The following is a 115,343-nucleotide window of genomic DNA, read 5'->3' on the forward strand; positions in this document are numbered from 1 at the left end:
TGGACCCCATTTGGGCGAACCGGAGATACGGATTTAATGTAGTGGCCGGCCTTAAACAGAAAGGGCCGCAGTTACATTTTCAATCGAATATTATTCCGTGGGATCAGACCCGCTTTGCGGAGACCGTCAAAAGGAACAATAGCCAGCGGGTTAAGCCGGATCAAAAATCACCCATTATTTCTGTATCCAAGAAAAGCATCCCTGCGCATAACGTTCATAAGGTAAAGAAACGCGGGCGCAGCAGGTAGTCATTCAATTAAATTAAAACACACGAACATGGTTTCAAAAAATGATCCCGACTATATATTCGAGGAATATAAAGGACATACCATCGCCAGCCACAGGAACAATGTTGCTGAAAAGAACATCAATAACCTCATTATTGTTTATCGTACAGAAGACTTTCCCGAATACGGGTTTATAGTTGGTCTTGATGATTCCAAGCTGTCCGGGCGCAGGAAATCGTTTCCTCATAATATGGAAGACGCAAAAGGCTATATTGATTGGGTGGTTGAAGTGCGCCAGCAAAAAGAAGCGGCAAAAACAGAGCGGGAAAAACCAACGATGTTCATTGAAGGAACGGAATTTATCGTTGACGGGCTCAAAGATGAATTGCGGGAAAAAGCCAACCCGCAAAATGTGATGCGCGTAAAGGAAATGCAATATGTTGGTAACGGAAACGGATATACTTTTCATTATGATGTAAGTACCAAAAATTTTCCTACCAATGAAAGAAGAAGGGAACTGGCCTTTACAGATTCAACCGATCTGCAAATGGTGCAAATACCTGAGTTGACCAGCATTGACCCCATTGGTGTGGCCCAAAAATATAACCTGAGTTTGGAGGAGGTAAAAGGCAAGATCGACTTTGAGCTGACCATAGAGCCGGGCAGCCTGCTGGACCTGCGCTGGAATAAGGGCGTGTTGCCTACACTGGATATTGAAGGGCATACCTTTTATGTGGATCTACAGATGGATATGCTGCGCCCAAAAGATGATTTTAGTTCCAAAGGCATCGTGTTCTCCGAAATCGAGAAATTCTATGATCATGATACGCAACGCTACTTTATTCCATACCACCCGAAAGCACATGAGTTCCGGGACATAGATTACGAAACGATCACGCAAATTCCCAAAGACCTAATGGTTGTCTCCTTCCCGAACGAAGCCATACTTGACCCTGTTGGGTGGAACAAAAAGCATGGCTTTGACCTGATCGATGAAATGAAAGAACCGGGATTACGGATGAACTTTAAAGCCGTTACTGAAACCTGGGAACATATTTATGTACCTGAAAGGATCAAAGAGAATCTGGATAAGCTGCAAAAGGAGTCGAAAAAGGAAAAACCGGATCATACGGTTGACAAATCCCGAAAACGCGGGCGCAAGATGTAGCAACTGATGTATTAAAAAATGAAAAAATGAAAAATGACAAGCCAACGGTGATCATTGAGGGCACGGAGTTTCTCTTTGACATTGACAAAATAGTCCTTTCAGAAAAGGCAAATCCAGGCAACCGGATTTACTTTTCATCTATGCGGAATTATGAGACGCACTATGAGTTTGATTACAGCGGGGTTTCCAAAAAATTCCATGTTTTGCATTCTCCTTATCTGCGGAACAAACCTGTTGTTTTAGGCAAACCCGAAACGGCGCCCGCAGGTGATCCGCTTATTACCGTTAAGATACCCTGCATTGGTGAGATTGATCCGGACGGCATGTGCCGCAAATACGGGTGCACATTGAAAGATATTTCGGAAAAAACCGATTTTGAGATTATGGTAGACCAGGACATTTTTGGCAGAAGGATGGACGGTATTCCTGTAACCATAGACCTCGCCGGGAAAAGATTTGAAATTGATGTAGCTGGCAACGCATTACGTCCGCAGGATGGCAACGGGGAAACCATTTACCTGAACGCGCTGTATGATTACTTTTCCATAGACCGTGAATCGTATCGCCTGTTTTACAACACATCAACCTCCAGGGTTGAAGATCCGTTCAGGGATGGTACTATTGACAAAAACACTGACCGTTTGATCCTGGAGGTTCCCAGTCTATCCGACCTTGACCCCATCGGCACCAATTTGGGGTACGGGAATGATCCCCGCTATGGATTGATGTACAGGACGCTTACCATGCATTATGATCCGCAGACCATTCCCTATGAAGAATATATCAACACCTTGAAAAGCGAGCACCATTGGGCACTTCATAACCTGAATACCAAACCTTCAAAACCGGACCTGCCTACAGTGGATATAGAAGGAACAGCCTTCGTTGTTGATGTGAGCAAATTTGAACTTCGGGAAAAAGCCAATGAAGGCAATGTAATTTCCTTTAAAGATATGACAGACTTTGGTGAAGGGTATTCTTTTGAATACAACAGGAAAACTAAGAATATTCCCGATGTATTTGAGAAAAGCGATGTATTGATAGAGATACCGGAATTTGTGGGGCTTGATCCCGTTGGTATGGCACAAAAGTATGGCCTCACCGTGGATGAGGTAAAGACTAAAACTGATTTTGAACTGATGGTGGATCAGTATGCTTTTGACCTGCGGTTGAATAAAGGAAGGCTACCTACTGTTGATATTGCCGGTCATCTTTTTTATGTGGACATACGTATGGATATGCTGCGGCCAAAAGATGATTTTTTATCTAATGGAATAGTGTTCGATGAAATCGATCATTATTTTTCTGAAGACAGGAACGCCTACCTGATACCCTACGATCCAAAGAAACATGAATTTAGGGAACTGGATTACGATAAGATCACTGACTTTCCAAAAGACCTGATAGCGGTTCAGTTCCCATTCCAGAAAGACCTTGATCCTATTGGGTGGAACAGGCACGGTGGTTGGGATATAAAAGACGACTTAAAAAAGATCGGCGTAAAATCCCATTTCATCGCTCAAACAATTCCGTGGCAGCAAACATACTTGCCGGAAATTATAAAGGAGAACCTGAAAAGGCAACAAAAGCAGGCGAAAAAACAAAAACCGATGATCAAACCGCCAGTAAATAAATCGCAAAAAGGTAAAGGTCGAAAGATGTAGATCGACTAAAAAACTGCTGCTTATTGTACTTCATTTTCAAGTGTCAGGATTGTAGAATCCTGACACTTTTTTTATGCCCCGAAACCTCATCACAAAGCCACCTACTGCCAAGTAATTCCACTGAAAGACACATCGTTAGAGCGCTTCAATTTCCATGACATTTTTGTTCCGAAGCCCGCATGAAGCGGGAAAGTAGTAACAAAATAATTCAGTTCAAACATGGAAAAGCAAAGAAAAAAAGTGTGGCTGACAGGCGCTGCATTGCTGTCAGCATTTGGTGTATTCGCTCAAGGAAATGGAGGTGCGGGCATCAACGAGGCCACACAAATGGTGACCTCTTATTTTGACCCGGCTACCAAATTAATTTATGCCATTGGAGCCGTCGTTGGGTTAATCGGAGGTGTTAAGGTGTACAACAAATTCAGCAGTGGCGATCCCGACACGAGCAAGACTGCGGCAAGCTGGTTCGGTGCGTGCATCTTCCTTATTGTGGCTGCTACCATCCTTCGTTCATTCTTCCTTTAATCCGACGCCCTATGAGTAAATACAATATCAATAAAGGCATCGGAAGAACAGTTGAGTTCAACGGATTGAAGGCGCAGTACCTGTTCATTTTTGCAGGTGGATTGCTCGGTGTGCTGATCCTTGTGATGGTGATGTATATGGCTGGGGTGAACTCCTATATCTGCCTGCTTATTGGAGCCGGTGGTGCATCGCTCATTATCTGGCAAACATTTGCGCTCAATGGTAAGTACGGTGAGCACGGATTAATGAAGCTCGGTGCAAGAAAAAGACATCCGAAGTACATCGTCTGTCGCAAGCCTGCACATCGCTACCTGAAGTTAACCCATAAATCCAGTGCCGTATGAGAAACACCGCAAAGACCACGACACTGGAAAGTAAGTTTCCGCTGTTCGCAGTGGAGAACCATTGCATCATCTCCAAGGATGCAGATATAACGGCATGTTTTCGGGTACATCTGCCGGAACTGTTCACCGTAGCTGCACCGGAATATGATGCCATCCATTCGGCATGGCACAAGGCGATCAAAACATTGCCGGACTTTTCCATTATCCACAAGCAAGATTGGTATATCAGAGAGAACTACGATCCCGACATTGCGCAGGAGAACCAGAGCTTTCTTGCAAAATCTTATCAGCGCCATTTTAATGAGCGCCCGTTCCTGAACCATTATTGCTACCTGTTCCTGACCAAGACAACAAAGGAACGAATGCGGATGCAAAGCAATTTCAGCTCGCTTTGTAAAGGTGTTCTTATCCCCAAAGAAATCAGGGACAGGGAAACCGTTCGCCGTTTTATGGAGGCGGTCGCTCAGTTTGAGCGGATCGTGAACGATAGCGGGTTTGTGAAACTGGAACGCCTTAGCGAAGAAGACATCATTGGTGCGCCGCAAAGCCTGGGATTACTGGAGCAATATCTTACCCTGTCAAGGGAAGCGGGGACAGCTATGCAGGATATCGGCCTGGGAAATGAGGAAGTACGTGTAGGCAATAAACGTTTAAGTCTGCATACCTTATCTGATACGGACGACCTTCCCGGAACGGTATCGGCAAATACCCGATACGAAAAACTTTCAACAGACAGGAGCGACTGCCTTTTATCCTTTGCATCGCCTGTAGGGTTGCTGCTTAACTGTAATCACATTTACAATCAGTATCTGTTTTTAGATAACAGCGAAGAGAACCTGCGCAAGTTTGAAAAGTCCGCACGCAATATGCACTCCCTGGCAAGGTACAGTCGTGCCAACCAGATCAACAAAGAGTGGATCGAGCGTTATCTCAATGAAGCGCACAGCTATGGGCTTTCCTCTATCCGGGCACACTTCAACGTGATGGCCTGGTCAGACGATCCGCATGAGCTGAAGCACCTGAAGAACGACACGGGCAGTGCACTGGCATTGATGGAATGCAAGCCACGGCATAACACCACAGACGTTGCCACGCTGTATTGGGCAGCGATGCCGGGAAATGCAGGGGATTTCCCGGCAGAGGAAAGTTTTTATACGTTCATTGAACCGGCATTGTGCTTCTTCACCGAAGAAACTAATTACCAGAGTTCACCCTCACCCTTCGGTATTAAGATGGCCGACAGGCTTACAGGCAAGCCTATTCATCTGGATATTTCAGATCTGCCCATGAAGCGTGGCATCATTACGAACCGCAATAAGTTCATATTAGGTCCGTCGGGTTCAGGCAAGTCTTTTTTTACCAACCACATGGTACGACAGTATTACGAACAGGGCGCTCACGTTCTGCTCGTGGATACCGGTAACAGTTACCAGGGACTCTGCGAACTCATTAAGGGAAAAACCAAAGGACAAGACGGTGTGTATTTCACGTACACTGAGGATAACCCGATTGCTTTTAATCCCTTCTTCACAGACGATGGTGTGTTCGATATTGAAAAAAGGGAAAGCATCAAAACACTCATTCTTACCCTTTGGAAACGTGACGACGAACCCCCGAAACGCTCCGAGGAAGTAGCGTTATCCAACGCTGTGAGCGGTTATATCGAACGCATCAAACAGCATGAGGATTATCCTTCCTTTAACGGCTTCTATGAATACGTACAGAGCGACTACCGGGAAGTGCTGGAAGAAAAGAAAGTAAGGGAAAAAGACTTTGATCTTGCCAACTTCCTCAACGTGCTGGAACCGTATTACAAAGGCGGCGAGTATGATTACTTACTCAACTCTGATAAGCAACTCGACCTGCTTTCCAAGCGCTTTATAGTCTTTGAAATTGACGCGATCAAGGATCACAAAATTTTGTTCCCCATCGTAACGATCATCATAATGGAGGTCTTCATCAACAAGATGCGCAGGCTAAAAGGTGTGCGTAAACTCATTTTGATCGAAGAAGCGTGGAAGGCCATTGCGAAAGAGGGAATGGCGGAGTATATAAAATATTTATTCAAAACCGTCCGGAAATTTTTTGGCGAGGCTATCGTCGTGACACAAGAAGTCGATGATATTATCCAATCTCCCATCGTAAAGGAAAGCATCATCAATAATAGCGACTGCAAAATTTTATTAGACCAGCGCAAATACATGAACAAATTCGATGACATCCAGGCAATGCTTGGCCTCACCGAAAAAGAAAAATCCCAGATCCTTTCGATCAATATGAACAATGATGCCAGCAGGCTTTACAAGGAAGTCTGGATCGGGCTGGGCGGTACGCACTCGGCTGTATATGCCACCGAAGTTAGCCTGGAAGAGTACCTGGCCTATACCACAGAGGAGTCGGAAAAAATGGAAGTGATGCAACTCGCCCATGAACTGGATGGCAATGTGGAAATGGCCATCAAACGCATTGCTCTTCAGAGGCGTGAAAAAGCAGACAACTATTAACCCATTTTAAAAAACTGGAAAGATGGAAAAAGAAAAAATCACACTGCCCATAGGGGGCAACAAGGCTTTAATATTTGAAGCCGATCCCGCAAACAAGGAGGATCAAGATTTTGCAAAACTATGTAAGGATGTTGCAGCCACCAAGCCTCAAAGCCTACAGGATTTTTTTATCCGGCTCAATGATCTGCAACAGAAACAATCCACTGGAGTCGGCAGAAAAACGGGCAGGAAGATATAATGCCTTCCACCTGAAGGAGACAAGAAAAATAATTATTAATCATTTTAAAAATCAGGAAACAATGAAAAAGATCATGTTAGTAGTGTGTACGGCAATCATGCTTGCCGTAGCACCTTGTGCAAAAGCGCAATGGGTCGTGACCGATCCCGGAAATCTTATATCCGGTATTCTCAATAGTGCCAATGAAATTGTACAGACTTCATCCACGGTGTCTAATGTGGTGAAAAACTTCAACGAGGTAAAGAAAGTGTACGACCAGGGCAAGGAATATTACGACAAACTCAAAGCCGTGAACAATCTTGTCAAAGATGCACGTAAGGTGCAGCAGACTGTTTTACTTGTAGGTGATGTTTCCGAAATGTATGTAAAGAATTTTGGAAAGATGATGAACGATCCCAATTTCACACCACAGGAGCTTTCGGCAATTGCTAATGGCTATTCCACATTGCTGAACGAAAGCACCGAACTGTTAAAGGAGTTGAAGCAGATTGTTTCCTCCAACGGCCTCTCACTGAACGACAAGGAGCGCATGGACATCATTGACCGTGTGTACAAAGAAGTTAAGGACTATCATAATCTTGTCCGCTACTATACCAACAAGAATATTTCTGTGAGCATTCTGCGGGCAAAAAAACAGAACAACACCAAAAGAGTGCTGGAGCTATATGGTACTGCTGAACAAAAATACTGGTAAGCTATGGAATGGGAAAATCTTCATCAACTCCTGCGCTCGCTGTACGATGAGATGGTGCCATTATCAGCAGACATGGCGGCAGTGGCAAAAGGTATAGCCGGGTTAGGCGCGTTATTCTATGTGGCTTTAAAGGTATGGCAGGCACTCAGTCGGGCAGAACCGATAGACGTGTTTCCTCTTTTAAGACCTTTTGCCATCGGGCTTTGCATAATGTTCTTCCCAACCATTGTGTTGGGGACTATCAATGCGGTATTAAGCCCGGTGGTGAAAGGCACAAATGCTATGCTGCAAAATCAGGTACTTGACCTGAACAAGCTGCAAGAACAAAAAGACCTGCTGGAAAGGGAGGCAATGCTTCGTAATCCCGAAACAGCCTATCTGGTATCGGACGAAGAGTTTGATAAAAAGCTGGACGAGCTGGGTTGGTCACCTTCCGACCTGGTAACGATGTCGGGCATGTACATGGAAAGAGGAATGTACGATCTAAAGAAAAGTATCCGCGACTGGTTCCGGGAACTGCTCGAAATGCTTTTTCAGGCGGCGGCATTGGTCATTGACACGATACGAACGTTCTTCCTGATCGTGCTTTCAATACTGGGGCCGATAGCTTTTGCCATATCGGTGTGGGATGGCTTCCAGTCCACGCTTACGCAATGGCTCACGCGATACATCAGTGTATATCTGTGGTTGCCCATCGCCGATATGTTTAGCTCTATGCTCGCCAAAATCCAGTCGCTTATCCTGGAGCGGGACATCGAGATGCTGGCTGATCCCACCTACATACCTGATACCTCCAATACGGTGTATGTGATATTCATGCTGATTGGCATTGTCGGCTACTTCACCATTCCAACAGTAGCGGGTTGGGTCATTCAGGCAGGAGGCGCAGGGAACTTTATGCGCAATGTCAACCAGACCGCATCGAAAACAGGAAATATCGCAGGTGCCGGTACCGGAGCTGTGGCAGGCAATATCGGTGGCAGGCTATTGAACAAATAATAATCATTAATAGAAATGGAATTTAAGACTTTAAGAAACATCGAAAACAGTTTCAGGCAAATAAGGCTATATGCCATTGTATTTGCCGTACTCTGCATCAGCGTGGTGGGATATGCCGTTTGGCAATCCTACCGCTTTGCGGAGCAACAAAGGCAAAAAGTTTATGTGCTTGACAACGGCAAATCATTGATGCTGGCACTCTCGCAGGACGCAAGTATTAACAGGCCGGTAGAAGCCCGTGAGCATGTACGTCGCTTTCATGAACTGTTCTTTACGCTGGCACCGGACAAAAATGCCATCGAAAGCAATATGAAGCGGGCGTTCAACCTTGCCGACAAAAGCGCCTTTGATTATTACAAGGATCTTTCGGAAAAAGGTTACTACAACCGGATCATATCCGGCAACGTACAGCAACGCATCGAAGTGGACAGTGTAGTCTGCAATTTTGACAACTATCCCTATGCCGTAAGAACTTATGCCAAACAGTTTATCATCCGTTCAAGCAATGTAACAAGGCGCAGCCTGGTTACCGCCTGCTATCTGGTCAACTCTGTTCGATCCGACAACAACCCGCAGGGCTTTAATATCGAAAAGTTTGCTGTGTTGGAAAACAAAGACGTGGAGGTCATAGACCGCTAAAATCAATATTATGGAAGCATTATCAGATTTGAACACGTTTGCGAAAATCCTTACTGACAAAGGATATGACGGTTATTTCCATACGCAGGGTGCGTATGCCGGAAAGCTGAAAGAAAGTATTGGCGAATACCTGGACAACTGCCGCAATGGTGTAGAGGGTGTAGCTAAGCCTGTATTGTTATTGACGGGATACCTGCAATGGTCGGGTGAAGACAAACCGCGAATTGAATGCAGCATGTGGGTAAAATACCAGAACGGAAAATTTAACCTCCAAAAAATGGAGGTCACGAAAAAAGATCGTTTTGGTCAACTGCTGAAAAAAACAGAATTAAATAACCTGTCTACGATTGGCGCACCCAGATCAAAAGAGGCTATTGCTATGGTCAGTGATGCGGCCATACAAAACGTTGTTTCCCGCACCGGGCGAAGGCTATAAAAATCGCAACAAAAATTATGGAATGAAAAATTTAAGAACAATCATCAATAACCGGATCGACAAGCTCGATGAACGGTGGCGTGCATTGCCCTGGAAAAAACAGCACCGATATATGTTGTTGCTCTTTGCCGGTTATGCGTTACTGTCTGTCATCGTCATCGTGAAAGTATGTTATGACGTTGGCAAACCCAACGAGGGAATGAGCATCGAGCATATTGAGAACCCGGTTATCAAACAAAAAAAGTCCTCGGTTCCATCGCAGGACAGTATTTCAAAAATTCTTAAAAATAAAATGTATGAAAGATAACGAAAACAAAAGAGTGAGTTTTCTGGTCGAGGAAGATGACCAGAAAACCGGTACAGATGCACCCAATGAGCGTGTGCATAAAAAGGCTGAAAAACTTAAAAAGCCGATCATTTTTATCCTGATGGGTATTGTGTTTTTCGGTTGCATGTACCTGATCTTCAAACCTTCTTCTGACAAGAAAAAAGTAGAGGATATCGGTTTAAACGATGCCGTGCCGCAAGCCACCGATGCAGGACTTCAATCTGATAAACAAAAGGCTTACGAACAGGAAATGCTCGAAAAGAAAATGCAGGAAAAACGTGATGCACTGACCTCGCTTTCTGACTACTGGAGCACTGACAGTGCAACTGATGAGCAGATGGAGCAGCCGGAGGAAGGCATTGGAGAAGACACTGGCTACGAAGATGGCAAAAAAAGGTCGGGTAATCCTGCCCTGAATAGTTACCGCAATGCGCAGAGTACCCTGAGCTCATTCTATCAGGATAACAACTACGAGACACAGGAACTGCGAAAGCAGGTTGAAGAACTGAAGGAACAACTGGCAGAAAAAAATGTACCTCCGACCTCTACGGTACAGGATCAACTGGCCCTGATGGAAAAATCTTACGAGATGGCTTCACGCTATCTGCCTTCAGGTATGAATAATCCTGCACAGTCAGCCAAAGGCGATTCCGCAACTGCGGCATCGTCCCAGGCCACGCAAAAGGAACACTTTGCAGCATTCACCCCGAGCCGAAAAAATGCTGTTTCCGCCCTTTACCGTGAGCCGACCGACAGTGCTTTTCTTGCAAGCTGGAATGAAACCCGGAACCGGGGTTTTTATACGGCGGGTGTTTCGGAGCAGGTGATACAGCCTAAAAACAGCATCAGGGCGGTGGTACAGGAAACACAGACCATTATGGAGGACAGTGATGTGAAACTACGCTTGTTGGAACCTGCCCATATCACAAATAGGATTATTCCGCAGGGAACTACCATAACAGCCAGAGCCAAGTTTGGGAGCAATCGCCTCCAACTAAAAGTTACTTCTATTGAATTAGATGGCTATTTCATGCCTGTAGATATTACGGTATATGGTCTTGACGGGCAGCAGGGATTAAGTGTACCATATTCTCCCGAAATGAACGCCTTAACGCAAATCGCCTCCAACATGAGCCAGACTTCAGGCACCAGCATTATGATGACTCGTTCGGCAGGGCAGCAAATGGCGGGTGACTTGAGCCGTGGCGTGGTACAGGGCATATCCGGCTATTTTTCCAAAAAAGTGAAAACACCAAAAGTAACCGTCAAGGCAGGCCATCAACTTTTCCTTGTTTCAAAAAACTAATTGTTCAACACTAAATAAATAAGTAAGAAATGAAAACATTGTTTAAAAGTATATTGGTTTTGACCTGTATTGTCGCAGGCCATTTCCACTCGTATGCACAGCAGGCTGCAACTACTACAACCAAATTAAATATGGGTAAGGTGGAACCTTACCAGATGGAGGTCACCTATAACAAAACTTCTCACCTGATCTTCCCTGCGGCTATCCGGTATGTGGACTTGGGTAGTGAGTATCTCATTGCCGGTAAAGCGGAGGATGCCGAAAATGTCTTGCGTGTAAAAGCATCTGTGAGAGATTTTGATGAAGAAACTAATTTTTCGGTGATCACCGATGACGGTCGTTTTTACAACTTCAATGTTTTTTACAGCCCAAATCCCCCAACAATGAACTACGACCTGCTTACGATGCAGAAGATGTCCAGCAGGGAAAATAGTAATGACGTGCTTTTTGAAGAACTTGGAAAGAACCCGCCTTCGCTTGCCGGACTGATATTAGAAACAGTCTACAAAAAGAACAAAAGAATCGTTAAGCATATTGGCTCAAAAAGCTATGGCATCCAGTTTTTGTTAAAGGGCATATACGTTCATAACGGGAAGTTTTATTTCCACACCGAATTGAGGAACAAAAGCAACGTTCCTTTCAATATTGACTTCGTGAACTTCAAGGTAGTTGATAAAAAAGTAGCCAGGCGCACGGTGGTACAGGAAAAACCGATGGTGCCGCTTCGGTTGTATAAACCACTGGATGAAATCGCCGGTAACACCGTTGAGCAAAACGTATTCCTGCTGGACCAATTTACCATTGCCGATGACAAGGTATTGGTTATCGAAATCTTTGAAAAGAACGGCGGCAGGCAGCAAACCTTACAGGTAGAAAATTCCGACCTGGTAAACGCAAAGCAAATAAAGGATATGCACCTAAAGATTAATTAATCCAAACAGAAAGAACAATGAGAATATACATTTTTGCCGTAATGCTTGCGATGTTAAGCATTACGGCTGTACAGGCACAGCGTATGCTTCCCAAACAAAAGGGGGTGGAAATTAACGCAGGTTTATTGTCCAAAGAAGTAAGCGACAATTATTATCTGAATATCATGCTTACTGTAAACGGAAAGAATGGCAATTACTGGCTGTGGGGTGCGGAGTACACACATCAGGTTGCCGATTACAGGGATTTGCAGATACCATTGGAAGCCTATACGGGCGAGGTGGATTATAGTCTTCAGTTATTGGGCGATGCAAGAAAGACCATTACGCTGAATGCAGGACTCAGCGCCATTGCAGGCTACGAAACCATCAACCGTAGTAAGACAATGCTTTATGACGGTTCAATAATTCTCGATAAAAACAACTTTATCTACGGAGCCGGAGGGCGGTTGTCTTTTGAAACCTATCTGTCCGACAGGTTTGTCCTACTCCTGCAAGGTCGTACCAAAGTAGTTTGGGGTACGGATTTAAAACAGTTTCGTCCATCGGCAGGTGTTGGACTAAGGTTTAACTTTTAAAAAGAACAAACAATGAAACGATTATTGAATAAAAGCAAATTTCTGTGGATGCTTGTCCTGGTCTTTACAAGTGCCATCATGTTATCATCCTGTGATAAGGACGAATTGGAGATACAACAAAATTACCCGTTTGAAGTTAAAGTGATGCCTGTTCCCGCAGACATGGCGAACGGACAGACCGTTGAAATAAGGATTACCATACAACGTGCGGGCAACTTCAGTGACGCCCAGTATTACATCCGATACTTTCAGTTCGAAGGCATAGGAGCCTTACGATACTATAATGAAACGCCATACCTGCCCAATGATCTCTACCCATTACCGCAGACACAGTTCAGGTTATATTATACATCGGCTTCTGCGGTGTCGCAATCCTTTGATATTTGGATTTCTGACAATTTCGGTAATGAAAAGCAGTTGAGCTTTCAATTCAATAGTAGCGACTAAAATTGAGGGGTATAAAAAATCGAACAAAAGTCCTCGAAGTATTTTTTATGATCGGGGACTTTTGCTGTTTGCGGACTTTTGTCACTTGATTTTTCGCAGGAACCGCACTCCGGCAGAAGGTCTTGTAATGGAATACATTCGGAATAGAAAATGGCGATTAATTTTCTTAAATTTATACTTGTGAAATTGTAAAGATTAAGAATATGGTTGCATCATTGGTATTGGGTATTATAGCGCTGGTGTTGGGCTTAGTTCTGCGATATTGGATTAATCGGCGGAAATTTTACCGGCGCAGTCCTACCGGCGCTGAGGGCTTTTCATCTTATGAGAAGTCGGTTGCCATTAAGTTTATTGAACGGGTTGGCAAATGGATAGCTTATGCCCTGATTATTTTTGGGTTATTATTTTTATGGAGCTATTCAAGGCAGAAAAAGGCAAAAGAAAAAGCATCTCAAAACGTAGAAACACAAAATTCTCGGTAAGCATACGATAACAAATCTTAAAGTAAATCGGATACCTTGAAAGGGTATCCGATTTTTTTTGCTTATAGAACTGTAAATGTAAAAAGTGGCGCATCTGAATGCTGCTTTTTTACACATCGAGGCAATTCTGTGCACTCCAAAGATGCATCATTTTAAAAATAAAGAGGAGTTTGGTATCTTTGCAGAAATATATTGAAAATCTTAAAGTGTTTTTGCTTTAAGTCTCGATACTGAAAACTGGTAATTTTTATATCTCCGAGACAATAAGTAAGAACGCTCATGCTATGGCGTGGGCGCTCGCTTATTCGGAGACAGGCATACCAGTGCCCCAGTATCGGTAAGTGTGGTTGCCTGCGCTTTTTTTTGTACAGTGCTCCACTAAACCCAAAAAACAAGAATATGGACACTGGCAGCAAAAACTATCCCGCCCTGAACATTCCCGCCGCTGAGCTATCTGCTTTTACAGTGTGTATTGACCTTTTTATCATCTCCCTCAAAAATGGAGAATTGATCCGGTTTACGCCCGATGATGTCGGGCGATTTTACGACTGGTTAATCTCTCATAGCGTGAGGGATATAAGAACGACCGATTTACTCAATGATGCTGCTAAAAATGAAGAGATGTCTTAACTCAAATAAAAATGGAAAACTATGAGCGAACAAAAAATAATAAAAATAGCTATTATAGATGACCACGATCTACTCAGGGAGAGTATCTGCCAGTTTCTCAAAGATCATGGTCTTGAAACTGTGTTTGAAGCCGAAAACGGCCAGTTGGCATTGATAAAAATGGAAGCCTGTGAAATGCTCCCCGATCTGTGTATTGTTGATGTCAATATGCCGGTTATGGATGGATTTGAGACGGTCAAATCACTACGGGCAAAATATCCATTACTGAAATTCTTGGCGTTCAGCGTAAACGATGATGAGAATGATGTGGTGCAAATGCTTCGCAATGGGGCCGATGGATATATCCTGAAAGGCGCAGATCCCCAGGAACTGGCAAAGGCAATCCGTGTTATCTGCGATGGGGGACGTTATTTCAGTGCTGGTATATGCGAAGTAGCAAAGGAATATTTTAAACCTCGATTACAATCATAGGTTTCTTTGCTACTTTCTTTTTCGCCATCTCACGAAAGAAAGTAGTCTTGGTCGGTCGGCAACAACAGCGGCGTTCTTTTGCTTCTCCTATGTTTGTATAATATAATTTAAGTGAAGAAGGGCGAGAGCAGATTTTGCTTTAAATAGCCTAACGGTATATTCAAGAAAAGAGACTGCCTCCTCTTCTTTTACCTTTTAGAATCTGAACAGAATGTAAGGAATACACTCCTATTTGAGGTCGTATAGCCAGTATATCCACTCAGGAGAAAAGATGAGAAAAGGTTATCACTTACCTAAACCAATTAATATGAAGATATTATTAAAACAAACAGTCGGAATTGATGTTGCACAAAAGGAATTAGTTGTGTCACTTGGTCGGATGGACGAGCAGATCAGTATTGAAGTTTATGCTTACAAAGTATTTCCCAATACTAAAAAAGGGTTTTCGAGTCTTGTATTGTGGGTTAATAACCAAACATTAACCACTACGGAAGTACGTTATGTAATGGAAGCAACAGGGGTTTACCATGAATCTTTAGCCTATTATCTATGCAGTGTTCAAAAACAAGTCAGCATCGTTTTACCAAACAAGATTAGTAATTATGTGAGAACACTTGATATAAGAACGATTACTGACAAGAGTGCTTCACAAGCAATTGCTAGATTTGGCTTGGAAAGGCAATTGGAAGTTTGGCAGCCTCCTCTAAAAATATTCAATGATTTGAGGCAGCTTTGTCGGGAACGTGAGCAGTTGGTACAGGAACGTACCATGTTAAAAAATCAGTTGCATGCTGAACGTACTTCTGCAACATCAAGTGAAAAGTCAGTTAAAAGAACAAACAAAAGAATAGCCTTGATTGATACGCAGGAAAAGGAGATACGGGAAGAAATTGCTAAACTCATCAAAGGAGATGAGGTATTAGCAGAAAAGATGAAAATAATATCTTCTATACCTGGAGTTGGAAATTTGACTGCCGTGACCATTATCGCTGAAACCAACGGTTTCGAACTCATAAAGAATAAAAGGCAACTGGTTAGTTATGCTGGATTAGATGTAAGAGAAAAGACATCTGGTACCTCCGTAAAATCCAAACCCCGTATATCCAAGCGGGGTAATCGGAATTTAAGGAAAGTCATGCACTTTCCAGCACTGGCTGCGATTAGAACCGATGAAAGGTTCAGAGATATCTTTTTAAGATTGGTTTCAAGGCATGGCATTAAAATGAAAGCTATCGTTGCCATCCAAAGAAAAATATTAGAATTGACTTTTATCCTCTGGAAAAACAATTCTTATTATAACTCGGAATATGCATATCAAATTTTGCCGTCCGCAGCAATAGCTATGTAATGGAGAGTTGAGTTACTTATAGTTAAGTTATCTATCCACATAAATTCTTTAAGAGGGTATTAGTTTATTTGCTATTACCAATAGATACTATTGCCTTTTTATACCTATGAAAGCAAGGTATTCAATACATCGTTATAAGATTAAAATTGATATAAGAGATAGCCAAGCAGTGCTCCGCCCAAGACAATGAATGCACTGTTGATTATTTTGAATTTAAAAACGATAATTGCACTAATCAGTGCTATGCTGATTGTCTTCCAATCGGTTATGGTTTCTTTACCCATTGTAAAACAAACAGCAATAATAATGGCAACAGATGCTATATTTACAGCATCCAGGGAAGCTGACAACCCCTTAGAATTTCTCATTTTTTTCATCAGAGGGTTAAGCAATGCTACCAATACAAACGATGGAAGAAAAATAGCAATCGTTGAGATAACAGCCCCTGATAATCCATTGATTTGATAACCTATAAATGTAACTGATGAAAAAACAGGACCTGGTGTAAATTGGCCAACTGCAATAGCATCCATCAATTGCTGTCGGGTAAGTAAGCCGTTTGCTACCAATTCCGTATCTAAAAATGCGAATAACACATAACCGCTTCCGTAGAGAATAGCACCAATTTTTAAAAACATCCAAAATAATCTGGTGTTTGTTTCTGAAAGTAATTGATTGTTTGCAATTTGAAAAAAAAGGACGGGAACAAAACTTTGCAACGTAATATTTTTTTGATCTTGAATATAAAACAAACCCAATGCAAACAGTCCTGCACCAAACATTAAATACATTTCCCCGATTCCGAATAAAGACAAGACCAATACAGCGATACCTATAAATGCTAATAAAATTGACTTAATCGATTTTTTGGCTAATGGAAAAATTGCCCCGATAATGATGGCTATAATGGCTGGTTTGATACCGTAAATAAACGGCTGTATTTCGGGCAACTGTCCGTATTGTTTGTACAGCCATGCAAAAATACCAGTAATGAAAACCGCTGGAAAAATAAAGCACATACCTGCAACCAGCAGTCCTTTCCAGCCCCCTTTGTCGTAGCCAATGTGTATCGCCATTTCAGTACTATTGGGACCGGGAATAAGATTGGTAGCTCCCAATAAATCTAAGAAATGCTGTTCGCTCATCCATTTTCTTTTGGCAACAACTTCCTGCTGCATCATTGCAATATGTGCTGCAGGGCCTCCAAAACCTATGAGTCCCAGTTTGAGAAAGAGTTGGGCAATTTCTTTTATACGAATATCACGCCCCATTCCTCATTAAGATTTTATCAAGAGACCAATTACCTCCTCCTTTAACTAAGAGAAATATACTTCCTAGAAGCATTGCCCAATCAGTACGGCTTCCATGAAGAAGCTCCCAGAAGCCCTCATTTGCCAATACTTCAGCTTTGGTAGTTGCGAAAGCGACAAGCATTATTATGATTAACGGAATACTGGCTAAACGAGTCAGCAGACCCACTAAAAGTAAAACTCCACATAGGATTTCGAAAAAACCAACAAAACTTCCCAAAAAATCAGGTGATGGAAAACCGATTTTTTCAAAGCGGCCAGCACCACGAATGGCTGGAAATAAAAATTTTTGAACTCCTTCGGAAAAGAAAACGGCACCAACAATTAAGCGGACTATAATTGTGGTTTTTGAGTTGTCGGTATTAATGATTCTTTTGAGCATATTAAGCGAATTTTTTTATTATAATTGGATTATACAAATTGTAAATTCGGGCCACAAGCAAAGCAATAGGAATACTCAGAACGGCAGGAACAACAATATCAGCTGGATAATGCACTCCAAGATAAACCCTGCTTAGACTGACAAATACTGCCCAAGGGATAAGAACAAAAGGCAGCCATTTCAATTTGTCCCTAGCTACCAGCGTCAGGTAGAATGCCAACGAAAACACATTGGCTGCATGGGATGATATGAAACCAAACTTTCCACCTCTGTAATTATTAACAATGTGAAGCTTATTTATTAAATCAGGGTTGTGGCTCGGTCGTAATCTTTCAAATATTGGTTTGAATATTCCTGAAGCTACCTGATCACTTATAGTAATTAGTAAAACTATCAGCAATATCATAAAAATCGCATCTTTTCGATATTTCCATATCAACAGTAATAACAGAAATCCATAAAAAGGGAGCCATGTGTATTTTTCACTGGCAAACCACATTACATTATCCCAAAACTTACTATGGTTGCCATTTAGCCAAAGCAGGATATCTATATCTAATTGTTTTATAGACTCTATCATTATCTTCTTATTGGTGATTGTCTTTCTGTTGGAGTTTTTACAGTAAAAAATGGAACTCTTTCCATTGCGTGACAACTTACGCAGCTATTGGTAAGCACTTTAAAATTCTTGTTGAACACAGCGGTGTCTCTTTTTGCAAGAGCTTTTCCCATTTCTGGAAGAGTTACATCCAGAAAATGTTTTGCCGATTTCGTACGTTTAGGTCTTCGCTCCAATCCGTTTTCGATTGCTTTTTGTATTTTCTCTAATTGATAATCCGCATATTCCCAATTTTCATCCTGTCCCGCCCAAAACAATTCCTGGTAGCGATAGCCAGTTTCTACCATTGTGTTATCAAAGCCTCTAAACTGATTTTCTATGATTTCCAGTTTCTCCTGTTCGGTACCTTTTATCCATTTGCCTTGTACTGTTTCTGTTTTTTGGTTACAGGCAGCAAAGAGCGTTAACGATAGCAGAATTAAAAAATACCTCATGATATCCTATTTTTAGTTTGTCTTACAAACTTCATACAATGAATTGTATAATGACGGTATATTTGAAAATAATATGGTAGCTCTTAAAGACTGCGAAATACCTGCGGTGTAGAACCTGTATGGCGCTTGAAATATTTTATAAAGTGAGAAGTGTCATTAAAGTTTAAAGTATACGCCACTTCTGAAACAGTATTATCGGTATACAGTAATAATCTTTTTGACTCACTAATCATGTATTCTGCTATAACATCTGCCGCTGGCTGATTGAGCTCTTTTCTACAGATAGCATTTAAATTTTGGGGCGTCGTGTTCAATTGCCCGGCATAGTGAGCAACATTATTTTTTAAATCATCTGTCTGATTGAGGAGCTCCCTAAATAATAAGATAGTATTGTTGGTTTTATGCTTATTGACTGGAAAAGATGCAGGAATACTGATGATTTTTGCCAGTAATGCCTTTAATACTCCTTCTATCACACTGAAATCTTTCTCATCAATAAGTAACTGAAATAATTTAGATATGGCATTATTATGCTCCAGACGAAGGCAGCTCAATGCACTTACCTGAGACAAAATTCTTTTCAGCTCACTATCCAGCGATTTATCAACAAATCCTTTTTTTAGAAGCAATACATAACCTTCAGGTACTGAATCAATATCCCAATGATGTACCTGTTCTTTTCGGACAAAAAATACTGTTGGTGGTATTATAGGGAATTCTGTATAATCAATAGTATGTGTACCACTTCCCTGTGACAGATATATAATTTCAAAATAGCTGTTGTGCTTATGTGGTATGGTCTTGCGAATTTCCTTTCTGAAAGGTGAAACTTTTATAAGCTCTGCAGATTCAATTTTACTTTTTATGGTTACGGATTTTTTCAAATTATTTTTATTACTAAATTACTCAATATAATTATCTGTAGTTAGCTTTTTTTAATACTATTATTAAAGTTTAAACTTCTGCAAGTTATTTATAAAAAGATTTGGATAATAACACAGAATCTTTTCTTTGGTCGCTTATATGGAAAGAAAAGAAGTCTGCCAGAATAAAGAAAGGGATAACGAATATCCCACAAACATGAGCGCAACCTGTTTTTGTAAAATGCTCAAAGAGATATTGTGCATCGGGGACATTTTACCAAAGGGGTTGCTCCGCTTTACAGCAAAAAGACTGCCCCGCCCGTCGGCAGGGAGTGTCTTTTTGCCCGCCCCGATAGCCATCGGGGGCGGGTCAGGCTATGGGAATGGGCTGTGTGCGGAACTCCCCGATATTATGAAAAAATCCCCTGTATGGTGTTAGACCTTTACGGAACAGGTTCCATAACAAGGAACATCCCATTTGAGCAAGCGAGCCGTTTATGTACAAATCCTGCTTTTCCAATGCTTCCGCCAACGAACAGCTTGGCGTGTCGTCCTGCTCTTCGGCTTGCTTCAATAGGTCGCCAAATTCTTCGGTAACAAAAGGCATGACGGCTGCTGTTTCATATCGCTCGGACTTGGGTTGCCGTATCTCCCTGATAGTGGATAGTATGACCTGTCCAGTATAAAGGGTATTACCAAAGTCAAGCCAATAGCTTGGACGGTTTGTATAATACCTGCCGCTGTTCATTTTTTTCAATATATCGGCTATTTCAAATCTTGCTGCTACGCTATCAACGCAGGTAATAAAAATATTCGCCTCTGCATGTTCGGGCAACCTACCTAAACTGTCTCTTTCAAATTTTCGATTTTCTGCTTTCCAGTTTGTACCCTCGCAACGGTTTGCCCTATTTATCAGGGCTACCGATTTATACAGTCCTTTTTCACATTCCGAAAAACGCTGTCGTCCCAAATTTGCTTCCGTTACAATATCATCGTCCCATAACCGAACGTGCAAACCTGCATGTCCCAAAGCTATAAGGCTATGATTCATTTCCAACAAGCCTGTAAGAACTTTCGAGCCTGTACCACCTGCACCGATCAGGTTTACCGTTACAGGATTGGTGGCGTCTATTAAATCGCTGTCCGTAAAATGGACTTTTATTTTATCTGTATTCATTGTAAAAAATCGTTTAAGGTTATGTTACTCTTTTTCAGTACCTCTTTGGGAAATACATCTCCAGTTGCGATAAGATGCTCCCAAAGGCTTACACAATTGCCGTTAATCGGATTGTAGTCCTGCATCAGATGGCTGAAATAGGAATTAAAAAAGTAGCCTTCCCACGCGGTGATAAATTCCTCCAGTGATGCGGTTTTCTTAATACGCACATCCACCGTCCCCATACATACATTTCCTTCCTCGTACACGTTAAAAAATGGCGCATTATAAAGCGTTGTACGTGTGGTGGGTCTGCGGTTGGATGCCAATGCAAAAACATACAGGCTGTTTCTGCCTGCCACCCACAGCATCGGCGGTACATGGGCGGTTCCTTTGGGAATGCCCAACTTTTCGGTAAAGTATAGTTCCCTTTTCATGGTTTTGGTAAACCATATCGCCATGCCTTTCTGCGGGTCAAGGTGTAAAATGTGGTTACCCAAAATGCCGTTAACTTTCAGGCAGGGTTCTTTTTCTTCCTTTGCCGTCTTCAATGCTTTTGCCAGTTGGTTTGCTTCCCTTACCGTCAATGGATGGGCATTGATGGGTGTACCATTGCTGTCCATGTCGAAGTATTCCACATAAGTATCTGTGTTGGTTCCTTTCGTTTGATAGAATACCAAAGCAGTTTTGGGGTGGTACAGCGTTCCGAAGTTTCCTGTTATATCGTTCATCGTTTCTTTTTTTAAATGTTGCTTAGTAGGTATGCCAGTTCCTCCATTAAGATGAACAAGCGGTTTTCAAAATCGAGATTGTTGCCCGCTATGTCGTTTCCGTCAAAGCGCTTAATAATAATAGGTTCCTCCATTTGCCCGTATTCCTGTAAATCCGTATTTACACATTGTTCGAGGTTTTCGTTTAACCAGCCTTTTCCATCGGCACAAAATGAAACGTACTTATCCATTGGAATGACGTTTTCCATGTCGTCTTCTTCGGCTTCGCCATTGGGTCGGGCATTGCGAAATACTTTTTCATTAGGGTATCGTTGATATAGTTCAAACGCTTCCTGGGCAAGTTTCAGGCAATCGAGGTCTAAGGCATCTGCGGTTTTAAGCCTTGCAAGACGTTGCCCGAAAAATGTAAGGTTGGCAAGGTGGAAAATTTTCTGTTCCATGCGGTCTCCAATCCATTCAGCCTGTTCTAACTCACTTAGGTAGATGCTCGTTTCGTCCGTATATTCATCACTTACTACCCATTCCTTCAACATCTCGTACTGCCAGTACAGGAAGCTGTTTTCCTGCCTGTAATACGGTATGTCCGCTATGTGGTACAGGTAAGTACATACCGATAACAAAAGCTGTGCGGTATATTTCCTTTTTGGGTTTTTGAGCATTCGGTACAAAGGCACTACGGGAATATAGAACAATGTAGCACCTGTATTGTATCGTTCCTCGCTCGTCAAATATGTTTTCCTGCTATCCTGTAGGAGTTTAATTTCTTCCCAATCCCTTACGTTTCTTCCCAACCGTTCCTGCGTGTCCCATAATGCCAATGCGATATTGTACGGATAGCCATAAGACTGCGTTTGCATGGGCTGTATGGCGTAATGCTCGGCAAGTTGGGAAAGGGACTTATAAAAATCCCTCTCCGTTTTTGCAGATTTCCCACAAGCCTGTACGGTTTCCGTTTCTTTCAGCTTTGGCAGGAAGGAACATTTTAGAAAACCATTGGCAACATGGTTATTGGTACGGACTGTCGCTTGTCCTTTTGTATCTCTGCTGCATACTTTGGACGGATCATCCAGTTTGCGAACTCGCTCAACTGGCGGTGCAACCGTTTTTGCTTTGGCTCTTTGGGTAGGCATATCGTACCCGATATGATATGTTGTTGCATAAGTCATCGTTTTACTATTTTTTAGATTAACCTTTTGTTCCCATTACGCTCTCAAAACGGTACTGCACCGTATCTTCCCTGATAGCAGGTGCGGATATTTTTGCAGTGGTGAGTATCGGGTAGGTATTGGAATAGAAATTCAATACTGCCTGTACGCTCCATTGGGGTTCGGGGTCTGTCAACCTGATTTCCTGCCCTTTGTCTTCAAACAGGAATATGCGTTCTAACTGTGTTGCTAATAACATGATTGCTGATTTTTGGCGTTGAACAATTTGTTTTACTCTGCTTGCCCGAATAGGCTCGGTGATGCGAACTTGTCGGACAATTGCGATTTACGTTTGCGTATTGCCTCGGCGTTTTCGGGGTATTCGGTTGGGTCGGGTACTTTCATCCATGCTTCACGGTGTTTGCCCTCTTTTTCCAGTTCATCCGCTTTTGTCATTGCTTCTTTGTACTTCTTGTCCCTTGCTTCCTTTTCCCTGCGCTCTTTGTCTGCTTTTTCCTTCTCCATAGCAGATTGCTTTTGCGCTTCCTCCAATTGCTTTAAAAAGGCTTCCATGTTCACCATTAATCCCGAAGCCTTTTCAATAGGTGCGGTTATCCGCTCAAAATATCCCTCGTCCAGTTCTTCTGCCGTTCCCTTTAAATTGAGTGGAACTATGGTGTGCTTTGCATCGTCTCCGCAATGCTCATTGTTTAATTGTGTGGTAACAATAAGGGTATTATCTGCACCCTTTGAAATAACCAGATGCAAATCACCTGTAATGTTCATTTGTGTTATCTGCTTGAAAAAGTTTGCGTTCATTTCTTTAAGTTTTTATTATTCATTAATTGTTTTTTTAATGACATGAGTTTCTCGTGTATATCTGTCCAGTAGGCGCATTGCCTGTTGTCGAAATCAGAAAAACTTTTGTCCTCGTGCCTGTATGCCTTGTATTCGGCTGTTATCCTGATCGCTTTGTCAAGGTCTGTGACCTCAATCGGGTGGCCATTTAAATCTGTTATAGATAGTTTCATTGTTGCTGATTTTTTATTCGGCATAATTACAAAGCCAGTCAGTATGCACTCCGTTTGGCGTAAAATGATACTCGTTCGCTTCTATGGTTTCTTGTATGGCTTCATCGCTTATCAAATAATCATAAGTACATTCAAGGCACTTGTATAGATAGTTGTTTAACTGCTCTAAAGTCCGCAATACCCACACGTCCAGTTTTTCGATTTCAGCCTCAATTAAAGCGTGTTGCCTGCCGCTATCCTTATGTAAATAACTTTCAGAGTAATACGCTACATAATAACCCATGTGGGGTTTGTCTGTCCACATTGGCATTTCTATTGTCCTGTTTTCGATAAGTTTTATTACACGCCTGTCAATGGTACATGGCTGTATGTTCAGCTCCAGTGTGGGGGCATAACTTTTCCAAGCCTGTTCCGCTATACCTTTAATGAATGCTGATACATCAATATTTGAAATGAAACAACTCCCGTCTCCCTGCGAATAAAATCCTCTGAAATAAATCTCTTTCAGGTTTATACGGATGCCAATTAATGAGCAGATAGTTATAAAATCCTCGCATTCGCTTTCCCACCAGTTATGATCGGTGTTAAAGAATCTAAAATGCTCCGTTGCTTTGTCCTGTGCTTCCTTTTCCAGTTCGGAAAAGGTGTATAGCTTTATACTAATCGTTTTCATTTTCTTTGAATTTTTAATATTAGGAGTGTAATTATTCAGAAGTAAAAACCCCATTGATATAGTAGCCGATTAGCTGCTCCCACAGTCGTATTAAACTATCGGTATCTACGTAGAAAGATTCTGTTCGGTTACAATGAATGATATATATAGCCACATCTTTGTTATCTTTATTCAGGCTTTGTGCTTTTGCGTAACTTTTCGCTTCGTCTATTGATTTTGCTTTCATATCTCACTTTTTATATCGTTATCAACTTTTTTTATTTTAACAATAGCGCTTGGGGGGCATCCTTCTGCTGCCGTTATCTGTTCGATTACTCCTTGCTCTCCGTTTAGTGATACAACCCTAAATCGAATTTTGCCATTGTCGTGTTTTACGGTTGCTATAAAGGTTTCGAGTATCATTCCTGTAATTTTTTTAAGGGCGACCACCTTTGCAGGCGGTCGCCTGTGGTTACTTAATTGAGTTCAAAAGCGTCTGCCCCGATTTTCTCGAATGAGGTACACAGTTCAAAGGCTTTTTGGGTCTTTAACTGTGCAGTACCGCCCAATACAATGCTCTGTAATTTGGCTTCGCTGTCTTTGTAATTCCTTACGTTCTGATAGTAGCCTGTCACGGCATTGTACGCTCCGAACAAAGTGCCTTTGGTGGTTTCCATCTGCTGTGTATCGCTTATCATTGCATAGGCAAAGGCATCATCAACGGTATTTTTGAACACAGTGGAAACTTCTTCCTCTGCACCTTTTTTGAGCAGGTCAAGGGTTTCCTTGTTGGGGCAAAGTGCAAGCTGTATCAGTTTCTTTACTTCGCTATCCGTTACCCTTACTTTTGTCCAGTTGTTGAAAATGTCCTGTAATTGGTTGCTGAGGGTGTTTGCCAGTCCCATAACCTTGTGCGCATTCTCCAAGCGTTGTTTAGCGCCTGATGTATGCTTAATACGTACCACGTTGCTCATGTTGCGAAGCGAAGCGTTAAGGGTATTTTGGCAAACGATACGGATGGGCGTAAACGCTGCCGTAATACTTCCGCTTCCATCGTGGGAGGTTGTCAGGAAGATGTATTTTTCTGTAATATCATCACCGTTGCCAACTCGTATATAGTCGGGCAGTTTTGCCGTAATAAATATGCGCTCACCGTTGCCCAATGCACCTGCTGTTTCATACAGGATGCCGTCCCCACCGCCTACAATGGCATCAAAGAAATTGAACGCTTCGCGATTCTGCACGATATGGTAATCCTTGCCTACAACGCCTAATACTGCATTGTTGTCGCTTCGGATGTTGGCGAAGTAGTTGGGAACGTCCAGTTCGCTGTATCCTACTTCGATACCCTGTGAAGTTTCTATGATGTTTGAGCCTTTGGTGAACAGCGGACTTTTGATGACTTCGTAATCAAGCCCTGCATATCGGATTGCTTCTTCACTTGTGGGATAGTCCTGTACGATCTGCCCCAAGCCGTGCCATGCTTTTTCCTGAACGCTGAAGAAACTGTATTTACCTGTTCTGCTGTTGAAATTGAGATTATGTGCCATGATGTTTTAAATTTTGAATTGTTAAAAAAATGATCGATTGCTGTTTAAAATGGTAGGTCGTCTTCCTGTGTATTGCCTGTGTTCAGTTCCGTAGTAGCCTGTGGCGTTTCGCTTCTTCTACCTCCTGCAAGCGGTTTGATGTTGGAGGTATGGAAGTTTAGTCCTGCTCTCGGTTCTCCGTCCTTGCTTACCCACGCCCTTGTACTTACCCTGCCTGTGAGTTCCACCAGTAGCCCTTTGGTGAGCATCTTCACCACGTTCGGGGTTATCCAGTATGAGCAGTCGAAGAAGGCGGTTTGCTCCACTCGCTCGCCCTGTTTGTTCTTGTAGCTGTCGTTTACCGCTACGGAAAAGTTTACTACCTGTTTGCCGTTTGACGTTGTGCGTACTTCCGCATCCCTTGTCAGTCTTCCTGTGATGTTCATGATTGTTGATTTTTAGCGTTATTGAATTTGTTCTTGTCTGATTTTTTTTGATTTATTCGGCAATGAGAGGAGGTGCTGTTTCGTTTCACTTTGTTGCCGTTTCCAATGCTGTATTTTTTCACTTCTGACATTTTTTTTATTCGTGTAAAGAGCCGGAGTATGCTATGTTTCGTTTCACGAGCAGGAAAGGTTAGTGTTTAGGGGGCACAAGGTTTTGGGAAAAAATACTACCCAAGGGGTGGAGATTTTTTTCCAAACTTGCATGACCTTTTGCCCCCGTTAAGAACACGGTCATACCTTTGCTCTTGAAACGAAACAAAAACAGCATACTGGCTCTTGAATAAAAAAAATCCGTGGAAGCAGTGAAAAAGGCATTAGGAAACGGCCTGGAGTGTATCAAAACAACACAACCAATTCGTTGAATTTTCTAAACCTTTTTTAAAAGTTTGTGGCTGTAAAAGCCACACAACAGAGGGGAGATATTTGAAAATGAAGAAGCGTTTTTATAGATAGGTATTATCGCTTCAAAATGGGAAATATGGAACGATGGGTAGTTGTTACAATCGTATGTTGTTTTCCCTGGTTTTAATGAAGAAGTCCCGCAATTGATCGTGAAATTTATTTCAATTCTTTGTAAAGGAATAGGAAAGACAACAAGGCTAAAATCTGAACGCAGGCAACAAACCATAAAATGAGGGGAATGCTTATTTGATATAAATACCCTATTGAAGTGCTTCCTAAGAACCAGGCTAATCCATAAGCAGTGTAAAAGATGCCATACGCAAATGCTCTTCTTTTTGCTGTTACTATATCGGCAATCGCAGCTCTCATAATGGTTTCATGAATGGCCATTGCGACACCCCATAATACAACGCTGACCAGTACCCAATTGAAGGAGTGTGTAAATGCGGCAAAAGCAATCGGAATAGTTATCAGTGGAAGCAGACCTAAAACCTTCAGTCCGGTTTTATCATATATTTTACCAATAATCAATGCAGCTACTGCATCAACTCCCATTGCAATAGCATAAAACAAAGGAATCTGTGTGTCAGTTATGACAGCATTTACTTTCAGGTGATAAGCAATAAGTTGAAAATTGGCAAAGCCTAAGACACTTAAAAAAGAAAATAGCATATAACGCCAAAATTTTGGACTTAATTTTTGGGGCAGAGCCGATAGCTCTTCTTTTTCTGTATGATCGTCTTCCAATAATTCAGGTTTGGGTACTTTTATTCGTGCTATGAGTAAAAAAATAATAGTGAGTATAGCTGGTATCCAGAGCAGGGTAAATCCCGTTCTGTATGTTCCGTGCAAAAAGAAGACTATCGAAAAAAGTAGCGGGCCTATAATCCCGCCTATCTGATCGATAAATTCATGTACCGCAAATCCGAAACCTCTTCCGGTATTGGATGTTGCAAATGAAAGCATGGTATCTTTAGCAGGAGATCTTACAGCCTTTCCAAGTCGTTCCAGCACTACAAATAATGCTGCTAATTGCCAATTATTGGTAATGGCAAGCAATGGAATTGATATCAATAGTCCATAACCGACAAATGTTATAGTCCAATATGATTTTGTTTTACCAGCAATATAACCCGACACCAGCCGAAAGGCATAACCAATAAATTCCCCCAAGCCGCTTACTAAACCTACCATTGCAGAACCGGCTCCTAAAATAGCGAGGTACGGTGATGCGATGCTTCGCCCGCCTTCGTAAGTAATGTCACCGAACATACTAATGATACCAAATAGTAAGATGAACTGCCATGACCTTCTTCTTAAATTGGACTGGCGAGGTAGGACAATGTTATTGATTTTCTTCATGCGCGTTATATACTTTCCGGGCATATTCATCCAATATAACCTGGCATTCCATGAGTTTATGGCCTGCTGTTACAGCAAGCGCCGCTCCATAGAAATCCAATTTCTTAATCTTGTCAAACCATGTTTGCAGTTTCTTTAAGTCCACATCGTTTTCTTCAAGTTCTGCGTAGGTGAAATGCTTGGCTTTAGTTTCTTTTTTAATTTCGGCATCAAAGTCGGCGCATTTCCCTAAAAATTCCTTGTATTCTTCGTCTCTGTCTGCCTTAAACCGGCTGACAACTTTTTGTTCCTGAGTCTTATCTAAGCCAACAGTTTCTAACAGAACACTTTCGCCCTTAATCCTGGCAATATCGTTTTCTATCAACTTCAATTGCCTGATATGTTCCGTTGTTTTAGGTAGGAGACAAATACTGTTTTGCAGATATACAGCACCGAGTGCTTTCAATTTGCGCCATAAAGCGATCCTGTTTTTTGATGGTTCCGGCGGTACTTTGTACGTTAACAGCAACCAGGCATTGACCTTAATCATGATACAAATGTAATGTAACGGTCGTTACATTTAATGTGTAATAATATTTTTTATAGCAAACAGCATTTTACAGCTCTATGAGGCGTCCCGGATAGCCAAATGCTTCCACTCGCTGCCACATTTGAAAACCCGCCACAACTCTTTGATAATTTAAACTTTCCATAATTGTCAAGAGTAGTGAATAAGATGAATAACAGTTTTTCAAACAGCAAGATGACACCCGAAAAGCTCATTAAAATGTTTAATGGAGAGGCTAAGGAAATGAGCAGTGAGGATGCAGCAAAGCTGTTGTTGTTTTTAAAGAAACTGGCCAGGATTGTGGTCGTAAAATATTTAGAGAGATGAAAAAGGACAGGGAACCTATCGCTGATCTATATATCCGCGTAAGCACCGATGAGCAGGCGGACAAAGGTTATTCGCAAAGAAACCAGGAGGAAATGTTGCGGAAATATTGTGACAACCATTCTATCGAGATCCGTAATATTATTTATGAAGATCATTCCGCAAAATCTTTCAACAGGCCGGAGTGGAAGAAATTAATTCAGCAACTTAAAAAGCACAGAAATCGGATAGACTTGATCTTGTTCACAAAATGGGACCGATTCAGCCGCAATGCCGGCGATGCCTACCAAATGATAAATGTGCTGCGTGACCTCAACGTTGAGCCGCAGGCTATTGAGCAGCCTTTAGATTTGTCTATACCGGAGAATAAAATGATGCTGGCATTCTATCTTGCCGCACCTGAAGTTGAAAATGACCGCCGTGCCCTCAATGTTTTTTACGGAATGAGACGGGCAAAGAAGGAAGGTCGTTATATGGGACTTGCTCCGGTGGGTTATAAGAACAAAGTTGATGAGACAGGCAATAAATACATCGCTCCAAAGCAACCTGACGCATCAATTCTTTTATGGGCTTTTGAACATATAGGCAAAGGGGCTTTCAATACAGCACAGATTTGGAAAAAGGCTAAGGATAAAGGTCTAAGATGCAGCAAAAATGCCTTTTGGCAATTGATCAGGAATCCGTTGTACTGTGGAAAGATTTTTATTCCCAGGTTTAAGGATGAGGAAAGTTATTTTGTAGAGGGGCAGCACGAGGCAATTATTACAGAAGAATTGTTTGATCGTGTGCAGGACGTTTTGGACGGTCGTGGTAGAAAATACAGACCAAAGATTGAGACGCAGCGGGAATTTCCCCTGAAAGGCTTTCTTATATGCCCCGAATGCGGAAAGCTGCTTACAGCAAGTAAATCAAGAGGAAGAAGTCGGCATTATACTTACTACCATTGTTACCGAGGATGTTCACACCGGATTAATTCTGAAAAAATAACAAAGGCTTTCGACGATGAGCTGAAAAGATACGTACCCAAAAAGGAGATATTGGATATTTATCATAGGATAGTGTGCGAAACTTATTATGAAATGACAAATGATATTCAGGTCTCAAAAAAACAGGTCTTGGGCCAGATAAATGAATATGAAAAAAGAATGTCTCACATTAGGGACCTTCTTGCAACGGATAAGATAGAGGCATCGGATTACAACGATTTTAAAGCTCAATACAGTTCCACGATCGAGCAGTTAAATATAAAAGTCGATGGCCTTAACGCAAAATTTCCTTGTCTGGAAGGGCTTCTTTCATCGGGATTGGAGAACCTCATGAGGTTGGATAAGATATTAGGAGAAGGGAATAATGAAGATGTACGAGCCATCGTAAACATGATATACCCTGATAAACTAACCTTTAATGGGAATGTTTTTTCAGTGGGAAAAGTAAACGTAGCATTGAGTTATAGTTATCATCTTAGATAATGTGTAAGGTCAGGATCTTCCAAAAGAACCTCAACAGTTTTATCTTTCTGCTTTCATCATTTAGAGCATCCTGGAAGGGATGCTTTTTTTGTGGCCAAACACGCTCTCATTAACCTTCCTGGCTTTCAAACCCACTATGGGTAATCCTTGCCTTCAAATATTACAGCTAAACAACTATTTCTGTCGGCCAAATAACGTAAATTAGTGCCAAACAAAGACACTAAGATATGGAGAGAAGTATAAGAAAGCGAGCGGTGTCCTATTTGCGGGCTGCGAAAATCGAAATGGGAAATTTCGATTCGCTTATTCGACAAAAGGCGACTATTGAAGAGTATTGTTTGAAGAACAATATTGAGTTAGTAAATGTCTTTTGGGATGTTTCATCCGGAAATAATTTCAATCGAAAAGGCTGGAAGGAATTGGAGGTTTATCTAAGCAACAATCTTGGAAGAGCCCAACTTCTGATAAGTGTAGATTCATCTCGCATAGGAAGGAATTATGCGTTGTTTGCAACAGAGCAAGAACGTTTCAAAGGGCTATACGATGTGGATTTTTGTTTCTGCGCTGACAGGAGTAAACTTCAAGATTTGACAACTGAACAATTATTTGGTAGGTTATTTAACCAACCGATAAAGGGCAATTAAATTATAGATCATGGTAAATATTGCTGATTTATACATTCGGGTAAGTACCGACGAGCAAGCCGATAAGGGGTACTCCCAGAGAAACCAGGAAGAGATGCTGCGCAAATATTGTGAGAGCCATTCCATCATGATTCGTAACGTTATATACGAGGATCATTCTGCAAAGTCTTTCAACAGGCCACAATGGAAAAGTTTGATACAGGGTCTGAAAAAGAAAAAAAGCAATGTTAATCTGATATTGTTCACTAAATGGGATCGGTTCAGTCGTAATGCTGGTGATGCTTATCAGATGATTAACGTGCTGCGTGGATTTGGCGTGGAACCACAGGCGATAGAGCAACCATTAGATCTTTCCATACCGGAAAACAAAATGATGCTGGCATTTTACCTTGCCGCCCCGGAAGTGGAGAACGACAGGCGTGCCTTGAATGTTTTCTATGGCATGAGAAGGGCGCGTAAAGAGGGGCGATATATGGGTCTTGCACCCGTAGCTTACATTAATAAGACAGAGGAAAACGGGAGAAAATATATTGCTCCACTGGAACCTGATGCGTCGATACTACGATGGGCCTTTGAAGAAATAGCAAAGGGTATCTTCAATACGGAGCAGATATGGAAACGGGCTAAAGAAAAAGGGTTGAAATGTAGCAAAAATGCTTTTTGGCAGGTAATACGAAACCCTCTTTACTGTGGTAAGATTTTCATCCCTCAATTCAAGGATGAAGAAAGTCGCTTTGTAAAAGGACAACATAAAGCCATTATATCGGAGGAATTATATTATGAGGTGCAGGATATCCTTGATGGCCGAGGAAGAAACTACCGTCCAAAAGTCAAAACCCTTGATGAGTTTCCAATGCGCGGATTTCTGATCTGTCCTGAATGTGAAAAATTATTAACAGGAAGCAAGTCTAAAGGGCGTACAAAATACTATTCCTATTATCATTGTGTTGGTGCGTGTAAGCATAGAACAAATGCAGAAATAGTGAACGAAGCTATTTTGAAAGATCTTGCGAGCTTTGTTCCTGAAATTGGTGACATGGCATTCTATCAGGAATTGATCATCAAGGAGTACCTTAATAAGACGAATGAAGTTCAATTTGAAAAGAAAGAAATTCTGCTTCAAATAAAGGATTATGAAGATAGACTTTCACACACAAGGGACCTTCTTGCAACACGTCAAATAGACGCCGATGACTACCGTGATATGAAATCACAGTACAGTGCAAAAATATCAATGCTGGAGTCACAATTGACACGAATGAATAATGATGCTGATAATGTTCAAATCCTTATAAAACGAGGGGTTAAAAGGGTTTTTGAAATTAAGGAAGCGCTAAAAGACGGATGTTTATCCGAGATAAGAAAAGATGTTGGTTCAATTTACCCTGAAAAAATCGTTTTTGAGGAAAGCAAAGTTCGAACCGCCCGGCGTAACGATTTCATTCAATACATCAATCTGATTAACAAGAAGTTACGACAAAATAAAAACGGGACAAAAGTAGATTTTTCTACTTTGTCCCGTCAAGTCGGGACGACTGGATTCGAACCAGCGACCTCTTGCACCCCATGCAAGCGCGCTACCGGGCTGCGCTACGTCCCGTTTTACCGGGATTTCCCCGCTTAGACGGGATGCAAAAGTAGTTAATTATTTTATTTTTCAAAATTTTAGATATTCTTTTTAAAAAAATATCCAAAACTGTTATCGCTTGTAAAGCCCTACTTCCGCCAGCGCCGTGAAATTCCCGTTCTTATAATCCGACCGTACAATGACCCTGAAATACCGGAACGAAACCGTATCCGTCAGCTCTATATATTGCTTGCCTGCTACCGATGCCAGCGTAAAAGATCCCAGTGGTTCCCATGTGGTACCGTCATTGCTGACTTCTATTTCAACCAGTTTCAACGGGCCGTCCAGCGGCGTTCGTTGGGTAAACGTAAAACCGTATGCCAGGTTGGTGGCGCCCATATCCACCGTAATGGTACGTGGATAGGTAAGTCCCGCTACTTTGGACATATGCCATACAGTGGAGGGATTGTTGTCGATGGCATTGGCCGGACCGCGTCCGGATGGTTCGTCAAAGTCGGAGGCGGTAGCCGTCCAGCCGCTTTTGCTATATTCCAGCGGCGGACCTTTCACGGCTACCGTTTCATAAGCAGTGTAAAAAAGGTCGATGGCGGTGGTGTCAGGCATATACTCGGTGGTATAGTCGAATGTCCCCGATGCATTAAAATCAAACTCGGAAAGGGTAGTGGTAACAGAATCAACGGGAACGGTTACACGCTGCTCTGTACCACCGGTATCGGTGTACCTGATTTGTGTGCCGGTAACGTGCGCATCTGCATTTCCCCAGGTAATGGATACTTTGCCGTTGGCGTACAGCGCACTCTTAACGGGCCTGGGCAGCAATGAACTGATGTACCGGTCGCCGTACACCTGGCCGGTAGTACTCACACGGATAGATTTGTTTCCTTTGTCATCAAAGGTGTAAATATCGAAGGAGTACGCGCCTTCCGGCATGGGCGACAGTACGACTCTCACCGTATCTATTTCGTTCACTCTTTTGATCGCTACGCCGAGGGAATCGCTTTTATTGTTCCAGTATATCATGGCTTTGGTTACCTGTGGATCGGTGAGTAACCAGGAGAGCTGCAGCCGGTTTTTACCGGGAAATACTTTTACGGAATCTACGGCGCCTGCATAAGGAATTTCTCCCTGCGCAATAAATTGTTTGTAGGTATCATCCATTTTGCTGCAGGCCGATAATAGTACCAGCAGCAGGATACCGTAAGAAAAGAATATTTTCATAATTAGTTGTTTTTATGATTACTTCACATTGCCCCAGAAGGTAAGTTCCGCCATGTATATATGATCCAGTACGCCCCATACTTTGATCGTTTTGAAACGGAGGTATCTCATGGGAGGAATGTCTGCCGGAAAATCAAAGTCTTCTCCATCTACAGTGGCAAATTGTTTATCTTCTGTGGTGACGGTACCATCAGGCGCACCGGACGGCTTAATAGATTCACAACGGTTGAGAAGTATCCAGTTATCCCAGCTGCCATCTGTACCAGGATTATTTGAGCCCCATATTTCATAGATCTTCGGATCGCCGCCGGTATAGGGACCGTCGGTGGTGCCATCCCGGTGATGCAGCTTAAAACGGCTCAGCGTGGCGGTTACGCCCATGTCTATAGTAAACCACTGCGGTAGTCCGCTACCCGGTTTGGTATGGAAGATCGAAGTACCGGCATTACCCAGCTTATCGTCCCAGAGGTAGGGGATTTTACTGCTGATATGCCCGGAATAAGTATCTGTAGGAAGGTCAACTTCCTTGAATTTTGTCTTCTCCAGCTTCTGCTCAAATAAAGGCGCCAGTTCAGCATACAAAGTATCAGAATGATTATTCCAACGGTCTCTTACAAAAGCGCCAAACTTTCTTTTGCTGGTATTAAAACCCCTGGCGGCGAAAGTGCCATCCTTCCTTTTGGTATAGAAAGTTTCCGCCGGTACCAGGTCATTGGTGGAATCGGTGGCCAGCACGCATATCACGATATCTGCTTCTGCCTTATTCACAAAATTGATCCTGACACCACCGAAAGTTGCCGCAATTTTTAGTTGCTGGAATACTTCCTTAACGGGCGGAGTAAGGGGTTTTACGGAGATGGTAACCGGCACAGAGCTATTTTCACCACGACTCACCGCATAGAGTTTTACAGGATATTCCAGCGTATCCGGAAATCCGTCGATCGTAAGATTGTTCTGATAGTAAGAAGCTTTTACTTCCCGCTCTACTCCGTTGCGGATGGAGTATACTGCTTTTACATACAGGAGGCCATTGTCCTTTGGCCGGCTGTAGCTGATCCTGGCGCCGCCGGAAATGCTTTCTACTTTTACATCCGTTACTGGTCCGGGCGCCTGATCTTTATTGAGCGGATTTATCGTGTCTTCTTTGCAACAGCAAAGGGATATCAGTCCTGCATAAATAATATACTTCTTCATGTGGATACTTTTTTAAGTTGTTTACCAGCCTGGGTTCTGGTTGATTTTTTTATTGCTCAGCAGTTCTGATTCAGGGATAGGCCATAAATAATCTCTGGGCGTAAAGCTTTGGTTATAGATCACTTTTTCCCGGTAATAGGCGGCGGCGTCTTCCTGCGCGAGGTCCCAGCCGGTGATGGGTTTATTCAGTTCATCCACCGCTTTTTTCCATCTCCGCAGATCCCAGTACCGCTGCCCTTCAAAGGCCAGTTCAATCAGTCGTTCCCGTTGGATGATCTCCCGCATACCGTCTTTGTTGGAAAACTTACCCGGGTTACGGGAGTAATTGGTCCAGGCACTTTCTACGGAGGGCAAGCCGGCGCGCTCGCGTACGAGGTTCACGTACCTGTATACTTCCGCACCGGGGCCATTCGCCTCATTTTCTGCTTCTGCATAAAGCAGGTACAGGTTAGCCAGGCGGAGAATTGGCCAGGGATAGCTTTGTATAGTGTAAGTGGTGCCATCACCAATTACATTATTAAAGTTCACCAGCTTCTTGGGCCAGTAGCCGGTAACGGAATACGACGACTGGTTCTGCGCGCTGGCAGGTTGCCCTTTTTTGCAGGACACGAAAAAGAGGTTGGCGTTGTCGTTAAACAAGCCTTGTCCGTACCAGATGCCACCATCAAATCCCAGGTCTGCATAAAAACGTGGCTCCCGGTCGAAATGCAGGGCTACGGTCTGGTAGCCTTCCTGCAGGTCATACCGGTAAGCGTGCGTGCCGGTACGAAGTTTAAAGCGCCCGTTGTAATCCCATGTTTTATCTTCTGTGATGGGTACGCCGTGGTTGCTGTAAAACATCTCGGCTATTTTGAGGGTAGGAGCAATGTTGCCAATGGTAGAACCGTTAGCTGTTTTGGCAGGGTCCAGTCCGCGGGGAGTGGCGCTGGCCTGTATACTGCCAGCCAGGCTGTTGGTATTACCCCAGATGATTTCGGGATTCCATTTTTCACAGACGGCATTGCGGATGCTCAGTTCTATGCGTGTGGTGTCTGATATTTTATACTGGAAGAATTGCGGGTTAAAGGTATACAACCGGTAACCCTGTGATTCACAAAGGGTGAGCGCGGCTTTACAGGCGGCGGCGGCGCGTACCCATTTTTCCTGGTTAGCGGAAGCTGCAAATAATAACCGCCCGTCCGGATCTTTAAAACCGGCATGATCTGTATTGCCGTTAAACAGCGGACTTGCGGCCAGCACCAGCACCTGCGCTTTTACGGTTAATGCAATGGCCTTGGTGATGCGCCCCAGTTCCGATACTTCGTTTTCTATCTTATCCGGCAGTGCGGTTGCGGCATCATCCAGTTCCTGTACGATGTAGTTTACACAGGAGTCAACCGGTTCGCGGGGAGGATACACCTGCTCTTTATCGGCGCCTACCGGTACATTTTCTTTGATCAGCGGGATGGGGCCGTACATCTGGAACAGCCAGAAATGATAATAGGCTTTCAGGAATTTTGCTTCTGCTGTCCAGCGTTGCTTTTCGGCGGTATCCATATCAGGCACCCTGCCAATATTATCAAGGAAAATATTGCATTGACGGATACCTTCAAACAAGTCTTTTCCTCCCGCGTTGCCTTGCCAGTAATTCATGTAGCAATTCACCACGTTTTGGTTGCCGCGTCCAATCTGCCAGGCATTGGAAGTATTGGTAACGGGCAACCAGTATTCATCTCCGGCAGCGTTGGCGGGATTGCCGTCAAAGTTGCCCAATGCAGGCATATAGGAATAACAGGTAAAAAGAAAGCGTTCGGCGGTAGACCGCAGCCGGAAAGCATAGTCGATAGTAGCTACGTTATCGGGTACAATATCCAGGAACTTTTTACATCCACTGAATAGCGGTGGTAAAACAAGCGCGAATAGCAGTATAAATATTTTTTTCATGACGTACAATTAAGAAAATAAAAAAGCGGGTTGTCAGAAAGAGGCCAGTGCGCCTACGTTAAATACTCGTTGTACCGGGTAGCCAAGACCGTTACCCGCCATTTCCACATCCCATAATTTAAACTTGCTCCAGGTAAGCAGGTTAGTACCGTTGAAGTATACACGCAAACTTTTCATATGCGCCCACTGACGGATCGTATAGCCTATTTCTACCTGCTTCAGCCGTATAAAGGCGCCGTTGCGCATAAACCAGGTGCTTTGTTGCGAGTTGTTTTCATTGCCGATAGCAGTGGTGCTCAGCCTGGGCCATAACGCATAAAGATTACGGTTTTCTTCCGACCAGTGACTGTCTGCATACGCCTGCAGCAGCTGGTTTTGTGGCTTCCCGGAAAGTACTTCGTTGTCGTAGTAGTAGGTAACAAAAGGCGCAGTGGCCCGGGCATTGATCCAGAAAGATTCCCGGCCCAATCCCTGGAAGAAGGCAGACAGGTCAAACCGTTTGTATCCTACAGAAAAGCCAAATCCATAAGTGATTTCCGGCGTGGTAGGAAAACCCAGTGGCACCTGGTCCAGCTGGGTGATCTGTCCGTCGCCGTTTACATCATGGTATTTGATGTCGCCACCACCGTATTCCCCGAAATTCTGTTTGGGAGATTTGGCTGCTTCCAGGTCATCTACAAATAACCGTTCTGCTATATATCCCCATTGTTGGGAGAGCGGATAATTGACATGTAACTTCCAGGGAGCGCCGTCATAAGACGGTTCTTCATACACGGTAAATTTACTGGTAGCATAGGTGAAATTCACTCTCGCCTGCACCCAGAAATGTTGATTAAAGGAATGATTGTAATCGGCAGAGAGATCAATGCCTTTGCCCTGCGCGGCGCCCAAATTGGCCCGGGGCTGTGCAGAAAGCCCCATAGTGGCAGGTGTTGCGGTTCTTGTCATCAGGATATTGCTGCGCTGTTCCTGGTAAAAATCTGCCTGGATATCCATTTTACCAAACAAGCCTAATTCAATACCGAGGTTGGCTTTCTTTGCCAGCTCCCAGCTGATGTTGGGATCTGCGTACCTCGACAAAGAAATGCCTGGCCGGCTGTAACCGTTGTCGCGGCCAAAGACAGCACTTTTCCCGGCGTCATTCATGTTTACATTGGAGAGATACATAAAGCGGTCGTTTGGATCCCCGATAGCATCGTTACCTGATAAACCATAGGTAGCCCTCAACCGCAGATTAGAGATAGCATGTTTGTAAGGCTCAAAGAATTTTTCGTTGGATACACTCCATGCCACGCCCGCAGATGGGAAGAAGCCATACCGGTGCGATTCATGAAAACGTTCCGACCCGTTATATCCAAAGTTTAATTCTACATAATACCTGTCTTTGTAAGAGTAGGTGCCGCGGCCTGCCAGTCCTACGTTACGGAAGGGGAGTGAAGCCTGCAGATCCGCGCCGTTACCGGTGAGGTTATTACGTATCATAAACACAAACAAACCACTTATTGTATGGTCTTTATGAAAAGTGCGGTTATAGTTTAACGCGGATTCCATATAAAAACCGGAGTTCACGGTTTTGGCGCCCGGCACATAGTTTAGATATTCGGTACCCGATTCTTCATTCAGTAATTCCAGTTTATAGGTATTCTGTATTTTATCATAAGAGCCTGCCTGGTACCAGAAAGGAGTGTAGGCACGGGTAATATCGAAATAGGTATTGCGGGTTACATTCACCATCGTCCTGAAATTCAGACCTTCTGTAAGCGCTGCCAGGTTCTGTTTTACTTCAAACTGCGCCGCCATCATGGACCGGGAATAGTTTTTATACCCTTTCACCATATCTGCATACGGATTCAGTAAATAGCTGTTGCTGCCGTCATCATAATTACCAAACATAATATGCTGCACATATTGGTGATCATTGTCCGCAGGGTAATAGGCCGGGAAATACACCGGGTTGGTGCGCATTACTTTTTTGTAGAGATCTGCGCCGCCATCAATAGGACCGGTATAATCATCAAAGGAGCCGCTTAACCGTACCACCATTTCGGTGGATTTGGTAATATTCACGTTCACGTTAGAGCGCAGCGAGTAGTTTTTAAGATTGATGTTGCTATTGAAGTTATTCCTTTTATCTACGTTCAATATCCCGTTATCTTTATTAAACGATCCGGCCACGTAATAACGTGCTGCTGTGCCGCCACCGCTCACATTCAGATTAGCGCGCTGGTTGGTGGTATAACTTTTAAAAAGCGATCCTCTCCAGTCTGTAGCGGGATACATGTCCGGATTGATCCCGGCAATGGTGTTATCAATTTTCTGATCGGTATAAGGAAGCTGGCCTAACGGATCCCTGGTGAGCACCGCTTCATTGTTCAGCCGCATATATGTAATAGGATCTGCCAGCGCTACGTTACGGGTAGGCGCGGCCAGGGAGTTCTCCACCCGTAATGTAATCGTTGCCTTACCTTCTTTTCCTTCTTTGGTGGTTACGAGGATCACGCCGTTGGCAGCGCGGCTGCCATACAGGGAAGTAGCCGTGGCATCCTTCATGATAGAGAAGCTGGCAATATCGTCCGGTTGCAGCCGGGCGAGGTCTGTTACTGTTAATTCTATACCATCTATCAGGATTAGGGGATCTTTTTTATAACCAAAGGTAGTTACGCCGCGGATAAAAAAATCGGCATTGTCCTGTCCCGGTTCACCGCTGCGCTGGTAGCCGATTACGCCGGCAATACGACCAGCCAGTGCGGTGGTCAGATTGCTGGCAGGTACCTTCAGTTCCGCAGGGTTAATGGTGGTTACCGCACCTACTACATCTGCTTTTTTCTGTTTACCAAAGGCAACTACTACGGTTTCTCCAAGCTGATTGAAAGAAGGCCGCACAGTTACATTGATCACTTCCCTGCCATTGACGGGGATTTCCTGTGAGGTGAACCCGATCATAGAAAATATCAGTGTTGCATTGTCCGGCACTTTAAGGATATAACGTCCGTTTACGTCGGTGGCCGTGCCTACGCCGGGCTTGTTCTTTACGGCTACGGTTACGCCTATTACGGGGACGCCGCTGCTGTCTGTTACCAGCCCTCTTACTTCTTTGTCGGCCACCGGGAGGCCGCCGTCAGCGAAGGCAGGCAGCCGGAATAAAAGCAGTAATAATGCTATTATACCAGTGTAGAATTTGTCTCGCATAAATTGTTTTTAAAAGATTGATAAATCGGATATCCGTTTCCGTTATAGACATAGAAAGTCATTTCCACAGATATTTTTTATCGGTGGATCAGTGAGATAGCAACGCGGTAATCACCTTTATTCAGGAGAATGTTGCCAGATGCGGCTATGCGCCGGATGTTTTCATCAGGAGATAATAATTCATAACGATTTTTTTGTGGCGGTCAAATTTACTTGTAATCGATTGCAAGCGTGGTTAAAAAAAACGTAATTCCTTCCCGGCAGTTGCTGCCGGAATATTGATCTCTGCACTTTGTCTTGGTCATTATTCTTTCCCCCTTAACAAACATTGCTTCATACGTGGATCACAAATAGGGGAATGTTTATCATTTGGTTGTGGGTGGATGCTGTTTTTAGCATATAGGAACTGTTGCAGCACCGAAACAAAGATTTCATAATATTGCTCGTAATGCAAATTTTGTTGGTTGTAAAATACATCCGGTATAGTTGTTTTTTACAACCTGTTTGACCACCTGCCCCGCTAACTTATTGTATATAAAGTATTTGAAAAAAACGCCGGATCAACTATTATTTAATTGTTTGACGTACTTTTAGAAGGTAAAACTTTTTTTATATGAATATTGGTCAGAAAATTGCCCGCCTCCGGGAAATCCGAGGCATTAAGCAGGCTGATCTGGCGCGTCGGTTAGGCGTTACTCAACAGGCATTATCTAAAATGGAAAATTGTGAATCAATGGACGACGAACGGTTGGAGAGAGTGGCTTCCGCCCTGGAAGTATCGCCGGATGTGATCCGTAATTTCCGGGAAGATGTGATCATCAATAACGTATATGACCAGAATAATACCGTGATCAATTATCAGTTTAATCCCATCGAAAAAATAGTGGCTTTATATGATCAGCTTCTGGCTACAGAACGGAAACGTATTGAACTGCTGGAGATGATGTTGAAGCAGGAGCAGGAAAAAAATCGCTGAAGCGTATTAAATACCCTTTAACAACCGGATGGTTACCTTTTACAACCATAGTTTTATACCTGATTAGTGAAGTTGGTATTGGAACCAATACTCCTTCTGCAAACGCGTTACTGCATATTAACCGTGGTAATCTGAAATTAACTAATCCCGCTCCTTATCCTTTTGGAATGAATATCGATATGAATGTGTCATCGGCACCATGAATACCTACACCCGCCTGTCTGTGAATGGCGATATTAAGGCGAAGCGCATAAAGGTAACCACCACGGATTGGCCGGACTATGTTTTTAATCCATCTTATAAATTACCAGGTTTATTGGAGATAGAAGACTTTATTAATGTGCATCAGCACTTACCCGGAGTACCTTCACAGGCAGAAGTACAACGCACAGGCAGCGTAGATGTTGGGGCCATGAATGAAATATTGCTCAGGAAAGTAGAAGAACTCACCCTCTATATGATTGAACTGAAGAAGGAGAATATTTCTTTAACAAAGCGATTGAAGAAATTGGAATCAACACACCACTAGTAACAATGCAGCCTTGTAACCATCTGCTACAAGGCTGCATTTCTAAAAAAACTATCCCCGTTTGCCTCCGCGGCTTATTAAAAAAATAATCAGGCCCACCACTACTGCTACAGCTAATATACCCGTCCATACGCCTGCTTTGAATATACCACCTATGATTTTACAGCTGCTGAGAAAAAGTACAAGACACGAAAGCAACAAATACGTGAGGTTTTTCATATCGTTCAGTTTTAATGTTATACATCACCAGACATATCCTGTACCAAAAAATATTTGCAAGTGTCAGAATAATTAACAAGCTTTAGCAGATCAACCAGAATAGTATGAATACAGGGAAAGCCTTCAGATCGGGGCTGCACGTGGTGGCTTCCCATTCCTCACTTTGGGGACTCTTTCTACAGGGTGACCGCCACGCTTTCGCCGGAATATACGATGCGCACATCGATGACCTCTTTCATTATGGCATGCATTTCTGCCAGGATAAAGAAAGGGTTAAAGACTGTTTGCAGGATCTGTTCCAGGATCTCTGGATTAGCAGGGAACACCTGACCACCAATATCGGGAACGTCCGGTATTACCTCATCAGCAGCCTGAGAAGACGGCTGCTCCGCGCTTTGCGTAAGGATCGCCGGTACCAGCACCGCGAATCATGGGAAGCCTTTGAATTTGAATATACCCTTCCTCTCGAAAACCAGTTAATCCAGCACGAAACCGCAGAAGAACAAAAGCGCCTACTCCAGGAAGCCCTCAGCAACCTTTCCCGGCGCCAGCGGGAAGCCATCTATCTCCGTTTCTTCCAGAACCTGAACTATACCGAAGTGGCCGACATCATGTCCATGCAGGTCGATTCTGTATATAACACCATCTCCAAAGCCATCGGCATCCTCAAAAGAAATCTCCCTATGCCGCTCCTGTTGATGCTTTTAAGCAAATAAAAAAAAGTTAAAAAAAAATGATGAGATTTTGAGCTTTACCTGCTCTTTAGGTAAAAGCACGTTCTCTTGGCAGCCAGTAACTATTTATCATACATCGCCCGGGAGTTTGCAATGGATGAAGATTTTCAGCAATGGGTGTTACACCCGGAGCAACCGAATGTGTTCTGGGAATCATGGCTCAGACAACACCCGGAAAAAGAACCGGTCATCCGCAACGCCAGGCAACTCGTGCAAAGCATCCGCTTCCGCGATTATTCCCTGTCCGCACCGGACAAGGAACAGCTGTGGGATGCTGTGCTGAATGGACTGGAAGAGGAGGAAGAAGCAACAGCGGCGCCGTTACGTCCATCCACCTGGAGAAGTGTGGGCAAATATGCCGCCGCCGTCATACTGGGTATCCTGTTCACAGCAGCATGGTGGTGGTGGAAGCCTGCGGGGCCGCAACCGGCCATCCTCAGCACCTTTACCCGGCTGGGAGAAACCAGGAACCTGATGCTGCCGGATAGCTCGGAAGTTACGCTGAATGCCGACTCCCGCCTGTTGTATGCCGTAGCCGGAAACGGGCAGCGCGAAGTATGGCTCGATGGAGAAGCCTTTTTTCATGTAAAGCATACTGCTTCCCAACAGAAATTTATCGTTCATACGTATGATCACCTGGATGTGGAAGTGCTGGGTACACAGTTCAACGTAAACAGCACCGGTAAAGAAATAGTAGTAGTACTGCAGCAGGGTAGTATCCTGCTCAATATCGGCGAAACCAATAAAGGGAAAGCCGCAGCGCTATACCTGCAGCCCGGGGAAATGCTCCGCTACAACAAACAGGATGGCGATTATACCAAGAAAAGTGTAGATGCCATACACTACACCTCCTGGCACACCGGCCGGTTAATCATGGATGATTTTACACTGGCAGATGCGGCCGTTTTTATGGAACAGGTGTTTGGTAAAAAACTAATCGTTCGTGACACACAACTATTAAACTATAAAGTATCGGGTTCAATGCCTATCATTTACAACGCCGATACCATGATGACACAGCTGGGTAAGGTTTTCCGTATGCAATTCAACCAAAGAGGCGATGAAGTCTGGATCCATAAACCGTAACACTCGCCGCCCGATTTTATAGATGTCTTATTCTTAATCGTTAAAACCTGTTCAAGATGAAAAAAGGTTTACGTGTTTTGCTGATGCAAGCATTGGCCCTGTATTTCCTGTCCCAAACGGTATCAGCTCAGGAATTGACTGATGCCGGCAAACAGCCGGTTCCTCCTGAAACCGGTAACAGTGCGGAAGCACAACCAGATGAATCATCCCTGAAAACTGTTCTTCACCTGATCGAGCAACATTTCAACGTATCCATCGCCTACAAAAGCAACCTGGTTAAAAACAAAAAGATACAATTGTCGGTAGCTGCGTGCCAGTCGGCCGAAGAAGCGCTCGGTAAGGCATTGTCTCCCTTTAACCTGCACTTCGAAAAGGTAAGGGAACACTTTTATATGGTCACCGAAAAAACCATTGTTCCCGCTCCTGCAGAACCAGCTACCATACAGCAACAGCACCCGGTAAAAGGTGTGGTAAGGGATGAAAAAGGTAACCCCGTAGCCGGTGTAACGGTTCGCATCGCGGGTACCAGCATCGGCGCCGTTTCCAATGCCGACGGCTCCTATACCATTGTCGCACCGGGAAGAAGCAGCGATGAACTGGATATCACTTTCATCGGGTACGAAGCACAACGTATACCCGTTGGCGGTAGATCACTGATTAACGTTACCATGAAAGAAGGTTCCAGTGCACTGAATGAAATAGTGGTAACGGGTTACACCACGCAAAAGAAGAAAGACCTCACCGGTTCCGTGGCCGTAGTGAATATCGATAACCTGAAAAAGCAACCCTCCGGCCAGGTAACTGAACAGTTACAGGGACAGGCATCAGGGGTTACCGTTATAGGTTCCGGTCAGCCGGGAGAATCCCCGCAGATCCGGATCCGCGGCGTAAATACCTTTGGCGCCAATTCCCCGCTTTATGTAGTGGACGGCGTACCTACTACCGACATCGCGGACCTCAACCCCAACGATGTAGCCAGCCTGCAGGTGTTGAAAGATGCCGGCGCAGCTTCCATCTACGGTTCCCGCGCCTCCAACGGGGTAATCATCATCACTACCCGCCGCGGTTCCGGCAAAGTAAAGGTGGCTTACGATGGCTACTACGGCCGCCAGTATCCGAAGAATGGCAACGTATGGAATACCCTCAACCCCCAGGAACAGGCGGATCTCCGGTGGCTGGCCTATAAAAATTCCGGACTGGATCCCGGAACGGAACTCTATGGCAACGGTACAAAACCCGTTATTCCGGATTATATCCTGCCATCGGGCGCAATGGAAGGAGATCCCTCCGTTGATCCATCTCTCTATTATGTAAATCCAAACTATACTGACCTGGACGATTATAATAGCTTCTACCAGATTTCAAGAGCCAACAAAGCAGGTACCAGCTGGTACCGCGAAATCTTCCGCCCGGCGCCTATTACCAGTCATAACGTGGCAGTAAGCGGCGGCGGCGATAAGGGTAACTATCTCTTCTCCCTTAATTATTTTAATCAGCAGGGTACTTTAATGAACACCTACCTGAGAAGATATACGGTACGTTCCAACACCCAGTATAATATCACACCGGGTATCAGGGTGGGAGAGAACCTCGCCTTTTCGATGTCAGAAAATCCTTCGGTAGATATTAATACGTCGGACGCCGCTATTGGTCATGCTATGCGCGAACAGAGCATCATACCGGTATATGATATCAAAGGCAACTTTGCCGGTTCCTCCGGCGACGCACTGGGCGACGCTTTTAACCCGGTAGCGATGCAGTACCGCACCCGGAATAATAAAGGCCTGAATACCCGTTTGTTTGGTAATGTATATGGAGAAGTGGACTTCCTCAGATACCTGACCTTCCGCACCAGCTTCGGTGGAGAAGTAGCCTCCGGCTGGTCGCACTCTTTCCTCTTCCCGCAATACGAGAACAAAGAAAATTCTACCAGCAATTCCTATACAGAAGGATCTAACAACGCACATAGCTGGACCTGGACCAACACCCTTACTTATCACCAGACCTTTAATAAACACGATCTGAAAATAATTGCCGGCACGGAGTCTTTTGATAGTCGTAGCCGTGCAGTAGGCGGTACCACAAAAGATTATTTTACGTTCGATGATTACTTCCCCGACCTGAGCACCGGCACCGGTACTCAAACCAATTACAGCAACCGTCAATCAGAAGGGCTGTTTTCTATCCTGGGCCGCGTGGATTATTCATTCAACGACCGGTATCTTTTAAGCGCCACCATACGCCGCGATGGTTCCTCCAAATTTGTAAACGATCATTACGGTACCTTCCCCGCTATTACTGCAGGATGGCGTATTTCCCAGGAAGAATTTATGAAGAAGATCAGCTGGATCTCCGACCTGAAGATCCGCGGCGGATGGGGGATCATGGGTAACCAGCTAAACCTCAGCGTTAACAACGGCTACTTCCTTTACGGCGGCAACCGCAACTCTTCCTATTACGATCTGGCCGGCGTTAACAATGGCCTCAATGCAGGCTTTGCAGGCACACAAATCGGTAACCCCGACGCCAAATGGGAAAGCGATGTGAATGCAAATATCGGTATCGATGCCAGTCTCTTTAACGGACAACTGGACTTCTCTGCCGACTACTACCGCAAAGATATTAAAGACCTGCTGTACAATCCAGAACTGCCCGGACTGGCCGGTACCGGCGCGCAGCCGTTTGTAAATATCGCCCGCATGAAAAATGAAGGGTTCGACTTCTCCATCGGCTGGCACAAAAATATCAACAAAGATCTGCAGCTGAATATCAGCGGTACGCTCACTACCTATAAAAATAAGATCGTGAAAATTGCAGATGGGGTAGACTACTTCGATAGCGACGGTCGCCGCTTCGATGGCAGCAACATCATCCGCAACGCAGTAGAACAACCGGTTTCCTCTTTCTTTGGATATAAAGTGATCGGTTTCTGGAACGAAGAATCTGAAATTACAGCAGCAGATGAACAGGCAAAGAAAGTAACCAATAACACAGACGCCATTTACCAGGAAGGCGAAGGGCTTGGACGCTTCCGCTACCAGGATGTGAACGGCGATGGGATCATTACACCAGACGACCGTACCTTCCTCGGTAATCCTAACCCCGACTTCTCCTACGGCATCAACCTGGGCGTAACTTACAAAGGATTTGATTTCAGCATCTTCCTCTTTGGTACACACGGCAACCAGATCTGGAATAACGTGCGCTGGTGGCGCGATTTCTACCCCTCTTTTGAAAGCGCCAAAAGCAAAACCGCCTTGTATGATTCCTGGAGACCCGATCATCACAACGCAACAGCGCCTATCCAGGAAGTAGACGGATCTACCAGCACACAGGGCGTCCCCAACTCTTATATGGTGGAAAACGGCGCCTATCTCCGGGCCAAAAATATGCAGCTCGGATATACCCTGCCCACTAAATTGCTGTCGGGCATACACGTTGAAAAACTGCGTGTGTATATCCAGGCCGCCAACGTATTTACCATCACAAAATATTCCGGACTGGATCCTGAAATCGGTGGTTCCGATATCACGGACTTTGGCGTAGACGAAGGCGCTTACCCCAACCAGCGCCAGTTCCTCATTGGAATTAACCTGGGTTTCTAACAATTGCTCATTTAAAAAAAGCAGGATCATGAAATCATTATATCATATACTATTGAGTGCGGCTATTGCAACTCCCTTTATTTCCGGTTGTAATAAGAGTTTTCTCGAACGTACGCCACAATCTTCCCTCGAAGAATCTTCCCTCACCAATAAGAAGGGCGTGAATACATTGCTCATAGGCGCCTACGGCGCATTGGACGGGCAGGATTTTAAAGATGGCGATATGGTGAATATCTCCGGTGGCAGCGGTTTTGCCGTGTCGCCCGATAATTGGATCTATGGCAGCGTATGCGGTGGAGATGCCCATAAAGGCAGTGATCCCGGCGATGCCGCCGCCATATTACAAATAGGCACTTTCGTAGGGAATGCTACCAATGGCTTCTTCAATGATAAATGGCGCGTAAATTATGAAGGCGTGCGCCGTTGTAACTTTGTATTGCACATTCTTCCGAATATTACCGACATGACGGAAGATGAAAAGAAAGAAGTGGCAGGAGAAGCCCGGTTCCTTCGCGGGCATTATTATTCAGATCTGAAAAAGATGTTTGATAATGTTCCCTGGGTAGATGAAAATTCCAACAGCTATAATAAGCTGGATGTAGATGAATACAAAATACCCAACGACAAAGACATCTGGCCGATGATTGAAGCGGATTTTAAATATGCAGCTGAAAATCTCAATGAAATACAGGATGTAATTGGTCGTGCTAACAGCTGGGCCGCCAAAGCGTACCTGGCCAAAACATTGCTCTATGAAAAGAAATATGCGGAAGCCATGCCCATTTTTGAAGATGTGATTGCGCACGGCGTTACTGCCAAAGGAACTCCCTACGCACTCACTATAAAGTTCCATGATAATTTTGATGCTTTTACAGAGAATAACAGTGAAGCGGTTTTCTCTATCCAGTACAGCGCCAACGATGGTTCCGGTGGCACCGGCAATGCTAACCAGGGCGAAATGCTGAACTATCCTTATAACGGACCTTTCAGCTGCTGCGGTTTTTACCAGCCCTCCCAGGACCTGGTGAACTCTTATCGCACCGATGCCAACGGCCTGCCTTATATCGATGACTTTAATGATCATCCCGTAAAAAATGACATGGGGTTAGCCAGCAGCGCCGCGTTTACACCAGATGCCGGCAACCTGGATCCACGTCTCGACTGGACCGTTGGCCGCCGCGGTATTCCTTTCCTCGACTGGGGCAATCACCCCGGCATGAACTGGGTGCGTGACCAGCAATCGGCAGGGCCCTATGCCGCCATCAAAAATGTATACATGCAGGCTACCCAGGATAAATTTTACGACGGTAACGGATGGGCGCCCGGCAACGCCATCAACTATGTACTGATCCGCTTCGCAGATGTATTGCTTATGGCTGCCGAATGCCAGGCACAGGCCGGAAGTCTGGGTACCGCAGAGGATCATGTAAATACCGTACGCACCCGCGCCGCCAATCCCGCAGGCTGGGTGAAAACATACCTAAACCCTGCCCACCCGATGGATGGATATACGAACACGCCCGCAGCGAAATACAATATCAAAGCATATCCTGCAGGAGCCTTTACTGCCAACGGGAAAGCATGGGCCATCAAAGCCATCCAGTTTGAACGCAAGCTGGAACTGGCAATGGAAGGCCACCGCTACTTTGACCTGGTACGCTGGGGTATTGCGCAAACAGAACTGAACCGCTATTTCAGTTACGAGAAAGATATCACCACCGACATCGTGAACGGTAACTTCACCAGCAAAAATGTGAGGTTCCCGATTCCGCAACGCCAGATCGATCTTAGCGTTAAAAATGGTACAGCTACGTTGAAACAGAACGCAGGGTATTGAGCGAAGGTTGTCTTTCCCAGGATTACGCTGATTATACTGATTTGCCTGATTTTATTTTTTGGGATTTTATAAAGGATTAAAAAGATTTTGGGAGATATAAGCGAAAATATCCGCTTATATCTCCCAAAATCTTTTTAAATCAAAAGTGATCAAATCTCCTAAATCAATAAAATCAGCGTAATCCTGGGAAAGACAACATCCGCGCTTCCGCCCATTGCAGTCCACCCGCCAGTTCCCGGTCGCTGAATTCAATATGTATTACCCGCCGGTTATGCCCGTTGCTGCTGCGCCCGGAAGCATGCATCAGCAATGGCCGCATGATCATCACGCCGCCTTTTTGTACGCAGCAGCTCACGTCCGGGGTTTGGTTCAGATCAATACTGTCTGGCCGGTGAACACCTTTTGCGTGAGAGCCGGGCAATACTTTTAATGCGCCGTTCTGTTCGTCCGTATCATCAAGATGAATGCGGAGGGTATAAATGCTTTCCAGTATATCTGTTGGTGGCTGCACGGCAAACTGGCCGGGCTTTACAGTCCAGGGGCCATAGCCGGCTACGGGCAGCCTCTCTGTTACCGAAATGGTGAGATCCTGGTGCCAGGCCACAAACCAGTTGGATTGCCCGGGCTTATCAAAATAAATGGATTTAACGGGAACATGTTTTGGGCCAAACAGCTCCCGGGCAATTTGCCTGATGGCTGGTATAAATATCAGCGGGGTGATGGAAGGCGCCTCCTGCAAAAAACGGCGGATGGCAAAGAGATCCTTGGTTTTCCGGAATAGCGGGCCGGTATGATCCGCGCTATCAATCACAGCAATCATTTCCCGGATAGCACTTTCAGGGAATACATCCGGTATTATCGTATATCCATCCCTGTTCAATTTCAACTGGTGATGTATGATGGTTTCCTTCGTCATATTCTCCACAAATTAAATAACATCCGCCTTATTTTATCAGCGTAATACTCCCCTTAAACTCAAATTTTTCACCGCCTTCACACACGGTTTGCATGGAATAAATATAAGTGCCCATTGGCGCTTCTTTATTACCACTACGGCCATCCCAGCCTGCGGCAGGGGCGTTGATAGCAAAGTGGGTGTTCTCAAAAACGAGGGTACCCCAACGGTCGTAGATACGCAGCCATTCAATTTCCTTCACGCCTTTACCTTTAGGATAGATGCGTTCATTCCTGCCATCGCGATTGGGCGTAAATGCGTTTGACATAAATACAGCGCTTTGGTTGCAGAGGATGTGCAGCACCACGTCGTCGGCAGCCTTGCAGCCATATACGTTTTCTACTTCCACCCGGTACTTCGTGGTGAAATCGGGTAGTGCCTGCACGCGTGCGCAGGAGGCGCAGTCCAGGAATTCCGCGGGCGTCCAGCGCCAGCGGATCACATCGTTGCTGTTGTTGGCTGCCAGGTATACGGGAATGCCGGCCATTATTTCACGGTCCACCCCTGCATTTACGGTGGGCGTGGGATGTACCCTTACTGTAAGGGAAGTTTTATCAGAGAAACAATTGTCCTTATCAAACCCGGTTACTTCATACACGTATTGACCGGCGCCGGTGAGCGTGGCTACCGGCGCAGGAGAGGAGGGTTTGTCGATGCCGGTTCCTGTCCACGTGTAATAATCGGCACCAGCTACATGCAGCGGCAATTTATCGCCGAGGCATAAAACAGTATCAGGAGTGGCTTGTATCGTAAAGGGTTGTACTACGCGGATCTCTATTTCATCGTTATTCATGCATCCATTGTTGTCGGTTACTTTTACCTGGTAGGCGGTGGTGACCAGCGGCGAGGCTGTAGGCATTGCAATGGAAGGATCATTTAACCCGGTTGCAGGGGTCCATTCATAAGTACCGCCGCCGCCGGCATGTAATACCGTGGTGTTACCAAGACAAACAAAATCCGCCGGTGCGCTGGCGTTGATATCCGGTAATGGTAAAATATCCAGCGGATGTATTACCTCGTCGGTGCAGCCTTCTTTACTGGTAACGGTGAGCTTCACCTGTACCAGGCCCGGTTGGGAATAAGCCAACGCCGGTGGTTGCTGTATATCACTGGTGGTATTGTTACCAAAATTCCAGCTCCAGGTAACGTCATTTGTTTTGGTAACGCTGCCACTGAGGGTTAGGGGTACATCCTTACATGCTTTATCAGGCGCACTGATAGCAGCTAACGGCTTCGGGTATACGTTTACCGGTACTTCTACTGTTTGTGTGCAGCCGTATTTAGTAGTAGCCGTCATGCCGAATTTATATTCGCCTGATTTATCGAGGTGAAATACCGGTGTAGTGGTATTGATATCAGTAGGAGTAAGTGCGGCATCATATGTCCAGGTATAAGTAGGTGTAATGCCCAGTTCATCTGCAGAGTAGCTGTTAAACTCAGGGGCAAAAGTAAGCGTTCCTGCATCGCATATTTTTGGGGTAGATGGATTCAGCTTAATATCCAGCTGATCTATCACCACCGGCTGATCCAGGAAGGCGCTGCCTTTACAGCCGGCATCATCTTTCAGTAGTAACCGGGGTTTGTAGATGCCTGGTTCAGTGAAATGATGTTTTATTTCGAGCGCAGTGGTTTGTTCCACGTTGCCATCTGTAAAGTCCCAGCTAAAGGTAGTGGCATTTTCAGGCTTGATGGTAAAGGTGATTTCTTTTTCAAGACAACCACCGTCGGCACTGGTTGCGATGGTGGCGTAAGGCCCGGTAACGATTACTATCTCGCTGTATTCATCTTCCGTGTCTGCATCGCCTTTTACTTTTAACTTTACTGTATAATGCCCGGATTCGGTGTAAGTGTGTACCGGGTAAAACTGATCGGAGGTGCCGCCGTCGCCAAAATCCCAGGAGCAGGAAGTATAGTTAATGGAAGTGTTCGTGAAGCGGAATATCATCGGGGCACATTTGCTGCCGTTTACAAATTCTGATGTATAAACGAAACTGGCGGCTACCGATGCCACCTTGATATTTTTGGTTATCTCGTCTGTACAGCCGTTATCATCATTTACTTTTATTGTTACAGGATACAGTCCTTTGTTGGGATAATTATGGGTTACGTCCTGCATGGCATTGGAAGTATAGTTGTCTCCAAAGTTCCATGTAACCGTGGAAATGTTACCCCCCACTTCACTGGAAGTGTTGCGGAAAAGCACATCTGTACCGGGTTTTACGATGTAGTTATCAGCTTCAAAATCGGCTATAGGGCCATTCACCTGGATGTACCTGCCATCAAATGTATTTCTGCAGCCTTCTTTATCTGTAACGGTAACGGAAGGCTGGTAATAGCCCGACCTGGTGTAGGTATGTTTAAAGGGGGGCGTAGTAAAAGTTTGCGGCGTACTTCCGTCCCTGAAGTCCCATTCCCATTTAACAATGCCACTGCTGTTGCTGACATTTGAATTATCAGTAAAGCTAATTTCGGTGCCGCGGCAGGAGTAGGGGATGGGGAAATTGTAATCTGCAACAGCGCCACGTACAGTTACATCAATAGAATTACTGCTGTCCACACAGCCCAGATCATTGATACCGATTACCCGTACGCGATACTTACCGGGTTCAGTGATGTAATAGCCAAACGACTGGCTGGAATTGTTATGATAAACGCTATAGTCGTTTAATTGCCAGCGATAACCAGCCACATTATAATAGGCCGGATCAGATTTTGTAATGCTGGTTGTCAGCGCATCTCCGCTACACAGGATGGTTTTATCCGTAGTGATTTCAATCGGTGAATTAGCATATACACGTGCCATTACTTCTTTAAAAGTGGTGCAATTGCCCGCAGTGGTAGTCAGTTTAATAATATAGGTGCCTGTCTTTTGGTAATAATGCGATACTTTATTGCTGCGCACCGCATAAGCGGTATCCTGTCCGTCGCCCCATTCCCATTTCCAGCCGGTAGCGCCAAGAGAACCATCGGTCACGGTAATCACATTCCGGTTCGCACAATCCACATCGTCTATCGTAAACCGGGGGAACGGGTTAATAGTAGTAACGTATGCCTTTTTGGTAAGAGTTCCCGGGCAACCGCCGTTCCATACCGTAAGTGTTACATCATACGCGCCGGGTTCACTGTATTCATGTTGAGTGCTTTTATGACCATCTCCTGCGCCATCTCCAAATTCCCAGGACCAGGCATCGGCAACGTCAGACTTGTCGCTGAAGGTAACCAGGGAATTCCCACACACGATGGGTGCGTTGGGAGAGCTGAAATCTACTATTGGTTTTTTAAATACCCTGACATCGTTATAAACTTTTATTCTGCCTGTGCAACCTGCCGTGGTGGTATATTGGAGATATGTCTGGTAGGTGCCGGCTTTATCAAAGGTATGGTTGGGAGTGGCTTCATGGGACACCGGACTGCCATCTCCAAAATCCCATTCATATTTTATAATAGGGTCATTATAATTGCCAATGGCGGTAAAGCCCGACGACATGCCTTCGCATCCGTTGTCGTTATAAGAGATGGCAGATATTTTTGTAGTATAAACCGCCACCGCACTGTAACTGTTCATAGTGCAACCGTTGCTACTGGTACCGGTTAACACAATTTGATAAGCGCCTTCCGCCTGGTATATATGTGAAGGGTTTTGTTCGGTAGAACTTTGTCCGTCGCCAAAATCCCATTTCCAGCTGATGGCGCCTGTTAAATTATCCTTGAATTTAACGGTAGCAGGTACCGTGCAGGTAGGAGGGCTTTCTATCATCAGGTAGCCCGTGGGAGCAGGATTGATAACCGCTTTTTTCTCGATCACTTCTTTACAGCCTCCGTAGTAGGCTGTAAGCCGTACGGTAATAGTGCCTGCGCTGCCATAGGGCATATAGGTGGCGTTGTCGAGATTGCCGTAAGCGTTTTGCCCATTAAATTCCCATAAAGTACTGTTGGGGGTAACCCCGCTAAAACTGGCATTAAAGGTGGCATACTCGTTGGAACACAGGAGCGGCGGAACAATAATGTCCGTACCATAATTAGCGACGTTGATATCGCTTACTTCTTTTGTATCGCTGCATCCCCGTTCATTGGTAACGGTGAGCTTAATGCTGTGTTGCCCTTTGTTGAAAGTATGTTTGCCTGGGTCTTTTTGGGTACTGCTGCTGCCATCATCAAATTCCCATTTATACGAAAGGGTACCGGGACCTGTAGTGGTGTTTTTAAAGAGTACATCGGCTGGGCCACTGCATAATGTTTTTTCTGCTACGGTGAAGTTGGCATCAATAGCCGGTGCTACGTCCACTACTTTTTCCAGCACTTTAAAGTTCGTACAGCCGTAGCTGTCAGTTACCGTAAGAATGACACTGTAAACGCCGGGTTTGGTATACGTATGGCTGGGAGTACTGCTGCCGTTCTGTAAAACTTCGCCATCGCCAAAGTCCCAGCTGAAATTTTGCAGGCTTCCTTCCGCGGTGGATTTATCTGTAAATGTAGTGGTGAATGGTGCACATCCTTTACCGGAAGATACACTGAAGTTTACTGCAGGCTTTGCCCTTACCGCAATGTAATCTGTTTTAACAACAGTTTTAGTGCTGCCATCTCCAAAAGTTACTTTTAGTGATACGGTGTATTTCCCGGTTTTTACATAGGTAGCGCCGGGATTTTTTTTGGTAGAAATAGTGCCATTCCCAAAGTCCCACAACCAGGCAGTAGGGTTGCCGGTAGACAGATCCGTGAAACTGGTGATGAGCGACTCACAGTCGCTGGTGGCGGAAGCATTAAAATCGGCGTTTTGTTGAGCTATAGCACTTAAACAGAAAACAAAACAGAGCACAAGGGGCACAACAAATTTGCATCGGACAGGGAAAAGGTACATCGGACTTATAGGTATATGGCCTAAAAATAGGCTTTTCCGGGGGATATTTGCTTTGCCTTAGAGATCTTGAATATTATGTTTTCGCTATAGGATTAATGCTTAATTTTAAAGGTCTTAAAAGCAGCGTTTTATGTCACATTTGTTTAGTCCTTTGCAATTGAGGGACATTACTTTCCGGAACAGGATAACGGTATCGCCTATGTGTGAATATTCTTCCACCGATGGATTTGCCACCAACTGGCACCTGGTGCATCTCGGAAGCCGGGCTGTGGGCGGTGCGGGGCTGGTACTCACAGAAGCAGCGGCGGTATCTCCGGAAGGCCGTATTTCCATTCACGACCTGGGCATCTGGAAGGATGAGCACATACCTATGCTGCAGGAAATCACCGCATTTATTTCCGCGCAGGGCGCCGTTCCCGGTATTCAGCTGGCCCATGCCGGCAGGAAAGCCAGCACATTAAGGCCGTGGGAAGGCAGCCGCGCCCTGCCCGCGGAAGATGGCGGCTGGCAGGTGGTAGCGCCCAGCGCGATTCCTTTTAACGAGGTGTACCCGGTGCCGGTAGCACTCACGGAAACAGGCATACGTAAAGTGAAAGACGATTTTAAAGCAGCTGCTATCCGCGCATTAAAGGCTGGCTTCCAGGTAATAGAAATACACGGCGCGCATGGTTATCTGCTGCACAACTTTTTATCTCCGCTTAGTAATCAACGTACAGATGAATATGGCGGCAGTTTTGAGAACAGGATCCGGCTCCTCGTGGAAACAGTTGAAACAGTTCGTGAAGTATGGCCGGAGCAATATCCTTTACTGTTGCGTATTTCCGCTACCGACTGGGCCGAAGGCGGCTGGAATCCGGAAGAATCAGTAAAGCTGGCGGCCATTGTAAAAGGGAAAGGAGTAGACCTGGTTGATTGCTCTTCCGGTGGATTGGCTGCACACCAGCAAATTAAAGTAGGACCATTATACCAAACGCCTTTTGCAGAAAAGATCCGCAAGGAAGCCGGCATTGCCACCGGTGCAGTGGGATTAATTACCACGCCTGAAGAAGCCGAATCAATAATCGCCAACGGTTGGGCTGATATGGTATTAATGGCCCGCGAAATGCTGCGTGATCCTTATTTCCCGCTGAGGGCCGCCCATGAATTGGGCGCAGAAATTAAATGGCCGGTGCAATACGAGCGGGCAAAACGAAGAAAGTAGCAGTTAGCAGTTAGCCGTTAGCCGTTAGCAGGAGATGCTAACGGCTAAACACTAAAAAACTATTTTAATATCGCTTCAATAGCGTCCAGTTCTTCTTTTGTAAAAGCTGTATTTTTCAACGTATCCAGGTTGTTGTCCAGTTGTGCAACGGAGCTGGCGCCGATTAATACGGTGGTGATCCGTTTGTCTTTGAGGATCCAGGCCAGCGCCATCTGGGCGAGGGATTGGCCGCGTTGTTGAGCCAGTACATTCAGCTTTTTAACTTTCTCAATTCTTTCAGGCGTTACTTCACCTTCCTGCAGGAACCCGGTAGGTTTGCTGGCGCGGGAGCCCGCCGGGATACCATTCAGGTAACGGTCTGTAAGTAATCCCTGCGCCAGGGGGGAGAAGGGAATACAGCCTATGCCGTTTGCTTCCAGCACATCCAGCAATCCGCCTTCTATCCAGCGTTCAAACATGCTGTATTTAGGCTGATGTATAAGACAGGGGGTACCCAGTGATTTCAATACATCCACCGCTACTTTTGTTTGTTCGGCAGTATAATTGGAAAGCCCCACGTACAAGGCCTTTCCCTGTTGCACAATGCTGTGCAGCGCTCCCATTGTTTCTTCAATAGGCGTGGCCGGATCGGGGCGGTGCGAATAAAAAATGTCTACATATTCGAGCTGCATGCGGCGTAAGCTCTGGTCCAGGCTGGAAACAAGGTATTTGCGGGAACCCCAGTCGCCATAAGGACCAGGCCACATAGTATAACCAGCTTTGGTGGAAATGATGAGTTCATCCCGCAGATGCCCGGTGAAATCCTGTTTCAATACCCTGCCAAAATTCTCTTCCGCACTGCCGGGTAATGGTCCGTAGTTATTGGCGAGATCAAAATGGGTGATACCCTTATCAAAAGCGTTATGAATAATACTGCGTCCGTTCTCAAAATTATCAACAGAGCCGAAGTTGTGCCATAAACCCAGTGATACGGCAGGCAGCTGTAAACCGCTCTTACCGCACCTGTTGTAGGTCATACTGTTATACCTGTCTGCTGCGGGTGTGTAATGCATGGAATTTTAATTTTAGGGAGACAAGATAAAAAAATAACGCGGATTTTGTCTTTCTCAGGATTAATCTGATTTTACTGATTTAGGGATTTTATTTTTTGGATTTTATAAATGATTTTAAAAGATTAGGGGAGATATAAACGAATATATCCGCTTATATCTCCCCTAATCAAAAAAAATCATAAAGGATCAAATCCCCAAATCAGTAAAATCAGTTTAATCCTGAGAAAGACAACATCCGCTTAATTCAGTTCCTCCACTGGTACACGTGGAGCAGACTGCTGTTTCAGCTTATTGCTTTCTTTCAGTTTGGCCGGAACCGGGCGTATTTCCCATACTATTCCCAGGAAACCTAATGTTTTGATAACATAGTAGGTGATATCGAATTCCCACCAATAAAAACCCTGTCTGGCTGCACTTTGGTAGTAGTGGTGGTTGTTATGCCAGCCTTCTCCCAGGGTGATCAGCGCCAGAATAGCACTGTTGCGGGATTCATCCCCGGTATAATATCTCTTATTACCAATTTTGTGCATAAGTGAATTGATGGTAAAAGTACCATGATATAACAGCACGGTGCTCAGGAAAAACCCGATCAATAAGGTAGATAACCCTGCGGACCAGTCGAACCAGCCGGCGCCATTTACTTTATTACCAACAAAATAAACGGCTATAGCCAATACCACTGCTGGTACCATATGCCATTTATTCAGCCACAACAACTCTTTCGCTTTGTGATCCTTGATCAGGTCAAAACGGGTAGGTTTGTATTCAGGGCCCATGATCCAGCCGATATGTGCGTACCAGAATCCGTAAACATTGGCTGAATGCGGATCTTCGGGGGTATCGCTGTGCTTGTGGTGAATACGGTGATTGGCCGACCACCATAAGGCGCCCTTCTGTAAACTGCTTTGCGCACCGCCCGCCAGGATAAACTGGAAGAACCGCGACGTTTTAAATGCACGGTGCGAGAAATAACGGTGATAACCGGCCGTTACAAAAAACATACGTACTACATACAGTACACCGCACAATATCCAGTCAAATGCTGTTGTACCGGTGAAGAATGCCAGTAAGGGCACCGCGTGAATGCCCATGAAATCTGCCTGGTGCCACCAGTTAGGTGGCTGTCTGTCTTGCTTGATCGCCTTATTCATTCCACAAAGATAATTTCCGTCTTTTATTAAATAAATGATTTAAATCATTTGGACAAAGTTAAGTGCTTTTCCCCGGTTTTTGTGCGCCTATATTCCCGGCGAACATTTTACTGTGGGATGTGTTAGAGAGAAACGTAGTACTATCCTTTCATCACGTTAAAGTAATTATTATGTCACAATTCATTTCGGCTATCAGGAACAATGTGAAGTATTGGTGGTTGTACCTGCTCAACGGGATCATATTCCTTATTGCAGGTGGTATTGTTTTCTCCAATCCCTTCAGCAGCTATGTATTGCTTAGCATTTTTTTCAGCGTCACCCTGTTTGTGACGGGTATTTTTGAAATTGCTTTTGCAATAAGCAACCGTAAAGGGCACCAGGGGTGGGGATGGTCGCTCGCCTCAGGCATCATAGATCTTGTGATAGGCCTTATCCTGATGCTGTATCCCTCTGTGAGTATGGCGGTGATCCCGCTTTTCCTGGCTTTCTGGTTTATGTTCAAAGGTATCAGCCTGATTGGATTTTCTATCCAGCTGCAAACAGATAAGGTGCCCAACTGGGGCTGGCTGCTGGCAGGAGGGATCGGACTGATTATTATCTCCATCTTTATTCTCGATAACCCGGCACTCGGTGTGGCCACGGTGCTGGGACTTATGGCCGCTGCCTTCTGGGGAACCGGCATCCTCAGCATTATCTTTGCTTTCCGTCTCAAACATGTTAAAAAAGAATTAAGAGAACACGGTCTTTAAAAAAACGTGTCCCATAAAAAGCGTTACAGCGAACCGCAAAGTAATTCCCACTTTGTTGTTTGCTGTAACGGCTTTATGCTGTCGGCATTTTCTGTATATTCGGTGCTTCTAAATCTATTCTCTTCCGATGAAAATCAACAGAATCTATGCTATCGCGTCCTTGCTATTATGCACCGGGATGCAGCAGGGAATGGGCCAGACAGTATCCAAATATGATGCGCATGAGGCTTTTTCCCCGCTATTCTATCCCGCTCCCGGTAACGAATACCGTAGTGCAGGCGGACAACCAGGTCCAAAATACTGGCAGAATGCGGCGGATTATAAACTGGCCGTAACCCTCGACACAGCACAACATCGAATAAGCGGGTCCGTAGTCATTACCTATAAGAATAACAGCCCGGACCAACTGCCGTTTTTATGGCTGCAGCTGGACCAGAACATCTACCGGGAAGATTCCCGTGGCAGCGCTACAGTAGCGGCTTCCGGCGAACGTTTTGCCAACAGGAGCTTCACGCAGGGCTTTGAGCTGAAAAGTGTAAGCGTGATTGTTAACGGGAAATCCGTTTCCGCCAATTACCTGGTAAATGATACCCGTATGCAGGTGAAGCTGGCAGATGCCCTCAAAACAGGCGCCTCCCTGCAACTGAAAATAGATTACGCCTATACGATCCCGGAATATGGAACCGACCGCACCGGCCGGCTGCGCACCGTCAACGGATGGATATACGAAATAGCGCAATGGTACCCGCGCATGGCGGTATATGACGATATTCTCGGATGGAATAATATCCCTTACCTGGGCGCGTCGGAATTTTACCTTGAATACGGCAACTTCGATTATACTATCACCGCTCCCGCCAGCCTGCTGGTAGGAGGCTCCGGTCAACTGGTGAATGAAGCGCAGGTATTGTCGCCAAAAGAAATGAGCCGGCTTGCCAAAGCGCGCAACAGCGATGAAACTGTGTATATCCGCGACAGCGCAGACGTAAAAAACAATACGCCCAAAGGCAACCGTACCTGGCATTTTGTATGTAAAAATACCCGTGATGTAGCCTGGGGCGCTTCCGCAGCCTTCATCTGGGATGCTGCCCGTATTAACCTGCCCGGTGGTAAAAAGGCGCTGGCACAATCACTTTACCCGGCAGAAGTAGCCAGCAAAAATGGCTGGGGCAGATCTACCGAATATGTAAAAGGTTGTATCGAACATTACTCCGATAAATGGTACGTATATACTTACCCGGTAGCTACCAACGTAGCAGGTATTGTAGGCGGAATGGAATATCCCGGTATTGTTTTCTGTAACTGGAAATCTACAAAGGGCGGCCTCTGGGGCGTTACAGACCACGAGTTCGGGCATAACTGGTTCCCGATGATCGTAGGTTCCAACGAACGTAAATACGCCTGGATGGATGAAGGCTTCAACACTTTCATCAACGGGATCTCCACAAGAAATTTCAACATGGGAGAATACGCTCCGCGTCAAAGTATGCAGCGGTCGGCCCCCATGCTGTTTTCAGCCAAAGCAGAAGCCATCATGAATACCCCGGATGTTATCGGTCTTAATTACAATGGCATCGCGGCGTATTATAAACCCGCAGCAGGACTGAACCTCCTTAGAAATGAAATCCTGGGTCCGGAACGTTTTGATTATGCATTCCGGGAATATATTAAGCGGTGGGCATTTAAGCATCCTACTCCGTGGGACTTTTTCAGAAGTATGGAGAATGCTGCCGGTGAAGACCTCAGCTGGTTCTGGCGCGGCTGGTTCTTTAATACCTGGAAACTGGACCAGGCAGTAAAAGAGGTGAAGTATGTAAAGAACGATCCTGCACAGGGCGCACTCATCACCATTCAGAACCTGGAACAACTCCCGATGCCGGTAGTGCTGGCAGTAACAGATGCCAATGGTAAAACAGATACCATGCATCTGCCCGTGGAAGTATGGCAGCGAGGCAGTAACTGGACATTCCGCTATCCTTCCACTACTAAGCTAACCAGCGTGGTTATTGATCCCGCAGGTAATTTTCCCGATATCAATCCCGCCAATAACAGCTGGAAAGCCGATCTGGGCAAACCTGTACCCGATGGTACTACGGGTACGGCTATATTAAAAAAATATATCGACGTCATAGGTGGCGCTGATAAGCTGAATGGTGTAAAGGACCTGCTGTTGGAAGAAGAGGGAAGCATTGAAGGAACGCCTATTGAGCGCACCTTGCAGGCGAAACAACCGGATAAAATACTACAGGTGGTAAGTATTCCTGTCAATAAATTAATTGCTTATAAGCTGCTGATCAACGGCAGTAATGTTAGCATGATGCGTATGGGGCAGGAGGCGCCGCTTTCACCGGCAGATAAGGCGATCCTGAAAGATAAGAACAGCCTGTTCCCGGAGTTGCAATACCTCACCCGCGCCAACGATGTTAAGCTGGAACTGGCGCCGCTGACCGCCGATGTAAATAATACAAGCGCCTATGTTATCAGTATCGCTACTTCCAACGGGGCATTGCTGCGCAACTATTATGATGTGAAAACGGGTCTGAAAGTACGCACCGTTTCCTTACCCGGACAGGAAGGCAACGAAAAAGAAACGACTACCGACTTCACTGATTACCGCAGCGTGAATGGTGTACAGTTGCCCTTTACCATTACTACCAATGCCGGTGGTTATGATGCGGTGATGAAAGTGAAAAAGGCAGCGATTAATAGTGGGGTAGGAGATGACGTGTTTAAATGATCCATAAAATACAAGGTAACATCTTCTGATTCTTTCAGGGACGTTACCTTGTTTAATGACTATTTATTACCTTACCTGGACATGACCCTGTACTAAATATAAAATGATGACTAAATACACTACTGTTAGCCGTTTTCTGTTGATCCTTCTATGTTTCTTACTATTTGGTGATCGACTACTTTTTGCACAAATTAACTACACCGGATCTCTTAGCAATGCAACGCTTGGCACGGCTGGTTGGGTAAAAGCCGGAACACTTGCTATTCCTCAGCAAGGGGTATCCGCTTCCATCAGGATCTACGGAGGGGTGGGTTTTAATGCCCAAACTAACCAAATGGGATTCACCGAGCTTTTTATCAGGACCGGTAATGGAAATTCCGTGATAGACGGCTTCGCCTTTTCGGCTTATGCAAGCCGCAGCGGGAGGAGCATTGGTGCTGTAAATGGCATCAAAATATTACCCAATGCGGCGGGCACTGCGGCCACTGCTTACGATATTTATTTTAATAATGGACTCTATATTGGCATAGGAACTTACCAGGTGAACTGTGCCTATGGCAGTTGGACACACAATATGACACTCGCTGCAGATCCCGGCGCCAATGCCTGAAATTTCGGCGCTTGAGCAATATATATCAACGCATCAGCATCTTCCGGAGATACCTTCTGCAATGGAAGTGGCAAAAGATGGATTGGATCTCGGAGATATGAATAAAAGGTTACTGCAAAAAGTGGAGGAGCTGAGTTTGTATATCATTCAACTGGATAAAAAGAATAAGGAGCTGGAAAGCAGGCTTAAAGTGGTGGAGAGTGCTAAATAAAAGGACTGTGGAATAGATTATACATTAAGCTTCCATAACCGGAACCGTAAACAGATGTAATTCAAAGGAGAATACTTTTGTGAAAGTTAATATCTTCGCGCCAGCACTAATGTCATGAACGAATGAAACAACTCCGGCCGGTAATGTTTGTGGGTACGGCTTCCGATGTAGGCAAAAGCGTGATCACTGCCGGGTTTTGCCGTATTTTCAAACAGGATGGATATGCTCCGGCGCCTTTTAAGGCCCAGAATATGTCGCTCAACAGCTATGCAACGCCCGATGGCCTGGAAATAGGCCGTGCACAGGCGGTACAGGCAGAAGCCGCCGGGGCGCCGTGTCATACCGATATGAACCCGGTGCTGCTGAAGCCTGTCAGCGATCGCAACGCCCAACTGGTGCTACATGGTAAGCCAGCCGGTAATCAGTCGGCCTGGGAATACTTCATGGAAGATGATAAACGCGCCCTCTTTGATGAAGTGAAAAGTGCATTTAACCGTTTGTCGCAACGCTTTAATCCGGTGGTAATGGAAGGTGCGGGCAGTATCTCAGAGCTGAACCTGCGCGCAAAAGATATCACCAATATGCGGATCGCGTTGCATGCAGGAGCTGCAGTGTATCTCATTGCAGATATTGACCGCGGAGGGATTTTTGGCAGCGTGTACGGAACCATCGCGCTGTTGCCGCCGGAAGAAAAAGCACTGATCAAAGGTATTATCATCAATAAATTCCGTGGCGATATCCGTTTATTTGAAGATGGCCGCGCAATGCTGGAAAGCATTACCGGCGTGCCGGTAACCGGCGTACTGCCTTATTATCACGATATTCATATTGAAGAAGAGGATGCGGTTTCATTACCGCTTAAACAGAAACGGTTGGCCGCCGGGCAAATAAATATAGCCATTGTGTTGTTGCGGCATATGTCCAACTTCACTGATTTCAATGCACTGGAAAAAGATGAGCGGGTGAATATCTTCTATACGGATAATCCCGCAGAACTGGCTGCAGCAGACATTATTATCCTGCCAGGCAGTAAAAACACCATCGCCGACCTGATCTCGGTCAGGAATAACGGTACCGCTGCCGCTATAACGGAAGCGTATAAACGAAATAAAACCGTGATCGGTATTTGTGGCGGCTACCAGATGATGGGACAACAGGTAGCGGACCCTCATGGTGTGGAAGGTGTTGCCGGAAGCATACCGGGACTGGGTATCCTGCCGGTTGCCACCGTGCTTACAAAAGAAAAAGTAACCCGGCAAAGAAGTTTTTACTACCGGGATCAGCAGAAAGTGTGTGAAGGATATGAAATTCATATGGGAGATACTACTGCCACCATCCCTTCTCCACTAAATACATTTCCCGGTGGCGGCACAGACGGGTATTTTCTCCGGGCCAACTGCTGGGGTACTTACCTGCACGGTATCCTGGATAATGATACTGTGATCAATGATCTGCTGGCGCATTGCGGGAAACCCGCAGTAGCAAAGGAGTTCGATTACCGCCGGTTCAAAGAGGAACAATATAACAAACTGGCAACACATATCCGTGAACATCTGGACATTCCGGCTGTTTATAAGGCACTGGAGTTATAATATTATTGCATTATGATACAAGGACACGGAGACGATGGGTACCTGTTTGATCAGCAGGTGAAAGCTGACTTCAGTTCCAACGTATGGTATGGCGGTTTACAGGAAGGATTGAAGGAGCATCTGAAGAATAAAGTAACCGGCATAGATCACTACCCTGATGCTGGGGCTGCAAAACTACAGGCCCTGCTGGAAACCCGGGCCGGTATGCCTGCTGGCAGCATCCTGGTCACCAATGGAGGTACAGAGGCTATTTACCTCGTGGCACAGGCATTCACAGGAGCCACTACCACGGTGGTAGCGCCCACTTTTTCGGAGTATGCGGATGCGTGTAAGCTATACCGGCACCAGGTGCAATACCTGCAATGGGATAAACTTACACCAGGTACGGTGTTCAGCAGCGACCTGGTATTTATCTGCAATCCTAACAATCCTACAGGGCAGGCGTTGGACGAAGCGGACCTGCAACAACTCATTACACATAACAAACACACGGTGTTCATCATTGATGAAGCCTATATACAGTTTACGCTGAACGCCGCTACTATGCTGCCGCACCTGCACCGGTTGCCGAATGTACTGGTGCTGAGGTCCATGACAAAAACCTGTTGCATCCCCGGATTGCGGCTGGGTTATGTGGCGGGAAGAAAACAACTGCTGGACCGTGTCCGTACCTTCCGGATGCCGTGGTCGGTAAACAGCCTGGCACTGGAGGCCGGCTACTATATCCTGGAACACCCGGAGCAGTTTACCATTGCCACTGGTAGCCTGTTGCAGGAAACTTTTCATTTATGGGAGGGCATCCATAAGATGCCGGAGTATAAAGTGTATACATCGCATACGCATTATTTTTTGTTTGAAACATTAACAGGTACTGCCGCTACGCTGAAAGCATGGCTGCTGGAAAAGTATGGATTACTGATCCGTGATGCCTCCAATTTCTACGGACTGGGACCCGGGCATTGCCGGGTGGCCTGCCGCAATGCCGCCGATAATCAATTACTGACTACTGCTTTGCGCCAATGGACCCTCTATTAGCATTCGTATTGCCGTTACTGTTAGGGTATGCCGCCGACCTGCTGCTGGGAGATCCGCGCAGCTGGCCGCATCCGGTAAAAGTTTATGGCTGGCTGATCAGCCAGGGTACACGTTTGCTGAACAGGGGCCGTGCCAGGTGCTGGAAGGGCGCCTTGCTCACTGTTAGCCTGTGCGCGGCGGTGTATATAAGTTTTTATTTTACGCTTATGGTACTATCGGGGTGGCCAGTAGTGTACTATGGATTCAGTGCAGTGTTTGTTTTTTTTGCGCTGGCCAACAAAAGCCTGCTGCAGGAAGGCAAAGAGGTATTTGAAGTTTTACATCACGAAGGACTGGAAGCCGGCCGCAGGCGGCTGTCGTGGATAGTTGGAAGGGATACCGCTCATCTCTCACCGGATCAGATCCGTATCGCGGTATTTGAATCGATGTCGGAAAACCTGAGCGATGGGGTAGTAGCGCCACTGTTTTTTTATGCAGTGCTGGGCCTGCCCGGTATGATGCTGTATAAGATGATCAATACCCTTGACTCCATGATAGGTTATAAGAACGGGCAATACCTGTATTTTGGACGCTTTGCCGCCCGCCTGGATGATGTAGCTAATTTTATCCCGGCCCGTATTACGGCGCTGTTGATGATCCTCCTGTATGGCAGCAGTCGTGCCTGGCATTTTATGATTAAATACGGACCGGCACACAGCAGCCCAAATTCAGGATACCCGGAAGCCGCGCTGGCAGGTATTCTTGACTGCCGCTTTGGCGGCCCTAATTCCTACCAGGGCGTGGTGGTACACAAGCCTTACATCGGTGAAAATGAACGCAGTATTGAACACGGAGAATTTAGCAAGGTGATGTACCTTAATCACGCAGTTACCTTCGTGATGGTGATCATCATTATTGCGGTAAAATATTATTTTATATGGACAGCACAGCAATAACCCACGAACAGGAAAGAAACGAGAGGATCAGTGTTTTAAGCTGTGGCTGGCTCGGAAAGCCGCTGGCATTGCACCTGCAAACAATAGGCTACGCCGTAAAAGGCGCCCGCACCAGCATTGGAGGCGTACAGGAATTACAGGCGCTCGGCCTGGAAGCATACACCGTAGTGCTGTCCGAAGACGTACTAACCGGCCCGGACGCCTTCTGGGACGCCGACATACTGATCGTAAATGTTCCGCCACGGAAAGAAAGGGGCAAAGAGGCGCACGTATCTGAAATAGCGCTGTTGCGCAGCTTTATAGAAACCACGCCTATCCGCAAAGTTATATTTGTGAGCTCCACCTCTGTATATAAAGACATCAACGGACTGGTAACAGAAGAAAATGAAGAATTGCCCGACACGCCCAACGGGATGGCATTGCGGGAAGCAGAAAACCTGTTGCTGGAATCAGGCGCGTTTGATACCACTGTGCTACGTTTCGGCGGCCTTATTGGCTACGACCGGCTGCCGGATCAACGCCGTATCATGGAAGGCCGGAAAGCCAACGCCCAGCCCATAAACGTGATCCACCGGGACGACTGCATCGGTATTATCCGGCAGGTGATAGAAAAAGAGGTGTGGGGAGAAGTGTTTAACGCCTGCGCCAGCGGACACCCGCAACGCAGCCATTATTACAAGGCGGCAGCGCAACGCCTCGGTATCCAGATGCCGCGCAGATTGCCCGCCGAAGAGGAGCCGTATAAGATTGTGGGGTCCAGTAAACTGAGAAACCTGCTGGGATATACTTTCCTGTACGATGACCCATTGCAGGTATTTAATATTAATGTTTAAGGGATTAGCGACCTCAGGCGTCCTAAGTGTATAGATAGTGCATTGATAGTGCATCAATAGTGCATGAGGAGTCCATGAGAACAGTATAGATAGTGCATGGATAGTCCATCAGCTACCCATGTCCGAAGTATCGCAGAAGCATCCGGGAAGTAATCTTTATATAAACATCGCTCTCCGTATCTTCTCCCCCGGGAGCCATCACTCTGCCTTGTAAAAAAATTGTTTACATGTGTTAAATTCACTATATTGTAGTACTACCTCTTCTATGCCAACGGGAGGTGCGGTTCAACCATAACATATTTATTCAACCTAAACCTAAAAAAAGCCGTGAATCTGCTGCTGCTCTTTAGCCTGTTTGCCCTGGCATTATGGCTGATGTTCTCCCTGTACCGGAGTCACAATCGCAAAAAGGCCGAATTGCTCTTACCCGTAAGGTCTGCGAGTATTGTGAAAATTCATAGTTACAAGTCGTTCGGTATCATTGCCACCATCCGCTTCAAAGAGGAACTGACCCCTCAGATTGGCGACCGGTTGCATGAAGAAGGCAATATCTACCAGATCACCGGTGTAGTAACGCCCGATCCGGTACCGGAACAACCCAAAGATACCTGGGACTGCCGTCTTGTAAAAATCTGAACATGGAGTATCTCAACGTATCGTGGCTTCATCATTTTTCCCAGGCAGAATTTGAGCTGATCTGGAATCAATATTTTTATTTTTTGTCCTGACATAGCTGGTCCGTGGTTTGCATAAGATCTCTTAGAAAAAAGAATCTTATGGACGCTTTTATGATCAAAACTTCCGGAGGCCGCTTTTATGTAAAGCCCTCTTCAGCTGAACGCTTTCTGGTAGATGTAGACGGAGAAGAGGTAATGATGGAAAAAGATGAGGACGGATTTGTACGCGCGCCGGGCGCTACAGACAATGGCCGTCGTTTAAACATGGGACTGCTGAACAACATTGCAGACCAGATTGCGGTTCAGACGGCGTAAAAACTCCACAGGTTGGGGTTAGAAGTGCTCCTCAAAAGCCGTCAGGTATTTGTCGATATACTGCGATTTCGTTTTGGATTTATACTGCATCACAAAACGGGGATGCTCCAACGGAACAACAGCCCCGAAAAATTTCTCCTTTTCATTTAATGCCTGCAGGAACGCGGCATTCTTCCCTGTCCCCATACAGTAGCATACTTCACGACTGATATTCCACTGCAATTGTTCTTTTAAACTGCTCACAATAAATGGATAAGCAGCTTTTGTTAAAGCGGCACTGTCGTAATAATTGTAATTTATTTCCTTTCCGCCGGGTTGAAGGGAGGTAAATCCCAGCGGACAAATGGAGCTGATATAAAACTGTCGGTAAAACTTTCTCACCCCGCCATAGGCGTCTATCACGTCATACACAAAAACAGAAGAGGGTTCGTGTGTTTTAAGCCCGGTAATTTCAATGCCGCACTTGTCCCACATGCGTTTGGTATCCGTAAAGGGTACGCCGGTAGATCCCGATCCAAGCCGGCCGGGATTAATGCCCAGGATCAGTTGCCGTGGCTGTTTGTCGTCGTAGAACTTTTTGTAAAACTGTGTCATGATACCCATAATACCGGGGCCTTCCCGGAAAGGGTTCATCACACGTATACCTGCGGGCAACTTGCCCGAGAAATGTAGCTGGCTGTTGAAAGCAATGATCTGATCGGCGATAGTCATTCCGCAAATTAAGCCATTTGGCGATGCCTGGTAATTTTCTCCAGGATGTCTTCTTCGCGGTAAGGCTTCATGATGTAATCATTTAAACCTGAGCGGAGATACAGTTCAATATCATCTTCCATAACATTACCGGTAATGGCAATAATGGTTACTGCCGCTTTCTTCTTGTCGGGTAATTCCCGGATCATGTTGGTAAGCATCAGTCCATCGATGCCGGGGAGATCAATGTCGGTCAGTACAAAATCGAATGCTTCACGATCGTACACTTCCAGCGCTTCTTCTGCCGAAGAAACAATCAGATAGGACGCCTGCATTCTGTCCAGCATCAGGGCGAGTAGTTTCTGGTTGAGGATGCTGTCCTCTACCACCAGTAACCGGATACCTGCCGGAATAGTAGCGTTTGTAGATGTATTATTCACCGGGACAATAATTTTTTTGGTAACAGGTGATGGGGTCATCAGCTTATACCTGATTTCAAAATAAAAAGTGGAGCCTTTTCCTGCAAGGCTTTCCACATGTATCTTTCCGTTGTGCAGATCGATGATCTTCTTGGAAATATGCAATCCCAATCCGCTTCCTTTATGATAATGGCTATTTCCCTGGGAGAAAGCATTGAATACCAAAGGTAGTTCTTTATGCGAAATACCTACACCAGTATCTTTTACGCTTACCTGCAACAAGTTGTTGTCACGCATATGCGCCGTTACGGTAATACCGCCTTTTTCCGTGAATTTAATGGCGTTGGCCACCAGGTTAATCAATACCTGTTTCAGCCGGAAGGCGTCGCCCACTACAATTAAAGTGCTGGGGAAGTAAATGTTTACATCCAGCGTCAGTGATTTCATGGATGCCTGTACAGCCAGCGTATTGCATACCTCTTCAATAGCAGTGCGGGGAGCAAACTTTTCTTCCCTTAACAGCGATTCTGCAGATTCCATCCGCGTATAGTCGAGCACGTTATTTACTACCTGTAACAGCATTTCTGCCGAATGACGTATAGCCGCCACCGTTTCCGGTGTTTTGTCGCGCTCCAGCAGGTGCGCGTAGCCGAGCACCGACTGTACCGGTGTGCGTATTTCATGACTGATGGTAGCTGCAAAGTCGCTTTTCTGTTGTGCAAACTTTTCCGCTTGTTGCTTGGCCCTCAGCAAAGCCAGGTCGTAGCGGTATAAACGGATGATACCATATATAATGATCCCTGCCAGTAACAGGATGAGGGGAATTTCCCAGTAATTGTGCTTATCCAGCCGGTAGAGGGAATGGTCGATATCCTGGCCCAGCTGCAACCGCTTCTTATCGGTTTCCGCCACGATGTTCTGTTTCAGGTTTGCCATGAGGTGAAGCAGTCCGGAGAACAGCCGCTCGTTGGCAATAACGAGGGCATATTCTTTTTGCTTCAGGTTATTGTGGCTTTCGGTGGCGTCTTTTATAAACTTGTTATAGGCGGCCTGGATCTTTGACAGTTGATCTTTTGAAAAGGCTTTGCCATCCTTCGGTGCGTCGTATTGAACGATTTTCACCTGTTGGCTGGTTTGCTGTACCTGCGATTTATTGCTGATCGCATCCTTGATGCGGCCCAGTAATTTCTTGCGGCCTTTGGCAGTAGCTGTTTCTGTGGTAACAATCGTATCGGCCTTTATATTAGGCGCCGGTACCTTGATATCGCCCAGTTGCTGCAGGGGGAGGGGCTGGGCGGCAGTGTCCCATACCTGCGACAGTTGCAGCAATGAATCTACGTATAGCCGTGTCTGTAGGAACAGCTGCGACTTCCTTGCTTTGTCGGCCAGCAGCGCATGCAGCTGCTTCTCATTTTTGGCGGAGTTCATGGCGCTGTCCAGGTGCGCAGTAATGCTGCTCAACTGACCCACATAGGCATTCAGGTAATGCTTGTCGTAGGTAAGCGTATATACACGGAAGTTGTTATCTGCTGCATACAGCAGCTGTACTGCCTGGTCAATATGGCCTACATCTGTTTTAGTAGCTATCAGGTCTTTAACTACTATGCTTAACTGTGCTGACTCTTTCTTTCTTAAAGAGATGATCATAAAAAAGGTCATCAGAACAATCACCATTATCGTTAACACAGCATAACGTACAAAGGTCTTTTTTTCTTGGGTTGTATACATTGTTACATATGATTGGGACGTTGGCGTGGTGGCTAAACCAGGACGAAAATAAATGATTTTATATTCCGTAACCAATAGATAATCAATGAAAAACAAAAAGAATAGGTATGTATTTTCTGCTGAGCCCCCTATGTATAAATATATTTCATACATTATATTTTTTTACTTATTAAAACTTTCATATACGGCCGGGCTTCAAGGTTTAAATATTGGTATATAAAATATAGGTTATATTTTGGAGAGAAGATAAAGTTCCCTTTTCCTTTTGTATTATTGCTCCTGTAATACCTGCTTTGATGAAAAACTGCTTTCTTACCGGCCTGCTGCTCCTGGTGTTATCCTGTACTTTTGGTCAACCTGCTTCGCCGGACCTGCGTTACAAGTTTTACAAGGGAACCAGCGTTTTGCAGGACAGGATCTTTTACCTGTTCACATTGCTGGAGCGTGTGCCCAGGCTGCCGCAGTTAATGAATAAAGACAGCACGCTTACCACATTGCGGAACACCTACGCACAGCGTGTAGCCCATCCCGTGAGTAGCGGTGATCTTACCGCTTCTTTGCAGTTTAGCGGCAGCGCCATTAATGAAGTGAGTGGAGCCTTTCTTACATTATTGCAGCAGCACCCAAAGGAGATGGAACGCCTGTTAAGCGAAATGCGTGGCAGTGGCCTGTTCCAGCTATACGCCGGGAAAACTGACGCCACATTCCTCTCTCTTGCCTGGAAGGACGCCGCCGATGGCGTAAACTATATCCTTAATGCCTATACGAATGGAAAAGGACTCCGCTACCCCGTGATTGACTCTGCCACTTATTATGTATTATCGCCCGCCTACAGGGCAATGGTGGAACGTGTAATGGAACAGGCTGCGGAAAAAAAGCCGGACATATTCTTCCAGCCGTCGCTGCAGGTGGCACTGGGCTTACTGGAGCTGAACCGCCGCGATGAAGCCGTGCGCTATGAACCATTATCCGGTATCAACGAAGAAGCTTATAGACAAATAAAGAAAACAGACTGGAACAAATATCCATACACCGCCATGCTTATTTTGGGGGCAAGCCCGGTGGCAAAGGAAACAATAAGCGAAACCGGTAAAAGCCGCTGCCGCACCGGGGCAGAATTGTACCGCAAAGGAATGGCCCCCTTCATTATTGTATCCGGTGGGCATGTAAGGCCCGTGGGCACCCAATATTCCGAAGCGGTGGAAATGAGGAAATACCTGGTAAATGAGTTAAAGATCCCGGCCTCGGCAGTAATGGTAGACCCTTATGCCCGCCACACCACTACCAACGTGCGTAATGCTGTGAGGATTGTGTGGCGGAGCGGTATACCGGCCAATAAAAGGATGATGTGCGTATCTGATGCTATGCACGTCGCCTATGTGAACAGCCCGATGTTTACCCAACGCTGTACAACAGAGCTGGGATACATGCCTGCGGCAGATATCAAACAAGCGGACCTTTACTTTTTGTCGTTCCTGCCGGACCTCCGGTCGCTGCAGGTCAATGTTTTTGATCCGTTAGACCCCTGAAATAAAATATTCTGTTCACTCATTCGTCATCATATAAACACATCCTCATTTTATGTCTGACTCTTCTATCCAGCCCTTATATACAATCCTCGGTGCAGGAGGTATTATTGCCAATGAACTGGCTGCCGAACTGGTGCGCCACAACAAACCGGTACGTCTCGTGAGCCGCTCGCCTAAATCCATTGAAGGCATTACCGACCTGGTACCGGCCGATATTACGGATGCCGCGCAAACAAAGAAAGCCGTGAAAGGCAGCGCCGTGGTATTTCTTACTGCCGGTCTCAAATATGATATCAAGGTATGGTCCGATGCGTGGCCCAGGATTATGACCAATGTAATTAATGCCTGCAAAGAAGCCGGTGCAAAACTTATCTTCTTTGATAACGTATATTCTTACGGGTTAGTAAACGGCCCGATGAAAGAAGATACGCCGTATCATCCGTCCAGTAAAAAAGGAACAGTCCGCGCGGCTATTGCCACCCAGCTGATGAACGAGGTGAAGGCCGGTAACCTCACCGCCACCATTGCAAGGGCAGCCGACTTCTACGGACCCGGCGCCGATAAAACCGGTTTCCTCAACCTGCTGGTCATCGATAAGTTCAGGAAAAACAGCAATGCCATGTGGCTCGGAAAAGACGATCAGACACACAGCTACACCTTCACACAAGATGCCGCCAAAGGATTGTACCTGCTTTCCCAGGACGATACTTCCTGGAACCAGGTGTGGCATCTCCCCACCGCCAACCCGGCGCCCGATGGCAACGGGTACATAAATATTATTGCTACTCAAATGGGCGTGAAGCCTAAATATATGAAGCTGGGGGGCTTTATGCTTACCCTCTCCGGGCTGTTTGATACCACAATCCGGGAAATAAAGGAAATGCTGTACCAGAATAACCATCCTTATATTTTCGACGCTACAAAGTTTGAGCAGCACTTTAAAGTGAAACCTACTTCTTATGAAGAAGGCATCCGCTTAACACTCGCACATAAATAATAGTCTACTGATTTTGTAGGAAAATAAATTTGGAAGTTATTTTTTCTGCCTTATCTTTGCACCAGTTCTTTAAATAGCTTATCAAGAAAGGAGGAGGGACATGGCCCGACGATACCTTAGCAACCATCACTGTGCAAACAGTGAAAGGTGCTGCATCCATCCCGGTTTACGAACCAGGAAAGATAAGTCAGATCAATAGTTTTACTTTATATTATTCTTCCGATAATAAGAAAACTCATCTGGCTCCCAGGTGAGTTTTTTTTATGCTCCCACCTTTTTGATATGCTCATTTAACGGACCTGTTTAATCAATTTTCATCAAACTAAAAATCAAACAAAGATGAGCACTATCACTGAACTGATCCATTCTATTCCCGTAGATCCGCAAACAGGCGCTATTGCCGTGCCTATTTATCAAACCTCTACTTTTGTACAGGACGCGCCCGGCCTAAATAAAGGATACGATTACGCCCGCTCCAATAATCCTACCCGCGAAACCGCAGAAAAGATCATTGCGAAGCTGGAAGGCGGCGCTACCGCATCTGCCTTTGCCAGCGGTCTGGCAGTGATTGACGCCGTGATAAAACTCCTGAAATCGGGTGATGAAATTGTGGCGGTAGATGATATTTACGGAGGCGCGTTCCGGTTATTCAATAAAGTATATGAGAAGTTTGGCATCAAAGTAAACTATGTGGATACTTCCGATACACAGGCGGTGTTCAATACCATTACACCGGCCACGCGCCTGATCTGGCTGGAAACGCCTACTAATCCAACGTTGAAGATTTCAGACATTGCCGCCATTGGCCGCATTGCAAAAGCACATAACTGTTTGTTTTGTGTAGATAATACCTTTGCCTCCCCTGTGTTGCAAAAGCCACTGCAGCTGGGCGCCGACCTGGTGATCCACAGCGCTACCAAATACCTGGGTGGCCACAGCGATCTGATTGCAGGCGTAGTAGTGGCTAAAACATTACAACTGGGAGAGGAGATCAAATTTTATCAGAATGCCTGCGGCGCTATTCTTTCGCCGTTCGACAGCTTCCTGCTGATACGTGGTATTGAAACATTACATCTGCGTATTAAGCAGCATGGTATTAATGCGCAGGCGCTGGCAGAATACCTGGAGAAACATCCGGCAGTGGATAAAGTGTTTTACCCGGGACTGCCATCACATCCGGGACATGAGCTGGCAAAGCAACAGAGTAAAGGGTTTGGCGGGATTATATCTTTTACATTGAAAGACGACAGGGCGGAAGCAGCAACTGCTTTTGTTACATCCACACATTATTTTAAACTGGCCGAAAGCCTGGGCGGTATCAAAAGTTTGTTGTGTCACCCCGCAGCCATGACCCATAAATCCATTCCTGCAGAAAAGAGAAGGGCAGCAGGCGTGAGCGATAGCCTGATCCGTTTATCCGTAGGACTGGAAGAAACAGCCGACTTGCTGGCCGACCTGGAACAGGCGTTTACGAAACTGCCGGCGCCCGCCCTCGCAGAAAACGTGTTGTCAGCATAGCGGCTACATTGTCTCCCGTTGCATTGAGGATCGTAGCCAGCGGATCTACCAGCGTGCCTATAATCATCAGCGGCGGGAGCGCTTCTATGGGGAAGCCGTAAATGCTCATCACCAGCAGCTCGCCGATGTAGCCGCCATTAGGAATACCGCCTTCCACGATGCTGGCTATAACGGTAACGCCTAGTGCCATTAAAATTACTGCTACACCATCGAAGCCCCTTCCGAACATGGCAAATACCACCGCCATTTTTATGATGGAAGAAATGCTGGAGCCGTCTTTATGCAGCGTAGCGCCCAGTGGCACTACCACATTACCGATATCGCGTGGTACGCCCATCCGTTCTACCGCCTGGAGATTAGCCGGAATAGTAGCGATGCTGCTGCCGGTACCAACTGCAGTAAGGGTGGGGATAATATTATTCTTCCAGAAAATTTTTATACCTGGTATACCACCGGCAACAAATGCATACGCGCTGAAGCCAACGATAAAATACACGATGCCAAAACCATAATAAATACCGAGGGAGTGCGCGTAGGCGCCAAACAATTGTGGCCCTACAGTGCCCACCTGGTAAGCGAAGTAGGCGCCCAGTCCGACAGGGCCTAATTTCATGATGAGCGTCAGGATATCTTTCATCACCTCGTTACCCGATTGCAGAAAGCCGCGGAAAGCAGCGCCTTTTTCACCGGTACGCATGGCGGCAAAACCAACAAGCCCGGAGAAGATGAGGAACGGCAGCATATTTTTACGTGACAGCAACTCGTAAAATTCATTCACGGTGAGCAGTCGTACCAGCTGTTCTCCCCAGTTACCTGGTTGTTCCAGGTTCACCTCCTTTGTGAGGATTACCTGCTGATGGATAGGAAAGATCCAGACGGCTACAATCGTAAGAAAGGCAGAGATGAGAATGGTGCCCAGGAATACCAGCGACATTACGCTGAGGATACGGCCCAGCTTATGCCCCGCTTCTATGTTGGCAATGGCAGAGGAGATGGCAAAGAATACCAACGGTATAATGGCCGTAAACAACAGGTTCAGAAAAACATCGCCCAATGGTTTGATAATAGCTACACGCTCACCAAATATAAGCCCTGCAATACTGCCGGCGATGATGCCTGCCAGTAACCAGAACATACTGCTGTACGTTTTGAGGAATCCCATACCTGAAGTTTATGATTTACAAGATAACCAAATGTATCTGTTCGGTGAACAATCTGTCATGATTATTGTTTATGGTGTTAGCAAACCAATATATTTATCATGAAAAGCTGGATGCTATGTTTGTTGCTTCCCCTGTTCGCTCTCCAGGAAAGGACTTACACCATTGGAGAGGTGATGCGCAACGCCCGGCAACTGCACAACGACAGCATCACTGTTAGGGTGACCGGCTACGTGACTAAAAAGCTCCGTGGTAATAACTATCTTTTTGAAGACCGGACCGCTGAAATCCAGGTGGATATAGACCCTAAGTTCCTTCCGCAGCGGCCTTTCAGTGATCGGGAGGTGATCACCATTAAAGCTTTGGTGGAATATGAAATCAACAAGCCTATTACATTAAAGGTAAACCAGCGGGTGAGCAATGATTAACGGCCACGACTATATGATTTTGAGCACAAACATGCAGATGCTCCTCATACTTGCCAGGATCACAATTACCGCCACTGCCACCATAATAGTTTTAGCAGAAATTTTATTGGATACTTTTGCCGCAATGGGAGAAGCGATGGCGCTGCCTATCACGAGGCCGAGTACGGCATCCCAGTGTACATGATACAACACGGTTACAAAAGTGAGGGAGCTGAGCATGGCGATAAAAAAGCGGGTAGCCTTTACTGTGCCCAGCGAAAAACGGGGATGTCTGCCGCCGGCAATCAGGGAAGATAATACGATAGAACCCCAGCCCCCGCCGCCGATGGCGTCTATAAATCCACCGCCGAAGCCCAGCAGACCTATTCTTTTTATTTTTTTAGCCACGTGTTTTTTACGCTGCGCGTTAATAGCTCTCATCAGGATCACCGAGCCGAGGATCAGGGTGTAAAGCGATACTACCGGCTTGGTGTATTGTGCGTAATGTTCCAGCGAGGACAACAGGTAAGCGCCTATCACGGCTCCGGCAATACCCGGTAATATCAGCAGTTTAAACAGTGTTTTATTGACATTTCCCATCCGCATATGCATCCAGCCGGCAATGCCGCAGCTGAGGATTTCGGAAATATGTACCGCCGTACTCGCTGACGCAGGTGGAATACCCATCGACAGTGAAAAGGTAGTAGAAGTAATGCCATAAGACATACCAATGGCGCCGTCGATCATAGCGAAAATAAACCCGGCTACCAGGAAATAGTAAAAAGTAGGAGGTACGTCTTCCATATAGGTACGGAAATCGGGCGATTGCCACCACGCCACACCCAGGATAACACCTAGTATGAGGATGCCTGCTATGCCATAAATCCAGCGCTGTTTTCTATAGTTGACGCTTTCCTGCGGCGTTGCAGCATTTGATTCATCTGTGCTCGTAGCTGCGGGTGCAGCAAGGGTAGTAAGTTCTTTCTCCATTTTTTATTAATGTGCAGCCTTAATTCTCCACAAAATACATAAACTCTATGAAATTAGTAGACTGATTGGAAAAAATTGCATAGAAGAAAGGTCAGGTCAGTGATATATCTCCCTAAATTTTAATTTATAAAGGGTAATTCCTCAAAATACCCGAACGTATAAAAATTGATTTACCTATATTTGAGGTTGCGAACCAATTTAACAACTACATGCTTTGGCAACTCTTCTGGACAATTATATTAGTATTATTAAACGGATTCTTTGTTGCGGCAGAATTTGCCATTGTTAAAGTACGTTCTTCTCAAATCAACAGTAAAGGCAGCGTAGCAGGCAAAAGAGCCACTGCAGCAGCCAAAAGCATCCTGAATAACCTGGATGGATACCTGGCGGCTACGCAGCTGGGGATTACGCTGGCTTCACTGGGGCTTGGCTGGGTAGGTGAATCCGTAATGACGGCCATCGTACTGCGGCTGATGGAAAGCCTGGGCGTTACCATTTCACTGGCTGCTACTCATGTAATCGCCGTGGCTATTGCTTTTACCATTATTACCATCCTGCATATCGTTTTTGGTGAACTGGCCCCTAAATCAATGGCTATCCGCAAACCGCTGCCCACCACAATGGTGGTAGCCATCCCGTTGCGGGTGCTGTTTGTGATCTTCCGTCCTTTTATATGGCTGCTCAACGGCTTAGCCAACAGTATCCTTCGTCTTATTGGTATTAAACCTGCCGGGGAGTCGGAAATCCATTCGGAAGAGGAACTGAAGCTGATCATTTCTGAAAGCCAGGAAGGCGGCGCCATCGAGGAAACCGAACGGGAACTGATCCAGAACGTATTTATGTTTGACGACAGCCGCGTAAAAGAAATCCTTACCCACCGTAAAGATATTTCCTCCCTCGATATCAATCTGCCCCTGGATCAGCTGATAGACCAGGTAATCAGGGATGGATATTCCCGGTACCCCGTGTCCAGCGGTTCGCTCGACGAACTGAAAGGCGTGGTATATACCAAAGATGTGGTAAAGGGAATGCACGAAAAAACACTCCATAATATAAAGGATATCATGAAGCCGGTATTTTATGTACCGGACAGCATGAAAATAAAAGACCTGCTGCGCACCTTCCAGGGACAACGCCTGCAAATGGCCGTGGTCACCAACGAATTCGGCGATACCGAAGGGATTGTTACAATGGAAGATATCCTGGAAGAACTGGTAGGGGATATCCAGGATGAACATGATCATGAAGCGCCGATTGTAGAGCAGAAAGATGATAATTTTATTGTGGATGCGCATGAATACCTCGCGGACATCAATGAATTATTACCCTACCCACTGCCGGAGAGTGAACATTATGAAACCCTTTCCGGTTTAATAAACTATATCCACGGAAACATTCCGCGGGAAGGAGAAGTGATCATCATTGAAAATTATGAAGTACTGATCCTGAAAATGTTCCGCAGTTCCGTGGAAAAAGCCCGGTTAAAACTGATCCGATAAAATATTTTTTATGGAGAAGAAGATCCTCCACGTCCTCGAAGGACGCGAAAAACATATTACCGACACGGAAGTAGTGCGGCAATCACTGCCCACTATGCAATTCCGTTTTGCCAGCCCGTTTATTGTGGTGCATCACGTGCCGGCAAAGTATTTTGCGCCCGGATCGCCGGAAGACCGGCTGCATCCGCATCCTCACCGCGGGTTTGCGCCGGTTACCTTTATGTTGCAGGGCCAGGGATATCACCGCGATAATGCCGGTAATGCCATGACCGTTTCTGCCGGCGATGTACAATGGATGTTTGCCGGGAAAGGAATCCTGCACAGTGAAGGCCCGTCGGAAGAATTTCTGAAGAAAGGGGGCAACTACGAATTATTGCAGCTCTGGTTTAATGTGCCCGCCGCGCATAAAGCAGAAGACCCCTGGTACCAGTATATCAAAGGAACGGAAATGCCCGCAGTAGCTGTAAAGGAAGGTGTGCACCTCACCCTTGTGGGTGGCGACTATGAGGGTAAAACCGGGCCACTAAAGAATTTCACACCTATCACCGCTATCTGGGGAAATGTGGAAGCCGGGAAAGAAGTAACGCTTACGGCTACACGTGGATACTGGACGCTGCTATATGTAGTGGATGGAAAAATAGACGTGAACGGAACAACAGTAGCGGGTTATCATCTTGTAGTGTTTGATAAGGACGATGAGCAACCGGACATTCACATTACCGCGTCCGAAAATACCCGGCTGTTATACCTTTGTGCGGAACCCATCAATGAACCGGTAGCCGCGAAAGATAATTTTGTAATGAATACTGCCGAAGAAACGGAGCAGGCTATACAGGATTATAAGAACGGTTTATTTGGTACACTTGAACATTAAAAAAAGGAGGGGAATTCCCCTCCGCTAAAATCATCTGAATAAAGTATCTCTTTTCTGTGGCCAGGAAGTATCTCCTTTCTTATCTTTTTTCTTCTTGTGTTTCATGATGGTATCCATTGGCTTAGGTGGAAAGGTGTCCTGTGCAAATACTTCAATCTGGTCAACCTGAGTTGGCTTTACCGGAGCTGCCTGTGCCTTGTCCGGGTTACCCCTGAAGAAAACAAAGAGGGTAAGAACGCCAATAAGTCCGATGGTAGCTGGTAGGTTTTTCATAAAAATAAAATTTATGTTCAGGAAGATAATAAGCAGATATCATGCGCCCTTTCCTGCGGCAGAGCACTTTTGGATATAAGCCACTGATCCTATTCCAGTTATCTTGTAGCTGCTTTATTCCCTCCCCGTTTTTACTGTGGATATTGTCCGTCAAAAAGTGGAATGACAGACACGCTATCTCTTACCGGTTGCCTACAGATGGCCGGAAGGAGTGAGGCACTGCTTTTGTGGCGTCTAAGGTATTGTTCACCAAAATTTTGTCTTATGAAAGGCACCAGAAATGAAAATACCAAACAAAGTAAACAACAGCGTTTTTCCAATATGCCGCGACCTGAAATCAGGGATGATCTTGACAGCAGGAAGAACGAAGAACAGGACGATAAAGGCGACGATACTACGCATAACAGCAAGGACACCAAAGCCAACAAGCAAAAAAAACATTGATGACAGGTAGTTCCGGCAAAATAACCGCCATTGCAGCCAAACAGTTGCTGCAATAGCGGTTATAATTATTTGTTGTATTGAATACCTTCTTTATCCCAACGGGTATAGAAGTATTGCAGTGCATCGGAGAACTGTGTGAAGTTTTTGTTGGCAGGAACGGTCCAGCCATCTTCTGCATAAGCCGCCAGGCGGGGGAACACCTGGTGGTTCATTGTTTTTACATCCGGAATCCATTCGCCCCACATCTGGCAGCCACTGCCCAGTATTTTGGCGTGGAACTTTGGATCCAGCCCTTCAGGGATGGGGTCAAAGCTGTAAGCTTTTTCCAGCGATATTTCCTTGTAGTCGTAATCGAGGTAGGTCATGGCGTGATAGGAATTGATCACGTCATATCCTTTGGACACCGCATCTGTGATGAGTTTCAGCTCTCCCTTCCAGAACTGCACGATGGTACCGGCCGCGAGTTTCTCGGTGGCGGAAACATCTTTGCTATCGGTGAATTCATGAAGTTTGCTGCCCATGATCTCGTTCCAGCCGACCATGCGCCGTTTTTTCCCTGCGAGGTAGTTGGAGATGTTGTTGGTGAAAGCAATCTGCAGATCGGCGGGAGAACCCAGTTTATGCGCTTTCATATAGGCGTTTACCCCGGCGTCTGCTTTCCACTGATCGTATTTTACTTCGTCGCCGCCAATATGGATCACTTTCGATGGAAACAGCGCAATCACTTCCTGCAACACATCTTCCAGGAAAGTGATCACTTTAGGATCGGATACGTTGAAAACATCGTAGTGCACGCCGAATTTGCCCGGAACTTTGATAGGCGTATGGGTGGTACCCAGCCAGGGATACGCGGCAATAGCGGCGCTGGAGTGTCCAGGCATTTCTATTTCAGGTACGATGGTAATGTGCCTGTCGGCCGCGTATTTAATAATGTCTTTAATCTGTTCCTGTGTATAAAACCCTTCGTGGGGTTTGCCATCATATACTTTGCTGTTCCAGGTACCTGTTTGGGTAGAATCGCGTTTGCTGCCCACACTGATGAGCAGGGGATACTTTTTTATTTCTATGCGCCAGCCCTGGTCGTCGGTCAGGTGCCAGTGGAATACGTTCATTTTCAGCAGCGCCATTTCATCGAGCAGGCGCTTTACGGTTTCGCCGCCTTTGAAGTAACGGCCTTCATCCAGCATGAATGCCCTCCAGCCGAAGCGGGGCTTGTCTTTGATGGATACGGCATTAATCGTGTATGCGTTGCCGTTGACCGTAATGAGCTGGCGTAAAGATTGAATACCATAAAACACGCCGGTAGCAGTTGCTGCCGTGATGGTAATGTTATCCGGTGTTACCTGTAGCTGGTAACCTTCTTTTCCTAATTCCTTTTCCAGTTTTTCATTCAGGGAGAAGCGGATATAATTGTTTTTAGCGGTGGGTTTCAGGGCGAGAGAGAGACCATATGTTTCCTGTAATGCCTGTTGCAGCTGGTTGGCTTCGCCGGCGCACTTGCCTGGAATGATGGCAGTGGCGCCGGACAAAGAGAAAGTGCCGGGTAATGTTTTTGCTTCCGACGGCTGAGGAATAATGTTGATCGCCTGCAGAGGCATGGTACTTACCAACAGCAGCAGCCAGGTAAATGCCAGTGTGGAGCGTAGTTTTAGCATACGTAGATTTTTATTGTTCACTTGGTTAGGGTGAAAAAATACAATAAAATCCCGTGATTTAAAAGAACCTCCCTGTTAACCTTCCTGTTCCATATAACCGCTTGGCAAACCGTTTTCCATAGAGGCGTCGCCGTAATCGTATTCCTCCGCTGCGTAACCCTGCGATAGGGTTACCGGTCTTTCCAATTGAGGAAACACCGGTTCAACAGGCAGTTCATTGAATTTATCTTTCCATTGCTGCAGGGTAGCTGCATCCAGGTGAACGGGATGCAATATCCTTACGTGCGTATTTTCAGGAAGGGTAAGAACGGCGCCTGTAAGTGTTTTCGGCGTTATGTTTTCATCGCAGTAAAAGGTCGTGATCAGTTGATCGGCTTCATCAAATAATGCCCAGGCCAGTCGCATTGCAAAAGCAGACATCACAGGGTTTTGCCGGAATACCCCCTGCCATTTTGCAGTGCTCCATTTTCTTTGTTCTTCCAGGAAAAGTTCCAGTCGCTGTGTTTGTACCCTGATGGTGCCGGCCATTTCTTTTGGCAGCGCTTTGAATGCATTCCTGATGTCCCTGGGAGTGGCTACCGGGATAGCTTTTAAGCGACGGCCTCTATCGTTGAGATAAGCCGGTTTAAAGTTGCTATCGAGGAATGCACGATATGTTTCATTCTTTACTTCAAAAGATCTGTATAATCCGTCGAATCCAAAATCCGGCACCAGTGAGTCGATCAGTTCATGCAGCGTCAGGCCTCTTTCTGTAGCGGTTAGTTCCAGCGCCCTGAGGGCTGCGGCGCCAACCACTGCTTTACGGAAGCGGTACCTGCGAGAGAAGAATTCCACTTCACGGAGGGCTTTATTGCTGCCATGCAGGGCGAGTGCGCCCACGCCGTGTTCCGCCATTTTGAGGCGCTTGGTAGTGATCCAGAGCTGTATATCTTCCCGGAGAGTATCTGCCAGCAGGTCGTCTCCCAGCAGGGCGGTGAGGGTCATGAGATATTTTAGCTTCAGATCGCCGCCCTGGTCGGCGTATGCTTTATAGAGTGCGCGGGCAAAATCGCCGCTGCGGGATCTGTCGATCAAACGCAGCAGGGGTTTGGCTTCCACGTCGGCGTGTACTTCTGTAACCCTCGACATGCGGTAAATGAGGAAGCGCATCATGTCGGTGGTCATTACGGTACCATCCAGCAGGTAGAGTGGTGGCAGGGCTTTGTCGTCCAGCCATTTCTCCGCTGGTTTGGAGAGTTTGTGTCTTTTCTTTGCAAACATCACCAGTTTGGTAACGAGTACCAGGTCGTCGGTATCTGTGAGGGTATGCCCTCCCAGTGTTTCGAGCATCAGGTCGCGGGCATCGTCGTTTACTTCTTTATGGAGCGCCAGTTGGAGCAGTTCGCGGGCATGCGGGTTGTCGAGTTTCGACAGGATCTGTACGGCAGTTAAGCGTTGATCCGCTTTTTTATGCCCCAGCAATTCTGCTGCTCTTTCCAGCGCCTGCGGGTGTTCCGCCAGTATAACGGCAACGAGTGTACGAACGGACTTCAGTTTATGCAATGTGTATGGCCAGAGCTGATCTATATATAGTGCTTTGTTCAGTTGGGAAAGCACCGGCAGTACTGTTCTTGCGTCGTAATCATTTTCCAGTGCGTGCAGCAGCATCGGCGTAGCCTGTTCCTGTAGTTCGTCTGCCAGTACCTGGAAGGCTTCCGGGTGGAGGGAACGTTTTTGGGAGAGCAGGTTACCGAGATAAGGAACGGCTGCGGGGCGGTCGAGGTGCAGTATGCCGCGCACTGCCAGCACGCCGGGGGGCATGTTGTTGGGCGGTACATTCCCTGTTACCTTTGAGTATCCCGATTCTGGTGTGCAGGTGTTTGCCACCGGTTTGTCGAGGAAATCGTAGGCTGCTTTCAGCAGCCGTTGGTTATATTTTTCCGGGAGATGACCGGCGAGCAGATAATAACCACTGAGCGCGGCTGCATAATCGGGTACTGCGGCCAGCTGCGTGGTTGTTTTTTCGATCAGCGGTTCATACTTGCCCAGGTTGTTTTGCAATAATACACGTGACACGGCTTGTTGATCCGGGAGGTATTCCGGCAGCAGGAGAATGTTTTCCAGGTATTCCATTTCCCGGTCCGGGTGTCCTTTGGTGAGGAGCCGGAAGAAGAGGGAGTTCCATCCTTTTTTACGCCAGGTGTTTACGTAGGCGTCTATCACGTGTGGTTCCGCACTTTTGATCAGGTCCTGCAGGAATTTACGGAGGGGCGTGAATTTCAGCGGCGCCAGGTCGAAGTTGTTACCGTCCCTGGAATAGCTGATCATGAGGGAGCCGATTTCTTCCGGTGTGCAACCCCGTTGCTGGAGGTAGTTGGTAAAGTAGCTGAACCGCAGTACGATGGAGGAAGAAGTTCCGGGCATATCCATCATGGGAATGATGGTGGTCAGGAAGGTTTCTTTGCATTCGTTCCAGGTAAGCGGAGGTGAAATCAGCTTCAGGATGAGCCGGTCGTTGTCGTCCCAATGATCAGGAATTTGCAGCAGGGAGATAAAATGTCCCATTTGCCGGGCGGTTTCAGCGGTGGGAAATACCGGTGGTGTTTCATAGGTATGCCCTGTAAGGAAATCTACCCCGGACTGTATAGTGCCTGCGATGTTTTCATAGTCATTCAGTTGTTTCAGTTTTTCAACAAGAGGTAGTATAGTTTCCTTTTTGTATGGCATAAGGGTATAGATAGATTCAGTTTATTTTTTCAGCACAATATCTTCTTTTGCGGCCCATTGTGCAACATCCTGTTTGCTCAATGCGCAGGCCATCATCTCCGGAAATTTGTCCGGGGAGCATGCAAATACGGGTATCCCGAGGTTAGCCAGGAATTGGGCATTCTCGTGATCGTAGCTGGGGGCGCCTTCATCGTTCAGCGCCAGCAGGACGATTACCTGTACACCTGCTGCTGCAAGTTCGGTAAAGCGTTTCCGCATATTTTTTTCATCTCCTCCTTCAAAGAGATCGGTGATCAATACAAGCACGGTGTCTGCCGGTTTGGTGATAATCTGCGCGCAGTATTTCAGTGCGGCATGGATATCTGTACCGCCGCCCAGTTGTACGCCGAACAGCAGTTCCACCGGGTCCTGCAATTCTTCTGTAAGGTCTGCCACGGCGGTATCAAAAACCACCATTTGTGTTTTTAGTGCCGGGATAGAAGCCATTACGGCCCCAAATATACCAGAATAAACGACAGACGTACCCATTGAACCACTTTGATCGAGGCATAATACCACTTCTTTCAGCGCCGACCGTTTGCGGCCGTACCCGATCAGTGTTTCAGGGATGATGGTTTTATAGTCCGGTTGGTAGTGTTGCAGATTTTTCTGAATGGTGAGGGGCCAGTTCACCTCGTTATGCCGTGGGCGCCGGTTGCGGGCACTACGGTTTAAGCTGCCGGTGATGGCCTGTTGGGTAGGTTGTGCCAGTTTCCGCATCAGTTCATCCACTACTTTTTTCACCACCTGCCGGGCGGTGTCTTTGGTTTTTTCCGGGATAACCTTGCTCAGTGTCATGAGGGTGGCCACCATGTGTACATCGGGTTCTATGTTTTCCAGCATTTCTTTTTCAAAGAGCATCTGGGTAAGGTTCAGGCGTTTGAGGGCGTCCTGTTGCATTACCTGTACCACAGAGGCGGGAAAATAGCTCCTGATATCGCCCAGCCAGCGGCTTACATTTGGGGAGGATGGTCCTAATCCTCCCTGCCTGGTGCTGTCGTACAGGGCTTCCAGCGTTTTGTCCAACTGCAGGTCCGTTTTATTTAACGGGAAGGAGGTACCATCATTCTGGGCTCCTCCCAGCACAAGCCGCCACCTGCGAACCTGTTCTTCATGCTCCATCCGGTAATAGTTTAGCGTCTTTAAATCCCAGCAATTGCATCACTACCGGGATGCCACGGGCGCCCCGCTCAAGGTCGATATCCCCTGTGGTAGCTGCTTTTATGCTGGTTCCATTTCCGCCGTGTTTCACTTTGTCGCCCAGTTTTTTTCGTTCCGGGGCAGTAAAGTTAGAAAAGGTGCGGCGTAATAACGGCAATACCTGTATGAAAATATCATTTTCCAGTTGGGAAACCCAATTGTGCACCATGCTCCACAGCTCTTCATCCAGTAGCAGGAGGGTACCGCTGCCCCTGAGGAAGCCTTCCAGCCAGGCTGCTGCCAGCGCAGGCGGATTGGCTACGGACATGGATATACTGAAAGCTTTTACCAGTGTTTCCCCTGTCATTATTTTGGCATCGAAGAGGAGGCGGGCCGCGTAGCCGGCTATCATGGGGGCCGACTGCGGGTTGCCGGAGATGACCAGCAATGTTTCCTGCCAGGCCGTGGTGAGGTCATTATCCTGTACCAGGTTAATGGCGTCGTTCATGGCAAAGAAGAGGTCCAGCAGCGGGAGTGCGGCATCATCGGCTACTGCCGTGCAGGCAGCGGGTAAGCTGATGCAGATGCGGCCAATCATGCTTTCGGTGATGTTATTGACCAGCGCCGCATCTGTTTTGCGTACGTTGCCATACCGGCTGATATTAACCAGTGAGGGAATTACTTCCATCAGCTGGAGTACATCGCCGGAAGCGGCGGCGAGGTTGTTGATCCGGTGGATCAGCACTTCCACTATCGCGGGAAGTTCCGCAGGGATGGCTGATTCCAGCATTTTACATACCTGTTGCAGGGTGCCGGTATTATTGGCGGTGTTGGTTACAAAGCTGGTGGCGGCTTCTGCTACTGTATTTCCCCAGCTGCCCTTTTCAATGATGTCAATAGAAAAGGCGGGGTCCCATTGCAGGCGCCATTGCTCTTTAAAAGTGCCTTTGCCGGATACTTCAAACCTTTTCCCCCAGTGTATTTCCAGCAGTTGCAGGCGGTGGAGGAAGATGCTTCTTTCCAGGTCCGTGTCTTTCCGGAGGTCGAGGGTATAGTCTTTGAAGTCGGCCGTTTGGGGCAGTCTCAGTTTTTTCTGCCACCGGGTGATATCGGTTTGCAGCGGGGGCGCTGGTACTTCTGTGGGTACTTTCCCGATCCGGTTGCGTACAATCAGTTCATTGCGGATCAGTTGCATGAGGATGCTTTCGCCGTTGCAGAGTACACTGAGGGTGGCTTCGTTGAGTTCTTCCAGTCCGGGCCGCGGATAATGGCGGAGGGCCGCCAGCGCATTGGCCAGGCGCACGGCTTCCATTACGTGCGCCACGGAGGTATCCTGTTGCTGCTCCCTGAAGAGCTTTGCCACGAGTGCCATCCAGCGGGTACCATCATCAGCAGGGTGTTCCCAGATGTGTTCGTACCATCCCGGTGAGGGGATGCCGGCGCCATAGCCGCTTTCATAACTAAGGCGGCTATACGTCCACGGGATCCAGGTGCATTCCACTTTTGTTTTGGGGAGTCCTTTCAGGAGGTCGTTATCGTCTTTTTGTTTGGGCATGGTTTGCAGCGCCGGTGCGTGCCAGGCGCCGCATATTACTGCTATGCGCTGGAACATTTCCTTTTCCGCCTGGCGGATGCATTTCCGCATCCAGGCTTCGCGGAGGGCTTCTTTTTTGTCGTACCGCCGAGGGAGTTCTTCCCGGAGCGCCTGCATGGCATCATGTACGGCTTCAAATACCTGTTCCTGCCCGAGGCGGTATTCAAACATATGCTCCCACCACCGTTCGCCGTCGTCGTAGCCCGCGGCATGGGCCAGGTGGGCGACAGGGTCCTGCGGTGATGGCGGAAGGAATTCCATGTCCAGTTCTCCGGCAGTGAATTCCTCCGTGGAATTGTAGGCTGAATTTAGTTCCGCGGGAGGAGTGTCCTCTTCCGGGGTTATGCCTGGGGCTTCATCTTTTTGCGTACCGTCTTTTTGTGTCCCGGCCGCTCTTTTTGCGGCGGCTTCATTTTCCATTCCGAATACGTGGGCCAGCGGGAGGTCCATAAAGCGGGCATGGATGCGATGGTTTTTGGCATACAACATTGCCTGCCATTCCGGTGAGAATGCAGCAAAGGGGTAGAAGCAGGCTTTCTGCGGACTATCCGGCTGGTAAGCCAGGATAGCTACCGGCGGCTGGAGGTCGTCATGACCGGCCCATTGCAGCAGGGTATCTGCTTCCGGCGGTCCTTCGATCAGCACAATATCCGGTTGCAGCTCTTCCAGAAAAGCTTTTACATTCCTGGCGGAGCCAGGGCCGTGATGCCGGATACCTAATATATGTACAGACATACGTCGATCGTTATTAATAAATGAGTGGGATGCCGGCGGTTTGGCATCTCCCGGAAAATATACTGAAAGTAATTTCCAAACAACTGTTATGTAATGAATACATTATGATTTAGTTATGAAATTTATCTTAAAGTAAAACATGAAGTTCTGAAGCGGGCTTTCTTAGTTGTTAAAGGCGCTTCAACCATGCCTTAAAGGTGGACTTGATACGCTTTAACTACGCTTCAACCACGCTTTAAAGGTGGACTTGATCCTTATATATCGTCACGCCAGGTCGCGGCAGGCACGGTACACATCTTTCCACTCCTCGCGTGTTTTCACTACCGTTTCCAGGTATTCCTGCCAAACCAGTTTATCCTGAACGGGGTCTTTCACCACGGCGCCGATGATGCCTGCGGCGAGATCGGCAGCATTGAGGGTGCCATCGCCAAACCAGGCGGCGAGGGTGAGACCATTATTAACCACAGAAATGGCTTCAGCAGTGCTGAGGGTACCGTCGGGCGACTTCAGCTTGGTTTTGCCATCGAGGGTAACGCCGTTGCGAAGTTCGCGGAAGATGGTAACGATGCGGCGGATTTCTTCAATCGCAGGTTTTTCTGCCGGCAGCTCCATTGTTTTTTCAAAGCTTTCCACTCTTCTTCTTACGATATCAATTTCCTCTTCCATAGAATCCGGAACAGGCAGGATAACGGTATTGAAGCGGCGTTTCAGCGCACTGGATAATTCATTTACGCCTTTATCGCGGTTGTTGGCGGTGGCAATGATGTTGAATCCTTTGGTGGCCTGCACTTCTGTATTCAGCTCCGGAATGGGAAGCGTTTTTTCCGACAGGATGGTGATGAGGGTATCCTGCACATCGGCGCCGATGCGGGTGAGTTCTTCAATACGGGCAATTTTGCCTTCCTGCATGGCGCGCATCACCGGGGTTTCTACCAGGGCATTCCGGGTAGGGCCTTCTGCCAGCAGACGGGCGTAGTTCCAGCCATAACGTACGCTTTCTTCACTGGTGCCGGCGGTACCCTGTATGATGAGGGTGGAATCGCCGCTGATGGCGGCAGCCAGGTGTTCGCTCACCCAGCTTTTGGCGGTGCCGGGTAAGCCATACAGCAGCAGGGCCCTGTCGGTGGCGAGGGTAGCTACCGCGATTTCCATGAGGCGTTTGCTGCCAATATATTTAGGGGTGACTTCAAAGCCGTTCTTTAGTTTTCCGCCGATCAGGTAGGTGACTACCGATTGGGGCGGCAGTAACCAGTTTTGCGGACGCTTCCCCTCGTCGTCTTTTTTCAGTTCTTCCAGCTCCTGTGCATACAGCTGTTCGGCGTGGTAACGTAAAATGTCTGACATGGTATGTTGATTAATGTGTTTGGATTAAAGTGATTGTATCTGGCTTTTTGCCTGGAGCAGCCGGCCCAGGTGAACCTTTATATTATTCCAGTACCCGGTGTGATAGGCTTCCACGGGCGCGATATCGTCCAGGGTAGCGGCAATGGCCACGGGTATTTGCCGGATATGATTGTTCATGAATTGCTGGTTGTAAGTGTAAGGCTGTGTGGCCGCATATTTAAATATCCGGGTACACAGCGGGAGGCTCCATTCTTCCTGGTTATTGCAGGCGTACCGGATGATGGAATCCGGGTGTTCATCAAAGAACTTTTCACTGAATTGCTGCTGCTGTTCCGGCGGCAGCATGGGAATGATATCTATATAAAATGTTTCACTGTGATGCATAAACGAAAGGGCGCGCTCTTTGTCTTCAAACCAGGCGATGGCCAGCACCAGTGCCGGGATAAAGGGGTTCAGCGGTTCCTGCAACTGAAAGAGGGCGATCACCCTTTCCGTATTCCGCTTGAAATGTTCTTCCCAGCGGGCGGGGTGTACAAGGCTGATCAGCTGGTAGAGGATGTGTGTTTCATCCGGGATAGTTTTATCGTTGCTGAGTTTTTCGATGCCGCTCTGGAAGATGCTGTCGTCCGTTATTTCCGGGAGGGCTACGGTTACCTGTCCGTATTCATCGAGTTGTATGGCGCCGGCTATGATTTGCCAGTATTTTTCGTGAAGGGAGGAGCCGGGCAGTTTTTTCAGGATGCGGGTGGCGGTTTCTTTTACCTGTTTACTTTTTTCCGTAAGCAGGGATTCCAGCCAGGGAATGTCTGCAGGGTTTGCGGGTTGTTCCAGTACGGAGAGCAGTTCCGTTTTCACGGTAGCGCTTTCTTTGGGCCAGGATTGTTCCAGCCAGGTGCGGGCCATTACGGGATCGGCTGCACGTAGTTCTTTCAGTGCTTCCAGGCGTTGTGCGGTGGCGCCGTTCTGCCACCTGTCTTCGATGGTGTCTGCCACGCGTGAAAAGTTCCAGTCGGGGTTAAAGTGTCCGAGCCATTCCGCGCGTTGCCCGCCTGTGGCAGCGATCAATGCCCGCAATGATTTATTCCGCCAGCCTTTATCCAGCATCGCGGGCAGTTGTGCCGGCGGGAGGAGTACGTTTGCTTTGGCGCAGTATTCGAGCCAAAGCTGGAGGAGCTGGATGCTGTCTGTTTCCAGTACCTGTTGCAATACTCTTACGGCGGCGGGTTTGCAGTAAGGTTTTGTTTCCGGCGGGCACACTTTCATGGGTGCTACGTTGGCGGTAACGGGTTGGGTACCGCTTAGCCGGTAGTTATAGAGTACCGCAGCCAGTTGCAGGAATTTATCTTCTTTGTCTGTATTATCGCTGGTCAGTATGGTATTGGCCGCCTGTTGCAGCGGGCCATTCATACCGGTGCTGCCGGCCGGCTTTTTGGCCGTGCCGAGAAGGGCGGTATTGATGAGTTGATTCCAGTGCTCCATTATAATATTTTGTATTCCTGTTCGTGCCAAACGCCAATGGGTTCATATTGGGTTTCTTTACCTGTAACTGCCATGTGCAGGGGTGTTCCACCGCTTAGCGCCAGCAGTTTCCAGATCTGCTGGAATGTTTCTTTCACGGGCATCAGTTGCTGGCGGCTGTCCTGCAGCCACCATTGTTCCGCGTGCCAAACGGGCGTAAGGTCTGCGATCGTGTATACCTGGTCGTTATACACGGGCAGTACCTCACTGATGGCGGTTTGTGCGGTTACTACTTCCTGCCATCCGGCGTAGCCGTTGAAGGTATGATTTGCCGGTATAGTTACCTGTTGTTTGATGAGTGCGCGCAGTGGTGCTGCAGAAGGGTAAAATACCAGTTCTGCATTAATGGCGCTGCCGGGTGTGAGGGTGTTGGTGATGGTGCTTTGTCCGCGGACATAGAACTGTAGTATCAGCGCGGGGCGTTTGGTATTTACGCCGTATAGCCAATAGCGTTCCACCACGAGGCGGTCTTCCTCCGTAGTTTGTTTTCCCAGTACCTGCCAGGTGTCGGTGATGCCGGTTTGTTCCTTCAGTTCTTCCTGTGAGGTAGAAAATCCGGCGAGTGTACGGATATCCTGTTGCAGTGCGGGCGGCAGGTCGCTGATATGCTGGTACCCTTGTATCACGAGGTAAATGCGTGTAAGCCGGGTGATGAAAACGGATTGCCATCCATCGTGGAAGTAGCTGATGTCTGCCAGTTCGCGCATCATGGCGGCGAGGCCGGGGGCCTGTGCATCTACCATGCGGCGGATCATATTTTCAAAGAAGGAAGGATCTTTTTCGGGCATGTCCATGATACCGTTGCGCACGAGATCTTTCATCCATCGGAGGAGTTCTGCGGCGCCGTCGCTTACTTTCTGCATGCGTGCCTGTTGTCTTTTGGCCTGGGCGGTGGTATCAGCCTGCTTTTCTGTTGCAGTGGGTGTTGTATTTTTCTTCTCTTCTTTTTCGGCGCGTTTGGTGAGCCATTCGCTAACCCAGGAGGGTGGCGTTTCTTCGGGGAAGGAAGCCCGTTGCCTGGAATAGAGTAACAGCAGTCCCAGTCCGTGTTTACAGGGAAACTTACGGCTGGGGCAACTGCATTTGAATGCCATGTTGCCGGTATCTACCTGTGTCTGGTATGGTTTACTGCCGCTGCCCTGGCATTCGCCCCATAACGCAATTTCGCTGACGCCTTTACTCACCCATTTAGCGGGATTGGCCAGGTCTTTCCCGGATTTACGGGAAGAATCATCAGGCGCCATAGCCAGCACTTGTTCGTCGGATAGGTTCAATGGATTAACGATTTAAACCGCAAAGTAAATAATTCCATAAAATAAAAAACCAAATATCAGATAACACTACGCAGTGTATTTGATATTTGGTTTTAGTATGTAAGTATTGTGATATTTTACAGAAAGCCGAGTTCGAGCTTTGCTTCTTCGCTCATCATTTCTTTTGTCCAGGGTGGATCAAAAGTAAGGTGAACATCTACATCAGAAACGCCTTCTATATTTCTTATTTTTTCATCTACTTCCCGGATAATATCGCCGGCTACGGGGCAGCCGGGAGCGGTAAGGGTCATATCGATACCGATCCTGTTATTTTCCTTGATTTTTACTTCGTATACCAGTCCAAGTTCCCATATGTTCACCGGGATTTCCGGGTCGAATACGGTTTTGAGCTGTGCTTCTATCTGTTCTCTTAATGTTGCTTCACTCATTGCTGGTTAATTTTAGCCTGGTAGGCGATGGCGTACAGCTTCATTTGTTTGAGCATACTCAGCAACCCGTTGGAGCGGGTAGGTGAGAGGTGGCTGCTCAGGCCGATGGCATCGATAAAATAAATTTCAGCTGCAGCAATTTCCTGTGGCGTATGACCGGAAAGTACATAAATCATCAGGCTTACAAGCCCTTTGGTGATCACTGCATCGCTGTCGCCGGTAAAGAACAATTTGCCGTCTTTCAGCTCTGTGTGTAGCCACACGCGCGACTGGCAGCCTTTGATGAGATTGTCCGGCGTTTTAAATTCTTCTGAGATGAGTGGTAATTCCTTACCCAGCTGGATGATATATTCGTATTTATCTTCCCAGCTGCCCATCACCGAAAAATCGGATATTATTTCTTCCTGTATTTCCTGGATCGTCATATTCACCTGTTTACAAAAGCATGGCGGCAGCTCTTTTTATGCCGGCAACCAGTTTGTCTATTTCTTCTTTGGTATTATAGAAAGAAAGGGATGCACGCACGGTACCGGGGATTTTAAAGATATCCATCAGTGGTTCGGTGCAATGGTGTCCTGTTCTTACGGCGATGCCTTGCTGATCCAGCAGTTCACCCATATCAAACGGGTGGATGTTGTGTACCAGGAAGGAGATAGCGCCGCTTCTTTCTGCTGCGTCTCCGATAAAACGGATGCCATCGATCCGGCGTAGTTCCTGCATGGCATATTCCATCAGCTCTTCTTCCCATTGCTGGATTTTGGAGATCCCGGTTTGCTGCAGGTATTCGATAGCCTTGCCCAGTGCGATGCCACCGGCAATGTTAGGGGTGCCGGCTTCAAATTTATACGGCAGTTCGTTGTATGTTGTTTTTTCGAAAGTAACGGTTTTGATCATATCACCGCCGCCCTGGTAGGGGGGCAGTTTATTGAGCCATTCCTTTTTGCCATAGAGAACGCCGGTTCCGGTAGGGCCATAAATTTTATGACCGGAGAAAGCGAGGAAATCCACGTTGAGGGCCTGCACATCGATACTGATATGCTGGATTGCCTGAGCGGCATCGAGCAGTACCGGTATATTGCGTGCATGCGCCAGCGTTATAATATCCTGCACCGGGTTTATGGTGCCCATTGTATTGGACACGTAGGTAACGGCTACTATTTTCACGGAATCATCCAGCATAGCTTCGTATGCATCCATCCGGAGTTCGCCGCGGTCGTTGATAGGAATTACCTTGAGTATGGCGCCGGTTTCTTCGCAGGCTATCTGCCAGGGCACTATATTACTATGGTGTTCCATTGCAGAAATGATGACGCTGTCGCCTGGTTTGAGGAAGCGGCGGCTCATGGTATTGGCTACCAGGTTGATGCCGGCGGTGGTACCTGCGGTGAAGATTACTTCATGCGGGTCGGCGGCATTGATATAGCCTGCAATGGTGATGCGGGCTTTTTCGTATGCGTTGGTAGCTACCTGGCTCAGGTGATGTACACCCCGGTGCACATTGCTGTTATATTCTTCGTAATAGCGGGCTTCCGTGTCTATTACAACCTGTGGTTTCTGCGTGGTAGCTCCGTTGTCGAAGTATACCAGCGGTTTACCATGTACCTGTTGCTGCAGGATAGGAAAATCCTTTCTGATCTGCTTTACGTCCAGGCCGTCGGTTACTATGTTAGCAATATGTTCCATTGTAAAATTAGTTATTCATGATCTCCGCAATCTGCGTCTGCAGGAAATGTTGCAGGGCAGGCACCTTCACTGCATCTGTGATGTCGTGGGAGAAGGCGTTTACCATCAGTGCTTTTGCCGCATCTTCGCCTATGCCGCGTGAGCGGAGGTAAAACATGGACTCTTCACTGAACTGACCGGCAGTAAAACCGTGGCTGCACTTTACGTCGTCGGCATAAATTTCCAGCTGAGGCTGGGAGTTGATGTCCGCTTTGGCGCCGAGCAGGAGGTTATTATTCTGCTGGAAAGCATTTGTTTTCTGTGCTTCCTGGTGTACAAGGATCTTGCCGGTAAATACGCCGTTGGCGTTATCGAGCAGTACGCCTTTGTACAGTTCGTTGCTGTTGCAATCGGGCATGATGTGATCCATAAAGGTATGGTTATCTACATGCTGGTGTTTGCTGGCAATATATAAACCGTTCAGATTAGTTTCGGTATGACTGCCATTCAGGGCCACGCTCAGGTTGTTACGGGTGAACGGGGTGTTTGGCAGGGTGAAATTAAAATGGTGATAACGGCTGTCTTTGTGTTGTTGTGCAGCAGTGGTATGTACTTCCCGGAAGCTTTCGGCGCCCTGTTGTACATTATAATGCCACAGTTCTGCATTTTCCAGTACCACGGTTTCCAGTACACTGTTTGCAAAAGCGATGGTGGTGGTTTCCGGGTGTACGGAAGTTTCGATGATGGTGGCGGCAGCGTTTCTGTTCAGGATCCACAGGTGGCGTGGCTGAATGAAGGCGTGCGCTGTACAGGAGTAAACGTTTACTACATGTATTGGTTTATCGAGCACGGTGTTGGCAGCCAGTTCAAGATACAGGCCATCTGCGAAGAGGGCTGTATTCAGCTGTGCCAGTGATTCGGCGGCCAGGTGGTGCTGTTCGTTGAAATAGGTAACAAAGCCTGGTGCGCTAGTGTGGGTGCTCATGGCGCCAACGGTAATACCTTTGCCTTGCGGCAGGGTAGACTGATCCGCCTGCAGGCGGCCATTTACCAGCACGATGCGGTAGCAGTCCAGTTCAGGAATAGCGGTGCTGTTTACTACTTCTTCTGAAACGGGGGAAGCGGTAGTGAGCAGTTCATAAGGAAACTCTTTCAGGTAGCGCTGAATATTCGTGTAGCGCCATGCTTCCGTTTTCAGCGTAGGCAAGCCTATCGCAGAGAAACGCTCCAGCGCCTTGCGGCGGATGTCCTGCAGCGTATCCGTAGCGAGGGCCGGAACCTGTGCCGACAGTGCATTTACATCTTCTGTTAACGCCTGGTAAAATGGCAATATCATATCGCTTGTCATAGTTCTTTTTATACAGATTCTTTCAAATGTAATTCCTCTTTCAGCCAGTCGTATCCTCTTTCTTCGAGTTCCAGTGCCAGTTCTTTGGTACCGGTTTTAATGATACGGCCGTTGTATAATACATGCACAAAGTCAGGTATGATATACTCCAGCAGGCGTTGATAGTGAGTAATCACTACGAAAGATTTTTCTGCATCACGTAATTTGTTTACACCACTTGAAACAATACGCAGTGCATCGATATCCAGTCCGGAATCTGTTTCATCCAATATGGCCAGCTGCGGGTCCAGCATAGCGAGTTGGAAAATTTCGTTACGTTTCTTTTCGCCACCGCTGAATCCTTCGTTGAGGGAACGGTTCATCAGGTTGGAGTGGAAGTCGACCAGTTGTTGTTTTTCTTTGGTCAGCTTCAGGAATTCCCTGGCTTCGAGGGCGGGGAGACCTTTATACGCCCTGATTTCATTCAGTGCGGTTTTGAGGAAGTTGAGGTTAGAAACACCTGGAATTTCTACGGGGTATTGAAAAGCGAGGAAAACACCTTCGCGGGCGCGTTCTTCCGGAGCCATATCCAGCAGATTTTTGCCGTTGAACCAAACTTCACCTTCGGTGACAGTGTAGTTATCACGTCCCGCCAGAACAGAAGCCAGTGAGCTTTTGCCGGAACCGTTAGGCCCCATGATGGCGTGCATTTCTCCTTTGTTTATTTCGAGATTAATGCCTTTCAGAATTTTTTTCCCTTCTACTTCTGCGTGCAGATTTTTAATCGTCAGCATGATTGTTTTATTTCGTTCTATATGTATTAATTGGATAATGAGTTATCCAACGCTTCCTTCGAGTGTAATAGATAATAATTTTTGTGCTTCCACTGCAAACTCCATCGGGAGCTGGTTCAGTACTTCCTTCACATAACCGTTTACGATCAGGGCTACTGCTTTTTCGCTGTCGATGCCACGCTGGTTCAGGTAGAAGATCTGGTCTTCACCGATTTTCGAAGTGGTGGCTTCGTGTTCGATCATGGCAGTTTTGTTCCTTGATTCGATATACGGGAAGGTGTGGGAGCCGCATTGGTTACCGATGAGCAGGGAATCGCACTGGGTGAAGTTACGTGCATTGTCGGCACGTGGCCCAACGGATACCAGTCCGCGGTAGCTGTTGTCACCTCTGCCGGCGGAAATACCTTTGGAGATGATACGGCTTTTGGTGCCTTTCCCGATGTGGTGGATCTTGGTACCGGTATCCGCGATCTGTTTGTTACGGACTACTGCTACGGAGTAAAATTCACCTTCGGAGTGGTCGCCCTGCAGAATTACGCTGGGATATTTCCAGGTAATAGCAGAGCCGGTTTCTACCTGTGTCCAGGAGATCTTGCTGGCAGCGCCTTTGCAGATCCCTCTTTTGGTAACGAAGTTATAGATACCGCCTTTACCGTCTTTATCGCCGGGATACCAGTTTTGTACGGTAGAGTATTTTATTTCCGCCTGTTCGAGCGCTATCAGTTCTACTACTGCTGCGTGCAGTTGATTTTCATCACGCATAGGAGCGGTACAGCCTTCGAGGTAGCTTACGTAGCTGTTATCGTCTGCAATGATCAGGGTACGTTCAAATTGTCCGGTGTTCTGTGCATTGATACGGAAGTAAGTGCTCAGTTCCATCGGGCAGCGTACGCCTTTGGGAATGTATACGAAGGAGCCATCGGAAAATACGGCGGCGTTGAGTGCTGCAAAAATGTTGTCAGTATGGGGAACTACGCTGCCCAGGTATTTCTTTACCAGTTCGGGGTGTTCCTGTACTGCTTCACCGAAAGAGCAGAAGATCACGCCCATTTCTTTCAGTTTTCCTTTGAAAGTGGTGGCAACGGAAACGCTGTCGAAAACGGCATCTACGGCTACACCGGTAAGGGCTTTCTGTTCATTCAGGGGAATACCCAGTTTTGCGAAGGTAGCCAGCAGTTCCGGATCTACTTCATCCAGGCTGTTGAGCTGTTTTTTCTTACGGGGGGCGGCATAGTAGGAAAGTGCCTGCAGATCGAGCTTAGGCATTTCAAAGTGCTGCCATTTCGGGAATTCCATTTTCTTAAACGCGGCAAATCCCTTCAGGCGCCATTCCAGCAGCCATTCAGGCTCATTCTTCTTCGCCGAAATAAAACGGATGATATCTTCATTCAGCCCCGGAGGAGCTATATCCATTTCAATATCGGTGCTAAAGCCAAACTCGTACTCCTTATTGGCTATATCATCAATTATTTCGTTACTGTTGATCATACAAGTTTAATATTTAAACCGCAAAGCTTTCGCCGCAGCTACACGTTCTGGTTGCATTTGGATTATTAAAGTAGAGGCCTTTGCCGTTGAGTCCATCAGAATAGTCCAGTTCTGTACCATACAGGTACAGGAGGCTTTTCATTTGTACCACTACTTTTACGCCTTTATCTTCAAAAACCTGGTCGCCCTCTTCTTCAGTTGCTTCAAATTTCATCACATATTCAAGACCTGAGCAACCACCACCTTTTACGCCTACACGCACAAAGGTGCCCGGCGCATGATGTTCTTTTTCCATCAGCGCTTTGATATATTCTCCTGCTTTTTCTGAAACGGTTATCATACTCAGAATTTGTTTTAATTAGCTATTTACCGGTTTCCCGGCCTTCCTTATCTGTTTATCCTTCAATACCAGCCACTACATGCGATTTAGCCGCACACAGTAACTGCACCATCGTATCCAGTTTATTTTTATAGAACTCAGTGAACCCGCGGGTTTCCGGGTCATACAGGTTGTCTTTCAAAATAGGCAGGGAATATGGTAAAACCCATGCCCTCAGAGCCTTTGCCACTGCGTCCATCGCATTTATACCCTGCATGGCCTGGGTGCCGTCCGCCCAGGAGAGCAAAGCTACAACCTTTCCTGTTAAATAAGGACGCTGGTTCTTGCTTGTCATTTCGAGCCAGTCCAGGCAATTTTTCATGGCGCCTGTCATACTGCCATGATATAAAGGAGTCATCCAGATATGCAGATCCGCCTTACAAAAAGCTTTGCACATGGCATCTACTGCGGGTGGTTTTGTTCCTGCTTCCGCCTGGGAGAAAAAGGGGATTTGGGCGTTACCCAGACTGAAGATTTCCGGGGAAAATCCTTTCTCTTTTAACTGTTCCGTCAAGTACACCGCCAGCTGGTTTGCTGTGGCATAAGGACGATCATCTATTGCACCATTAAATATCAGGACGTTCATTAATATTTAACTTTTAGAAATTTAAATGATTATGAGATTAAATTTTGATGAAGGATCTCATAAACTCACCAAAATCCCAAAATCTTTTTTTTAGCTTTCACAAAAATACCGATATTTGAGAATAAAACAAGTAAGAACTTGGAAAATTATCCAATACGAACCAAGAATGCTGCCGAACGGTTTTTGACGTTGCTCAAGACCCGGGGACCGCTGTCTGCAGCAGAATTGGCCAGTGAATTGGGTATTACCGGAGAGGGCGCCAGGCTTCAACTGCTCAAACTGGCAGAAGAGGGATTGGTGCAGTCGGAAAGTGCTTCCAAAGGCGTAGGACGCCCTGTTTTAATATGGAGCCTTACCCCCCTGGGTAACGCCCGTTTCCCTGACACACATACCGAACTCACCCTTCAGCTGATCCAGACCATTAAGAATGTATTGGGCAAGGAAGCGCTCGATAACGTAGTGAACGCCCGGGAGAAAAGCCAGCTGGAAAAATACAGCAGCGCCCTGGAGGGGGTTAGCGGTATTGAAAACCGGCTTACCTCCTTTGCAGCCATCCGTTCCGGGGAAGGCTACCTGGCTGAATGGAAAAAAGAAGGAGATACCTATTATTTTATAGAGAATCATTGTCCCATTTGCTGTGCCGCCACAGAATGTGATAATATCTGTACTTCCGAGATGAGGACGTTTGTCAGCATACTCGGAGAAAAAATGAATGTGTCGCGGATGGAACACATTATCAACGGCGCCCGCCGTTGTGTGTACAAGATAGAAGCGGAGTAGCGGATTTTGTCTTTCCCGGGATTACGCTGATTATACTGATTTGCTTGATTTTATTTTTTGGATTTAGATGATTTGGGGAGATATAAGTGGATATTTTCGCTTATATCTCCCCAAATCATCTAAATCCAAAGGGATCAAATCCCTAAATCAGTATAATCAGCGTAATCCCGGGAAAGACAAAATCCGCATGGGACTATTATTTTAAGATGAGCACCAGGGTGCCGGCGATGATAAGCCCGGCGCCGATGGCTGTTTTCAGGGTGAGCGTTTCGTGGAGGAAGATGGCGGACAGGATAATGGTGAGCGCTACACTGAGCTTGTCCACCGGTGCTACCTGTGATACTTTTCCTACCTGGAGCGCTTTAAAATAAAAGATCCACGAACAACCGGTAGCAATGCCGGATAATACAAGGAACAGCAGCCCATGTTTGGATAAGGCGCCGAAACTTTTATATTCCCCTCTTACAAATACAATGGCCCAGGCCAGTACCAATATAACGATCGTCCGGATGGCGGTAGCCAGATTAGAAGGGATGTCCGCTACCCCGATTTTGGCGAGGATAGCGGTTAGCGCCGCGAAGAAAGCAGATAGCAATGCATAAAACCACCACATATTTTTCCTGATTTACGGTCCGAAATTATCCCCGAAAACTGAAGGAATGTTGTAGCCGGGGTCAGATCTTTCTTCCTAAAATTTTTAAACTCCTTTCCACGCCGTCCAGTACCGCAATTTCCGGCAGGTGTGCCCATTCTTCAAAACCCATATTCATAAACAATTTCAGACTGGGTTCGTTGTGTGCAAAGATAAAACCCAACAGGGTTTGTACGCCGAATTCCGGCGCTACGGTAATGGCATGTTGCAGTATTTTTTTGCCTAATCCTTTGCCACGGACGGTTTCATCGAGGTAAATACTTACTTCCACGGTGCCGTTGTAGGCGGGGCGGCCGTAAAACGACTGAAAGCTCATCCAGCCCACATTGCTGCCGTTGTCGTCTATCATCCACAGCGGGCGGTGGGTATTGTTGTGCGCATGAAACCAGGGCAGCCGGCTTTCAATGGTGACGGGGGCCGTATCGGCGGTCACCATCCGGCCGGCGATAGTAGTGTTATAAATTTCAACGATCCGTGGCAGGTCGGCTTCTGTAGCATGCCGGAATTGTAAGCTCATGGTATATAATAATTAGAAAATAGATTCCCGTGTATGTTCATGTCTTAAAAGGCTGTAGAGTTCTGCGTTTACAAATTTTCCTTTTTCAAAGAAGGCATCTCTTAAAAAACCTTCGTACCGGAATCCCAGCCGGTTTAACAACCTGGAAGACGCCTGGTTTTCCGGGTCCACAAAAGCCTCAATGCGGTTGAACTGTAATTCCTCATAGCCATAAGTAAGCATGGCGCTGATGGCTTCTTTCATAACGCCTTTGCCCCAGTAGGCCGGTTGCAGATCGTACCCGATTTCCGCTTTGAAATGTGTTTTGCTGATCTTGTGATATCCGCAGGTGCCTATCAGTTCATCCTTTCCTGCCAGTGTGATGGCCCATCGCATGCCTTCTTCCTTTTCCAGGCTTTGACGGAAGAACTGTACAATATGTGTGGCTTCACTGATATTGGAAAAAGAATCAATGTCCATATATTTTGTGACCGCGTCATCTGAAAAATGCCTGAAGAGGGCGGCGGTATCCTTATCTTCTATGGATCTCAGCACCAGGTTGCCGGTACTTAAAACGGGTACATGCATGATATGGTTGCCGGTTTAGGTTGAGGCAAAGCTAACAGATATTGCGAAATTGTCCATAGGAACCTCGATTTTAATCCCGCTTTAATGCCCGCCCGGGTAAACAATCCTACTTTTGCAGGGGTTATTGCTTATAATTTTTTGATATGAAAATACTGGTTATAGAAGATGAAGTTAAAGTGGGGGCTTTCATCAAACGCGGGCTGGAAGAGCATCACCACCAGGTGGACGTGCATACAAATGGTATTGCCGGTCAGCAGGCTGCCCTGGAACAGGATTATGACCTCATTTTACTGGACCTGATGTTGCCGGGTATAAATGGAACGGCTGTATGTAAAAATCTGCGTGCGCTGGAAATCAGTATACCTGTATTAATGCTCACGGCGTTGAACGCTACGCAGGATATTGTAGAAGGACTCAATGCCGGCGCCGATGACTATCTCGCCAAGCCTTTTCATTTTTCCGAGCTGATAGCCCGTATCAATGCGTTGTCGAGAAGGAAAAGTCATTTCCACCAGGAGCAGGCGGTGCTTACGTTTGCGGACCTTCAGCTGAACACCCATACCAAAACTGCCAGCCGCGAAGGGCAGGAAATTGTGCTCACTGCGAAGGAGTATGCGTTGCTGGAGCTGTTGCTCCGTAATACCGGCAAGGTGTTGTCCCGGGCGCTTATCTCTGAAGCCGTGTGGGGCCTGGAGTTTGACACCGGCACCAACACCATTGATGTATATGTAAATTATCTCCGGAATAAAATTGAAAAAGGCTTTACCGGCGAAAAGCTGATCCACACCGTAGTTGGGATGGGTTATGTGATGAAACAGAAATAAGCTCATGAAGATCCGGCACCGGCTATCACTGCAATTTACCCTGATTTCAGGTATTATCCTTACGGTGGTTTTCGTACTGATATACCTGTTATCTGCCCAATACATCCAGAACAGTTTCTATAAGCTGTTGCAGATGCGTGCATTGGTAACTGCGCAGGTGTACCTGGAAAAGGACGAGCTGACGAAGAAGAAATTCCTTGAAATAGAGAAGAGCTACCGGGAACGGATACCCGATGAATCCAGTAATATTTATGATCAGCATAACCAGGCCGTGTTCATTGAAAAAACAAGGTACAACTGGCCGGTGTCACTGCTGGAAACCATCCGTCACAGGGAAGTGTACCGCTTCCGTTTTCGGGAAGAGTCGGGGTTGGGGATCTATTATCCCGATAACCAGGGCGACTTTGTAGTGATTGTAACCGCGCGTAATACCGCGGGCATCCAGCAACTGCAGTATCTTTTGTGGATACTGATTGTGATGTTTTTTGCAGCGTTGCTGATCACTTTCCTGATGGGGCAGTGGTATGCCAGCAGGGCGCTGGACCCTATTAAAAGTATTAACCGGCAGGTGCAGAAGATCCGCTCCAACAACCTGCATATGCGGGTGCAGCAGGGATTGAATAAAGATGAAATAGATGAACTGGCTACTAATTTTAATGGTCTTCTGCAACACCTGGAACAGGCTTTTGATATGCAACGTTCTTTTGTGTCCAATGCCTCTCATGAGTTGCGTACGCCATTAACTACTATTATCGGGGAGATAGAAGTCACGCTTCAGAACAGCCGGAGCCGGGAAGAATATGTGCAAACGCTGGGAACTTTGCTCGGTGAGTCGGAGAAGCTGAAGATCATTACGGATGGCCTGTTGCAGCTTACAAGAGTAGATGCCAACCTTACGGAAGCCAATAGTGAATTGATCCGGCCGGATGAATTATTATGGGAACTGGCGGAGTACTGGCGTCATAAATCACCGCCGGTGCAGCTTCATGTACAACTCAGCAGCCTGCCGGAAGACGCAGCCCTGCTTTGTGTCCGTGGCAATCGTCCGCTGATGTCGCTGGCATTGCAGAACATTATCCGCAACGCGTTTAAATTTTCGTATAACCGTGACGTTAGTGCCCGGCTTTCTTATAGCAACAGCGGCATCACCTTGTCTGTAAGCGACCGTGGTATTGGTATTGCGGCGACTGATACCGAAAAAATATTTATGCCGCTGTATCGTGCGGATAATGCGCATCCTTTTGACGGATATGGTATTGGCTTATCTATGACACAAAAGATCCTGCAACTGCATAAAGCTACCATTACAGTGAGCAGTGTGTTAGGGCAGGGAACTACCTTTAATATTTTCTTTACTCCCGCCGGTAAATTCTAACCCGGTTTTAACTTCATTCTAATAAGCTGCTAATAGACGCCTGCCATCTTTGTGCAACGAAAAAAAGTTGTATGATCAATAGATTAGCAGGGCTTGTACTGTTTGCCACTGTGTTCCGTATTACAGCATCAGCACAGGTTAAAGATACACTGACACTAACGTTGCCACAGGCGGACCAGCAATTCCTGCAAAGAAATATTCCTTTACTTACACAGCGTTACAGCATTGATTCGGCCAAAGCAGGCGTGATCACCGCGAAGCTGTACGATAATCCACAGGTGACCTTTGAGAATGTGTTATATAACCATACCACCCGGAAGTGGTTCGATTTTTCTTACGAAGGACAGAATAGTTTGCAGGCGCAGCAGTTGTTCAAACTGGCCGGCAAGCGCAATAAGGCAGTGAAGCTGGCTCAGAGCGGGGTTAAGATGAGTGTGTACCAGTTCTACGACCTGTTACGTACCCTCCGGTTTTCTCTTCATGATAATTTTTACGATCTCTATTACAAGGAGCAGTCGTTGCAAATATTTGCCAGCCAGGTTGCTTTTTTGCAAACGGTAGTGCGTGTGTTTACTGCGCAGCAGGCGCAGGGGAATATTGCGCCGAAGGAAATTGTGCGTATCAAATCTATGCTGTACGATTTGCAGCATGATCATTTGCAGTTGCAGCTGGAGATCCAGGAAACACAGTCCGATCTGGCGTTGCTGATGAGAGTGCCGCCTGGTACAGTGATCCGGCCGGTGTTGCCGGAAGGCGCCGGCGATAGGCCGCGGGCATTGGAATACAGTTTTCAATTGTTGCTGGATACTGCGCGGGAGAATCGTTATGATCTGAGGATCGCGCAGGAAACGGTAAACTATAGTCACCTGAACCTGCGTCTTCAAAAGTCGATGGCCGTACCCGACCTGCAACTAGGAATCTCGTATGATAAGCAGGGCAACTTTGAACGTAACTACAACGGTTTGAGTGTATCCATGCCATTGCCTTTTTTTAACAGGAACCAGGGGAATATTAAAACCGCACAGGTAGCGCTGGAGAGCAGCAAACTACAGCTGGAGGGGCAGGAAGATGAGCTGGCGCATGAAGTAATGAATAGCTTGCAGCAAGCGTTACAAACGGAAAAACTGGTGAGTGAGTTTGATCCCGGTTTTGAAAATGAATATACCACGATGATGCAAGAGGTACAGAAAAATTTCCGGCTTCACAATATCGGGTTACTGGAATTCATAGATCTGTATGATGCTTACCGGAACAACGTACTCAAAATGAATGAGCTGAAATACGACCGGTTACACGCACTGGAGTCGCTCAATTTCACCACCGGCACACTTCTTTTTCATCCCTGATAAATTCTCTTTACATGCAATATTTAGTAAAATGTTATATACCTGCAATTGTTATCATTATATCCTTTAGTGGTATCATCACAGGCTGCGGCAGTGAAGTGACGCCTGAAGAACCGCGTTCATGGTCGCTTTCGGACTCACTGCTCCGCACGCTGGTAATTGATACCGCTACCGCCCGCCCGGTTGAAAATGAGCTGCTCCTTACAGGGAAGATCACGGAGAATGAAGATAAAACTGCGCGCATTTTCCCGATGGTGAGTGGCATTGTAACCGCTGTAAAAGTTCATTCCGGCGATTTTGTACAAAAGGGACAGGTGCTGGCTATTATTAAAAGCCCGGAGATGGCAGGGTATACAGCTGATCGGCGTATATCCGTTAACGATATGGAAACCGCCAAAAGGAATATGGAAGTGGCGGCATCTTTTTATAAGAGCGGGTTAAATTCCCTGCGGGAATATGAAGAAGCAAAAAGTACTTACGACAAGGCTGTGGCAGCCTATAATAAATCGCAGGCTATCCTGGATATCAATGGCGGCGGGCATCGTACGGACTATGCCGTGAAAGCGCCGGTACCCGGATTTGTGATCAGCAAGCGCGCGGCCGAAAGTATGCAGTGGCGCCCGGATAACACCGATCCTGTTTTTGTGGTAGCCGATCTCAACGAGGTATGGGCGATGATCAACATTTTTGAATCGGACATCGCTGGCATACGCGAAGGAGATAAAGTAGAGATGAGCACTTTATCTTATCCGGATAAAATTTTTTATGGTACTATTGACAAGATCTACAATGTACTGGACCCTGAAAATAAAGTGATGAAAGCCAGGGTGGTGGTGAGTAACCCTGGCTTCCTGCTGAAGCCGGAGATGTTTGTGCGTGTGAGAGCCCATCGTCATTCCGATAGTAATACCGTAAGCATTCCCTCAAGGGGGATCATTTTTGACCGCGACAAATACTTCGTGCTGGTGCGTTCCAACGCGAAATGTGGCGTGACTGTGAAAGAGGTGAAAATTGACAAAACCAGCGGTGGACGGGCCTATGTGAGTGCCGGCTTACAGGAGGGCGACCGGGTGATAGCTTCCCGGCAGGTATTCATTTATGAAACGCTGAAGGATCAGCAGTAAAGGTCATCACTATGAACAGATTTATTAAACGCGTGCTTGCTTTTTCTTTAAGCAACAAATACTTCATTTTTTTTGCCACCGGTATATTGGCTATTGCCGGCTACATCAGTTTTAAGCAGATCGGCGTAGATGCGTTCCCGGATGTAACCAATACTTCCGTGACTATCATCACCCAATGGCAGGGCAGGAGTGCGGAAGAAGTAGAGAAGTTTGTAACAAGACCGATAGAGATTGCCATGAACCGGGCGCAAAAGAAAACATATATCCGTTCTTCTTCCCTGTTCGGACTTTCCGTGGTGAAAGTAATTTTTGACGACGGTGTGGATGATACTTTTGCGCGGCAACAGATCAATAATAATATTACATCGGCTTCCCTGCCGGATGGAGTAGATCCCGAAATAGAACCGCCATACGGCCCTACCGGGGAAATTTACCGGTATACGCTTCAGAGCAGCAAGCTCTCTGTAGCCGAGCTGAAAACCTTGCAGGACTGGGTAATTGAGCGGAACCTGTTATCCGTGCCCGGTGTAGCGGATATTGTAAGTTTTGGGGGAGAGGTGAAAATTTACCAGGTGACCATTGATCCTGATAAGGCGGTGCAGTATGATATTACGGCACAGGAGATGTACCAGGCATTGTCTAAAAGTAATATCAACGTAGGGGGCGATGTGATTGTAAAAAATGCGCAGGCTTATGTGGTGAGAGGGATCGGAATACTCAATAACACCGAAGAAATTAAGAACATTATTGTAGACCATATCAATGGTACGCCCGTACTGGTAAAGGATGTAGCCGATGTAAGTATATCGGCGCTGCCGAGGCTGGGGCAGGTGGGGCGCGACCAGGACTATGATGTAGTGGAAGGCATCGTGGTAATGCGGAAAGGGGAGAACCCTGCGGAAGTGATAGAAGCGCTGAAGCAGAAGATAACGGAGCTGAATACACGTATTTTACCTGATGACGTAAAGATAAAGTCCTTTTATAACCGGGAAGACCTGATCGACTTTTCCACGCATACTGTGTTGCACAACATGCTGGAGGGGATCATTTTTGTAACGGTGATTGTGTTCCTGTTTATGGCCGACTGGCGCACTACGGTGATTGTATCTGTGGTGATTCCGCTGGCGTTGTTGTTTGCGTTTATTTGTTTGCGGATAAAAGGGATGAGCGCTAACCTGTTGTCGATGGGGGCGATCGACTTCGGGATCATCATTGACGGGGCGGTGGTGATGATGGAAGGGATTTTTGTGGTGCTGGACAAGAAGGCGCATAGTGTGGGGATGGAACGGTTTAATAAACTGAGCAAGGCGGGGATGATCCGTAAAGCCTGCCTGGAGAACGGGAAGGGGATCTTTTTTGCGAAGCTGATCATCATTACAGGGTTGCTGCCCATCTTTACTTTTGAGAAAGTAGAGGGAAAGATGTTTTCCCCGCTTGCCTGGACGCTGGGTTTTGCCTTGCTGGGGGCGTTGATCCTTACGTTTACACTGGTGCCCGCGTTGGCGGGTGTATTGCTCCGGAAGAACGTAAAGGAGAAGCATAATATTTTCCTGGCGTTTATTAACCGTGTTACACTCCGCATCTTTAATTATTGTTTCCGTTACCGGCGTGTAGCCTTTACCGTTTCACTGGCCGTACTGGCGTTTGGGTTATACTGCTTCCGTTTTTTAGGAACAGAGTTTTTGCCACAGCTCAATGAGGGCGCTATTTACATCAGGGCCACGGGACCGCTGAGCACATCGCTGGAGGAGTCGGTGAAGGTAGCTAATGATATCAGGCGGAAACTGCTCACCTTCCCCGAAGTGAAGCAGGTGATGTCTCAAACGGGGCGGCCTAATGATGGTACAGATGCTACGGGGTTTTATAATATAGAATTTCATGTAGACATTTACCCGCAAAATGAGTGGAAGAGCGGGTTATCGAAAGCCGGGCTGATAGAGCAGATAAATGGAAAGCTGGCGGGTATTCCCGGTATTACCCTGAATTTTTCCCAGCCGATCATGGATAATGTAGAGGAAGCGGTTTCCGGTGTGAAGGGTTCTATTGTAGTGAAGTTATTCGGAGATGATTTTAAGTTGATAGAAGATAAAGAGGAATTGATAGAGAAGATACTGAAAGGTGTGCCCGGTATCGAGGACCTGGGGATACTGCGTAATATTGGTCAGCCGGAATTACGCATCAACCTGAACCAGCAAAAGATGGCGTTGTACGGGGTTACCACAGAAGACGCCAACTCCGTGATAGAGATGGCGATTGGCGGGAAGGCTGCTACCCGGATCTATGAAGGGGAGAAGAGCTTTGATCTTCGTATACGCTATCCGGAGAGTTTCCGGGAAAGCGAGGTATCGATAGGGAATCTAACCATACCGACTATACGGGGAAATAAGATTCCGTTGAAAGAAATTGCGGAGATAGATCATATAGTGGGCCCCAGTATGATCTATCATGATAAGCATATGCGTTACGGCGCCATAAAATTTTCGGTACGGGGCAGGGATCTGGGCAGCACTATTGCGGAGGCGCAGCAGAAGGTGGGTGAGCAGATCACTTTACCAAAGGGGTATTCGCTGGAGTGGGCCGGTGATTTTGAGAACCAGCAACGGGCTACCAAACGGCTGATGCAGGTGGTGCCTATCAGTTTGTTGCTGATTTTCCTGATCCTGTTTATACTTTTCGGAAAGGTGAAAGATGCCTTGCTGGTATTGAATAATGTGCCGTTTGCGATTATCGGCGGGATCTTTTCGCTGTGGCTTACCGGTATGAACTTCAGTATATCCGCGGGTATTGGTTTTATTGCTTTGTTTGGAATCTGTGTACAGAATGGTGTGATCCTGTTGTCGAAGTTCAAAACGAATGTGCGTACTATGCATCGCGGGGGTGATTTCAGCCTGGCAGCGGCTATCCATGATGGGGTGGAGTCGAGGATACGCCCGGTGATTATGACCGCCATGATGGCGGCGATCGGGTTATTGCCTGCGGCCACCAGTATGGGCATTGGTTCGGAAACCGCACGACCGCTGGCGCGTGTGGTGATAGGCGGTTTGATCACAGATACCTTCTTTAATCTTTTTATATTCCCGGTTGTGTTTTACTGGGTATATAAAAACAGGCTGAAGAAGGATCCATTATTATCATAGCAATTGGTTGTTGATTTATAGTGAGAAGTTGCTCCGGTATTTCCAGGGCAACTTTTTTTATAAATGTAATGGCTAAACGAACTTAACCATTGCATTTAAAGTTATTTTGAATATTTTTGAGTCTGTTAATAAGAGATACTGTATCTATGGAGAGTTGTTTCAACTCATCTTCTCTATATTCAACTTTTTGTCATAACCGCTGCCACAAATGAGTTACTGTTTAATTTCATTGTATTATCAACCGGAGTTATTGACGTAACACTACTTCCATATCCATGAATTTAAGTTGTGATCCCGGCTTTGTTTCAAAGCTGAAGGCCCTTTTGGGGTTTATCGTGCTGTTCCTGCTGATGTATGTTCCTGCATCGGCAAATGGTGACAATACCTTGAATAAAACTACCCTGCGGGTAGCCGCTCCCTTTGCCAATACACCGCCCCAGGCGGCAAGAGATAGTATGTTGGTGCGAACAAATATATCCACTACCGGAAATGTACTTGCCAACGACACCGATCCGGAGAACGACGGATTAACTGCTTCACTGGTCACTGCGCCGGTAAATGGTACTGTAGTGCTGAATGCCGATGGAAATCTTACCTATACTCCCAATGCGAACTTTAATGGTGAGGATAGTCTTGTTTACCAGGTATGCGACAACGGCACACCATCGTTGTGTGATACGGCTATCCTGTTGTTCCGTGTGGGGAATCATGCCCCGGTAGCGATAACAGACAATACTATTGTGCAGGAAGACACCCCTGCCAGCGGTAATGTACTTACCAACGACAGCGACATAGATGGCGATGGAATAATTGCATCGCTGGTAACTGCACCGGTGAACGGCACGGTGGTACTGAATGCGGATGGCAGCTTCACCTATACGCCCAACAACAATTACAATGGCGCAGATAGTCTTATTTACCAGGTTTGCGACAATGGTACACCGTCGCTTTGTGATACTGCTACGTTGTTGCTTTATGTGTCTGGCGTGAATGACGCGCCAGTTGCGGTAGATGATAATATTCCTGTAACGGAGGACACTCCCGCAACGGGTAATATACGCAGCAACGACAGTGACCTGGAAACCACCACAGATTCGCTGATGGTTTCTTTAGTAATCGCCCCTGTTCATGGCACCGTTATACTGGATCAGGAGGGTAATTTTACTTATACGCCTGCTGCCAATTACAGCGGACTTGATAGTTTGATCTACAGGTTATGTGATCCCGACTTCCTTTGTGACACAGCTAAGGTGATTTTTACGATCACTACTTTGAATGATGCGCCGATAGCGATGCGTGATACGCTAACAGTTACAGAAGATACCCCTGCTACAGGTAATGTGCTGACCAATGACACAGATATAGAAGGTAATGCGTTAACCGCTTCGCTGGTAACAGCCCCGGTACAAGGCACGGTAGTGTTGAATGCAGATGGTAGCTTTACCTATACGCCTAACGCCAATTACAACGGTGCTGACAGCCTTATCTACCAGGTTTGCGACAACGGTACGCCGTCGCTGTGCGATACGGCCACGCTGTTGTTTAATGTGGCCGAGGTGAATGACGCACCGGTAGCGGCACGCGATACACTTGCAGTTACAGAAGATACCCCTGCTACAGGTAATGTGCTGACCAATGACACTGATATAGAAAATAATACGTTAACTGCTTCTCTGGTAATAGCCCCGATACAAGGGACGGTAGTGTTGAATGCAGATGGCAGCTTTACCTATACGCCCAACGCCAATTACAACGGTGCTGACAGCCTTATTTACCAGATTTGCGACAATGGCACACCGTCGCTGTGCGATACGGCCACCGTGTTGTTTAATGTGGCCGGAGCGAATGATGCGCCGATAGCGGTGCGCGATACGCTTGCAGTTACAGAAGATACCCCTGCTACGGGTAATGTGCTGACCAATGACACTGATATAGAAGGTAATGCGTTAACCGCTTCGCTGGTAATCGCGCCCGTACAAGGCACCATAGTGCTGAATGCAGATGGCAGCTTTACCTATACGCCTAACGCCAATTATAGCGGCGCTGACAGCCTTATTTACCAGGTTTGCGACAACGGTACGCCGTCGCTGTGCGATACGGCAACCTTGCTGTTTAATGTGGCCGAGGTGAATGACGCACCGGTAGCGGCACGCGATACGCTTGCAGTTACAGAAGATACCCCTGCTACAGGTAATGTGCTGACCAATGACACTGATATAGAAAATAATACGTTAACTGCTTCTCTGGTAACAGCCCCGATACAAGGCACGGTAGTGTTGAATGCGGATGGCAGCTTTACCTATACGCCTAACGCCAATTATAGCGGCGCTGACAGTCTTATCTACCAGGTTTGCGATAACGGTACGCCGTCGCTGTGCGATACGGCCACGCTGTTGTTTAATGTGGCGGGTGTGAATGACGAGCCGGTAGCGATGCGCGATACGCTTGCAGTTACAGAAGATACCCCTGCTACGGGTAATGTGCTGACCAATGACACTGATATAGAAGGTAATGCGTTAACCGCTTCGCTGGTAATCGCGCCCGTACAAGGCACCATAGTGCTGAATGCGGATGGCAGCTTTACTTATACGCCTAACGCTAATTATAGCGGCACTGACAGTCTTATTTACCAGGTTTGCGATAACGGTATGCCGTTGCTGTGCGATACGGCCACGCTGTTGTTTAATGTGGCGGGTGTGAATGACGAGCCGGTAGCGATGCGCGATACGCTTGCAGTTACAGAAGATACCCCTGCTACGGGTAATGTGCTGACCAATGACACTGATATAGAAGGTAATGCGTTAACCGCTTCGCTGGTAATCGCGCCCGTACAAGGCACCATAGTGTTAAATGCGGATGGCAGCTTTACTTATACGCCTAATGCCAATTATAGCGGCGCTGACAGCCTTATTTACCAGATTTGCGACAATGGCACACCGTCGCTGTGCGATACGGCCACCGTGTTGTTTAATGTGGCTGCAGTGAATAATAAACCGGTAGCGGTGAATGATAGTATCGCCGTAACAGAAGATGTCCCCGTCACAGGTAATGTGCGCAACAACGACAGCGATCCCGAAACCGCCACAGACTCATTGGTTGTTTCGTTAGTGACCGGGCCAACACACGGTACGGCAGCGCTGAATGCTGATGGAGACGTAACCTATACGCCTGCTGCTAATTATGGCGGCGTCGATAGCCTGATTTATAAGTTGTGTGATCCGGATGGACTTTGTGATACCGCCACGGTAGTGTTTACGATCACCGCTTCAAATGATGCGCCGGTAGCGGTGAACGACAGTATCGCTGTAACGGAAGATATTCCTGCCAGCGGCAATGTACTCACCAACGACAGCGATGCAGAAAATAACGCCTTGACTGCTTCGCTGGTAACTGCGCCTGTCAATGGCACGGTAGTGCTGAATGCAGATGGCAGCTTCACTTATACGCCTAATGCGAATTATAACGGCGCCGACAGCCTTATTTACCGGGTTTGCGACAACGGTACGCCTTCGCTGTGTGACACGGCCACGATGCTGTTTAACGTAGCGCCGGCGAATGATAAACCGGTGGCAGTGAACGATTCGCTGACTACTGTACGGGGTATTGCTTTAAATGGCAATGTGCTGTTGAATGACACGGATCCGGAAAACAACACTTTAATCGCTTCAGTTATTACCACCACTGCAAATGGCGCCCTGGCACTCAATGCAGATGGAGCTTTCACATATACTTCCACCGGAAACTTTACGGGAGTGGATGTAGCCACTTATAAGGTATGCGACCCGGGCGGTGCCTGTGATACCGCCTTACTGGTGATAACGGTAACGGCGCCTGCAGAAGCACCGGTAATTGGGGCGGCTATGAGCGCAGCTGAGCCGGTGTTGCAACCCGATGGTAGATACAGGACCACCTTTACTATTAAGATAAAGAATTATGGCAACGTGAGTTTGCAACAGGTCACCGCAAGCGATAACTTATCAGCTGCTTTTGCCGCAGCAGCAGGATTCAACGTGGTAAGCGCCAATGCCGGCGGAAGACTCGTTATCAATAATGCGTTTGATGGTACAGGTAATCAGCAGTTACTATCAGCGGGAAGTATGCTGGCAGCCGATGAAACAGGTACTATCAGCCTCGTGGTGGATATTATTCCTAACGGCAACTTCGGTCCGTTTAATAACAGTATAACCGTTACCGGTACCTCGCCGGCGGGAACAATGGTGAGTGATATCTCCAACAACGGCACGGAAGCTGATCCTAGCGGCAACGGCTCTCCGTCGGATAATGGAGAAGACGCCCCAACACCAGTGACACTGAAAGCAAACGCCGTAGCAGGTTTAGCTAAAACAGTGAGTGTGCCGGTGCTGGAAGTAAACGGCGACTACACCGTGACTTATACGCTGGTAGTTCAAAACCTGGGCAATGTACCGGTTACAAATCTGCAGGTAACTGATGACCTGTCCGGTGTATTTGTTCCTCCAATAACGTTTAACATCACCGGTGATATTACCGCTACCGGTGGGCTGGTGGCCAATAACAGTTTCAATGGCAGCAACAATATTGAATTACTGGCAGCGGGCAGCCAGGTGGCTGTGAGTGCCGGTGACACCATCCGGTTTGCAGTAAGGGTAACGCCGAATAAACAATCAGGTACCTTCAACAACAGCGCTTCCCTGAAAGGTTCCGCCGCCGGTATTGCCGTCAGTGACCAATCGACCAACGGCCTGCAGGCCGATCCGGATGGAAACGGTGTACCCGATGAAAGCGTAGTGACCCCGGTAACGTTGAACCCTACACGCTTACATATTCCGGAAGGATTTTCTCCTAACGGCGATGGCAGAAACGACCGGTTTGTGATCGGCAATGCCGGTAATGACAAAATCTCCCTGGAAGTATATAACCGGTGGGGAAGTGCCGTGTACAAAAACAACGATTATAAAAATAACTGGGATGGCAGAAGTAACCAGGGATTGCATTCAGGAGATGTAGTGCCCGACGGAACTTACTATTATATTATTACGGTAAATGGAAACGACCGCTTTGCGAGCTTCATTACAATAATGCGTTAGTTATGAAAAGAATCATTATAGTGCTGGTATTTTTTCTTTCATCGTATCTACAGGTAGATGCCCAGCAGGAACCCATGTATACACAATACATGTTTAATATGATGGGGATAAATCCCGGCTATGCCGGAAGCCGGGGTATTTTAAGCGCCACTGCCTTGTACCGGCGGCAGTGGGCAGGAATGGAGGGCGCCCCGGAAACGGGCAGCATTGCATTTGATATGGCTACGCGCAATGAAAAGGTAGGACTGGGCATCCAGGCATATCATGATAAAATCGGGATAACCAATACCAGTGGTTTTTATGCTACTTATGCGTACCGGATCCGTTTTCAGAATTCGGGTTCGCTGGCAATAGGCTTGCAGGGAGGCTTCAGTAATTATAAAGCAAACCTTACAAAGGTAGACCTGATAGAAGGCGGTGACCCCGCGTTTGCACAGAATATCAATGCAATCCTTCCTTCTTTTGGAACCGGTATTTATTATAACACGGACCGGTTCTATGCAGGATTTTCCATTCCTAACCTGGTGCAAAGCCAACTGCGGAAAGATCAGCTATACTATGAAACAGATGTGCTGGCAAAGAAATACATGCATTTCTTTTTTATCGCCGGGTATGTGTTTGATCTGGGAGAATCCTTTAAACTGAAACCATCTACCCTCGTAAAAGCAGTGAAGGGTGCGCCGGTG

The 115,343-nt window shown here is 46.5% G+C and carries 103 protein-coding genes, 1 tRNA gene, 1 pseudogene and 1 riboswitch (2 of these 106 cut by a window edge); of the genes and pseudogenes, 55 read left to right on the forward strand and 50 right to left on the reverse strand.

The features are described 5' to 3' along the window. The 20 genes from ACMXI2_RS09680 to ACMXI2_RS09775 form a co-directional block, all read left to right on the forward strand. Positions 1-248, forward strand: the 3' end of a protein-coding gene (locus ACMXI2_RS09680) for a hypothetical protein (protein ID WP_298939008.1). The gene continues 1,438 nt to the left of window position 1, outside the view; 248 of the gene's 1,686 nt are visible here — the last part of the coding sequence; the start codon falls outside the window, past its left edge; it ends in the stop codon at positions 246-248. 28 nt (positions 249-276) lie between these two features. Next, positions 277-1,395 (forward strand): hypothetical protein, encoded by a 1,119-nt coding sequence (locus ACMXI2_RS09685; protein ID WP_298939007.1) that lies wholly within the window; start codon positions 277-279, stop codon positions 1,393-1,395. A gap of 26 nt (positions 1,396-1,421) precedes the next feature. Beyond that, a complete protein-coding gene (locus ACMXI2_RS09690) occupies positions 1,422-3,059 on the forward strand; it encodes a hypothetical protein (RefSeq protein ID WP_298939006.1) in 1,638 nt (545 codons plus the stop codon). A gap of 219 nt (positions 3,060-3,278) precedes the next feature. After that, positions 3,279-3,584: a DUF4134 domain-containing protein gene (locus ACMXI2_RS09695; RefSeq protein WP_298939005.1), complete on the forward strand. Its 306-nt coding sequence runs from the start codon at positions 3,279-3,281 to the stop codon at positions 3,582-3,584. An 11-nt stretch (positions 3,585-3,595) separates the two neighbouring features. Further along, positions 3,596-3,928, forward strand: a complete 333-nt coding sequence (locus tag ACMXI2_RS09700) for a DUF4133 domain-containing protein (protein ID WP_298939004.1) — start codon at positions 3,596-3,598, stop codon at positions 3,926-3,928. Continuing rightward, positions 3,925-6,432 carry a TraG family conjugative transposon ATPase gene (locus ACMXI2_RS09705; RefSeq protein ID WP_298939003.1) on the forward strand — a complete coding sequence of 836 codons (2,508 nt, stop codon included), beginning with the start codon at positions 3,925-3,927 and terminating at the stop codon, positions 6,430-6,432. Before ACMXI2_RS09700 ends, ACMXI2_RS09705 begins: the two co-directional genes overlap by 4 nt. 22 nt (positions 6,433-6,454) lie before the next feature. Next, positions 6,455-6,670 (forward strand): hypothetical protein, encoded by a 216-nt coding sequence (locus ACMXI2_RS09710; protein WP_298939002.1) that lies wholly within the window; start codon positions 6,455-6,457, stop codon positions 6,668-6,670. Positions 6,671-6,731: 61 nt separating this feature from the next. Next, positions 6,732-7,364, forward strand: a complete 633-nt coding sequence (locus tag ACMXI2_RS09715) for a DUF4141 domain-containing protein (protein WP_326991495.1) — start codon at positions 6,732-6,734, stop codon at positions 7,362-7,364. A gap of 3 nt (positions 7,365-7,367) precedes the next feature. Further along, positions 7,368-8,363, forward strand: a complete 996-nt coding sequence (gene traJ / locus ACMXI2_RS09720; RefSeq protein WP_298939000.1) for a conjugative transposon protein TraJ — start codon at positions 7,368-7,370, stop codon at positions 8,361-8,363. A 15-nt stretch (positions 8,364-8,378) separates the two neighbouring features. Further along, the gene (gene traK, locus ACMXI2_RS09725; protein WP_326991494.1) at positions 8,379-9,002 is read left to right on the forward strand and encodes a conjugative transposon protein TraK; all 624 of its coding nucleotides are present in this window, start codon (positions 8,379-8,381) and stop codon (positions 9,000-9,002) included. Positions 9,003-9,012: 10 nt separating this feature from the next. Continuing rightward, positions 9,013-9,438, forward strand: a complete 426-nt coding sequence (locus ACMXI2_RS09730) for a hypothetical protein (protein WP_326991493.1) — start codon at positions 9,013-9,015, stop codon at positions 9,436-9,438. Positions 9,439-9,460: 22 nt separating this feature from the next. Beyond that, on the forward strand, positions 9,461-9,745 hold the full coding sequence (locus ACMXI2_RS09735; RefSeq protein ID WP_326991492.1) for a nitrogen regulatory IIA protein: 285 nt from the start codon (positions 9,461-9,463) through the stop codon (positions 9,743-9,745). Beyond that, entirely contained in the window at positions 9,735-11,072 is a 1,338-nt protein-coding gene (gene traM / locus ACMXI2_RS09740; protein WP_326991491.1) for a conjugative transposon protein TraM, read from the forward strand. The genes ACMXI2_RS09735 and traM overlap by 11 nt, the downstream gene beginning before the upstream one ends. A gap of 29 nt (positions 11,073-11,101) precedes the next feature. Continuing rightward, positions 11,102-12,004: a conjugative transposon protein TraN gene (gene traN, locus ACMXI2_RS09745; protein WP_298938995.1), complete on the forward strand. Its 903-nt coding sequence runs from the start codon at positions 11,102-11,104 to the stop codon at positions 12,002-12,004. A 17-nt stretch (positions 12,005-12,021) separates the two neighbouring features. Beyond that, a complete protein-coding gene (locus tag ACMXI2_RS09750) occupies positions 12,022-12,579 on the forward strand; it encodes a conjugal transfer protein TraO (RefSeq protein WP_298938994.1) in 558 nt (185 codons plus the stop codon). Positions 12,580-12,591: 12 nt separating this feature from the next. Continuing rightward, positions 12,592-13,026, forward strand: a complete 435-nt coding sequence (locus ACMXI2_RS09755; RefSeq protein ID WP_298938993.1) for a DUF3872 domain-containing protein — start codon at positions 12,592-12,594, stop codon at positions 13,024-13,026. 203 nt (positions 13,027-13,229) lie between these two features. Further along, the gene (locus tag ACMXI2_RS09760) at positions 13,230-13,508 is read left to right on the forward strand and encodes a molybdenum ABC transporter permease (protein WP_298938992.1); all 279 of its coding nucleotides are present in this window, start codon (positions 13,230-13,232) and stop codon (positions 13,506-13,508) included. Between the two features lie 399 nt (positions 13,509-13,907). Further along, positions 13,908-14,138 carry a hypothetical protein gene (locus ACMXI2_RS09765; protein WP_326991490.1) on the forward strand — a complete coding sequence of 77 codons (231 nt, stop codon included), beginning with the start codon at positions 13,908-13,910 and terminating at the stop codon, positions 14,136-14,138. 21 nt (positions 14,139-14,159) lie between these two features. Next, on the forward strand, positions 14,160-14,609 hold the full coding sequence (locus ACMXI2_RS09770; protein WP_298938990.1) for a response regulator: 450 nt from the start codon (positions 14,160-14,162) through the stop codon (positions 14,607-14,609). A 307-nt stretch (positions 14,610-14,916) separates the two neighbouring features. Continuing rightward, entirely contained in the window at positions 14,917-15,957 is a 1,041-nt protein-coding gene (locus ACMXI2_RS09775) for an IS110 family RNA-guided transposase (protein ID WP_160374916.1), read from the forward strand. Between the two features lie 140 nt (positions 15,958-16,097). On the opposite strand, the gene chrA is transcribed toward ACMXI2_RS09775, so the two are convergent. The 18 genes from chrA to ACMXI2_RS09865 form a co-directional block, all read right to left on the reverse strand. Further along, positions 16,098-17,228 carry a chromate efflux transporter gene (gene chrA, locus ACMXI2_RS09780; RefSeq protein ID WP_160374915.1) on the reverse strand — a complete coding sequence of 377 codons (1,131 nt, stop codon included), beginning with the start codon at positions 17,226-17,228 and terminating at the stop codon, positions 16,098-16,100. After that, positions 17,218-17,649, reverse strand: coding sequence for a DoxX family protein (locus ACMXI2_RS09785; protein WP_160374914.1), 432 nt, complete (start codon positions 17,647-17,649; stop codon positions 17,218-17,220). The genes chrA and ACMXI2_RS09785 overlap by 11 nt, the downstream gene beginning before the upstream one ends. Position 17,650: 1 nt before the next feature. Next, entirely contained in the window at positions 17,651-18,229 is a 579-nt protein-coding gene (locus ACMXI2_RS09790) for a phosphatase PAP2 family protein (RefSeq protein ID WP_230407926.1), read from the reverse strand. Continuing rightward, complete coding sequence (locus ACMXI2_RS09795; protein WP_160374913.1) at positions 18,229-18,702, reverse strand: hypothetical protein; 474 nt, start codon at positions 18,700-18,702, stop codon at positions 18,229-18,231. Before ACMXI2_RS09795 ends, ACMXI2_RS09790 begins: the two co-directional genes overlap by 1 nt. 83 nt (positions 18,703-18,785) lie before the next feature. Further along, on the reverse strand, positions 18,786-19,586 hold the full coding sequence (locus ACMXI2_RS09800; RefSeq protein WP_160374912.1) for a helix-turn-helix domain-containing protein: 801 nt from the start codon (positions 19,584-19,586) through the stop codon (positions 18,786-18,788). A gap of 349 nt (positions 19,587-19,935) precedes the next feature. Beyond that, positions 19,936-20,742: a PRTRC system ThiF family protein gene (locus ACMXI2_RS09805; protein ID WP_298938989.1), complete on the reverse strand. Its 807-nt coding sequence runs from the start codon at positions 20,740-20,742 to the stop codon at positions 19,936-19,938. Next, on the reverse strand, positions 20,739-21,452 hold the full coding sequence (locus ACMXI2_RS09810) for a PRTRC system protein B (RefSeq protein ID WP_298938988.1): 714 nt from the start codon (positions 21,450-21,452) through the stop codon (positions 20,739-20,741). The genes ACMXI2_RS09805 and ACMXI2_RS09810 overlap by 4 nt, the downstream gene beginning before the upstream one ends. A gap of 11 nt (positions 21,453-21,463) precedes the next feature. Then, the gene (locus ACMXI2_RS09815; protein ID WP_298938987.1) at positions 21,464-22,618 is read right to left on the reverse strand and encodes a hypothetical protein; all 1,155 of its coding nucleotides are present in this window, start codon (positions 22,616-22,618) and stop codon (positions 21,464-21,466) included. A gap of 19 nt (positions 22,619-22,637) precedes the next feature. Next, positions 22,638-22,856, reverse strand: coding sequence for a PRTRC system protein C (locus ACMXI2_RS09820; RefSeq protein WP_326991489.1), 219 nt, complete (start codon positions 22,854-22,856; stop codon positions 22,638-22,640). Positions 22,857-22,888: 32 nt separating this feature from the next. Beyond that, a complete protein-coding gene (locus tag ACMXI2_RS09825) occupies positions 22,889-23,416 on the reverse strand; it encodes a PRTRC system protein E (protein ID WP_298938985.1) in 528 nt (175 codons plus the stop codon). After that, a complete protein-coding gene (locus tag ACMXI2_RS09830; protein ID WP_298938984.1) occupies positions 23,413-23,628 on the reverse strand; it encodes a hypothetical protein in 216 nt (71 codons plus the stop codon). The genes ACMXI2_RS09825 and ACMXI2_RS09830 overlap by 4 nt, the downstream gene beginning before the upstream one ends. A gap of 13 nt (positions 23,629-23,641) precedes the next feature. Next, positions 23,642-24,301 (reverse strand): hypothetical protein, encoded by a 660-nt coding sequence (locus ACMXI2_RS09835; protein WP_298938983.1) that lies wholly within the window; start codon positions 24,299-24,301, stop codon positions 23,642-23,644. Between the two features lie 31 nt (positions 24,302-24,332). Beyond that, positions 24,333-24,527 carry a hypothetical protein gene (locus ACMXI2_RS09840; RefSeq protein ID WP_298938982.1) on the reverse strand — a complete coding sequence of 65 codons (195 nt, stop codon included), beginning with the start codon at positions 24,525-24,527 and terminating at the stop codon, positions 24,333-24,335. Continuing rightward, the gene (locus tag ACMXI2_RS09845; RefSeq protein WP_298938981.1) at positions 24,524-24,703 is read right to left on the reverse strand and encodes a hypothetical protein; all 180 of its coding nucleotides are present in this window, start codon (positions 24,701-24,703) and stop codon (positions 24,524-24,526) included. Before ACMXI2_RS09845 ends, ACMXI2_RS09840 begins: the two co-directional genes overlap by 4 nt. A 53-nt stretch (positions 24,704-24,756) precedes the next feature. Beyond that, positions 24,757-25,830: a DUF932 domain-containing protein gene (locus tag ACMXI2_RS09850; RefSeq protein WP_298938980.1), complete on the reverse strand. Its 1,074-nt coding sequence runs from the start codon at positions 25,828-25,830 to the stop codon at positions 24,757-24,759. 44 nt (positions 25,831-25,874) lie between these two features. Then, entirely contained in the window at positions 25,875-26,255 is a 381-nt protein-coding gene (locus ACMXI2_RS09855; protein ID WP_298938979.1) for a single-stranded DNA-binding protein, read from the reverse strand. A 618-nt stretch (positions 26,256-26,873) separates the two neighbouring features. Further along, on the reverse strand, positions 26,874-28,079 hold the full coding sequence (locus ACMXI2_RS09860) for an MFS transporter (protein WP_298938978.1): 1,206 nt from the start codon (positions 28,077-28,079) through the stop codon (positions 26,874-26,876). Next, complete coding sequence (locus ACMXI2_RS09865) at positions 28,063-28,608, reverse strand: Chromate resistance protein ChrB (protein WP_289034492.1); 546 nt, start codon at positions 28,606-28,608, stop codon at positions 28,063-28,065. Before ACMXI2_RS09865 ends, ACMXI2_RS09860 begins: the two co-directional genes overlap by 17 nt. Before the next feature lie 341 nt (positions 28,609-28,949). Between ACMXI2_RS09865 and ACMXI2_RS09870 the strand changes: the two genes are divergently transcribed. The 3 genes and pseudogenes from ACMXI2_RS09870 to ACMXI2_RS09880 form a co-directional block, all read left to right on the forward strand. Further along, positions 28,950-30,419 carry a recombinase family protein gene (locus ACMXI2_RS09870; RefSeq protein ID WP_289034496.1) on the forward strand — a complete coding sequence of 490 codons (1,470 nt, stop codon included), beginning with the start codon at positions 28,950-28,952 and terminating at the stop codon, positions 30,417-30,419. 227 nt (positions 30,420-30,646) lie between these two features. Next, positions 30,647-31,063 (forward strand): recombinase family protein, encoded by a 417-nt coding sequence (locus tag ACMXI2_RS09875; RefSeq protein WP_289034498.1) that lies wholly within the window; start codon positions 30,647-30,649, stop codon positions 31,061-31,063. 10 nt (positions 31,064-31,073) lie between these two features. Beyond that, positions 31,074-31,859, forward strand: a pseudogene (locus tag ACMXI2_RS09880) (recombinase family protein); the annotation flags it as partial. 730 nt (positions 31,860-32,589) lie between these two features. On the opposite strand, the gene ACMXI2_RS09885 reads toward ACMXI2_RS09880, so the two are convergent. From ACMXI2_RS09885 to ACMXI2_RS09905, 5 genes are all read right to left on the reverse strand, one after another. Beyond that, a tRNA-Pro gene (locus ACMXI2_RS09885) sits at positions 32,590-32,663 on the reverse strand. A 99-nt stretch (positions 32,664-32,762) separates the two neighbouring features. Next, on the reverse strand, positions 32,763-33,869 hold the full coding sequence (locus ACMXI2_RS09890; RefSeq protein WP_483781433.1) for a DUF4998 domain-containing protein: 1,107 nt from the start codon (positions 33,867-33,869) through the stop codon (positions 32,763-32,765). Positions 33,870-33,887: 18 nt separating this feature from the next. Next, complete coding sequence (locus ACMXI2_RS09895; protein WP_483781434.1) at positions 33,888-35,063, reverse strand: DUF5000 domain-containing lipoprotein; 1,176 nt, start codon at positions 35,061-35,063, stop codon at positions 33,888-33,890. 21 nt (positions 35,064-35,084) lie between these two features. Next, entirely contained in the window at positions 35,085-36,986 is a 1,902-nt protein-coding gene (locus tag ACMXI2_RS09900) for a RagB/SusD family nutrient uptake outer membrane protein (protein ID WP_483781435.1), read from the reverse strand. Positions 36,987-37,019: 33 nt separating this feature from the next. After that, positions 37,020-40,175: a SusC/RagA family TonB-linked outer membrane protein gene (locus ACMXI2_RS09905; protein ID WP_483781436.1), complete on the reverse strand. Its 3,156-nt coding sequence runs from the start codon at positions 40,173-40,175 to the stop codon at positions 37,020-37,022. A gap of 613 nt (positions 40,176-40,788) precedes the next feature. On the opposite strand from ACMXI2_RS09905, the gene ACMXI2_RS09910 reads away from it, so the two are divergent. The 6 genes from ACMXI2_RS09910 to ACMXI2_RS09935 all read left to right on the forward strand — a co-directional run bounded on the left by ACMXI2_RS09910 (position 40,789) and on the right by ACMXI2_RS09935 (position 49,161). Then, complete coding sequence (locus ACMXI2_RS09910; protein WP_483781437.1) at positions 40,789-41,151, forward strand: helix-turn-helix domain-containing protein; 363 nt, start codon at positions 40,789-40,791, stop codon at positions 41,149-41,151. Positions 41,152-41,350: 199 nt separating this feature from the next. Further along, positions 41,351-41,680, forward strand: coding sequence for a hypothetical protein (locus ACMXI2_RS09915; RefSeq protein ID WP_483781438.1), 330 nt, complete (start codon positions 41,351-41,353; stop codon positions 41,678-41,680). 323 nt (positions 41,681-42,003) lie between these two features. Next, positions 42,004-42,615 carry an RNA polymerase sigma factor gene (locus tag ACMXI2_RS09920; protein ID WP_483781439.1) on the forward strand — a complete coding sequence of 204 codons (612 nt, stop codon included), beginning with the start codon at positions 42,004-42,006 and terminating at the stop codon, positions 42,613-42,615. 66 nt (positions 42,616-42,681) lie between these two features. Then, positions 42,682-43,719 (forward strand): FecR domain-containing protein, encoded by a 1,038-nt coding sequence (locus ACMXI2_RS09925; RefSeq protein ID WP_483781440.1) that lies wholly within the window; start codon positions 42,682-42,684, stop codon positions 43,717-43,719. 56 nt (positions 43,720-43,775) lie between these two features. Continuing rightward, on the forward strand, positions 43,776-47,324 hold the full coding sequence (locus tag ACMXI2_RS09930) for a SusC/RagA family TonB-linked outer membrane protein (protein WP_483781441.1): 3,549 nt from the start codon (positions 43,776-43,778) through the stop codon (positions 47,322-47,324). A gap of 28 nt (positions 47,325-47,352) precedes the next feature. Beyond that, positions 47,353-49,161 carry a RagB/SusD family nutrient uptake outer membrane protein gene (locus ACMXI2_RS09935; RefSeq protein WP_483781442.1) on the forward strand — a complete coding sequence of 603 codons (1,809 nt, stop codon included), beginning with the start codon at positions 47,353-47,355 and terminating at the stop codon, positions 49,159-49,161. A gap of 172 nt (positions 49,162-49,333) precedes the next feature. On the opposite strand, the gene ACMXI2_RS09940 is transcribed toward ACMXI2_RS09935, so the two are convergent. Next, complete coding sequence (locus tag ACMXI2_RS09940) at positions 49,334-50,077, reverse strand: phytanoyl-CoA dioxygenase family protein (protein ID WP_483781443.1); 744 nt, start codon at positions 50,075-50,077, stop codon at positions 49,334-49,336. Positions 50,078-50,105: 28 nt separating this feature from the next. Continuing rightward, positions 50,106-54,932 (reverse strand): PKD domain-containing protein, encoded by a 4,827-nt coding sequence (locus ACMXI2_RS09945; protein WP_483781444.1) that lies wholly within the window; start codon positions 54,930-54,932, stop codon positions 50,106-50,108. A 172-nt stretch (positions 54,933-55,104) separates the two neighbouring features. On the opposite strand from ACMXI2_RS09945, the gene namA reads away from it, so the two are divergent. Continuing rightward, positions 55,105-56,175, forward strand: coding sequence for an NADPH dehydrogenase NamA (namA, locus tag ACMXI2_RS09950; protein WP_483781445.1), 1,071 nt, complete (start codon positions 55,105-55,107; stop codon positions 56,173-56,175). 59 nt (positions 56,176-56,234) lie between these two features. Here the strand turns inward: namA and mgrA are convergent, their stop codons facing one another. Further along, a complete protein-coding gene (mgrA, locus tag ACMXI2_RS09955; protein WP_483781446.1) occupies positions 56,235-57,227 on the reverse strand; it encodes an L-glyceraldehyde 3-phosphate reductase in 993 nt (330 codons plus the stop codon). A 239-nt stretch (positions 57,228-57,466) separates the two neighbouring features. Then, positions 57,467-58,378 carry an acyl-CoA desaturase gene (locus ACMXI2_RS09960; RefSeq protein WP_483781447.1) on the reverse strand — a complete coding sequence of 304 codons (912 nt, stop codon included), beginning with the start codon at positions 58,376-58,378 and terminating at the stop codon, positions 57,467-57,469. Positions 58,379-58,548: 170 nt separating this feature from the next. On the opposite strand from ACMXI2_RS09960, the gene ACMXI2_RS09965 reads away from it, so the two are divergent. The 10 genes from ACMXI2_RS09965 to ACMXI2_RS10010 all read left to right on the forward strand — a co-directional run bounded on the left by ACMXI2_RS09965 (position 58,549) and on the right by ACMXI2_RS10010 (position 68,072). Next, the gene (locus tag ACMXI2_RS09965; RefSeq protein ID WP_483781448.1) at positions 58,549-59,127 is read left to right on the forward strand and encodes an HdeD family acid-resistance protein; all 579 of its coding nucleotides are present in this window, start codon (positions 58,549-58,551) and stop codon (positions 59,125-59,127) included. Between the two features lie 127 nt (positions 59,128-59,254). Further along, entirely contained in the window at positions 59,255-61,864 is a 2,610-nt protein-coding gene (locus ACMXI2_RS09970) for a M1 family metallopeptidase (RefSeq protein WP_483781449.1), read from the forward strand. 106 nt (positions 61,865-61,970) lie between these two features. Continuing rightward, complete coding sequence (locus ACMXI2_RS09975; protein WP_483781450.1) at positions 61,971-62,474, forward strand: hypothetical protein; 504 nt, start codon at positions 61,971-61,973, stop codon at positions 62,472-62,474. Then, positions 62,467-62,685 carry a hypothetical protein gene (locus tag ACMXI2_RS09980; protein ID WP_483781451.1) on the forward strand — a complete coding sequence of 73 codons (219 nt, stop codon included), beginning with the start codon at positions 62,467-62,469 and terminating at the stop codon, positions 62,683-62,685. The genes ACMXI2_RS09975 and ACMXI2_RS09980 overlap by 8 nt, the downstream gene beginning before the upstream one ends. A 122-nt stretch (positions 62,686-62,807) precedes the next feature. After that, a complete protein-coding gene (locus ACMXI2_RS09985) occupies positions 62,808-64,277 on the forward strand; it encodes a cobyric acid synthase (RefSeq protein ID WP_483781452.1) in 1,470 nt (489 codons plus the stop codon). Between the two features lie 12 nt (positions 64,278-64,289). Further along, on the forward strand, positions 64,290-65,312 hold the full coding sequence (locus ACMXI2_RS09990; protein WP_483781453.1) for a pyridoxal phosphate-dependent aminotransferase: 1,023 nt from the start codon (positions 64,290-64,292) through the stop codon (positions 65,310-65,312). Then, entirely contained in the window at positions 65,297-66,247 is a 951-nt protein-coding gene (gene cbiB, locus ACMXI2_RS09995; protein WP_483781454.1) for an adenosylcobinamide-phosphate synthase CbiB, read from the forward strand. Before ACMXI2_RS09990 ends, cbiB begins: the two co-directional genes overlap by 16 nt. Next, positions 66,229-67,080 (forward strand): Rossmann-fold NAD(P)-binding domain-containing protein, encoded by an 852-nt coding sequence (locus ACMXI2_RS10000; protein ID WP_483781455.1) that lies wholly within the window; start codon positions 66,229-66,231, stop codon positions 67,078-67,080. Before cbiB ends, ACMXI2_RS10000 begins: the two co-directional genes overlap by 19 nt. Before the next feature lie 327 nt (positions 67,081-67,407). Then, complete coding sequence (locus ACMXI2_RS10005; protein ID WP_483781456.1) at positions 67,408-67,716, forward strand: hypothetical protein; 309 nt, start codon at positions 67,408-67,410, stop codon at positions 67,714-67,716. Positions 67,717-67,856: 140 nt separating this feature from the next. Beyond that, entirely contained in the window at positions 67,857-68,072 is a 216-nt protein-coding gene (locus ACMXI2_RS10010) for a hypothetical protein (RefSeq protein ID WP_483781457.1), read from the forward strand. Positions 68,073-68,090: 18 nt separating this feature from the next. Here ACMXI2_RS10010 and ACMXI2_RS10015 read toward each other — a convergent pair whose 3' ends face one another. Together ACMXI2_RS10015 and ACMXI2_RS10020 are read right to left on the reverse strand one after the other, a co-directional pair. After that, on the reverse strand, positions 68,091-68,783 hold the full coding sequence (locus tag ACMXI2_RS10015) for a uracil-DNA glycosylase family protein (protein WP_483781458.1): 693 nt from the start codon (positions 68,781-68,783) through the stop codon (positions 68,091-68,093). Between the two features lie 8 nt (positions 68,784-68,791). Next, the gene (locus ACMXI2_RS10020) at positions 68,792-70,909 is read right to left on the reverse strand and encodes an ATP-binding protein (RefSeq protein WP_483781459.1); all 2,118 of its coding nucleotides are present in this window, start codon (positions 70,907-70,909) and stop codon (positions 68,792-68,794) included. Between the two features lie 296 nt (positions 70,910-71,205). On the opposite strand from ACMXI2_RS10020, the gene ACMXI2_RS10025 reads away from it, so the two are divergent. From ACMXI2_RS10025 to ACMXI2_RS10035, 3 genes are all read left to right on the forward strand, one after another. Then, positions 71,206-72,438 (forward strand): YdcF family protein, encoded by a 1,233-nt coding sequence (locus ACMXI2_RS10025; RefSeq protein ID WP_483781460.1) that lies wholly within the window; start codon positions 71,206-71,208, stop codon positions 72,436-72,438. A 52-nt stretch (positions 72,439-72,490) separates the two neighbouring features. Next, positions 72,491-73,435 (forward strand): NAD-dependent epimerase/dehydratase family protein, encoded by a 945-nt coding sequence (locus tag ACMXI2_RS10030; RefSeq protein ID WP_483781461.1) that lies wholly within the window; start codon positions 72,491-72,493, stop codon positions 73,433-73,435. 75 nt (positions 73,436-73,510) lie between these two features. Beyond that, positions 73,511-73,624: riboswitch (SAM riboswitch) on the forward strand. 150 nt (positions 73,625-73,774) lie between these two features. After that, a complete protein-coding gene (locus ACMXI2_RS10035) occupies positions 73,775-74,953 on the forward strand; it encodes a trans-sulfuration enzyme family protein (protein WP_483781462.1) in 1,179 nt (392 codons plus the stop codon). On the opposite strand, the gene ACMXI2_RS10040 is transcribed toward ACMXI2_RS10035, so the two are convergent. Next, a complete protein-coding gene (locus tag ACMXI2_RS10040; protein WP_483781463.1) occupies positions 74,904-76,115 on the reverse strand; it encodes a dicarboxylate/amino acid:cation symporter in 1,212 nt (403 codons plus the stop codon). The genes ACMXI2_RS10035 and ACMXI2_RS10040 overlap by 50 nt on opposite strands. Before the next feature lie 99 nt (positions 76,116-76,214). Between ACMXI2_RS10040 and ACMXI2_RS10045 the strand changes: the two genes are divergently transcribed. Further along, positions 76,215-76,541: a NirD/YgiW/YdeI family stress tolerance protein gene (locus ACMXI2_RS10045; RefSeq protein ID WP_483781464.1), complete on the forward strand. Its 327-nt coding sequence runs from the start codon at positions 76,215-76,217 to the stop codon at positions 76,539-76,541. Between the two features lie 9 nt (positions 76,542-76,550). On the opposite strand, the gene ACMXI2_RS10050 is transcribed toward ACMXI2_RS10045, so the two are convergent. Next, complete coding sequence (locus ACMXI2_RS10050) at positions 76,551-77,510, reverse strand: sulfite exporter TauE/SafE family protein (RefSeq protein WP_483781465.1); 960 nt, start codon at positions 77,508-77,510, stop codon at positions 76,551-76,553. 209 nt (positions 77,511-77,719) lie between these two features. Between ACMXI2_RS10050 and ACMXI2_RS10055 the strand changes: the two genes are divergently transcribed. Next, complete coding sequence (locus ACMXI2_RS10055; RefSeq protein ID WP_483781466.1) at positions 77,720-79,009, forward strand: hemolysin family protein; 1,290 nt, start codon at positions 77,720-77,722, stop codon at positions 79,007-79,009. Positions 79,010-79,019: 10 nt separating this feature from the next. Beyond that, entirely contained in the window at positions 79,020-79,883 is an 864-nt protein-coding gene (locus tag ACMXI2_RS10060) for a pirin family protein (RefSeq protein ID WP_483781467.1), read from the forward strand. A 30-nt stretch (positions 79,884-79,913) separates the two neighbouring features. Here the strand turns inward: ACMXI2_RS10060 and ACMXI2_RS10065 are convergent, their stop codons facing one another. Further along, positions 79,914-80,156: a hypothetical protein gene (locus ACMXI2_RS10065; RefSeq protein ID WP_483781468.1), complete on the reverse strand. Its 243-nt coding sequence runs from the start codon at positions 80,154-80,156 to the stop codon at positions 79,914-79,916. A gap of 264 nt (positions 80,157-80,420) precedes the next feature. On the opposite strand from ACMXI2_RS10065, the gene ACMXI2_RS10070 reads away from it, so the two are divergent. Continuing rightward, the gene (locus ACMXI2_RS10070) at positions 80,421-80,600 is read left to right on the forward strand and encodes a hypothetical protein (protein WP_483781469.1); all 180 of its coding nucleotides are present in this window, start codon (positions 80,421-80,423) and stop codon (positions 80,598-80,600) included. 65 nt (positions 80,601-80,665) lie between these two features. Here the strand turns inward: ACMXI2_RS10070 and ACMXI2_RS10075 are convergent, their stop codons facing one another. From ACMXI2_RS10075 to ACMXI2_RS10145, 15 genes are all read right to left on the reverse strand, one after another. After that, the gene (locus tag ACMXI2_RS10075) at positions 80,666-82,255 is read right to left on the reverse strand and encodes a beta-N-acetylhexosaminidase (RefSeq protein ID WP_483781470.1); all 1,590 of its coding nucleotides are present in this window, start codon (positions 82,253-82,255) and stop codon (positions 80,666-80,668) included. Positions 82,256-82,330: 75 nt separating this feature from the next. After that, complete coding sequence (locus ACMXI2_RS10080) at positions 82,331-84,961, reverse strand: DUF4132 domain-containing protein (protein ID WP_483781471.1); 2,631 nt, start codon at positions 84,959-84,961, stop codon at positions 82,331-82,333. Between the two features lie 21 nt (positions 84,962-84,982). Beyond that, on the reverse strand, positions 84,983-86,122 hold the full coding sequence (locus ACMXI2_RS10085; protein ID WP_483781472.1) for a VWA domain-containing protein: 1,140 nt from the start codon (positions 86,120-86,122) through the stop codon (positions 84,983-84,985). After that, a complete protein-coding gene (locus ACMXI2_RS10090) occupies positions 86,112-88,469 on the reverse strand; it encodes a DUF5682 family protein (protein WP_483781473.1) in 2,358 nt (785 codons plus the stop codon). Before ACMXI2_RS10090 ends, ACMXI2_RS10085 begins: the two co-directional genes overlap by 11 nt. A gap of 264 nt (positions 88,470-88,733) precedes the next feature. After that, a complete protein-coding gene (locus ACMXI2_RS10095) occupies positions 88,734-89,813 on the reverse strand; it encodes an ATP-binding protein (RefSeq protein WP_483781474.1) in 1,080 nt (359 codons plus the stop codon). A gap of 24 nt (positions 89,814-89,837) precedes the next feature. After that, entirely contained in the window at positions 89,838-91,292 is a 1,455-nt protein-coding gene (locus tag ACMXI2_RS10100) for a DUF5691 domain-containing protein (protein ID WP_483781475.1), read from the reverse strand. Beyond that, the gene (locus ACMXI2_RS10105) at positions 91,292-92,605 is read right to left on the reverse strand and encodes an SWIM zinc finger family protein (RefSeq protein WP_483781476.1); all 1,314 of its coding nucleotides are present in this window, start codon (positions 92,603-92,605) and stop codon (positions 91,292-91,294) included. The genes ACMXI2_RS10100 and ACMXI2_RS10105 overlap by 1 nt, the downstream gene beginning before the upstream one ends. 116 nt (positions 92,606-92,721) lie before the next feature. Further along, on the reverse strand, positions 92,722-93,033 hold the full coding sequence (locus ACMXI2_RS10110; protein ID WP_332002996.1) for a DUF59 domain-containing protein: 312 nt from the start codon (positions 93,031-93,033) through the stop codon (positions 92,722-92,724). Next, the gene (locus ACMXI2_RS10115; RefSeq protein ID WP_079467726.1) at positions 93,030-93,458 is read right to left on the reverse strand and encodes a SufE family protein; all 429 of its coding nucleotides are present in this window, start codon (positions 93,456-93,458) and stop codon (positions 93,030-93,032) included. Before ACMXI2_RS10115 ends, ACMXI2_RS10110 begins: the two co-directional genes overlap by 4 nt. Before the next feature lie 10 nt (positions 93,459-93,468). Further along, positions 93,469-94,716, reverse strand: coding sequence for an aminotransferase class V-fold PLP-dependent enzyme (locus tag ACMXI2_RS10120; protein WP_483781477.1), 1,248 nt, complete (start codon positions 94,714-94,716; stop codon positions 93,469-93,471). A gap of 7 nt (positions 94,717-94,723) precedes the next feature. Then, positions 94,724-96,043 carry a Fe-S cluster assembly protein SufD gene (gene sufD / locus ACMXI2_RS10125; protein WP_483781478.1) on the reverse strand — a complete coding sequence of 440 codons (1,320 nt, stop codon included), beginning with the start codon at positions 96,041-96,043 and terminating at the stop codon, positions 94,724-94,726. Between the two features lie 8 nt (positions 96,044-96,051). After that, the gene (gene sufC / locus ACMXI2_RS10130; RefSeq protein WP_483781479.1) at positions 96,052-96,816 is read right to left on the reverse strand and encodes a Fe-S cluster assembly ATPase SufC; all 765 of its coding nucleotides are present in this window, start codon (positions 96,814-96,816) and stop codon (positions 96,052-96,054) included. Positions 96,817-96,858: 42 nt separating this feature from the next. Further along, positions 96,859-98,304: a Fe-S cluster assembly protein SufB gene (sufB, locus tag ACMXI2_RS10135; RefSeq protein ID WP_483781480.1), complete on the reverse strand. Its 1,446-nt coding sequence runs from the start codon at positions 98,302-98,304 to the stop codon at positions 96,859-96,861. A 13-nt stretch (positions 98,305-98,317) separates the two neighbouring features. Further along, the gene (locus tag ACMXI2_RS10140; protein WP_079467721.1) at positions 98,318-98,644 is read right to left on the reverse strand and encodes a HesB/IscA family protein; all 327 of its coding nucleotides are present in this window, start codon (positions 98,642-98,644) and stop codon (positions 98,318-98,320) included. 55 nt (positions 98,645-98,699) lie between these two features. Beyond that, positions 98,700-99,269 carry an NADPH-dependent FMN reductase gene (locus ACMXI2_RS10145; protein ID WP_079467720.1) on the reverse strand — a complete coding sequence of 190 codons (570 nt, stop codon included), beginning with the start codon at positions 99,267-99,269 and terminating at the stop codon, positions 98,700-98,702. A gap of 138 nt (positions 99,270-99,407) precedes the next feature. Here ACMXI2_RS10145 and ACMXI2_RS10150 point away from each other — a divergent pair, with 138 nt between their 5' ends. Further along, the gene (locus ACMXI2_RS10150; protein WP_483781481.1) at positions 99,408-100,049 is read left to right on the forward strand and encodes a helix-turn-helix transcriptional regulator; all 642 of its coding nucleotides are present in this window, start codon (positions 99,408-99,410) and stop codon (positions 100,047-100,049) included. A gap of 196 nt (positions 100,050-100,245) precedes the next feature. On the opposite strand, the gene ACMXI2_RS10155 is transcribed toward ACMXI2_RS10150, so the two are convergent. From ACMXI2_RS10155 to ACMXI2_RS10165, 3 genes are all read right to left on the reverse strand, one after another. Next, entirely contained in the window at positions 100,246-100,662 is a 417-nt protein-coding gene (locus ACMXI2_RS10155; protein ID WP_483781482.1) for an EamA family transporter, read from the reverse strand. Between the two features lie 61 nt (positions 100,663-100,723). Next, positions 100,724-101,218 (reverse strand): N-acetyltransferase family protein, encoded by a 495-nt coding sequence (locus ACMXI2_RS10160; RefSeq protein ID WP_483781483.1) that lies wholly within the window; start codon positions 101,216-101,218, stop codon positions 100,724-100,726. Positions 101,219-101,230: 12 nt separating this feature from the next. Next, a complete protein-coding gene (locus ACMXI2_RS10165; protein WP_483781484.1) occupies positions 101,231-101,785 on the reverse strand; it encodes a GNAT family N-acetyltransferase in 555 nt (184 codons plus the stop codon). A 143-nt stretch (positions 101,786-101,928) separates the two neighbouring features. Here ACMXI2_RS10165 and ACMXI2_RS10170 point away from each other — a divergent pair, with 143 nt between their 5' ends. The 7 genes from ACMXI2_RS10170 to ACMXI2_RS10200 all read left to right on the forward strand — a co-directional run. Next, a complete protein-coding gene (locus ACMXI2_RS10170) occupies positions 101,929-102,609 on the forward strand; it encodes a response regulator transcription factor (protein WP_483781485.1) in 681 nt (226 codons plus the stop codon). A gap of 4 nt (positions 102,610-102,613) precedes the next feature. Then, positions 102,614-103,984, forward strand: coding sequence for a sensor histidine kinase (locus ACMXI2_RS10175; RefSeq protein WP_483781486.1), 1,371 nt, complete (start codon positions 102,614-102,616; stop codon positions 103,982-103,984). Between the two features lie 71 nt (positions 103,985-104,055). Further along, complete coding sequence (locus ACMXI2_RS10180) at positions 104,056-105,330, forward strand: TolC family protein (protein WP_483781487.1); 1,275 nt, start codon at positions 104,056-104,058, stop codon at positions 105,328-105,330. A 14-nt stretch (positions 105,331-105,344) separates the two neighbouring features. Then, positions 105,345-106,454 carry an efflux RND transporter periplasmic adaptor subunit gene (locus tag ACMXI2_RS10185; protein ID WP_483781488.1) on the forward strand — a complete coding sequence of 370 codons (1,110 nt, stop codon included), beginning with the start codon at positions 105,345-105,347 and terminating at the stop codon, positions 106,452-106,454. 11 nt (positions 106,455-106,465) lie between these two features. Next, the gene (locus ACMXI2_RS10190) at positions 106,466-109,591 is read left to right on the forward strand and encodes an efflux RND transporter permease subunit (protein ID WP_483781489.1); all 3,126 of its coding nucleotides are present in this window, start codon (positions 106,466-106,468) and stop codon (positions 109,589-109,591) included. Positions 109,592-109,866: 275 nt separating this feature from the next. Then, on the forward strand, positions 109,867-114,657 hold the full coding sequence (locus tag ACMXI2_RS10195) for an Ig-like domain-containing protein (protein ID WP_483781490.1): 4,791 nt from the start codon (positions 109,867-109,869) through the stop codon (positions 114,655-114,657). Between the two features lie 2 nt (positions 114,658-114,659). After that, positions 114,660-115,343, forward strand: partial view of a PorP/SprF family type IX secretion system membrane protein gene (locus ACMXI2_RS10200; RefSeq protein WP_483781491.1) — the 5' portion only. 243 nt of this gene lie beyond the right edge of the window; only the first 684 of its 927 coding nucleotides appear in the window; its start codon is at positions 114,660-114,662; its stop codon lies off the right edge, out of view.

It is taken from the genome of Chitinophaga sp. G7 BAM 1005, from assembly GCF_057126945.1.

What these genes read in the sequence shown, in the direction of transcription:
- sufC (WP_483781479.1), bottom strand. Translation starts at nt 96,816, where the DNA reads ATGCTGACGATTAAAAATCTGCACGCAGAAGTAGAAGGGAAAAAAATT.
- ACMXI2_RS09765 (WP_326991490.1), top strand. Translation starts at nt 13,908, where the DNA reads ATGGACACTGGCAGCAAAAACTATCCCGCCCTGAACATTCCCGCCGCT.
- traN (WP_298938995.1), top strand. Translation starts at nt 11,102, where the DNA reads ATGAAAACATTGTTTAAAAGTATATTGGTTTTGACCTGTATTGTCGCA.
- ACMXI2_RS09960 (WP_483781447.1), bottom strand. Translation starts at nt 58,378, where the DNA reads ATGAATAAGGCGATCAAGCAAGACAGACAGCCACCTAACTGGTGGCAC.
- ACMXI2_RS10090 (WP_483781473.1), bottom strand. Translation starts at nt 88,469, where the DNA reads ATGTCTGTACATATATTAGGTATCCGGCATCACGGCCCTGGCTCCGCC.
- ACMXI2_RS09935 (WP_483781442.1), top strand. Translation starts at nt 47,353, where the DNA reads ATGAAATCATTATATCATATACTATTGAGTGCGGCTATTGCAACTCCC.
- ACMXI2_RS09870 (WP_289034496.1), top strand. Translation starts at nt 28,950, where the DNA reads ATGAAAAAGGACAGGGAACCTATCGCTGATCTATATATCCGCGTAAGC.
- ACMXI2_RS09755 (WP_298938993.1), top strand. Translation starts at nt 12,592, where the DNA reads ATGAAACGATTATTGAATAAAAGCAAATTTCTGTGGATGCTTGTCCTG.
- ACMXI2_RS10185 (WP_483781488.1), top strand. Translation starts at nt 105,345, where the DNA reads ATGCAATATTTAGTAAAATGTTATATACCTGCAATTGTTATCATTATA.
- ACMXI2_RS10065 (WP_483781468.1), bottom strand. Translation starts at nt 80,156, where the DNA reads ATGAAAAACCTACCAGCTACCATCGGACTTATTGGCGTTCTTACCCTC.
- ACMXI2_RS09810 (WP_298938988.1), bottom strand. Translation starts at nt 21,452, where the DNA reads ATGAACGATATAACAGGAAACTTCGGAACGCTGTACCACCCCAAAACT.
- mgrA (WP_483781446.1), bottom strand. Translation starts at nt 57,227, where the DNA reads ATGCATTACACACCCGCAGCAGACAGGTATAACAGTATGACCTACAAC.
- ACMXI2_RS10195 (WP_483781490.1), top strand. Translation starts at nt 109,867, where the DNA reads ATGAATTTAAGTTGTGATCCCGGCTTTGTTTCAAAGCTGAAGGCCCTT.
- ACMXI2_RS09760 (WP_298938992.1), top strand. Translation starts at nt 13,230, where the DNA reads ATGGTTGCATCATTGGTATTGGGTATTATAGCGCTGGTGTTGGGCTTA.
- ACMXI2_RS09730 (WP_326991493.1), top strand. Translation starts at nt 9,013, where the DNA reads ATGGAAGCATTATCAGATTTGAACACGTTTGCGAAAATCCTTACTGAC.
- ACMXI2_RS09985 (WP_483781452.1), top strand. Translation starts at nt 62,808, where the DNA reads ATGAAACAACTCCGGCCGGTAATGTTTGTGGGTACGGCTTCCGATGTA.
- ACMXI2_RS09825 (WP_298938985.1), bottom strand. Translation starts at nt 23,416, where the DNA reads ATGAACGCAAACTTTTTCAAGCAGATAACACAAATGAACATTACAGGT.
- chrA (WP_160374915.1), bottom strand. Translation starts at nt 17,228, where the DNA reads ATGGGGCGTGATATTCGTATAAAAGAAATTGCCCAACTCTTTCTCAAA.
- ACMXI2_RS10145 (WP_079467720.1), bottom strand. Translation starts at nt 99,269, where the DNA reads ATGAACGTCCTGATATTTAATGGTGCAATAGATGATCGTCCTTATGCC.
- ACMXI2_RS10110 (WP_332002996.1), bottom strand. Translation starts at nt 93,033, where the DNA reads ATGAGTGAAGCAACATTAAGAGAACAGATAGAAGCACAGCTCAAAACC.
- ACMXI2_RS09750 (WP_298938994.1), top strand. Translation starts at nt 12,022, where the DNA reads ATGAGAATATACATTTTTGCCGTAATGCTTGCGATGTTAAGCATTACG.
- ACMXI2_RS09915 (WP_483781438.1), top strand. Translation starts at nt 41,351, where the DNA reads ATGAATACCTACACCCGCCTGTCTGTGAATGGCGATATTAAGGCGAAG.
- ACMXI2_RS09905 (WP_483781436.1), bottom strand. Translation starts at nt 40,175, where the DNA reads ATGCGAGACAAATTCTACACTGGTATAATAGCATTATTACTGCTTTTA.
- ACMXI2_RS09980 (WP_483781451.1), top strand. Translation starts at nt 62,467, where the DNA reads ATGCCTGAAATTTCGGCGCTTGAGCAATATATATCAACGCATCAGCAT.
- ACMXI2_RS09890 (WP_483781433.1), bottom strand. Translation starts at nt 33,869, where the DNA reads ATGAAAATATTCTTTTCTTACGGTATCCTGCTGCTGGTACTATTATCG.
- ACMXI2_RS09845 (WP_298938981.1), bottom strand. Translation starts at nt 24,703, where the DNA reads ATGATACTCGAAACCTTTATAGCAACCGTAAAACACGACAATGGCAAA.
- ACMXI2_RS09895 (WP_483781434.1), bottom strand. Translation starts at nt 35,063, where the DNA reads ATGAAGAAGTATATTATTTATGCAGGACTGATATCCCTTTGCTGTTGC.
- ACMXI2_RS09855 (WP_298938979.1), bottom strand. Translation starts at nt 26,255, where the DNA reads ATGAACATCACAGGAAGACTGACAAGGGATGCGGAAGTACGCACAACG.
- ACMXI2_RS09965 (WP_483781448.1), top strand. Translation starts at nt 58,549, where the DNA reads ATGTCACAATTCATTTCGGCTATCAGGAACAATGTGAAGTATTGGTGG.
- cbiB (WP_483781454.1), top strand. Translation starts at nt 65,297, where the DNA reads ATGGACCCTCTATTAGCATTCGTATTGCCGTTACTGTTAGGGTATGCC.
- ACMXI2_RS10140 (WP_079467721.1), bottom strand. Translation starts at nt 98,644, where the DNA reads ATGATAACCGTTTCAGAAAAAGCAGGAGAATATATCAAAGCGCTGATG.
- ACMXI2_RS09840 (WP_298938982.1), bottom strand. Translation starts at nt 24,527, where the DNA reads ATGAAAGCAAAATCAATAGACGAAGCGAAAAGTTACGCAAAAGCACAA.
- ACMXI2_RS09735 (WP_326991492.1), top strand. Translation starts at nt 9,461, where the DNA reads ATGAAAAATTTAAGAACAATCATCAATAACCGGATCGACAAGCTCGAT.
- ACMXI2_RS09865 (WP_289034492.1), bottom strand. Translation starts at nt 28,608, where the DNA reads ATGATTAAGGTCAATGCCTGGTTGCTGTTAACGTACAAAGTACCGCCG.
- ACMXI2_RS09690 (WP_298939006.1), top strand. Translation starts at nt 1,422, where the DNA reads ATGAAAAATGACAAGCCAACGGTGATCATTGAGGGCACGGAGTTTCTC.
- ACMXI2_RS09790 (WP_230407926.1), bottom strand. Translation starts at nt 18,229, where the DNA reads ATGATAGAGTCTATAAAACAATTAGATATAGATATCCTGCTTTGGCTA.
- ACMXI2_RS09775 (WP_160374916.1), top strand. Translation starts at nt 14,917, where the DNA reads ATGAAGATATTATTAAAACAAACAGTCGGAATTGATGTTGCACAAAAG.
- sufD (WP_483781478.1), bottom strand. Translation starts at nt 96,043, where the DNA reads ATGACAAGCGATATGATATTGCCATTTTACCAGGCGTTAACAGAAGAT.
- ACMXI2_RS10165 (WP_483781484.1), bottom strand. Translation starts at nt 101,785, where the DNA reads ATGCATGTACCCGTTTTAAGTACCGGCAACCTGGTGCTGAGATCCATA.
- ACMXI2_RS09940 (WP_483781443.1), bottom strand. Translation starts at nt 50,077, where the DNA reads ATGACGAAGGAAACCATCATACATCACCAGTTGAAATTGAACAGGGAT.
- ACMXI2_RS10035 (WP_483781462.1), top strand. Translation starts at nt 73,775, where the DNA reads ATGAGCACTATCACTGAACTGATCCATTCTATTCCCGTAGATCCGCAA.
- ACMXI2_RS10075 (WP_483781470.1), bottom strand. Translation starts at nt 82,255, where the DNA reads ATGCTAAAACTACGCTCCACACTGGCATTTACCTGGCTGCTGCTGTTG.
- ACMXI2_RS09990 (WP_483781453.1), top strand. Translation starts at nt 64,290, where the DNA reads ATGATACAAGGACACGGAGACGATGGGTACCTGTTTGATCAGCAGGTG.
- ACMXI2_RS09875 (WP_289034498.1), top strand. Translation starts at nt 30,647, where the DNA reads ATGGAGAGAAGTATAAGAAAGCGAGCGGTGTCCTATTTGCGGGCTGCG.
- traJ (WP_298939000.1), top strand. Translation starts at nt 7,368, where the DNA reads ATGGAATGGGAAAATCTTCATCAACTCCTGCGCTCGCTGTACGATGAG.
- ACMXI2_RS09860 (WP_298938978.1), bottom strand. Translation starts at nt 28,079, where the DNA reads ATGAAGAAAATCAATAACATTGTCCTACCTCGCCAGTCCAATTTAAGA.
- ACMXI2_RS10175 (WP_483781486.1), top strand. Translation starts at nt 102,614, where the DNA reads ATGAAGATCCGGCACCGGCTATCACTGCAATTTACCCTGATTTCAGGT.
- ACMXI2_RS10025 (WP_483781460.1), top strand. Translation starts at nt 71,206, where the DNA reads ATGAAAAACTGCTTTCTTACCGGCCTGCTGCTCCTGGTGTTATCCTGT.
- ACMXI2_RS10120 (WP_483781477.1), bottom strand. Translation starts at nt 94,716, where the DNA reads ATGGAACATATTGCTAACATAGTAACCGACGGCCTGGACGTAAAGCAG.
- ACMXI2_RS09805 (WP_298938989.1), bottom strand. Translation starts at nt 20,742, where the DNA reads ATGAATACAGATAAAATAAAAGTCCATTTTACGGACAGCGATTTAATA.
- ACMXI2_RS09710 (WP_298939002.1), top strand. Translation starts at nt 6,455, where the DNA reads ATGGAAAAAGAAAAAATCACACTGCCCATAGGGGGCAACAAGGCTTTA.
- ACMXI2_RS10100 (WP_483781475.1), bottom strand. Translation starts at nt 91,292, where the DNA reads ATGGAGCACTGGAATCAACTCATCAATACCGCCCTTCTCGGCACGGCC.
- ACMXI2_RS10170 (WP_483781485.1), top strand. Translation starts at nt 101,929, where the DNA reads ATGAAAATACTGGTTATAGAAGATGAAGTTAAAGTGGGGGCTTTCATC.
- ACMXI2_RS09705 (WP_298939003.1), top strand. Translation starts at nt 3,925, where the DNA reads ATGAGAAACACCGCAAAGACCACGACACTGGAAAGTAAGTTTCCGCTG.
- ACMXI2_RS10115 (WP_079467726.1), bottom strand. Translation starts at nt 93,458, where the DNA reads ATGACGATCCAGGAAATACAGGAAGAAATAATATCCGATTTTTCGGTG.
- ACMXI2_RS09815 (WP_298938987.1), bottom strand. Translation starts at nt 22,618, where the DNA reads ATGACTTATGCAACAACATATCATATCGGGTACGATATGCCTACCCAA.
- ACMXI2_RS09715 (WP_326991495.1), top strand. Translation starts at nt 6,732, where the DNA reads ATGAAAAAGATCATGTTAGTAGTGTGTACGGCAATCATGCTTGCCGTA.
- ACMXI2_RS10020 (WP_483781459.1), bottom strand. Translation starts at nt 70,909, where the DNA reads ATGTATACAACCCAAGAAAAAAAGACCTTTGTACGTTATGCTGTGTTA.
- ACMXI2_RS10080 (WP_483781471.1), bottom strand. Translation starts at nt 84,961, where the DNA reads ATGCCATACAAAAAGGAAACTATACTACCTCTTGTTGAAAAACTGAAA.
- ACMXI2_RS10095 (WP_483781474.1), bottom strand. Translation starts at nt 89,813, where the DNA reads ATGTCAGACATTTTACGTTACCACGCCGAACAGCTGTATGCACAGGAG.
- ACMXI2_RS10160 (WP_483781483.1), bottom strand. Translation starts at nt 101,218, where the DNA reads ATGAGCTTACAATTCCGGCATGCTACAGAAGCCGACCTGCCACGGATC.
- ACMXI2_RS09975 (WP_483781450.1), top strand. Translation starts at nt 61,971, where the DNA reads ATGACTAAATACACTACTGTTAGCCGTTTTCTGTTGATCCTTCTATGT.
- ACMXI2_RS10180 (WP_483781487.1), top strand. Translation starts at nt 104,056, where the DNA reads ATGATCAATAGATTAGCAGGGCTTGTACTGTTTGCCACTGTGTTCCGT.
- ACMXI2_RS10155 (WP_483781482.1), bottom strand. Translation starts at nt 100,662, where the DNA reads ATGTGGTGGTTTTATGCATTGCTATCTGCTTTCTTCGCGGCGCTAACC.
- sufB (WP_483781480.1), bottom strand. Translation starts at nt 98,304, where the DNA reads ATGATCAACAGTAACGAAATAATTGATGATATAGCCAATAAGGAGTAC.
- ACMXI2_RS10000 (WP_483781455.1), top strand. Translation starts at nt 66,229, where the DNA reads ATGGACAGCACAGCAATAACCCACGAACAGGAAAGAAACGAGAGGATC.
- namA (WP_483781445.1), top strand. Translation starts at nt 55,105, where the DNA reads ATGTCACATTTGTTTAGTCCTTTGCAATTGAGGGACATTACTTTCCGG.
- ACMXI2_RS10030 (WP_483781461.1), top strand. Translation starts at nt 72,491, where the DNA reads ATGTCTGACTCTTCTATCCAGCCCTTATATACAATCCTCGGTGCAGGA.
- ACMXI2_RS09685 (WP_298939007.1), top strand. Translation starts at nt 277, where the DNA reads ATGGTTTCAAAAAATGATCCCGACTATATATTCGAGGAATATAAAGGA.
- ACMXI2_RS10045 (WP_483781464.1), top strand. Translation starts at nt 76,215, where the DNA reads ATGAAAAGCTGGATGCTATGTTTGTTGCTTCCCCTGTTCGCTCTCCAG.
- ACMXI2_RS09910 (WP_483781437.1), top strand. Translation starts at nt 40,789, where the DNA reads ATGAATATTGGTCAGAAAATTGCCCGCCTCCGGGAAATCCGAGGCATT.
- ACMXI2_RS10055 (WP_483781466.1), top strand. Translation starts at nt 77,720, where the DNA reads ATGCTTTGGCAACTCTTCTGGACAATTATATTAGTATTATTAAACGGA.
- ACMXI2_RS10190 (WP_483781489.1), top strand. Translation starts at nt 106,466, where the DNA reads ATGAACAGATTTATTAAACGCGTGCTTGCTTTTTCTTTAAGCAACAAA.
- ACMXI2_RS10060 (WP_483781467.1), top strand. Translation starts at nt 79,020, where the DNA reads ATGGAGAAGAAGATCCTCCACGTCCTCGAAGGACGCGAAAAACATATT.
- ACMXI2_RS10085 (WP_483781472.1), bottom strand. Translation starts at nt 86,122, where the DNA reads ATGGAGCATGAAGAACAGGTTCGCAGGTGGCGGCTTGTGCTGGGAGGA.
- ACMXI2_RS09785 (WP_160374914.1), bottom strand. Translation starts at nt 17,649, where the DNA reads ATGCTCAAAAGAATCATTAATACCGACAACTCAAAAACCACAATTATA.
- ACMXI2_RS10010 (WP_483781457.1), top strand. Translation starts at nt 67,857, where the DNA reads ATGGACGCTTTTATGATCAAAACTTCCGGAGGCCGCTTTTATGTAAAG.
- ACMXI2_RS09920 (WP_483781439.1), top strand. Translation starts at nt 42,004, where the DNA reads ATGAATACAGGGAAAGCCTTCAGATCGGGGCTGCACGTGGTGGCTTCC.
- ACMXI2_RS10040 (WP_483781463.1), bottom strand. Translation starts at nt 76,115, where the DNA reads ATGGGATTCCTCAAAACGTACAGCAGTATGTTCTGGTTACTGGCAGGC.
- ACMXI2_RS09970 (WP_483781449.1), top strand. Translation starts at nt 59,255, where the DNA reads ATGAAAATCAACAGAATCTATGCTATCGCGTCCTTGCTATTATGCACC.
- ACMXI2_RS09700 (WP_298939004.1), top strand. Translation starts at nt 3,596, where the DNA reads ATGAGTAAATACAATATCAATAAAGGCATCGGAAGAACAGTTGAGTTC.
- ACMXI2_RS09820 (WP_326991489.1), bottom strand. Translation starts at nt 22,856, where the DNA reads ATGTTATTAGCAACACAGTTAGAACGCATATTCCTGTTTGAAGACAAA.
- ACMXI2_RS09930 (WP_483781441.1), top strand. Translation starts at nt 43,776, where the DNA reads ATGAAAAAAGGTTTACGTGTTTTGCTGATGCAAGCATTGGCCCTGTAT.
- ACMXI2_RS09770 (WP_298938990.1), top strand. Translation starts at nt 14,160, where the DNA reads ATGAGCGAACAAAAAATAATAAAAATAGCTATTATAGATGACCACGAT.
- ACMXI2_RS09830 (WP_298938984.1), bottom strand. Translation starts at nt 23,628, where the DNA reads ATGAAACTATCTATAACAGATTTAAATGGCCACCCGATTGAGGTCACA.
- ACMXI2_RS09850 (WP_298938980.1), bottom strand. Translation starts at nt 25,830, where the DNA reads ATGGCACATAATCTCAATTTCAACAGCAGAACAGGTAAATACAGTTTC.
- ACMXI2_RS09835 (WP_298938983.1), bottom strand. Translation starts at nt 24,301, where the DNA reads ATGAAAACGATTAGTATAAAGCTATACACCTTTTCCGAACTGGAAAAG.
- ACMXI2_RS09695 (WP_298939005.1), top strand. Translation starts at nt 3,279, where the DNA reads ATGGAAAAGCAAAGAAAAAAAGTGTGGCTGACAGGCGCTGCATTGCTG.
- ACMXI2_RS10050 (WP_483781465.1), bottom strand. Translation starts at nt 77,510, where the DNA reads ATGGAGAAAGAACTTACTACCCTTGCTGCACCCGCAGCTACGAGCACA.
- ACMXI2_RS10015 (WP_483781458.1), bottom strand. Translation starts at nt 68,783, where the DNA reads ATGACTATCGCCGATCAGATCATTGCTTTCAACAGCCAGCTACATTTC.
- ACMXI2_RS09795 (WP_160374913.1), bottom strand. Translation starts at nt 18,702, where the DNA reads ATGAGGTATTTTTTAATTCTGCTATCGTTAACGCTCTTTGCTGCCTGT.
- ACMXI2_RS10070 (WP_483781469.1), top strand. Translation starts at nt 80,421, where the DNA reads ATGAAAGGCACCAGAAATGAAAATACCAAACAAAGTAAACAACAGCGT.
- ACMXI2_RS09900 (WP_483781435.1), bottom strand. Translation starts at nt 36,986, where the DNA reads ATGAAAAAAATATTTATACTGCTATTCGCGCTTGTTTTACCACCGCTA.
- traM (WP_326991491.1), top strand. Translation starts at nt 9,735, where the DNA reads ATGAAAGATAACGAAAACAAAAGAGTGAGTTTTCTGGTCGAGGAAGAT.
- traK (WP_326991494.1), top strand. Translation starts at nt 8,379, where the DNA reads ATGGAATTTAAGACTTTAAGAAACATCGAAAACAGTTTCAGGCAAATA.